The organism is Mesorhizobium sp. EU05-FHT14A09 (assembly GCF_058790995.1).
Genome location: NZ_JBYTDF010000002.1, coordinates 226,508 through 336,419, shown reverse-complemented (window position 1 = coordinate 336,419; position 109,912 = coordinate 226,508). Strand labels below are relative to the sequence as shown.

Sequence of the window (109,912 nt, the reverse complement as noted above, 5' to 3'; positions counted from 1 at the left end):
CATCATCGCGCTTTGGCATGGTCAGCATATCCTGATGCCTGCTTTCTATCCTTCGAAGCGCGGGTTGGTTGCGATGGTTTCGCGCAGCGCCGATGCCGAGATCAACGCGCAGGTCATCGAACGTTTCGGCATCGAGACCGTCCGCGGGTCGGGTGGCCGGGCAGATGCCCGCCACATCGACAAGGGCGGAGCCAAGGCGCTGATCGGCCTCAAGAAATCGCTGATCGCGGGCAAGAATGTCTGCATGATTGCCGATATTCCGCATGGCACGCCGCGCGATGCCGGCCTCGGTGTCATCCTGCTCGCCAAGCTGTCTGGCCGTCCGATCATTCCGGCAGCGCTTGCCACCAGCCGCCGCAAGGTTCTGGAGAAGAGCTGGGACAAAACCACCATCAACCTGCCGTTTGGTCGCTCGGCGATCGCTGCCGGCGCACCGATATTCGTGGCCAGCAATGCCGACGAGGCCGAGATGGAGCGTAAGCGTGTGGAACTCACCGATGCGCTCAATGCTACCACCGCAAAGGCCTACCAACTGGTGGATTCGCGGCGATGAGCGAGCGGTGGGCCCGCATGATGCTGTCGCTCTACCGCGCAGCCGGATCTGCCGCCTATCCCCTGGCCGGTCCCTATGTCGCCTGGCGCGCCTCCAAGGGCAAGGAAGACCGGGCGCGCAGCCGTGAACGCTACGGCGTCGCCAGCCAGGATCGGCCGGACGGTCCGCTGATCTGGGTGCATGCGGCAAGCGTCGGCGAAACCAATGCGGTGGTGCCGCTCGTCCGCTCCATCCTCGACTACGGCGTTACGGTGGTGCTGACGACGGGCACCGTCACTTCGGCGAAGCTGGTGGCCGAGCGGCTGGGTGACCGCGTCATCCATCAATATGTACCGCTGGACCTGAGGCCCGCGGTCAGCCGCTTCCTCAATCACTGGCATCCGGACCTCGTCATCATCGCTGAATCCGAAATCTGGCCGAACACGATCCTCGAACTCGGCGCACGCAGCGTGCCGCAGGTTCTGGTCAATGGACGCCTGTCTGATCGTTCCTTCGCATCGTGGAAGAAGCGTTCCAACATCGCCGAGGCCTTGTTCGAGAATCTCGCCCATGTCGTCGCGCAGTCGGAAGTCGACGGCGAGCGGTTCCGCGCCCTTGGCGCGCGACCGGTGACGGTTTCGGGTAACCTCAAGGTGGACACGCCACCACCGCCGGTGGATGCCGGTGAACTGGCCCTGCTCAGCCGCCAGATCGATGGGCGCCCGACCTGGGCAGCGATTTCTACCCACAACGGGGAAGAGGTGATTGCCGCCGAGGTGCACAAGACGCTGGCGTCACGGCATCCCGGCCTGTTGACCATTATCGTACCGCGCCATCCGGACCGCGCCGAAGAACTTGCCGAAACATTCGCCGGCATGGGGCTCGCCGTCGCGCGGCGGAGCCTGGACGACCAGATCTCGCCCGATGTGGACATCCTGCTCGGCGATACGATCGGCGAGATGGGACTTTATCTCAGGCTGACGGAGATCGCCTTCGTCGGTCGTTCGCTGACGTCGGAAGGCGGGCAGAATCCGCTCGAGCCGGCCATGCTTGAGACGGCTGTGCTGGCTGGCCGCAATGTGCAGAATTTCCGCGATTCCTATCAGAAACTGCTGGACGCCGGCGCGGCGAAGCTGGTGCGGGATCGCCCCATGCTGGCCGGTGCCGTCAACTTCCTGCTTTCCAATGAAAGCGCACGCCGGGAGATGATGGCGGCAGGTGCGGCAACCGTCGAGCAGATGCGCGGCGCGCTGGCCACGACCCAAAGAGCGCTCGAGCCCTACATCCAGCCGCTAGTCGTCAAGGCCCGCCTCAAGGTGGCGGGAGGACGCTGACCATGGCGAGCGAAGCGCCGCCATTCTGGTGGGAGAAACCGGACTGGCGCGCCCATGTGCTTTCGCCCATCTCATGGATCTACGGCGCGGTCGCCGGGCGTCGGATGCGTTCGGCGAAACGCGAAAAGATCGATGCGCCAGTGCTTTGCGTCGGGAATTTCACGGTCGGCGGCTCCGGCAAGACGCCGGTCGCCATTGCACTCGCAAGGCACGCGAAACAGCAAGGCCTGAAACCAGGTTTCCTGTCGCGTGGCCATGGCGGCTCGTTTGGCGAGCCGCATATCGTCGACCCGCATCACGATGCAGCCAAGCATGTCGGCGACGAGCCGCTGCTTCTGGCCGAGCATGCCCCGGTGGCGGTGTCGCCGAACCGCGCTGCCGGCGCGCGCATGCTGATCGATAAGGAGGGCTGCGACTTCCTCATCATGGACGACGGCTTCCAGAGCGCGCGCATCCATATCGATTTTGCGCTCGTCGTGGTCGACGCCCGCTACGGCATCGGCAATGGTCGTGTCATTCCGGGCGGACCGTTGCGGGCTCCGGTGCTCACCCAGCTTCTCTATGCGGATGCGCTGATCAGAATGGGGGATGGTGGCGCTGCCGACGCCGTGGTGCGACAGGCCGCGCGCGCCGGCAAGCCGATCTTTGCCGCCCGTGCCCGGCCGAGCGATGCCAAGGCGCTCGCCGGCAAACGATTGCTCGCCTTCGCCGGCATCGGCCATCCGGAAAAATTCTATGACACCGTGGCGGAAGCCGGCGGCACGGTGGCGCTCAGCCGTTCATTCCCGGACCATCATGTCTATGGCGAGGACGAACTGGCGGAACTGCTTGCCACTGCCAAGGCTGCGGATCTGGGACTCGTCACCACGGCCAAGGACGCGGCGCGCCTGCGCCACGGTGGGATGCCAGCCGGATTCCTCGAAAAGCTCAGCGTGCTTGAAATCGAAACTGTGTTCGAGCCCGATCACACGCCGCAGCGCATCGTCGATGAGACACTTGAAGCCTGGCGCAGGCGGCGGATCAACGGGTAGTCTCTTCCTGAAGAGGAAAGCGCGTTATCAGCCGCGCTTACGCAAATCCGGGTTGGATTCGATTTCTCGCTGCAGTGAGGCAGCTGCGCTGACATAAGGCTCCTGCCTTGCCACGCTCCAATACTTCAGTTCGTCGAGTGCGATGCTCTCACCGGTGACGGCGCAGCGCACGAAGGCGCCTGGGCTGGTGACCTGGAAATCGCCGTCCAGATAGCGGATGCGGGCTTCCCGGCCTCCGGGACCTTCGAAACGGTTCATCATCGCGATCGACCTGTGCTCACACGGCCAAGCTTGTTGACAGTTCCTGACCTCAGGCGTTTCCGCCACAAAATACAGAGAAGGTCAAGCACACACCAGCTTCACACAACTCAGACGGCTTATTGTGGGATAAATTGCCGCTTGGATTGTCATGGTCGCTGCCATCTCCCGCCTCGCTTCACTGCTCAAGCAGGCAACGGCCGGCGATGTGCCGTTGCCGACGGCGAAGCCAGATCCAGTCAAAACAGAGTTGATCAGGACGCTGGTGACGCCACGCGCACCATTAGGTGCGGAGCCGATGCCTTCGCTCGCGCCGCCCCTGGTCGTGCCGATCAAGGCTGCCGTCGCGCAAAAGGAAGCGTCGCCGCAGGTCATCCAGGCCTATCGCGCCGCGCTCGATCTGGAAGAAATCGCGCCAGCCGCGATCAATCAGCGGTCATCATCGGCGAGGGGAACCGGTGCCGAGGCGGAAGCCGCTGCTCGCGCCCCGTCGGGCCAGCCGGCAGGCCCGGACGACGTGCTTTCCGGTGTCCGCATCCCATCGCTGCCCGGCTATATGCCAGCCTTGCCGCTTTCAGCCACCGCCAGGCAGATCGAAGAGGATGAAGCCAGCACGCGTAAGCGGCGGCCGGTCCACGCGCCGGCGACACGCGAAGAGCCAGGAGAGATCTCGCTGGAAACGGTGATCCGCGCCCGCGCGATTGCCTTTGGCCTCGCAGCATTCGCATTGCTGTTGCTGATCGTCCTGCTGGTATTTTAGCGGACGGGCATCTGCCTCCAGTCTTGGAACGCCGGGTATCAGCGGTCCGCGTCCAGAAAACTGTGCAGCCGTTCACTGGGCACGCTGGCTGCATTGGCGATACGCTGGGCAAGTTCCACAGCTGCTGTGCGGGGTTTTCCAGCCGGCCGGTCGAGCCAATAGGATACTGGGTTCAAGGCTGTCCGCTTATCGACCGCCACGACGCGTCCAGCCGCGACCTGGCCTTCGGCGAGAGGCGGCCGGGCCAGGGCGATGCCTAGCCCGTAGGCGGCGGCGTCCAGAACAAGGTTGTAGTCTTCGAAGCGTCGATCCTGCGGGCGGGGGCGGTAGTCGACGCCCTGCTCACCGAACCACGCGCGCCAACCCGAGGCGTCGGAATCGTGGATCAAGGGATATTTCAGCAGCCGCGCGGCATCGCCGGTACCAATCTCAGTCGCCAGTTCCGGCGAGGCGATCGGAAACATGTGTTCCTCGAAAAGCTGCATCGCTATACGCTCTGGGACACGTCCGCGGCCACAGCGGATGGAAAGGTCTATGCCTTCGTCGGCGAGGTCGATCTGGCGGTTGTCGACGTCGAGCACGATCCTGATTTTCGGGTCGCCGCTTTCCAGCCTTGCCATGCGCGGCATCAGCCAAAGGCCGCTTATCGAAGGAATTGTCGCCAGCCGCACCACCGCAGTACCGCGCGGCTCGACCCAGCGATCGGAATTGGAGGCAATCAGCGCAAACGCCTCGCTGGTGCGCAGATGCAGTCGATTGCCCTCGATGGTCAGTGAAACGCCGCGCGCGCCGCGTTCGAACAGTTTCAGCCCGAACCAGTCCTCCAGTCGTGCGATCTGGCGGCTGACCGCGCCGTGAGTGAGGTTGAGCTTGTCGGCTGCCGCCGAAAAACTCCCTGTTTTCGCCGCCGCGTCAAAGGCCCGCAGGGTTTCAAGTGGCGGCAATATTTCCAAGCTGTGATCCATGCTCACAGCTCATCCTCGATTTCGTCGTTTGTCAATCACACCGGAAAAGCGTTTTCTGCCATCGCGACCAACAGTTGGCGCGGAGACAGGACGATGAGTGCACAGATGAGCATGGCGAATTCGGAACAGCGCACGGATGTCACGGCGATGCTGGCTGTGGCGCTCACTGTGGTCGGCTGGGCCTCGGCCTTTCCTGCGATCCGCGCCGGCCTCACCGCCTTCGGGCCGCTGGAACTCGGGGCACTGCGTTTTGCGATCGCCGCTGTGCCCGCCGCCATCTTCCTCGCCATAAAGCGCCCGGCATTGCCCAAACTCAACGAACTCTGGCGGTTCGGTTTCGGCGGCGCGATTTTTGTCGCGCTCTATACGGCAATGCTCAACATCGGCGAGACCACGGTTTCGGCGGGCGCCGCGGCCTTCATCATCAATGTCAGCCCGATCTTCACCGCCATCATGGCGATGTTCCTGCTCGGCGAACGATTCCCGGCATTGGCCTGGGTCGGTACCTTTGTTTCCTTCGCCGGCATCGGTGTGATCGCCATGGGAGAGGGTAATGGACTGACATTCAACACTGGCGCGTTGCTGATCCTCGGCTCAGCCCTGTGTTCCTCGGTCAACACGATCGTGCAGAAGCCACTGTTTTCGCGACATCATCCGTTGACGGTTTCGCAATGGAACATGGTGCTTGGTGCACTGTGCCTGGTGCCGTTCTTTCCGGAAAGCCTTGCCCAGGCCGCTGGTGCCGATACGGCCGGTCTTGGCGCCGTGATCTATCTCGGCTTGATCCCGAGCTTCATCTCCTACGCTGCCTGGGCCACAGCCCTGTCACGCCTGCCGGCCGCCCGTGCTTCGAACTATCTCTATCTGGTTTCACCGGTGGCGACGCTGATCGGCTTTGCTTGGCTCGGCGAGGTGCCTACGACACTCGGCATCATCGGTGGCGTGCTCGCACTTGGCGGCGTCATCATTGTCAACATGAAGCGGTGAAGCCGAAGTTGGAGCTTATCGCCGGCCGAACAGCCGCTCGATGTCTGCAAGCTTGAGCTCGATATAGGTCGGACGGCCATGGTTGCAGGTGCCCGACCCGGGTGTCGCTTCCATCTGGCGCAGCAACGCGTTCATTTCGTCGGGCTTGAGCAGACGGCCTGAGCGCACTGAGCCGTGGCAAGCCATCGTGGCGGCGATGTGATGGAGGCGTTCCGTCAACGTTTCCGTGGTGTCGTTGTCTGCGATCTCGTCGGCGAGGTCACGGACAAGCTGCTGCACATCGGTCTCGCCCAGCATCGACGGTGTCTCGCGCACGGCGATGGCTCCCGGGCCGAAACGCTCGACGCCGAGACCGAAACGCTGCAGCGTCTCAGCATGCGACGCCAGCCGCTCGGCATCGTCTTCAGGCAGGTCGACGATTTCCGGCAGCAACAGCATCTGCGCGGGCACAGGACGGGAATGCAGCGCATTCTTCAATGCTTCATAGACCAGCCGCTCATGCGCGGCATGCTGGTCGACGATGACCAGCGAATCCCGGGTCTGTGCAACGATGTAATTTTCGTGCACTTGCGCGCGTGCGGCGCCCAGTGTCGTACCGAGCAAGGTTTCGGTTGTCTCGACCTGGCTGGCGCGGGCATCAACGCTGACGGTCTCTCCTGTATCGAAAGCCGCCTGCTCATTTTCACGAAAGCCCATGTCGATCGGCCGCTGTGATGAGCGCGCGGCGTCGAACCCAATCGGCCCGGAAGGACGATAGGCTGCTTCGTAGCTGCGATGGCCATTGGTCGGGCCGCCATGGCCGAAACTTGCAGCACCTGGCCTGAAGGCGGCCATCATGCCGGCTGCGCCGGTGGTTGCTGCCCGTACACCGGCAGATGTCAGCGCCTCGCGGATTGCGCCGACGATCAACCCGCGCACCAGGCCAGGATCGCGGAAGCGCACGTCAGCCTTGGCCGGATGCACGTTGACGTCGACGATCGCTGGATCGAGCGTCAGGAACAGCGCCACCACCGCGTGCCGATCGCGCGGCAACACGTCCATGTAAGCGCCGCGGATGGCGCCGGCGATAAGCTTGTCACGCACGGGGCGGCCGTTGACATAGGCGTATTGCTGCAAGGCGTTGGCGCGTGTGAAGGACGGGATCGAAACGTGCCCAGTCAGGCGCACGCCTTCGCGCACGGCATCGACGGCAATGGAATTGTCCGGGAATTCGGAGCCCATGACTTGGGCGAGACGGCGCAGTTGTCCTTCCGGGCTGTCGTCTGTTGCCGGCAGTTCCAGGGTCGAGCGGTCCGAGCCGGCCAGCGTGAACCGTACGGAAGGAAAGGCGATGGCGATGCGCTTGATGACGTCGCTGGTCGCCGAGCTTTCGGCACGTTCGCCCTTCATGAATTTCAGCCGGGCAGGGGTAGCGAAGAACAGGTCGCGCACCTCCACCGTGGTGCCGCGATTGGCGGCCGCAGGCCGCACAGGCGCGACGCGCCCGCCCTCGATGCTGATCTCCGCTGCGCTGTCACCTTGTGGCGTGCGCGAGCGGATCGACAGACGTGCCACGGAACCGATCGACGGCAGGGCCTCGCCACGGAAGCCGAGCGAGCGGATGTCGTTTATGTCGTCGGAGAGTTTGGACGTGCAGTGGCGTGCGACCGCCAATGTCAGCTCGTCTTCAGGCATTCCTGCACCGTCATCGGTGACACGGATCAGGTTCAGCCCACCTCCGGCCGTGACGATCTCGACGCGACCGGCACCGGCATCGAGCGCATTCTCGACCAGCTCCTTGACGACGCTGGCGGGACGCTCGATGACTTCGCCGGCGGCGATCTGGTTGATCATCGTTTCGGAAAGCTGACGGATGGGCATGACAAGACTATAGCCGGATTCGCCGAGGTGGCGAACAAGCGTGCCCGGCGATTGATGCTTTATCCCGGAAATCCTGGATGCCGACACAGCCAGGATGCTTCAGCCGCCGGCGCAACCGATCCGGCCGCTGCGGCCTAGGCGCTTTGGATCTTCAAGGAGCGGTTTTCCTCGCGCCCGAAGCCCCGGATATCGATCCGGTCAGCGTAGACCTCGACGATCGAGTAGGCGCTGGTGGCAGGTGTGTCGACCATGCCTTTGAAGTTGATAAAGTATTTGCCCTTGAGTTCGCCGAAATTGCCGGCGTGGTTGTGGCCGTTGAAATAGGCGACGACATTGCCGGATCCGGTCAGCAACGCCACGATGCGTTCGGAATCCCACATATTGTGCTCATTCTCCGGATAGACCGGATAGTGACCCATGACGATCACCTTCTCATTCGCGGCCTCTGCCGTCTTGATGGTCTTGTCGAGCCAGGCGAACTGTTCATCGCTCAGCGAGCCGTTCCAGGTCTGCGCATTGACAGCGCCCTTTGACTTCAATTCGTCGAGGCGCCTGGCGGCGATGTCGCGACGCGGATCGTCCTTCGGTGGCGCGAACAGGCTGACGTCGTTGCCGTCGAGGACGATGAAGCGGTAGCCGCCGCCAGCGAAGTCGTAATAGGCCTTTTCCATGCCGGCGGTACGCACGACAGAGGTCAGGTACTCGGCTGCCACGTCGTAATCGTGATTGCCGAGCAGGAAGAAGCGCTCATGCTTCAGCTTGTCGTAAAGCGGCAGGATGTGCGCATAGCTTTCCCAGTGCCGATCGATGATGTCTCCCAGCGTTGCGACGAAGCGCAGGTCTTCCTGGTTGAAGGCTTCGATGGCTTCCGACAGCTTCCACAGACTGTTCGAATAGTAGCGGTTGAGTTTGAGGTTCGGCACGACGGGCGCGTATTGCGGATCGGCGACGATACCGAATTTGAACAGCGGCGCGCCTTCGGCGGCTGCGGCAGCGTCGACGGTGAAACCTCCGAACGGTGCAAACATCGCGGCGGTGCCGCCAATTTTGAGGAGGTTGCGTCGGGTGATCATGGAAAGCCTCTGCATTGCGATTACCGAGGCAGCGTAGGCAGGCTTGGTGACAGCGGCATGAAATCAAGGCCGGTTACCGATGCCCGTGCCCATGGGATTTCAGGTCGCAAAAAAGCCGAGATGGCGGATACGTGCTATGGAGTAAGCGCGTTTGTCATTCGCGATTTGGGGGAATCATGAAGCCGGGGCTGCTGTTCGCACTGTCCATTCTGACATATCCAGGCGCGGCTTTGGCCGGACCAGCCTCGGATGCGGTGATGTTCTTCTATTCACCGGTTAAATTTGCTGCCGATCCGCAATATCGGGATCGCTTCACAGACCCGGTCATCAAGCTGTTCCAGCTCAACGATGCAGCCATCAAGAAACACCCGGATGAGGTCGCATGCATCGATTTCGATCCGTCGCTCGACGCGCAGGACTATGACGACAAGACTGTGGCCGACACATTGAAGCTCAGCGAGGCCATCGACGGGGACAAGGCAACGGTGACAGCAAGCTTCAATCTTTTCACCGAAGGTGATGATTCCAAACGTGAAATGATCTGGGATCTGAGACAGGTCGATGGTTCCTGGAAAGTCGCTGACATCGCCTCCAGGAGCAACAGCTGGAAACTCAGTGAATTGGGCTGTTCCGGCGGAGAAGAAGCAGAATAAGCCGATGCTGCTGGGACAGCGTTCTTTGCGTTTGCTTTTGGCCGGTGTGCTCGCTGCCGGCTCGGTCGGCAGTGCCTGTGCGGAAGGATTGCTGGGCGCCAAACCGCCGGAAGCGCCGGCTACCACCGCCGGGGCGGGGCCGAGTGCATCGAACCTGGCGACGGCCGTCGCGCCAGATTCTCCTTCGGCACAGGTCAGGCCCTTCTACCTGGACGGCACGGATCTGGCCTCCGCCGATCTCAACCGCTTCGTCGACCCGGCAAGGACGGTGCTCGAGAAGAACGAGACCCTGAAGAAGTCCGGCGAAGGCGACTGCCTCGACCAGAACATGCCGCTCGATCAGGTGCCCTACGACAGGGCGACCCTCGAAAAGACGTTCAAGTCGCTGGAATCGATCAATGGCGACCAGGCGCGCGTCGTGGTCGCCTTCGTCGAGGGCAGCGAGCCGCACCGGCTGGAGTGGAAGCTGAAGAAGGTCGAGAGCGGCTGGAAGATCTCCGATCTGCTGTCCGTCACCGGTGAATGGGCGCTCAGCCAGTATCAGTGCGAGTGATTTCAGCCTCTGCCGCGATAGGGAACGACGCCGGTGTCGGGCACCCATGCGCCTTTCGGCGACTCACCGGTCTGCCAGAACACATCGATCGGAATGCCGCCGCGCGGGTACCAGTAGCCGCCGATGCGCAGCCACAACGGCCTGGTGGCCGCCACGATGCGTCTCGCGATCATCACGGTGCAGTCCTCATGGAAGGCACCGTGGTTGCGGAACGAGGTCAGGAACAGTTTCAACGACTTGGATTCGACCAGAAGCGTGTCCGGCGCGTAGTCGAGGACGATATGCGCGAAATCCGGCTGGCCAGTGACAGGGCAGAGCGAGGTGAATTCGGGGCAGGTGAAGCGCACGATGGCCGGCGGGCCGTCGCCGCGCGTGAAAGGTACGGTCTCCAGCACCGCATGGTCGGGACTGTCCGGCGTCTCGACCCTGGTGCCGAGCTGGGTGAGGTTTTCGGTTGTCATCATGGTCGGGCTCCTTTGGCATAGGCTCTATCGCCAAGGGCCCCCGCAAGCCAGTCTTGAGTGAGAGCTCTATCAGCAGCGGAAGACCGGTTCACCGAACACCGCCGGATCGACGTCGACCCCAAGGCCGGGACCGCTTGGTGGGGTTATGTTGCCGCCGACGATGGTGAAATCGGCGGTGCCGTTGGCAACCGTGACCCAATTGTGGAAATCGACCGTGTGCTGGCGCAGCCATTCCGGTGTCGACAGCAGGAGCCCGCAATAGGCAGCAGTGTCGATCTGCGCGCCGCCCGTGTCTTCGATGGTGATCTTCAGGTTGCGGGCGATGGCGATGTCGCGGACCAGCTTTGCCTTTGTCAGTCCTCCGACGCGGGCGAGCTTGATGGTGATGCCGTCAACCAATCCATCGGCGATGGCGCGCAGAAGGACATCGGCGCCGTCGATCGTCTCGTCCAGCACAAGTGGGCGGTCACAGGCCCGCCGGATGGCGAGATTTTCCTCATAGCTCGCGCAGGGTTGTTCCAGTGTGTAGTCGAGCGCACGGGTTGCCTGCAGGAAACGCCGGGTTTCGGCGGTGCCCCAGCTGCCATTGGCGTCGCAGAACAGCACGGTGCCGGAAGGCACGGCGGCGCGTACGGCTTCCAGGCGCGCGATGTCGTCATTGACGTCGAGGCCGACCTTGACCTGTAGCCGGTGGTACCCTTCGGCGCTATATTTGCTGGCCCGCGCGGCCATGGCGTCGGGGCTCTCCTGCGCCAGCGAACGGTAGAGCGGAATGGCAGTGCCTTCTGCACCTCCGGCCATCGCTGCCAGCGAAAGCCCGCTGCGCTTGCCGGCAAGATCCCAGAGCGCCATGTCGATGGCTGCCTTGGCGTAGGGATGACCCTTGAGCAGCAGATCCATGCGGCGGTTCAATGCCTCGATGCCGGCGGCGTCCTCGCCGATCAGGCGCGGCGCAAGTTCGCGCATGGCGGCACGCGCGCCTTCCGCGAAGGCAGGATCGTAGAAAGAACCCAGCGGTGCCATCTCGCCATATCCCTTGCTGCCGTCGGGCGCGGTCATCTCAACGATGGTCGAATCGAACCCTTCGGCGCTACGCCCGCCCGAACAGGTATAGGTACCGTCCCGGAACGGCTGCCACTGCCGGTAAAGGGTGATGGAAGCGATGGTCATACGGGGCTCCGCTGGCGCGTCTTGGTGCAATCTTTTCGCCATGCTAGCCATCTCAAACCGGGTGTGCCGCGAAGGAAACGGCAATTGCGCCAGTCGTTTTTATGCTAGCTTCCGGCCTGTGCGTCGCAGTATGCCTTGCCGGCCTCAGGGAGACCGTCGTTCATGACCAGCAGCTTTCTCGCCCATCTCGACACCGAACTGGCCGGCCTGAAGGCTGCGGGGCTCTACAAGTCCGAGCGCGTGATCTCGTCCATGCAGTCGGCCGAGATCGAGGTGGCCGGCGAGAAAGTGCTGAATTTCTGCGCCAACAACTATCTGGGCCTTGCCGACAACGCGGAATTGCGCGCGTCCGCGCAGGAAGCGCTGGACCGCTACGGATACGGCATGGCTTCGGTCCGTTTCATCTGCGGCACACAGGAAGAGCACAAGCAGCTCGAAGCCAGGATCTCGTCCTTCCTCGGCCTGGAGGACACCATCCTCTACGGCTCCTGCTTCGATGCGAATGGCGGACTGTTCGAGACGCTGCTCGGCGAAGAGGATGCCGTGATTTCGGATGCGCTCAACCACGCTTCGATCATCGATGGCGTGCGGCTCTCCAAGGCCAAGCGGTTCCGCTATGCCAACAACGACATGGCGGCACTCGAGGAAGAGCTGAAGAAAGCCGAAGGCAGCCGTTTCAAGCTGATTGCCACCGATGGCGTCTTCTCGATGGACGGTATCATCGCCAATCTGCAAGGTGTCTGCGACCTTGCGGAGAAGCATGGCGCGATGGTCATGGTCGACGACAGCCACGCCGTGGGCTTCGTCGGGAAGCACGGCCGTGGCTCAGCCGAGCATTGCGGTGTCGAGGGCAGGGTCGACATCATTACCGGTACGCTCGGCAAGGCGCTGGGCGGGGCTTCCGGCGGCTATACGTCCGGCAAACGGCAGGTGGTGGACTGGCTGCGGCAGCGCTCGCGGCCCTATCTGTTTTCCAACACGCTGATGCCGGCGATCGCGTCCGCGTCGCTCAAGGTTTTCGACATCATCGACAGGGGCGACACGCTGCGTGAGAAGCTCTACGCGAATGCGTCGCATTTCCGTTCGTCGATGAGCAAGCTGGGCTTCAACCTCGCCGGCGCCGACCATCCGATCATACCGGTGATGCTGGGCGATGCATCGCTCGCACAGCAGATGGCTGCCAAGATGCTGGAGCGTGGCATCTATGTCATCGGCTTTTCGTTCCCTGTCGTGCCGAAAGGGCAGGCGCGCATCCGCACGCAGATGTCGGCAGCGCATTCGACGGCCGATATCGATCGTGCGGTGGCCTCATTTGCCGAGGTTGGCCGGGAACTCGGCATCATTTCCTGAGGAACAGACGAATGTCCAACATGATGCGTGCGCTGGTGAAGGCAAAAGCCGAGCCCGGGATCTGGATGGAGCGCGTGCCGGTTCCCGAGATCGGCCCCAACGACGTGCTGATCAAGGTCAAGAAGTCGGCGATCTGCGGCACGGACGTCCATATCTACAACTGGGACCAGTGGGCCCAGAAGACGGTGCCGGTGCCGATGGTGACGGGGCACGAATTCGTCGGTACCATCGCCGATGTCGGTTCGGCCGTCACTGAATACAAGGTCGGCCAGCGGGTGTCGGGCGAAGGCCACATCGTCTGCGGCCATTGCCGCAATTGCCGGGCGGGCAGGGGCCATCTGTGCCGCAACACGCTCGGCGTCGGCGTCAATCGGCCTGGCTCGTTCGGCGAGTATGTCGCCATCCCGCAGCACAATGTCGTGCCGATCCCGGATGATATTCCCGATGAAATCGCAGCGATCTTCGATCCGCTCGGCAATGCGGTCCATACCGCGCTGTCCTTCGATCTGGTCGGCGAGGACGTGCTGGTGACCGGTGCCGGGCCGATCGGCATCATGGGCGCGCTAGTGGCGCAATGCGTCGGCGCGCGCAAGGTTGTCATCACCGACATCAATCCGACCCGGCTGGCGCTGGCCCGGAAGATGGGAGTGCATCACGTCGTCGATGCGTCCAAGGAGAAGTTGCGCGATGTCATGCACGACGAGGGCATGACCGAAGGTTTTGACGTCGGTCTGGAGATGTCGGGTTCGGCCGTCGCCTTCCGCGACATGATCGACACCATGAACAATGGCGGCAAGATCGCCATCCTCGGCATCGCGCCGACCGGTTTCGAGATCGACTGGAACAAGGTCATCTTCAAGATGCTGCATCTCAAGGGCATCTATGGCCGCGAGATGTTCGAAACCTGGTACAAGATGATCGCGCTGGTACAGGGACCGCTCGATGTCAGCGGACTGATCACCCATCGCATCGGCATCGACGACTATCAGTCGGGCTTCGATGCCATGCGCAGCGGCAATTCCGGCAAGGTCGTTATGGATTGGTAGGAAATTTTTTTTCTTACCAGTGGATATTTTTCGAATAAGTTTTGTTGCCGCGCTACGGGCTGATTTGCTAATGCAGGCAACTCTGTTGTGCAAGCTCTCGCCCCGAGGATCGGAACGATGCTCGGGGTGACGTGTAAGAGCCGGAATTCCGACGATGCGCCGCCACATCCGCTCCTTCACTGCGCGCCATGAGCCCTCCAGCCATGCGCTTTCGCACGCCAAGTCCGGCATCGGAGCCGTCATCGGCATCGGTGCGGTTGGTGGCCTCGCCGCGTTGACCGACCTGCCGCTGTTGCTGGCGCCGCTCGGCGCCACCGCGGTGCTGATCTTTGGCCAGCCGGCCAGCCCGCTGGCGCAGCCGGCCAATGTGTTCGGCGGCTATCTGCTGGCGACGATCGTCGGGGTCGCGGCTGCCTTGTCGCTTCCGGGAAGCTGGACCGTAGCGGCTTTGGCCGTCGGCGTGGCAATCGCGCTGATGTCGATGCTGCGTGTCACCCATCCGCCTGCTGGTGCCGTCCCGCTGATCGCGCTTGCCGCACCGCTGCAAAGTGCCTCGCTGTTCGGCACGATCCTGATTGGTTCGATCAGCCTGGTCGGGCTTGGCGTCGTGCACCATCGCCTGCCGCCGCGCCTTCACTATCCGCGCCGGGTGGAGTGAGGCGGCAAGGTTTGGCCACTGGTGCCAGGTCTTCTATCGCGTTTTGGCGACCGCTTTCATATGCAGGTCGTAACCCGCTGAATCGCCGGCTTTCTGCGCGATGCGTGCCATGCCGACATGTGCTTGGGCATAATCGGGATCAATCGCCAGGGCGCGGTTGAAGTAGGCGACGGCTTTTTTGTCCTCGTTTCGCTCTTCGAGGATACGACCGTGGTCGGAGAGAAGCGGCACGGTATCCGGGATCCGCTTTTCGGTTTCTGCGAACCAGCGCTCAACCTTTTGCAAAGGCTCGCCACGTTCATGCGTGACCAGGGCGAAACCCCAATAGATTGCCGGATTTTCCGGATCCAGGAGCCAAGCCTGGTTGAAGCGTTGGATTGCCGTTTCGAAGTCCTTGTTTTCGAACGCCTGCCAACCCAGTTCGATGGCTCGCCTGGCGCCGGCTTGCAGATTGCCGTTGGTGGATTGTCGAACGCTTTCGACAAGCCGCTTGTCGGCTGCCAGCATCTGATCGGTTTTCTGCACGCCCTCCCACAGCGGAATCTCCTGCGCGAACGAAGCCGTCGCCATCAGAATGAAAGTCAGCCCCAGGAATACCCTTCGAAAAACGTGCATTCGTTCCTCCGTAATGAAGCTTCTAGAATGTATTTATCTTCAATCGAGAATTGCGGATTCAAGTTTTTCAAGCAACTTAACAATGTGATCTTGGTCACTACTTTCTAACTTTCCAAGCAATTCCCGCTCGAACGCCTTCGCCAGCGGAACCATGTCACGATAGGCAACAAGGCCCGCCTTGGTCAGGGCCAGATGCTCGATGCGGCCGTCTTTGTCGTCCGGCATTCGGGTAAGCCAGCGCCGGCGCTCCAGCTCGGCGACGGCACGCGAGACCTTGGTCTTGTGCATGGACGATTGTTCGCCGAGCGCTGTCGCGGTCATGGATCCGTGCTGGCCCAGCCCTGCCAGGGTTCGCCATTCGGGGCGGGTCAGACCGAGCCGGTCCTTGTAGATGCGCGCGAACTCGCGGCTGACCAGGTCAGCCAGATGATAGAGCCGGTAGGGCAGGAAGGTTTCCAGTTCGAGGACGTCTTCCTGGCTTGCCATGCTGTGCGCTCCGGTTGAGCTTCAACGGCTGAGGTTTAGAGCACCGCGCGTCCTTTTGGACGCGCAAAGGTCGCTCTAACACTTTGATTTGGCACATGATCCTTTCCGAAAATCGGTTCCGATTTTCGGGGTCATGCGCTAGCCGTTGATAGTTACATTTTCGATGGTTACAGATGTAACCAGTTTGGTCAATGACGGGAGGACGCAGTGGCCTTTTCCTACATGCCGGGTTTCGGCAATGATTTCGAAACCGAGACGTTGCCGGGTTCGCTGCCGCAGGGGCGCAATTCCCCGCAGCGACCGGCTTATGGGCTCTATGCCGAACAACTGTCAGGCTCGCCCTTCACCGCGCCGCGCGGCACGAATGAGCGCTCCTGGCTTTACCGCATCCGGCCGAGCGTCAAGCACACCGGCCGCTTCAAGGCAGCTGACTATCCACTGTGGAAGACCGCTCCCAATGTCGGCGACCATGAACTGGCGCTTGGCCAGTATCGCTGGAATCCAACGCCGATGCCGAAGGAGCCGACCGATTTCATCGCCGGCATCCGCACCATGACCACGGCCGGCGATGCGCTTGGGCAAAGTGGCATGGCCGCCCATATCTACGTCGCCAACACGTCGATGGTCGACGACCATTTCTTCAACGCGGACGGCGAGATGCTGGTGGTGCCGCAGGTCGGCCGGCTGAATTTCGTCACCGAGATGGGCGTCATTGAGATGCGGCCTGGCGAGATCTGCGTCCTGCCGCGTGGTCTGGTGTTCAAGGTCGAACTGCTCGATCCGGAAGTGCGCGGCTATATCTGCGAGAACTACGGCGCCAAGTTCACCATGCCCGACCGCGGCCCTATCGGTGCCAACTGCCTGGCCAATCCGCGTGACTTCAAGACGCCGTGTGCATGGTTCGAGGAAAAGGAAGAATCCTGCCGGTTGATCGTGAAATGGTGCGGTTCGTTCCATGTCACGGAACTCGGTCACTCGCCACTCGACGTCGTCGCCTGGCACGGCAACTACGCACCGTATAAATATGATCTTGCTACATTTTCGCCCGTCGGGGCGATCCTGTTCGACCATCCGGATCCGTCTATCTTCACCGTGCTGACGGCGCCAAGCGGTGAGGAAGGTACCGCCAATGTCGACTTCGTCATCTTTCCACCACGATGGTTGGTGGCGGAAAACACCTTCCGCCCGCCCTGGTATCACCGCAACATCATGAGCGAGTTCATGGGCCTGATCCAAGGTCAGTACGATGCCAAGGAGGAAGGCTTCGTCCCGGGCGGCATGAGCCTGCACAACATGATGCTGGCACACGGCCCGGATGCGCCCGGCTTCGAGAAGGCCTCAAAGGTCGACCTCAAGCCGGTGAAGCTCGACCACACCATGGCGTTCATGTTCGAGACGCGCTTCCCGCAGATGCTGAGCCGCTACGGTGCGGAGCTGCCTACCTTGCAGGAGGACTATATCGACTGCTGGAAGGGCCTGAAGAAGCGCTTCAACGGCACGCCGGAAGGGGATTGGAGCTAGCGGGAGCCATTTATTTCGTCTCCATTGTCGGACATGAAGCCTCGTATCCGTCCTTTGGTCGTCAAACCCCTAGAGGAGATGAATCATGACCTATGTCGATGGCTTTGTTCTGCCGGTGCCGCAGTCGGAGTGGGAGGAATATCGGAAGAACGTCGATCTCGCCGCCACGGTCTGGATGGAGCATGGCGCGCTTTCCTACGTCGAAGCCGAAGCCGATGATGTGCCAGATGGCGATATCACCTCTTTCCCGCTTGCAGTGAAGAAGGAAGCAGGAGACACAATTGTACTTTCCTACGTCACCTACAAATCGCGAGAGCATCGCGACGAGGTGATGCAGAAAGTGATGGCTGACCCACGTCTGCAGCCGGGCATGCAAAATATGCCTGCCTATATGAAGCGGCTGATCTATGGTGGGTTCAAAGTCTTCATGGAACGATAAGGGGAACTGAATGAAGCTTGCCACCTTGAAGAACGGGACACGCGACGGAAGACTCGTCGTGGTGTCCCGCGATCTGACGCGCCTGACCGATGCTTCGTTCCTGGCGCCGACACTGCAGGCGGCTCTCGACAACTGGCGTCGCATCGCCCCGCATCTGGCGGCGCTGTCGGAGTCGCTCGAGCACGGTTCGGTGCCGTCGGAACGGTTTCATGAGCATGACGCTCATTCGCCGCTGCCGCGCGCATACCAATGGGCCGACGGCTCGGCTTACGTCAATCACGTCGAACTGGTGCGCAAGGCACGCAACGCCGAAATGCCGGCAAGCTTCTGGACCGATCCGTTGATGTATCAGGGCGGGTCGGACGCGTTCGTCCCGCCGCGCGACCCCATACGCATGGCCGACGAAGCATGGGGCATCGACCTTGAAGCCGAGGTCGCGGTCATCGTCGATGATGTGCCGATGGGGGCGAGCAAGGATCAGGCCCGCGAGGCGATCCGTCTCGTCATGCTGGTCAATGACGTTACATTGCGCGCGCTGACGGCGCCGGAACTCGCCAAGGGCTTCGGTTTCTTCCAGTCGAAGCCGTCCTCGGCGTTTTCGCCGGTGACCGTTACGCCAGATGAACTTGCCGACGTCTGGGACGGCGGCAAGCTGCACCTTCCGCTGTGTGTCGATCTCAATGGAAAGCCCTTCGGGCGCGCCAATGCCGGCATCGACATGACCTTCGATTTCCCGGCCCTGATCGTGCACGCGGCCAAGACCCGTCCATTGGCGGCGGGAACCATCATCGGTTCCGGCACCATCTCCAACAAAAAGGACGGCGGTCCAGGCAAGCCTGTTGCCGAGGGTGGCTCCGGCTATTCCTGCATTGCTGAACAGCGTATGATCGAGACCATCGAGAGCGGCGAGGCGAAAACCCCGTTCCTGCGTTTCGGCGACACGGTTCGCATCGAAATGAAGGACAAGGCCGGGCATTCGATCTTCGGCGCGATCGAGCAGAAGGTGGAAAAATACCAGCAGTGACCAGCAGGGGGAGTGGAATGCGCAATCGGATCTTGCCGGCAGTCGCGGTTCTGCTTCTCGGGCTGACGCCTGCGCTGGCGCAGCAGGAAACGGCTGCGCTGGCCGAGCGCTACATGAAATTGCCGGCCCTGCAGAACATGCTGGATTCCATCCTGGGGCCGGATTTCGTCAACCCGATGATGAGTGCGATGGGCGGCGATGCGCTGCCGCAGGACAAACGCGAGCAACTGGTCAAAATCGTCAGCGAAGAGGTTTCCGCGGTCAGGCCTCAGATGGAGCGTGCGATGATCGAGGCCGCCGGAGAGACTTATAGCGCAGCGGAACTCGATGCCCTGATCAAGTTCAACAGCACGCCCGAAGCCGTTTCGATCATGGGCAAGCTGAAGTCTTTCAACGCGGCGTATTTCGCGCGCTTCGGCACGACGATGCAGACCATGCAGTCGAAGATACAGCAGCGCGCCGGCACCGAGTTGTCAGCCAAATAGCGATGCAGCTCTCCGATCATCTCCGCCGCATGGCGGCCAACAATCTATGGTCCAACGACCGCCTCTACCGTGCTGTCATTGCGCTGAAGCCGGGTGAGTTCGAGGCCGAGCGCATCGGCTTCTTTCCGTCGATCAAGGCGACGCTCAACCATGTCCTGTCGGTCGATCTCTATTATCTCGACATGGTGGAGGAAGGCGGCGTCGGGCTCACTGTCTTCGACGAGTGGGCGGATTTCGAGGTGCCCATCAAGCTGGCTGCTGTGCAGACCGAAACCGACCGGCGGCTGTTGTCGTTCTGCGAGAACCTGAGCAAAACCGATCTCGATCGGCGCGTGCCAACGGACAGGGGCGACAGCGGTTTTGTTCCAGAGCGCATCGGCGACCTGCTGGCGCACCTGTTCCTGCACCAGATCCATCATCGCGGGCAGGTGCACGCCATGCTATCCGGCACATCGGTCGAGCCACCGCAACTCGACGAATTCCTGCTCGACTACGATATCAAACTCAGGAAAAAGGAGGTCGAGCGCCTGGGACTCTGACACGCTCGACCTTTGAACGGGCGCCGCCGGTTTACTCGGCAGCCTGTACCTTCAGCACTCCGCGCTTGATCTGATCCTGCTCGATCGATTCGAAAAGGGCGCGGAAGTTGCCTTCGCCAAATCCCTCATCGCCCTTGCGCTGGATGAACTCGAAGAAGATCGGACCGATCACGGTCTTGGAGAAGATCTGCAGCAGGATCTTGGTCATGCCGCCATTCAACACGCCTTCGCCATCGATGAGGATGCCGTGCTTCTTCATGCTTTCGATCGGCTCGTCGTGGCCGTTCACGCGGGCATGCGACATCTCGTAATAGGTATCGGGCGGCCCAGGCATGAACTTCAGCCCATTGTCGGCGAGCCTGTCGGTGCCGGCATAGATGTCGTCGGTGCCGACTGCGATGTGCTGGATACCTTCGCCCTTGTACTTTTTCAGGTACTCGGCGATCTGGCTGGTGTCGTCCTTGGATTCGTTCAGCGGGATGCGGATCTTGCCACAGGGCGACGTGATGGCACGGCTGACGAGGCCGGTGATCTTGCCATCGATATCGAAGAAATGGATCTGCTTGAAACCGAACAGATCGCGGTAGAAATCCCACCACTTGTCCATGTTGCCGCGATAGACATTGTGGGTGAGGTGGTCGAGGAAATAGAAGCCGACGCCAGCGGGTTTCGGATTGCGCTCGCTGACCCAGTCGAATTCGGCGTCATAAGTCGAGCCCTTGGCGCCATATTTCTCGACAAAATAGAGCAGCGAACCGCCGATGCCGACAATAGCGGGAACATCGAGCGCCTTGTCGTCGCCTTCATAGGGCGTGGCACCCTTGGAAACGGCGTGTTCGAAAGCATGCCGGGCATCGACGACGCGCCATGCCATCGACGGCGCGCAGGGGCCGTGCTCGTCGACGAATTTCATCGCGTGCGAGCCAGGTTCGGCGTTAAGGACGTAGTTGATATCGCCCTGGCGCCAGACCGAGATCTTCCTGGTCTTGTGCGTGGCAACCTCGGTGTAACCCATGCGCGTGAACAGCTCGGCCAGCTTCTCGGGCTCAGGATGGGCAAACTCGACAAATTCGAAACCGTCGGTACCGGCAGGATTGGCTTCGCTGATGGTGGCGGGCGGTGCGTCGTGCGGGAAGGGACCCATGGCAAATCCTCCGGTTTGTCTCCAGTTGCAGGCAGTATAGGCGTGGCCGCCCGCACGGTGCTTGCATTCGGAAGTCTGCATGGATGATAATGTGCGCAGTTCATGCATAATCGAGGCTGAAATGGCTGACATCGCGCGCATTGATCAATTCGACCGCAAGATATTGGCTCTTTTGCAGGGTGATGCGCGGCTTACGAACAATGATTTGTCGGAACGCGTGAACCTCTCGGCATCGCAATGTTCGCGGCGGCGGCAGCGGCTGGAGGAGGAGGGTTACATCCGCAACTACCAGGCTGTGCTCGATCGCGACAGGCTGGGCTTCTCGCTGGTCAATGTGATCACCGTGACGCTTGCCACGCACAATCGCGACAATGCCCGTCGCTTCGCCGAACTGGTCAAGCGGCTGCCGGAGGTGCAGGAAGCGCACGCGTTGACCGGCGAGATGGACTATATTCTCAAAGTGGTCACGCCGGACCTGAAATCACTGTCGGAATTCGTCAACAACGAACTGCTGCCGCATGAATCCGTGCAGCATGTCAAAACGGCGATCGTGCTGGAGACGCTGAAGGAGACCGGCGCGTTGCCGATCTGACCCAACAGAGCCGCGAGCCGGCCCTCCCGACATCGGCCGTCGTGTTTTTGCCGATCACTCGCGGGGGCGGATCCGCATTGCGGAGAAGCAAGCGGGAAGAGTTGCACAATCACATTCCCGAAAAAGTGCGAACACCCTGCGCTTTCATCACTTCGATAGCAGGTTCTCGGCAACGAAATCCACGAAGACGCGAACTTTCGGGGACAGATAGCGGCTCGACGGCCATAGCACGCGGAAAGTGGTTCTTTCCGTGAGATAGCGATCGAGCACCGCCACCAGCTTGCCACTGTCGATGTCGTCCTGCACGGTGAAATCCGGCAGGCAGGCCAGTCCGACACCTTGGCGCGCAAAGGCAAGTTGCGGCTCCAGTGCATTGGCGATCGTTGCAGGCGACAGAGGGAGGTCGACCGATTCTTCATTGTAAACGACACGCCAAGACAGGAGTTTCCCCGAGACCAGCGATCGATACATGATGCAGGTATGCTCGCTTAGGTCGTCAGGCGTCATGGGAGTTCCGCGCCGCTCCAGATAGTCGGGCGCTCCGACGATCATCTGCCTGTAGGTGCCAATGACGCGCGACATGAGGCGTGAATCTGAACCATCGCCCGTTCGCAGTACCGCGTCGAACCCCTCGTCGATCACATCCACCAGCCGATCTGAACAGTCCATGTCGAGCTCGATGTCGGGATAGCGCTGCTGGAATTCTGCCAGCTGCTCCATGAACGGCATGCCCGCCGACGGTAAACTGAACTTCAGCTTGCCACGTGGAGCGTCGTGAAGCTGTGCAAGGTCGAGTTCCGCAGCCTCCATCTCCGCCGCGATCCGCCGGCATCGTTCCAGAAACAGACGCCCCTCCGGGGTGAGCGTGATGCTGCGCGTGGAGCGGTGAAAAAGCCGCGTGCGCAGCCGTTCCTCAAGCCGCATCACGGCCTTGCTGACAGCAGAGGCAGATAGGCCGAGACGGCGACCGGCTTCGGTAAACCCTCCGGCATCCGCTGCTTCCATAAATGCGCTCAACGCCCCGAGTTGGTCCATCGCTTTCGCCATACACGACAAATATTCATAAGTGATGGGAATTGCATCTGATTTTTCCTGATTCATGAAGCGCCTATCTTGCCACGAGGAGAAGGCGAGCCGCTTCACCCGGGTCGTGCGGATGCGGAGGTGGGCGCTGTCTTGCACAACACCAGAAGGGTTTGCTCAATGACATCGACATCGGACGCGGGCGCTGCCGGTCGCGATACTCCCGCGGCGTCACCGCAAAGTCTGCCACTCGGCGGGCTGCTCGCACTTGCGACAGCCGCCTTCATCACACTTCTGACCGAAATCATGCCAGCCGGCCTGCTTTCCTCTATCGCGCAAGGCCTGAACGTGTCCGAAAGCCTGGCGGGTCAGTTCATCACCGCCTATGCAGTGGGCGCGCTTGTTGCTGCCATTCCCGTTACGTCTCTGACGCAAGGGATGCGGCGGCGTCCTCTTCTGCTCGTTGCAATTTTCGGCTTCGCCGTCGTCAACCTCGTCACGGCGATGTCCAATGACTATACCATTTCAATCGTGGCCCGTTTCTTCGCGGGCGTCTTCGGCGGCATTGTCTGGTCACTGCTGGCCGGCTATGCGGTCCGCATGTCGCCACCCCATTTGAGTGGGCGCGCGATTGCGATCTCGGGCGCTGGCGCCGCCATTGCACTGGTGCTCGGCGTTCCGATTGGAGCATTGCTCGGCCGGATCGTCGGCTGGCAAGGCGCCTTCGGCTTGATGACTATTCTATCGTTGGTGCTGATCGCATGGGTGGTCGCTGTCGTGCCGGATTTTCCTGGCCAGACGAGGGAACGGCGTCAGTCACTGATCGGCGTGTTTCTGACGACCGGCATTCGCGCCGTCCTGTTCGTGGTCTTCACCTTCGTCGTCGCCCACAATCTTCTTTACATTTACATCGAACCCTTACTTCAACCCGCCGGTCTGTCGGCCGACGTGGATGTCGTCCTGTTCATTTTCGGCCTCGGGTCCATCGCGGGCTTGTGGGTCGTGGGCGCTCTTGTCGATCGCCGCCTCCAATCGCTTGCTTTGGCAAGTGTGCTGACCTTCGCGGTCGCCGCTGTGCTGCTCGACTTATGGGGCGACGTTGCGCAGATGATCTATCCCATTGTCATTGTCTGGGGGCTGGCCGTAGGCGGTTTCGCGACAATCACGCAGACAGCTTTGTCTCGCTTCGCCGGTACTTCTGTTGACGTGGCGCAGGCCATGTACACCACCGGCTGGAACACGGCAGTTGCCGCTGGCGGTGTCGTTGGGGGTGTCATGCTTGACCGGACTGGGATAGGCGCGTTTCCCTTGGTCGCCCTTGCGATCCTAGTCTTCGCTTTTGTCGGAGTGCTCTTCGCAATGAACAGGGCATTGTCGGACACCCGCTGACAAACATGCAAAGACACTCGGGTGTAGACGTCTGGATGGAAGTCTACACCGTGGCAGTCACACGGGTTGGGGGCGCAAATACCATCTGGTTTGGATATCAGCCCCTGATCTGCTGGACCGCAGCATAAAGGTTGGTGCAGCGGGTACCCGAACGGCAATAGGCAAAAACCGGGCCGGGCAAGGCGTCCAGCGCTTCTGCCTGATCGTGAACATTCTGCTCGGTCATCTGGCCGCTGATGACCGGCACCCAGCGAAACTCCAGCCCTGCAGCCTCAACCGCCGCCTTGATCTCGCCGGCGTCGGGCTGGCCGGGATCCTCATTGTCCGGACGGTTGCAGATCACGCTCTTGAACCCGGCAGCCTTGATCGCCGCGACGTCCTCGACGCTGATCTGCGGCGAGACGGAATAGGTTTCGGAAATCTGACGGATGTTCATGGGGCTGCTCCGGGGCGGGATGGCTTGTTTGCGCTGTCATGCCATTCCGCTTGCGATGCTGCAACCTTCGCCTGTTGGGGCAGCGCCGATGTTTCCGGCCAGCGCTGCCAGGGCGAACTAGGCAGCCCGTTCGCTGTCCAGCGTCGCCATCTGATGTTCGGCGTAGCGCTGGCCTGCTGCGGCACCCTTGGGCGCTGCGCTTTCGATGGCCGCGATATCGCTGGCAGAAAGAACCAGGTCGAGGGCGCCAAGTGCTTCCGCCAGACGATCACGGCGGCGGGCACCAACGAGCGGCGCGATATCGTCACCCTGCGCCAGCACCCATGCAATCGCGATCTGCGCAACGCTGGCATTGCGCGTTTCCGCAACTCGGCGCAGCGCATCGACCAGACTGAGGTTGCGATCGAGATTATCGCCCTGGAAGCGCGGGCTATGGCTACGGAAGTCGGTTCCAGCCGTCACCTTGGTTCGGTCCCAGTGCCCGCTGATCAGGCCGCGCGACAAGACGCCATAGGCGGTTATGCCGATGCCGAGTTCGCGACACGTGTCGAGAATGCCATCCTCAATGCCACGCGAGAGCAGGGAGTACTCAATCTGGAGGTCGGCAATCGGATGCACGGCGGCCGCGCGGCGAATGGTTTCTGAACCCATCTCCGACAAGCCGATGTGCTTGACATAACCTGCCTTGACGAGGTCGGCGACGGCGCCGATCGTTTCCTCGATCGGTACATTCGGGTCCAGCCGCGCCGGTCGATAAACGTCGATTGCCTCGACCTTCAATCGCTTGAGGCTGTAGGCGGCCGCAGTCTTGACGGCGCTGGGCCGAGTGTCGAAGCCAAGCCAGCCTCCATCGGGCCCGCGCTGCGCACCGAATTTGACGCTGAGCACCACTTGGCCGGCACTGCGCGTGGCGAGCGCTTCAGCGATCAGCATTTCATTGTGACCCATGCCATAAAAATCGCCGGTGTCGAGCAGGGTGATGCCGGCATCCAGCGCTGCGTGCAATGTCGCCAGGCTCTCTGCCCGGTCCGTCGGGCCATAGAGATCCGACATGCCCATACAGCCAAGTCCCAGGCGGGAAACGATGGGGCCGTTCTTTCCAAGAGTATGTTCGCGCATGGCCATTCCTTTTGCGTTGAGCCGATGATCGAGGCTTGCCCGCAAAGATGGCGCATGCTGAACTGTGCGATAAGATAGCCTTTTCAAGATAGACTGTGCGGTTTTTCGTACAATGCCGATCGACCTCAATCTGCTTGCCGCTTTTGCCGCCGTCGCTCGCCGCCGCAATTTCCGCGCAGCCGCGGTAGAACGTGGGGTGTCAGCCTCGACGCTCAGCCAGCAGATACGCGATCTCGAGGCGGCACTCGATCTGCGGTTGCTGAATCGCACCACGCGCAGTGTTGCACCGACCGAAGCCGGCATACGGCTGCTGGAACGGCTGGCGCCGGCGCTCGCCGACATCACGTCGGCGGTCGATCATCTGCAGTCAGACAGCGATAGCCCAGGCGGAACGCTGCGGATCAATGCTCCGCAGCCGGCGATCGATCTTGTCCTTGCACCGCTTCTCGGTCCGTTTCTCGGTGCATTTCCCCGCATACGGGCGGAGATTGTTGCGGAAACGGCTTTCATCGACATCGTGTCGGCCGGGTTCGATGCAGGCGTGCGCTGGGGTGAAAGCCTGGCACAGGACATGGTCGCCGTACCGCTCGGCTCATCCCAGCGCTATGTCGTGGTTGCGACGCCTTCCGTGATCGCCGCAGGCCCGCCGATCCTGCAGCCGCGTGATCTGCTTGGGCGTCCCTGCATCCGTACGCAGTTTCCGAGCGGGCTGAAGTTGCCGTGGGAATTCGAGCGCGACGGCGTGCTTGAAAAGGTCGAGCCGGAGGCAAGGCTGTTGTCCAGCAACATCACCTCGCAGCTGCGCGCCTGCCTCGACGGCGTCGGCTTCTGGTCGACATTCGAGGACTATGTTCGGACGGATATTGAGGCTGGCCGCCTCGTCAGCGTGCTGGACGACTGGTTGCCCATCTTTCCCGGCCCGTTTCTCTACTATCCCGGCCGCAGGCATGTGCCCGCGCCACTGCGCGCCTTTGTCGATTTCGTCAGGCGGCAGCGGCGCGGTGTCTAGAGCAATTCCAGGAAAAGTGCGCAGCGATTTTCCGTCCGGAATTGCGTAAAAACAAAGAGTTGGAGCGTTTCCGCGGTTCCGTGAAAAACGGAAACGCTCTAGCCTTGGGAGGAGGCTATTCGGTTGCGTGTGTTTCGCCAGAGCCGCCGGCTGCGACGATGTTGAACGGCTTGCCCGAAAGCGGAATGTCGCCCGCCTTTGCGAAGCTCGTCGCGTCAACGAGATGGAGCTGGCCCTTCAGCGGGTCCGTCACGACAATGCGATCGCCCGCGACGGCAATGCGAGGCCGCGGATCGCTCCAATGGCCGTCCATCGAGTAAGGGTCGGTCAGCTTCACGGATTGCGCGATCCTGCCCGCGACAATGTCGAGCTGATGGAGCTGACCGTCCTCGGTGAATGCGTAAGCAAAGCGGGGGCGGATCGGGTCCACAGCGAAGTGCACGCGCCTCGTCGGCAAATCGACCAGCCGGAACATGTCCTTGGTCGACGGATCGATCAACACGAGGCGATCAGCACCGTAGTTGCCGAGGAAATACTGCAGGCCCTTGCCGCCGAGCAATGTCGTTGCCTTTCCGGACGGCAGACTGGCCGGGTAGGCGATGTGCTCGATTGACGGCCCTTGCTCGGCATCGCGAACCAGCAGGATGCCGCTGGCGCAGGCGAAGATCAGAAGCTTGCCGGACGTCGCCTCGCCATGCAGGTCGGGACAGGTGTGGATGTCCCCGACCTGGTTGCCGGCGCGGTCGACGACGCGGATGCCGACCGGGAGTTCATCCGGCTTTTCCTTGTTCGGTTCCGACAGCAGCACGTAGTCGCCATAGGCTGCGGCAACGCCGTGATGCGGTGCCTCGGTCTTCGCCTCGCGTGTGCTCGTCCCACCTTCGAGCGCTGTCTTCTCGTCGAGGATGCGGGTGACGCCCTCGCCATCGAAGAACAGAGCGAAATCGCCGCCATGTTCGACGAAATGCGATGGCTTCGTTCCGGTGATCTCCGTGCCGGTCAGTTTCGGCGCGGAGATTTCAATGTCGCCGTGATCGCCATGGTCTTCGAAAGCGATGCCGGTGGCGACGGCGGAGACCGTATCAGCCTTGCCTTGCACGGCGAACACAGTGCGACCGCTGTTGCTGCGGTACAGCGAGGCCGGTCCTTTCAGCGGCAAGGTATCGATCTTATTGCCGGTGAGGGCATCGACGACGTTGATGACCGGTTCGGCATGATCCGAGACAAACAGGCGCCATGCGGTCTTTTCCTCGGCGAAGGAGGAGGTCGTGGCCATGCTCACAGCAAGTGCAGTGAGCGAAGCCGCTGCCAAGAGGTGTTTCATGGAATTCTCCTGTAACGTTATTTAATAACATATGGCTGCCAAAAATAGGCGGAAGGGATCGCCTTCCGCCGGGAAGTCGAAGTCAGACCTGCGCTGTGGTTGTTCCTCAGCTGCCGAGGATCGCTCCCTTGATCTGCTTGATGTTGTTGCGCATCAGGTCGATGTAGGTCGCAGCCGGACCATCCGCCTTCGACAAGGCGTCCGAATAGAGCGTGCCACCGACCTTGACGCCGGTTTCGACAGAAATCTGTTCGATCAGCCGCGGATTGCTGATGTTTTCGACAAAGATCGCTGCCGCCTTGTCCTGCTTCACCTGTTCGACCAGCTTGGCGACGTCGGCCGCCGACGGCTCGGCTTCGGTGGACAGGCCTTGCGGTGCCAGGAAGGTCAGTCCGTATTCATGTTCGAAATAGCCGAAGGCATCATGCGAGGTGATCACGATGCGTTTTTCCTGGGGAATGGCGGCAATCGCCTCGCGCACGTCCTTGTCCAGCGCATCGAGCTTTTCGGTATAGGCGGCGGCGTTGGCCTTGTAGGTGTCGCAGCCGGTGCTGTCGGCGTTGCAGAAGGCGTCGGCGATGTTCTTGACGTACACCTTTGCGTTCACCACCGACTGGAATGCATGCGGATCGGTCGAGCCGTGGTTGTGGCCCTCATGACCGCCCTCGGCTGCTTCGGCCTCGGCAAATTCCGGTTTGAAGTCGATCGGTGTGATGCCCTTTGTCAGTTCAACGATCGCTGCCTTGCTGGCACTTGCCTCGACAAGTCGCTGCAGGAAGCCTTCGAAATGCAGGCCGTTGACGAGGACCACTTTGGCGGATGCCATCGAGACGGCGTCGGCCGGGCTGGGCTCGTAGACGTGAGCATCGCCGTCGGGGCCGACCAGCGATGTCACATCAACGCGATCGCCACCGACATTCTTAGCGAAATCACCGATGATCGAAAAGCTGGCGACGACCTTCAGCGGCTCGGCAAAGGCATGGCCTGCGGTGATCGTTGTTAATGTTATAACGCTCATTGCCAGGGCGCGACGGAACGATTTCAGCATAGCCAACTCCTTTTTGAGGCAATTCCGGACGAAAAACCGCTGTCAGGCGGTTCTGTGGCGATGGTGGACGAGGCGCGAGCGCAGCACGCCGCGCGGTCCAGCCAGAATGGAAACGATGTAGGCAGCGCCGGCCGAGAGGATGATGGCCGGGCCCGAGGGCAGCGCCGCATGGTAAGACAGCAGCAGTCCGGAAGCGCAGGAGGCAAAGCCGATCGCGACCGCGAGCGCGCACATCGGTCCGACGCGCTGGCTCCAGAAGCGGGAAGCGGCGGCTGGCAGGATCATCAGACCGACAGAGAGCAGCGTGCCAAGCGCCTGGAAGCCCCCGACGAGGTTGAGCACCACAAGCCCCAGGAAGATGAAATGCACGGGGCTGCCGAGCCTGCTCACGGAGCGCAGGAACAACGGATCCAGGCATTCGGCAACGAGTGCCCGCCAGAATACGAGCAGTGCTATCAGCGTGAACACGGCAATGCCGCCAATCAGGACAAGCGCCTCATTGTTCAGCGCCAGCACCGTGCCGAACAACACATGCATCAGATCGACGCTGGAACCACGGATCGAGACCATCAACACGCCGATGGCCAAGGAGATCAGATAGAACGCGGCCATGGATGCATCTTCGCGCTGGATGGAAAAGCGCGACACCGCACCGGCCCCGAGCGCGACGATGACGCCCGCGATCAGTCCGCCGATGGTCATCGGCAGGATTTCCAGGCCGTAGAACAGGAACCCTGCAGCCGCGCCAGGAAGGATGGCGTGCGCCATGGCATCGCCTGACAGGCTCATACGCCGCAGCATCAGGAAGACGCCGACCGGGCAGGCGCCGAGCGACAGCATCAGCGAACCCGCCAGGGCCCGCTGCATGAAGGCAAAGTCGGCAAAGGGGGCGATGAAGAAGGCATAGAGCGAACTCACGACGCCACCTTCTGTTTGGGCGCAGAGGCGTGATGGTCGTGGTCATGGTGGGCGTGATCATGCCCATGATCACCTTGAGCATGCTCGTGGCCGTCCGGCTCGCACCAGGGCGCGTCATCTTCCCAGGCCTCATGGAAGCGACGGGCGCGCAGCATGTTTTCTGAACTCAGCGTCGCGGATGTCGCGCCCCAGGCCACCGTGCGGCGCGCAAGCAGCAGCGTTTCGGGGAAATTGTGCCTGACCAGTTCAAGGTCATGCGCGACCACCATCACCGTGCGATCCTCGCCGTGCCAGCGCTTGATCAAGGCAATCAGGTCGCCAACCGTCTTGGCGTCGATGGCGTTGAATGGCTCATCGAGCAGGATGAGATCGGCGTCCTGGACCAGCACGCGGGCAAACAGCGCGCGCTGCAACTGGCCTCCGGAAAGAGTGTCCAGGGCGCGCGGTTCAAATCCTTCGAGGCCTACCGCCATCAGGGCCTTGCTCACCGAGGCGCGATCCTCGGCGGTGTGCCTGGCCAGCAGGCCACGGCGTGGCCAAAGGCCAAGCGAAACCAGGTCGACGACGCGTGCCGGAAAACTGCGGTCCAGTTCCGATTGCTGCGGCAGATAGGCAATGCGGATGCCCGGCTGCTTGACGACAGCGCCAGCCATTGGCCGCAGCGCCCCGACTATGCCTTTCATGAGCGTGGACTTGCCGGAGCCATTCGCGCCGACGACCGCGGTCAGCGAACCCCTCTGGACCGTCCCGTTCAGGTGATGAACGGCCGGATGGCTGCCATAGCCCAAAGTGAGGTCGCGAAAGGTGAGGGCAGCTTGGCTCATGACGGTCCGTGGTTCATATGAACAAGGTCGTATGTTATGTTATTACATGTGTCAACAGAAGCCGCGAAAAAAGCTGTTGGGTCGCGAGCGGGTCAGCCAAGGGGCGCACGGCTATGGCAGCAGGCGACGACCGATTGCGCCTGCGGCCGTATTCGGCGGGCGCGATCTTGTCGACGGGCGAGGGGCTCTCTAAAGAGGCTTTTCCAATCAGGAAAGGACTTATCCATGAGCGTTCGTCGCATCGATGTCGGCCCCCGCATGAGCCAAGTGGTCATCCACGGCAACACAGCCTATCTCGCCGGCCAGGTTGGCGAAGGCAAGACCGTCGGCGAGCAGACCAAGGATATCCTGGCGACCGTCGACGCCTTGCTCGCCAAGGCCGGCACCGACAAGACCAAGATCCTGCAGGCGATCATCTGGCTCTCCGACATGAGCACCTTCGCTGAAATGAACAAGGAATGGGACGCCTGGGTGCCGCAGGGCAACACGCCTGCCCGCGCCACCGGCGAGGCCAAGCTGGCCGGCCCGCAGTTCCTGGTCGAGATCATCATCACCGCCGCCATCTGAGGCGTCGCGATCTCACTGCTTCGGAGCGTCGGCCTTGGTCGGCGCTCCACCCGGATGCATGGCGGGCGGATTGTCGTCCATCAGGGCCTTTACCCAGACGACGATGCGCTGTGCGATGAAATCGGTCGTGGCAGGCGACACCACATTGCCGGCTATGATGTGATTGTCGGGATCGCCGCTGTTGTCGATGGGCACTTCCTCGTGCAGCGCACCCCAGCGCGAAGCGATTTCTCGGGTTCGCTCCGGTCGCACCACCTTGTCATCGTTTGAAAAGATGAAAAGCGCGGGCACCCTGGCACCTCCCACCGGCGCGCGATAGGCGAGGTCGGTCAGGGCGGCCATCGGCAGCAATGCCGTCGTCGGGTAGCGCCAGGTCCAGTACTTTTCCTGCAGGGCATTGCGCGGCACGAACGAACGTTCCTTGCCGATGATCAGCGCCGCCAGCTGCTTGCCCCACGGCCACAGCAGCATTTCGGCACCGGAAGCCCGTACGCCGTAGTTCGGCGAAATCAGCGCCATGCCGATGACATCCTTCGAAGCATCCGGCTGGCTCGCCTCCCAGGTGGCAAGCGATGCGCCTGTCGACATGGCGATGACGATCACCTTGTCGCCGATCGCCCGGCCGATGGCGAGCGCTTCTTCATAGTCGTTGATCCAGGCGTTGACATTGCCTTCGGCCATTGCCGCACCGTCCTGGCCGTGACCTGTCAGGCGTGTGTAGAACAGGTTGGCGTCGAGTTCCTCCGCCACCTTGTCGGCCAGCGGACGGGTTTCCTCCTTGGAGGCGGAGAAGCCATGGATATAGACCACGGCGAGCGGCGTTCTGGCGTGAATCATCGGGTTGGCCCAGACGATCTCCTTCTCCAGGCCATCGCGGATGTTGGGCACCCTGGCCTCCTCGCGAGCGAGGTAGGACTGGGGATCGTCACCGATCTTCGAAGGGTCGAAGCGGACTTTGGTATCGACCGTTACGCGCGGCCCCAACAGAGCCGCCAGGACGATCAGAAGGATCAAACCCAGGAACATCACCGCGATACGGCGCCTCATGACAAACTCCAGACTGATCGCGCAAATTATGGTGGCGGCCGGCGACAGGCAACGGGGTGTGCCGCAGCTTGCACTGTGCATCGGCACGTTTCCGTCTTTCACCGGAACACGAAACGCCTCAACTCTTTGCTTGACGCAATCTCCGACGGAAAACCGTTAGGGAAGGCTCTAGATGGGCTGGCGCGGCTTACGGCCAAAACTTAATGGCTTGTCGCCCCATCCTGTCATCCGGTTGAGGAACCAATGGCGGAGCGGATGCGGCAGCATGCCGAGCACCTTCAGCCACAGCGTGAAACGGCGTGGGAAGGTGATTTCGAAACCGCCTGTCTCGATGCCACGCATCATCCTGTCGGCGGCGCAGGCTGAAGAGATCACCGCAGGCAGGCGAACGCCATTCTTCTGCGTCATCGGCGTGTCGATGAAGCCGGGGTTCATCACCTGGACGCGGATGTTCAGCTTGTCGAGGTCGAACTTCAGGGATTGTGCCATGACATTGATGGCAGCCTTTGTCGCGCCATAGGCGGCTGTCGTCGGCCAGCCGAAATAGGCACTGATCGAGCCGACCATGACGATATGACCGCGGCCGTGCTTGCGCATGAATTTCACCGCCGGCACAAGCCCGTGCACAATGCCCATGACGTTGACGTCGAAGGTGCGGCGGAACTTGCGCACCGACAGATTGTCGCCGGCGACTTGCGTGTAGCTGCCCGCGTTGAAGATGGCGAGCGCGATAGGGCCGAGGTCAGCCTCGATGGCGACGACCGTGCCGGCCATGCCAATTTCGTCGGTGACATCACACGGAAAAGCAACGACCCTGCCGGGCAGGGAAGCGGTCTCGGCGATCAGCATGCCGATGTGGTCTTCTTCGCGGGCGGTTACCGCCACGATGAAGCCTTTCGCCGCCAGTTCTTTCGCGAGTTCCCTGCCGATGCCGGAACTGCCCCCGGTGATCCAGGCAACGCCGTCTTTCGGGCTGGCCCGATAGAGTGTCATTCAGTGTCCCGAAAGCTCTTTCAATGGGTCATCTAGCCGTGCAGAAGTCGAAAGGAAAGCATGTTCTTGGATGCCCGTTATTTTAGTTTGAACTGATATTTTCTGTTGCCGAGCGAAGTTGCAACAGCAGATGCAACTGGTCCAGGCCAATTCGAGCCTTGAAACGGCAGCCTAGCGTTTCTAGGGTTCTCCGCAGACACGAGAAGGATTCCTCATGCACCGTTCGGTGATCGACGCTATCGGCAATACGCCGTTGATCCGCCTCAACCGCGCCTCGGAAGAGACCGGCTGCGAGATATTGGGCAAAGCCGAGTTCATGAACCCGGGCCAATCGGTCAAGGATCGCGCCGGCCTCTTCATCATCCGTGATGCCGAACGGCGTGGTCTTTTGAAACCGGGCGGCGTCATCGTCGAGGGAACGGCAGGCAACACCGGCATCGGGCTCACGCTGGTCGCGAAGGCGCTGGGTTATCGCACGGTCATCGTGATCCCTGACACGCAGAGCCAGGAGAAGAAGGATACCATCCGGCTCCTCGGCGCGGAGCTGATCGAGGTTCCGGCGGTTCCGTACAAGAATCCCAACAATTATGTGAAACTGTCCGGCCGCCTTGCCGAACAAATGGCGAAAAGCGAGCCGAATGGGGCGATCTGGGCCAATCAGTTCGACAATGTCGCCAATCGTGACGGTCATATCCACACCACTGCGCAAGAGATCTGGGCGCAGACCGGAGGCAAGGTTCACGGCTTCGTTTCCGCCGTCGGCTCCGGCGGCACGCTGGCCGGAGTGGCTGCGGGTCTCAAAGGCAAGAGCAGTGACGTCAAGATTGCGCTGGCCGATCCGTTGGGCGCGTCGCTGTTTTCTTTCTACACGAACGGCGAGCTGAAGGCCGAAGGCAGTTCGATCACAGAAGGAATCGGACAGGGGCGCATCACCGCCAATCTCGAAGGATTCACGCCGGATTTCTCGTTCCAGATTCCGGATGAGGAGGCATTGCCGATCGTCTTCGATCTTATCCAGGAAGAAGGACTGTGCGTCGGCGGTTCGACCGGCATCAACATTGCGGGCGCCATTCGTCTTGCTCGCGAGTTGGGACCGGGTCATACGATCGTGACCATCCTGTGCGACTACGGCACGCGCTACCAGTCGAAGCTGTTCAATCCGGAATTCCTGCGCAGCAAGAATCTGCCGACACCGGACTGGATGGAGGCGGCAAGCACCATTCCTGTGCCGTTCGAGCAGGTGGCGTGATGGCCTTCAAGACCGAGGCGGTGTTCCGCGACGATTCCTATCTGAAGGAATTGGAAGCGACCGTGGTGTCCGTCAACGATCGCGGCGGCATCATCCTCGACCGCACCGTTTTTTATGCGACGTCCGGCGGCCAGCCGGGCGACACAGGCTATTTCGAACGGACGGGTGGCGGCCGGATTGCAATCGCTGCCACGGTGACGGGCGAAACCAAGGACGAGATCATTCATGTCCCGGCGCCGGACCAGCCGGTTCCGGTTGTCGGTGAGACGCTGAAAGCCGTGATCGACTGGGAGCGCCGTCATCTGCTCATGCGCATGCACGCCGCCTGCCATCTGCTCAGTGTCGTGTGCCCATTTCCCATCACCGGTGCGGCGGTTGCCGAAAACGATTCCCGTGTCGACCTGGATATTCCCGAGACCGGTTATTCCAAGGAAGAAGTCACGGCGAAGCTTATGGAACTGGTGCGTGCGGACCATCCAATCTCCATCGAATGGATCACCGACGAACAGCTGGCCGCCAATCCGGGCCTGGTGAAGTCCAAGAATGTGCGTCCGCCGAGCGGCACCGGCCGTATCCGCCTCGTGCTGATCGGCGAGAATGCCTCCGTGGACAGTCAGCCTTGCGGTGGCACCCACGTTGCCCGTACAGCCGAAGTCGGCGAGATTCATATCGGCAAGATCGAAAAGAAGGGCCGCGAGAACCGGCGTTTTCGTATTCGGTTCGGGCCTTTGCCGACCGCCTGATCGGTCGGGTCACAGACAGCTGGGAGAAAGAGCATGGCCGAAGACAGCCCCTTTACAGTCGACGCGGACTGGTTGGAACAGCGGCTCGGCCAGCCGGGCCTGTCGATCGTCGACGCTTCTTGGTATCTGCCGGCACAGAAGCGCGATGCGCGTGGCGAATATGATGCCGCGCATATTCCGGGTGCCGTCTTCCTCGATCACGACGCTGTTTCCGACCGGGACTCGCCGCTGCCGCACACCTTGGCCACGCCACGCGACTTCGCACAATATGTCGGGACGATGGGCATTTCGGCCGACGACACCATTGTCGTCTATGATGGGCCTGGTTTTTTCTCGGCGCCGCGCGCGTGGTGGATGTTCCGTGTGATGGGGGTATTCCAGACCTACATCCTGGACGGTGGCTTCGATCGCTGGAAGGCTGACGGGCGTCCGGTAACCGCCGAGCCGACCAAGATTGCACCCGGCATTTTCCATGCCGATTTCGACGCGTCCCGAGTGGCCTCGCTTGAGGACATGCGCCGCGTGGTTGCGAGCGGGGAAAGCCAGATCGCGGACGCTCGCTCGCCGGGTCGCTTTGCCGGCGCCGAGCCGGAGCCGCGTGCCGGGGTACGCCCCGGCCACATGCCCGGCGCTCACAATTTGCCGTATGGCGCGCTGTCGGAAAACGGCGTTCTGCTGCCCAAGTCGAAATTGCGCGAGGTTGTCGAGCAGACCGGCATCGACCTGTCGAAGCCGGTCGTCACATCATGCGGCTCCGGCGTCACTGCGGCCGTCATCACGCTGGCACTGGAAACCCTCGGTCATACCGACAACCGGCTCTATGACGGTTCCTGGACGGAATGGGGCGGGCTGCCTGACACGCCGGTGGAAACGGGCAAGGGCCGCTAAGCGAATGAGTGCCGACGACCAGCAGCAGATCGACGTCACGGTGACCTTCCTCGAGATGGACGTGCCGCCGGCCTACTACCCGCCATTGCCTTACAACCGGCAGATCGCGCTTTTGAAGACGCGAATGATCCCGCTGCATTTCTACCGCTATCTGCAGGACCGCGTCGGGCGCAAATGGCAGTGGGTCAATGTGCTCAAGCTCGACGACGATGAGCTGGCTGCCGGTCTGCATCGGGAGGACCGCGATATCCGCGTGCTCTATCTTGACGGCGCGCCGGCGGGTTTCTTCGACGTCAAGCCGCATCTGCCCGGGGAGGCTGAGCTGGCCTATTTCGGCATGATGGAGCATGCGACCGGGCAGGGCATCGGCCGCTGGTTCCTGGGTGCTGCCATCGAGGCCTGCTGGTCGCATGGGCCGAAGCGGATCACCGTGCAAACCTGCACGCTCGACCATCCTGCCGCTCTGCCGCTTTACCAGAAGCTTGGTTTCAAGCCTGTGGCGCAGAAGAAGGAAATCGTGCGGCCGATGTCCTTTGTCGAACGGTCGGCCAGTGTCATGCGCTGAGCGCTGCTGAACAGCGCGTTCATTCCGGCTTCAGCTTGGCTCTGCCATGGTGCGGGCAACATCGATCCGGCCACATAGCCTTCCCAGGAGCCTAACATGATTTCCCGCCGTACCGTCGCCGCCGCGCTGATCGCTTCGATTGCGTTGCCCGGTTTTGCCTTCGCACAGGCGCAGACGCCATCTGCCGCGCAGATCGAACGCAAGCTGGAGGCAGCACCGCGCATGAAGCTGCGTCCCGACGAGCGTGTCACCATTCGCGAGTTCAAGCGCCGCCCCGACCTGCGGCGTATGGCGCCTTCCATCGACATCCAGTCGATCAACTTCGCCTTCGGATCGGCTTCGATCGATCCATCGCAATATCGCAAAGTCGAGATCATCGCCGATGGTTTGCGCCGCACCCTGCGTCGTGATCCCGATGCGCGTGTGCTGATCGAAGGTCACACCGACGCCGTTGGCTCGTTTGCTTCCAATCAGGCATTGTCTGAACAGCGCGCTTCTTCGCTGAAGCGGACGCTGGTGCGCGAATTCGGCGTGCCGGGCTATGCTCTTGAGACGGTTGGCTATGGCGAGGAATTCCTGCTGGTGCCGACCGAGAACGAGAACTGGCGCAATCGCCGCGTAACGCTGCGCCGCTTCGACGATTTCATTCGCTAAAACTGCGGCTCGCCCCCGCACAAGGGGAGGCAGGATTCGGGTGGGAGACCACCGACCACGGTCATAAAGTTGCGGTTCGAGAAACCGGAGAACCGAACCCATGACCGTGCTGTTCAAGGCTTTGCCGACCGAATCCGTGCGAGCGCTGCAGGAGGGCGGACCCGACGCCTATGGCCATACACCGGAACGTAGAATCTCGGATGGTGACGGTGTGCCGTGCCGGCATTGTCTTCGAAATGTTGCGGCGGGCGAGGGATACCTGATCCTCGCTTACCGGCCGTTCCCGGAATTGCAACCTTATGCCGAGACCGGACCGATCTTCCTGCACGCCGAGGCATGCGAACGTGCGGAGGAAGTTAGCGCAGTTCCTGAGCTGTTCATGGATAGCAAGGATTACATCGTGCGCGGGTATAGCGCTGACGACCGTATTGTCTACGGCACCGGCGCGGTGGTGCCAACGCAGGAGATTGCCGAGCGGGCAGGAACGCTGCTGGAACGTGACGACGTCGCCTATTTGCACATGCGCTCGGCTCGCAACAATTGCTACCAGTGCCGGATCGAGCGCGCGAGCGTTTGACCCGAAAATCCGGCATCTGGCGCTTTTGAAATAACGATTGCTTAACCAAAATCGGTCGAAGATCGCGCCAGCCTGTCACGTAGTTGTTGTATTGAGTGCCTATAAGACGGGTGTCGAACGATTTCATCGACCGCGGATGGACCGGCGGTGATTTTCGACGGACGAGGAAGCGGGGTTCTACCCCGCTTTTTTGTTGCCTGCGCGATAAGAGCGGTTGCTAGATGCCGCCGTACCAGTCGTAGCCAACGTCTTCCCAGTAGCCGCCGCGGCCACCGCCAAAATTCGCGAAGGTATCAACGAGTTCGATGCGCTGGATGTATTTGGGCATCTTGTAGCCGAGCTGGCGTTCGACGCGTACACGCAGCGGGGCGCCGTTCTCTACCGGCAGCGGCTTGCCGTTGAGGCCATAGGCCAGAATGGTCTGTGGATGGCGCGCATCGATCAGGTCGATCGAACCATAATATTTGATGTCGCCTGAGAGATTGCGGTCGATCGTATCGAGGCAATGGAACATCACATAGCGCGCCTGCGGCTTCACCACGGCCTGGTCGAGCACCAGCGAGAGCGGGGTTCCCGTCCATTTGGCGATGCAGCTCCAACCCTCGACACAATCGTGACGCGTGATCTGCGTGCGGCTCGGCATGGCGATCAGCTGTTCGCGTGTCAGCGACAGCGGTTTCTCGACCAGGCCAGTGATTTCAAGGCGCCAGTCCGCGAAGTTGCTGCCGAGCAGGTTCTTGTAGCCGTCGTCGTCGGGAGCGGTAATGCCATTCGGGCGCATCGGCTGGCGGATATCCGCTTCGGTGAATTCCGGGGCGAAGCGATCCCGTCCGGCCAACAGGCGTTGTGCCCGGTAGGTCAGGTCGTTCGCGCCTTCCAGAATGTTGCGCAGGCCACCACCCACGCCGAGTTGACTGTCAAAGGCATCGCAGCCGGAGAGCGCGATACCGGAAACGCCGAGGCCGGCGGCGGTCAGGAATTTGCGGCGGCTGATCTGGAATTTGGCCATCTTACTCACTCCGTCCGGTCGCATCTGTTCCGCTGCCGGGTGGATCGGTTCGGTACCAGCCGGTGACGATCGATCTCAACTCGTTGATGGGCCCTGCCGCGAGGATCATCAGCATGTGAACCAGAAAGAACAGCACGAGCAGCACCATGACCGTGAAATGGATGGTTCGTGCCGTTTGGCGTCCGCCAAACAGTTCGTTGAGGAAGGGCAGAACCGCATTCATGCTGGGCGACATGGCAAGCCCGGTCAGGATCATCAGCGGCAGCAGCACGAACAGCACACCGCCGTAGGCAAGTTTCTGCAGCGTGTTGTAGCGGCCAGTGTGATGGAAACGCAGACGCACATGGTCGGCAATGTCTCGGGGAAGATCGCGGATGTCAGTCAGACGGGGAGCAAGATCACGTCGAATGTGTCCGTTGAGCAGGCCTGCGAGCAGCCAGATGAGCAATGTCGCACTCAACATCCATGCAAAGAAGAAGTGGACCACGCGAGCGGTGCCGAGATCGTAGTAGGATGGGATGGTTGCCCAGGATGGAAAGGCACGGGCGCTTTCGTTGCCGGCCGGTCCCGACCAGCCGAGAACGCCTGTGGTATCGAGACGGTAGCCAAAAATCTCGGTGAAGCCGCGTGGGCCGCGATCGGTGTCTTCTGCACCGATCCTCAGGATCGTGTTGTTGTAGCTGAAACCCGACTCCTTGCCGATGTAGAGCTGCGGCCGCGCGTTGAAGATCTGCAGACCACTGAGCAGCAGGAAGAACAAGGCAAGGGCCCAGACCCAGTGGGTCAGCCGCGTCCAGCGGTTCTGCCGATAGACCAGCGGCCCCTTTTTCGGCTTGCTTGCCCGGGTTTCCGCGGTTTCTTCGATGCTGGCGATCGCGTCCATGCCGCGCCCCTTCTGCCGCATAAGACGGCTCGCGAGTGGTGTTCGCATGGTAGTACGAGTCCTCGCCTCGTCTTGTTTCACGCCATCACGATTTTGTGCGCCGATCGCGTCAGTTACCGAGCGTAACGGCAACATTGACCGCTGCCGCGACGATGACCGTGTTGAACAGGAAGGTGATCAGTGAATGCAGGATGACCAGCTTCCGCATACGGGTCGACGTGATGTTGGTGTCGGCGGTTTGCGCCGTCATGCCGATGACGATGGCGAAGTAGAGGAAATCCCAACCCTGGGGCGGCTTGCCTCCTGGAAAATCGAGACCGCCGACTGGCTGGCGCACCGGCTTGCCCTTTGCGTCGCGCACCTCGTCGTCGTCACGCCAATAGACGTGGGCATAGTGGAACGCCGCCATGGTGTGGATGGTCAACCAGCCGAGCGGCAGCGAGATCAGTGACGTCAGCAATTCCGTCGACGAATGCTTGTGGTTATCGTTGACGATCTGAAAGAGCGCCCCGACAACAACAGCGATGACTGCGACAGTGACGGCGAAGATGATAAAGACCGGCATGTCGTCGGCACTTGCCTTGCGACGCAGGTGCTCCGCTGTGAGATAGGGCATGCGCGCGAGCATCAGTCCGATATAAACGATGAAGAATGCGTCCGCGCCGACCGAATACGCGATCGCCAGCTGGAATTTCAGTGCTATCGCCAGTGCGATCAACCCTACACAGGCCGCGGCCGCAAATGGCATCAGGCGGTTTGTCGACTTGCCAATCAGTAGTTTCATGACCGCAACCTGCCGGCTTCAGCTTGTTGTGGCTGATTTGAGCGCGCGTCGCAGGATTCGGTCAAGTTCCCCCAGGAAACGTGAACGATCCTGTGAGGTGAAGCCGGCATTGTAGCCCTTGCTTTCGCCGGTCTCGCGCAGGTGCTGCTTCAAGTCACGCATGGCGACAGCCATGCCGATCGTTTCCGGCGTGAAGGGGCGCCCTGTCGGTCCGAGCACATGAGCATCGAGCGCGACGGCCCGCGCGGCAAGCGGGATATCGGCGGTGATGATGACGTCATTCGCCGTGGCGTTTTCGATGATCCAGTCGTCCGCGGCATCGGCGCCCTTGCTGACCACCACGTTGCGGATCATCGGGTCGCGCGACGGGCGCAGTCCGCCATTCGAGACGAATGTGACGGCGACGCCGTGCCGTTCGGCGACCTTGATCACCTCATCCTTTACCGGACAGGCATCGGCGTCGACATAGATTGAGACGGTCATGACGTTGTTGACGCCATCGGGACCTGCGATGTCAATCCGCGTTCCATGTCGATATGCGGGATATCGTCCTCCAGATACTCGTCCGAGACCGCAACGAAGCCGAATGTTTCATAGAAACGACGCAGATGACTCTGGGCGGAAAGCGCTATCGGGTGGTTAGGAAAGAGCCGCTCGCATACCGCGATCGCTTCGTTCATCAACGCATCGCCCAGGCGCTTTCCGCGATGGTCCGGCGAGACCAAAACCCGGCCGATGACAGCAGGGTCGGCCGCATGGGACGGTTTGCCGATGCGGGCATAGGCCAGCAATTCGCTGCCGGACAACAGGCGCAAATGCAAGGTATCGGGATCGGTGCCGTCGAGTTCCCGGTAGGGACATTTCTGTTCGACAACAAAGACATCCGTCCGCATCTTGAGCATGGTGTAGAGTTCTCTCGGCCCGAATTCGTCGAGAGTGCGCACGTCAGTGCTGTAACCGGCTTCAGCCATCAAACCATTCCGATGTTGTGAAGTCCCAGGGCAATGTTCCGGCACACGGCGTCTTGGTCTAAGGTCGGCCCGGCACAATGAGACGGAGCGACCATGGCACATCTGATCGAGCGCGAGCAATGGGCCGAAAAGCCGGACGTCCTGCATGGTGAGTTCGAAGCCGGCGCCTATGGCGCCGAGGTCTCCGTGATCTGCTACAGTTCCGACCAGATCGGCGGCGGGCCGAAATTGCACAAACACCCCTATGCTGAAGTCTTTGTCATCAGGGAGGGGCGGGCATTGTTTACCGTCGGTGACAAGACCATCGAAGCAACGGCCGGGCAAATCCTGGTCGTTCCAGCTGATGTCCCACATAAATTCTCCAATCTTGGTCCCGGACGGTTCGAAAGCACGGATGTCCATGTCGCTGGCGCTTTCATTACCGAATGGCTGGAATAGACGCCGCCAACGGGAGCATGTCGACGATCTGGATCGCCGGCTGCGATGACAGACCGGTCTTCAACTTTCGAACAGCGGCTTAGCAAACGAGCGTGGCTTGAGCAGGCGGACGGGACTCCATAAAAGGTAAGGACTTAGCGGAGGATGCGGCGTCCATGTTCAAGAAGATTCTGATCGCCAACCGCGGCGAGATCGCCTGTCGTGTCATCAAGACGGCACGCAAGATGGGCATCACCACCGTGGCGGTCTATTCGGATGCCGACCGTGATGCGGTCCATGTCGAGATGGCAGACGAGGCGGTGCATATCGGGCCGGCGCCAGCCGCACAGAGCTACCTGATCGCGGACAGGATCATCGAGGCATGCAAGGCGACAGACGCCCAAGCAGTCCATCCGGGCTACGGCTTTCTGTCCGAGCGCGCATCCTTCTGCGAGGCGCTGGAAGCGCAGGGTATCGTCTTCATCGGCCCCAAGCCCAAGGCGATCAATGCCATGGGCGACAAGATCGAATCGAAGAAATTTGCCAATGCCGCCAAGGTTTCGACCGTGCCGGGCTTCCTGGGCGTCATCGAAGACGCGGATCACGCCGAACGCATCGCAGGCGAAATCGGCTATCCAGTGATGATCAAGGCCTCCGCCGGCGGTGGCGGCAAGGGCATGCGCATCGCCTGGTCGAAGGATGAGGTGCGTGACGGTTTCGATCGCGCACGTTCGGAAGCCAGGAGCTCCTTCGGTGACGATCGCGTCTTCATCGAGAAGTTCGTGGTCGATCCGCGCCATATCGAGATCCAGGTGCTCGCCGATGGGCACGGCAATGCCGTCTATCTTGGTGAGCGAGAATGTTCGATCCAGCGCCGCAACCAGAAGGTGGTCGAGGAGGCGCCATCACCTTTCCTCGATGAGAAAACCAGAAAGGCCATGGGCGAGCAGGCCGTGGCGTTGGCCAAGGCCGTCGACTATCAGAGCGCCGGCACCGTCGAGTTCATCGTCGACAAGGACAAAAACTTCTATTTCCTTGAAATGAATACGCGATTGCAGGTCGAGCACCCGGTGACCGAGTTGATCACCGGGGTCGATCTGGTAGAGCAGATGATCCGCGTCGCGGCCGGAGAAAAACTGGCTTTTGGACAGGGCGACGTGAAGCTGAACGGCTGGGCAGTGGAGAGCCGGCTCTACGCGGAGGATCCCTATCGCAACTTCCTGCCCTCGATCGGGCGGCTGACGCGCTACCAGCCGCCGGAGGAGGGCAATTTCGGCGACGTTGTCGTGCGCAACGACACCGGTGTCACGGAAGGTTCCGAAATCTCGATGTTCTACGATCCAATGATCGCCAAGCTCTGCACCTGGGCGCCGACTCGTATCGAGGCGATCGATGCCATGTCGGAAGCGCTGGACGAGTTCGTGGTCGACGGCATCGAGCACAACCTGCCTTTCCTTTCGGCATTGATGCAGCATCCGCGCTGGCGCGAAGGGCGGCTTTCCACCGGCTTCATCGCCGAGGAATACCCCGACGGCTTTGCGCCGATTTCGCCAGACGGCGAAGACAAGGCCGTGCTGGCAGCGATAGCGACGGCGGTTGAACTGTTGCGTCGAGACCGGCTCGACCGCCTCGGTGGGCGGCTGGCGCCGCATTCCGGCGCGCTCAAGCGTGACTGGGTGGTGAAGCTTGGGCAGGAATACCTGTCAGCCGCCATTCTCGAAGGCATGATTTCCATTCCGATGGAACTCGACCTGTCGATCGAAGGCAGCAAGGCGCTCACGGTGACCTCCGATTGGCGGCCGGGTGAGCCGGTTTGGCGTGGCACCGTCGGCAAACAGCGGATCGCAGCGCAGCTGCGGCCTCTGCCGAATGGCACCCGCATCGCCTGGAAAGGCATGTCAGTGGCAGCGCAGGCCATGCTGCCGCAAACCGCGGCGCTGGAGCGGCTGATGCCTGTGAAGCTGCCGCCGGATACGTCGAAACTGCTGCTGTGCCCGATGCCGGGGCTTGTCGTCTCCATCGCGGTTGCCGAAGGGCAGGAGGTCAAGGCGGGCGATACGCTTGCAGTGGTCGAAGCCATGAAGATGGAGAATGTGTTGCGCGCGGAGCGCGACCTGACCATTTCCAAGCTGAACGCAAAGCCGGGCGACAGCCTTGCTGTCGACGCGGTGATCATGGAATTCGCCTAGAGCAGCTTCAGCAAAAGTGCAGGCTTGACCCAGCGGGCGCTTGGGAAGCCCGCTGGGTCACGTCAGACGACCAGTTGGTCCGCTCTCTGGTCAGTCACGACGTAAACACAGGCCCGGCAGGCATCACTCCCGCGCTGCGCATACCAGCGGCAGCTGCCGCGAATGGCACAGCGCGGCAGGCCTGCTGCCGGATCGATGGCCTGGTCCCTCATACCCACCAGGACTTTCTCGATGACGCCGCAGGAATTCCCTGTCCATTGGCGGCATTTTCCCTCCACACACCGTCCGGCAAAACGGAACCGTGCTTCTGGTGCGCCTGTCTTGCTGGTCTGGGCGACAAAATCCGCGTCGATTTCCAGGCGGGTCGGGATCGGCTGAACGACGCCATCCGCTCCAACGACGCCGATGAGCAACGCACCAGGTTCCGCCGGTGCGCTGGGGCAGGACTTCTGCGTCCTGTCCGAATCCCCGGCGCCGTCCATGTGACGTCTGGAGGTGTGAGCCAGCGTCGGCATGGCTTCAGCGCATCAATCCGCCGATTTCCCTTTCCAGGGCAGGGATCTGGCGCTGGTCAAGGTGCAGGATCAGTCCCAGCCATTCCTTTGGAAAGCGCAGGACCAGTTCGGGCGGAGTCTGCGAATCGGCAAGGCCGGCCAGGACCGCATGCTGGATGTTGCGGGCGATCTTCTCTTCCATGCCTTTGGCAAGCTTCACGCCCGACAGATCGACGACAAAACGGTTGCTCATGGTGATCTCTCCTCCGTGAGGTCTTCTCACCTCAGGATCGTGGCGGGATCGCTGCCGGAAGGCTGTGAAGCATTTCACACAGGGCTAATATGGGACCTGCAGACCATCAGTTGTGGCGAGTTTTCTGTGGCCGAGATGGCGGACCGGAGGATGGATGTGGCAGGGTGGGCAACGGCTGACTAGATTGGTGGCAATCAGCCCCAAGATTCGCAGGCGAGACCGAGTCGAACAGTGACAAACGAAGTCAGAATACGCGATCCTCTGAAACGCGAGGCAATGGCGCCGAAGCGGGAAGAGATCCCTGCGCGCCCATTCATCCACCTGCGTGTTCATTCGGCTTACTCATTGCTCGAAGGCGCGCTGCAACTCGGCCCGATTGTCGGTCACGCCATCAAGGATCAATCCCCAGCGATAGCGGTCACCGACACCAACAATCTGTTCGGCGCACTGGAGTTCGCGCAGAAGGCAGTCAAGGACGGCGTTCAGCCGATCATGGGCAGCCAGATCGACCTGGCTTTTTCCGGTGAAAGCAACGACGGACAACGCGACCGCCGCAAGCAGTGGCCTGATCTGCGCCCTGTCGTGCTCATCGCGGCGACGGAGGCCGGCTATGCCAATCTGGTGCGGCTGGTCAGCCGGGCCTATCTGGAAACGCCGTCGGGCGAGCCAGTGCATGTCACCACCGATATGGTCGCGGAGATTGCCGAAGGCATCATCTGTTTGAGCGGTGGGCCGCGCGGCCCGATCGGCGCAGCCCTGCGCGATGATCGCAAGGATCTGGCCGAGGCTCGGCTGCTGATCCTTAAAACCCTGTTCGGCGACCGGCTCTATGTCGAACTGGAACGGATGGCTGGCTACGATCGCGGCATCGAACACGGTACTGTCGAGCTGGCTTATCGCCACGACCTGCCGCTGGTGGCGACGAACGAGGCGTTTTTCTCCTCACGCGAGGATTTCGAAGCGCATGATGCGTTGATCGCCATCGCCGAAGGTTCGGTGATAGCGGCCGACGAGCGCCGGCGGCTTACGCCGGACAATTATCTGAAGAGCCAGGCAGACATGGCGCGGCTGTTTGCCGACTTGCCGGAAGCGATCGACAACACGATCGAGATCGCGCAGCGCTGCTCGTATTACCCGAAAAACCGCAAGCCCATCCTGCCGCGTTTCGCCGGCGCCGATGTGGCCGACGCAGAAGCCGCTGAAATGGCCGAGGCCGAGGAACTGGCAAGACAGGCCCGCGATGGCCTTGCCAGGCGTTTCGCCGAGCGCGGCCTGCACGGAGGTTTTACGGAGGAACAGTATCGCGAACGGCTGGAGTTCGAGATCGGCATCATCCAGCGCATGAAGTTCCCCGGCTACTTCCTGATCGTGTCGGACTTCATCAAATGGGCGAAACAGCATGATATTCCCGTCGGCCCGGGGCGCGGTTCCGGCGCCGGCTCGCTGGTCGCCTACGCACTCCTCATCACCGACGTCGATCCGCTGCAATTCTCGCTGCTGTTCGAGCGCTTCCTCAATCCCGACCGTGTCTCGATGCCGGACTTCGACATCGACTTCTGCCAGGATCGCCGTGAAGAGGTGATCCGCTACGTGCAAGGCAAATACGGGCGCGACCAGGTCGGACAGATCATCACTTTCGGTACGCTGCAGGCCCGCGCTGTCTTGCGCGACGTCGGCCGCGTGCTGCAGATGCCCTATGGCCAGGTCGACCGGCTCTGCAAGATGGTGCCGCAGAACCCGGCCAATCCGGTGAAATTGGCGGACGCCATCGCCAATGAGCCGCGCTTCGCCGAGGAGGCGGAAAAGGAGCCGATCGTCAACACGCTGCTCGAGATGGCGCAGAAGCTGGAAGGGCTCTACCGCCACGCCTCGACGCACGCCGCCGGCATCGTCATCGGCGATCGTCCGTTGTCGGAACTGGTGCCGATGTACCGCGATCCGCGCTCGGATATGCCGGTCACGCAGTTCAACATGAAGAAGGTTGAGGATGCCGGACTGGTGAAGTTCGACTTCCTCGGCCTGAAGACGCTGACGGTGCTGGATAAGGCGGTGAAGCTGATCGGCCGCCGTGGCATCGATATCGACCTTGCCACGATCCCGATCGACGATCAGCTGACCTACGCCATGCTGTCACGCGGTGAGGTGGTGGGCGTGTTCCAGGTTGAAAGTGCCGGCATGCGCAAGGCGCTGATCGGCATGCGGCCCGACCGCATCGAGGACATCATTGCGCTGGTCGCGCTCTATCGGCCGGGTCCGATGGAGAACATCCCGACATACAATGCACGCAAGCATGGCGAGGAGGAGATCGCGTCGATCCATCCCAAGATCGACCATCTGGTGCGGGAAACGCAGGGCGTCATCGTCTACCAGGAACAGGTGATGCAGATCGCGCAGGAGCTTGCCGGCTATACGCTCGGCCAGGCCGACTTGCTGCGCCGCGCCATGGGCAAGAAGATCCGCGCCGAAATGGACAAGCAACGCGACATCTTCGTCGCGGGTGCCGTCGAGCGCGGCGTTGCCAAGCCACAGGCGGATTTCATTTTCGATTTGCTGGCAAAGTTCGCCGACTACGGCTTCAACAAATCGCACGCCGCCGCCTATGCCATCGTCTCCTACCAGACCGCCTATCTCAAGGCGCATTATCCGGTGGAATTCCTGGCAGCGTCTATGACGCTCGATATGTCGAATACCGACAAGCTGGCCGATTTCCGCCAGGATGCGATGCGGTTGGGCATCGAGGTGGTGGCGCCGTCGGTCCTGACTAGTTTCCGCGATTTCGAAGTGGGCGAGAACAAGATCTTCTACTCGCTGGCGGCGCTGAAGGGCGTCGGTGATGCCGCCGTCGAGCACATTGTCGAAAAGCGCAAGGACGGACCTTTCAAGAACCTCGCCGATTTCTGCGAGCGCATCGATCCCAAGGTCGTCGGCAAGCGTGTCTTCGAAAGCCTGATCATGGCGGGCGCGCTCGACTGTTTCGGGCATGATCGTGCCCAGATGATCGCCGGCGTCGAGCGCATGATGGGGCTGGCAGCGCTGGCGCAGCAGAATGCCACCTCGGGGCAGGCGGATATCTTCGGCGCCTCGCTGGGCGCGCAGTCCCAGGCGCTCAACCTGCCGTCGACCGAACCGTGGCTGGCGGCGGACCGGCTGCACCGCGAATTCCAGGTGGTTGGTTTCTACCTGTCGGCGCACCCGCTGGACGAATACAAGGCCGCACTCCAGAAGATGCGCGTGCAGAACTGGGCGGAGTTCTCCGCCGCCGTGAAACGTGGCGCTTCCGCGGGCCGGCTTGCCGGAACGGTCACGGCCAAGCAGGAGCGCAAGACGCGCACCGGGAACAAGATGGGCGTCGTCAATTTCTCCGACATGACCGGCCAGTATGAGGCCGTCATGTTTTCCGAGACGCTCGCGCAATATCGCGACATGCTGGAGGCCGGCAAATCGGTCGTTATCACCGTGGCGGCGGAAGACAGGCCGGAGGGTGTCAACCTGCGCATCCAGACCGTGCAATCGTTGGAAGACGAAGCAAGTCGCATCCAGAAAGCGCTGCGCATCTTCCTGCGCGATGCCAGCCCGCTCAATACGTTGGCCGGTCAGCTTAGCGTGAAGGGCGAGGGGCAGGTGTCCTTCGTGTTGATCAAGGATGGCGGCCAGGGCGAGGTTGAAATCGAATTGCCCACCCGTTACCGCATCTCGCCTCAGGTCGCTTCGGCGATGCGGGCTGTTCCCGGGGTCATCGAAGTCGAACTGGTCTGAGTGCCTCGGCTGGAAAACGCTGGACGGGCGGCGTTGCTAACGCTACCCGATAGCAATGGCAGCTGAAGCGAAGCCTGAAGCCACGAACGGCTCCTCCCTGGCGAGGCTGCGTGACCGCCTGCGCCGGCTCTATCACGGCCGCTCGCCGGAAGCCGTCCGCTTCCAGGCGATGGTGGTGCTGATCGATCTCGTCATCATCGCCTTCTTTCTCGCTACCCCGCTGCTGCAGAATTCGGCGTCCTTCCTGTGGCTGGACTATGCCGTGGCCATCCTCGTCTCCGCTGATCTTGCGGCACGCCTGCTTGCTTCGACGGACATGATCCGGTTGATGCGACAGCCGACGACCTGGGTCGACGTCTTCATCCTGCTCACCTTGCTGTTCCCCACGGCGCTGGCCAATCTCAGTTTCCTGCGGATCCTCAGACTTTGGTCACTGTCGCGCAGCGGCGTGTTGTGGCGACATTTTGGCTCTGGCCGCTTCCTGGCATGGCGTGAAACCACACAAGCCGTCATCAACCTTCTGACGTTCCTGTTCGTGGTGACCGGCTTCGTCTACACCTTCTTCTTCCGGCAGACTTCAGGCCTCGTAGGCTATGTCGACGCGCTCTACTTTACGGTAGCGACGGTGACGACCACCGGCTTTGGCGACATCGTGCTTCCGGGCGTTGCCGGAAAACTCACGGCTATCGTCACCATGATTACCGGTATCTCGCTATTTGTGCGGCTGGCCCAGGCAGTCTTCCGTCCGACCAAGGTGTTGTTTCCCTGCCCGCAATGCGGTTTGCAGCGTCACGAGCCCGATGCCGTACATTGCAAGGCTTGCGGTCATATCCTCAACATACCCGACGAGGGCAACTGAGTGCCGACACAAAACTGAAATGAATGGCATCGAAAAGCGATGCTTGGATTTGCCGCGATTCTGGGGAAGAACGAATGCCGATCCGCCTTTGCATGACAGCCGCGTTGGCAACTCTGTTCCTTGCGCAGCCGACACACGCCGCCGAACCGGGTTTCTTTGCTTCCTTGGCAGGCAAATGGAGCGGCAACGGCAGTTTCCGCGTCAACAGCAAGGCGCCGGCGGTCAATGTTTCCTGTTCCTTCGACGCCAGGGCAGGAACCGCTACGCTGACGCTCGACGGCAATTGCCGCGGCATGGTGCTGATCTCGCGCAGCATTGGCGTGCGCCTGAAAGCCGAGGGACAGCGCTATGGCGGGACCTATATCGGATCGAGGACCGGCCCAGCAGCTCTTTCCGGCCGGCGGCGCGGCGACGTGCTCAATCTCGGCATACATTGGGCCAAGCCGGTGAACGGCGATCGCGACGCCGAGATGCGTGTGGAAAAACTCGGCCGGAATGCGATGCGCATCGTCACCATCGACAAGGATGCAACGACAGGCAAGTCGGTGATCACCGCTCAGGTCGATCTGAAGCGCAATTGATCCTGGATCGGTTCCGTTTCTGCGGAAGCAAGAAAACGCGCCAGCTCTTTGCTTTTACGCGATCAATCTGCTGTCGCGGTCTCTATTCTCGCTGAGCGACGCGGCAGATTGAGCAGATTGCCCATCAGGATGAGCGCAGCGCCGCCGGCGGTAAAGACGTCGATCTGTTCCTTGTAGAGCAGCCATCCGATCAGCGCGGACAAGGGAACGCGCAGGAAATCCATCGGCGAGATCAAGGTGGCATCAGCGTAGGTGAGCGCCCGCGCCATGCAGAAATGCGAGGACATGCCGGTGAAGCCGATAACGAGCAGCCACGGCCAGAGCTCGAGCGGCGGGTTTTGCCATTCGATGAGGGCGGGGATCAGTCCCAATGCCGATTGCACCACCAGCATCCAGAAGATGATACGCACCACGCTGTCGGTGCGGGTGAGTGCCTTGACCATCACCACCGAGGCACCGAAGCACATGGCAGCGCCCAGAACGATGAGATGGCCCGGCTCGATCGAGCCGGTACTCGGCCGCACGATGATGATCACGCCAATCAGGCCGAGGACGATAGATACGATGCGAGAGCGGTTCAGTCTCTCCCCAAGGAAAAGCACCGCCAGCAACGCGGTCCAGATCGGTGTCGTGAATTCAATGGAGACCAGCACGCCGAGCGGTATCAGCGTCAGCGCGTAAAGCCAGGCACCCTGGCCGACATAGTGGATGATGTTGCGCGCGATGTGCAGGGGCAGCCGTCGCGATGCCATGGCTGCAAAACCACCCTGGGTCAGAACCAGCGGCAGCAGGATGAACCAGCCGATCACGGAGCGCAGTTCCAGCACCTGGAAGACGCTGAGCTGGCTGGTGGTCATGCGCCCGGCAACCGACATCAACAGGAAGGACGCGATCGACAGCGCCATCCAGAAAGCGGCTCTGGGGATCGACGGAGTGGGTGACATATTGCTTTGTCTGGCAGAACGGCTGCGGCGCTACAATTGCTAGCGCTGTCTTTCGGATGAGCCAGACAGGGCCGGGGCAGGTGTCAGATGCGCTCCCACGGGTGCTGCACGTCGGGACCTTCATCCTCGTCGGGGCGGGCGGGGCGGCCGCGATGCCCCTTGCCAAAGGTGTAGCCGGTTTCCACGGCCTTGCGTCCGAACTTGTCGCGCAGGGCGTCGATTGCGTTTTCGGCCAGCGCACGCTTGCGGGATTGCACGTCGACGAGATCCGGCGGATCGGCTTTTTCGTCGTCGGAAAGATCGCTGACGCCGATGCCCAGGAGCCGGTATCTGGTGCCGTCGGTCTCGCGGCGCAGAAGATCGAGACCGGTCGAGAAGATACGGTCAGCGAGTCGCGTTGGGTCGCCCAGCTGGCGATTGCGGGTGCGGATCTTGAAATCGTGGCTCTTGAGCTTGAGCACGACGGTGCGACCGGCAATGCCGGCTTTCTTCAGGCGTGCCGATACTTTTTCGGAGAGGGCACGCAGCACCGGCACCAGCTCATCCAGTGAGGCAATGTCGGTGTCGAATGTCGTCTCGGCAGAGACGCTCTTGGCGTCGTGATCGGGCTCGACCCTGCGGTCGTCCTGGCCGCGCGACAGGCGATAGAGCCGGTCGCCCATGACGCCATAGCGGCCCAAAAGGTCGCCACGTTCCAGTTTCTGCAACTGTGCGATCGTGCGGATTCCATCACGTGCCAGAACCTCGGCGAACGCCTTGCCTACACCCCAGATCATGGTCACCGGCTGTTCGGCAAGGAAGGACACCGCCTCCTCCTTGCCGATGATCGCAAAGCCGCGCGGTTTGCGGAAGTCGGACGCGATCTTGGCGAGGAACTTGCAGTAGGAAAGGCCGGCCGAAACGGTGATGCCGATTTCTTTTTCGACTATCTGCGAGAAGCGCGCCAGCACCATGGCTGGCGGCAGGCCGTGCAGTTTTTCAGTGCCGGCGAGGTCGAGGAAGGCTTCGTCGATGGAGATCGGCTCGACCTGTGGGGTCAGAGCCAGCATCATGGCGCGCACTTCGCGCCCGACGCGCACATATTTCTCCATGTCCGGCTTGATGACGATCGCCTCAGGGCAAGCCTCAAGTGCCTTGAACATCGGCATCGCCGAGCGGACGCCGTGGATGCGGGCGATGTAGCAGGCCGTCGATACGACGCCGCGCTTGCCGCCGCCGACGATCACCGGCTTGTCGCGCAACGCCGGATTGTCGCGTTTCTCGACGGCTGCGTAGAAGGCATCACAGTCGATGTGGGCGATGTGCAACCGGTGAAGTTCGGGATGACGAACGATTCGAGGGCTGCCGCAGCGCTCGCAACGCATCGCCCTGCTGCGCTGGAGTGCCAGGCAGTCGCGGCAAAAACCGTGCTCGGGATCGTTGACAGGGGTCGCCATCACTGCGAACATAAAGAGAACAATTGCAAATTAGTCTACACGGCCGGGCCGCACAAGGCGACCGGAGGGACATGTCATGAACATAGAAATCCACGCTTTGACGCCAGATTTCTGGCCGCAGTTCGAAGATCTGTTTGGCAAGCAGGGCGCATGTTACGGCTGCTGGTGCACGCATTTCAGGTTGCCGCCGGCTGTGCGTCGGGCGAGCAACAAGCAAAGCAACAAGGATCATATCCGATCGCGTATCGAAGCCGGCCCGCCGCCGGGATTGCTTGCGGTGGAGGATGGAACGGCGCAGGGCTGGATGCAGATAGGGCCGCGCGTCGACGTGCCCGAATGGAATAACGCGGGGCGCGGATCAGCGCCGATCCATCCGTTGGACGCAGATGATCCCGGGGTGTGGGCGATCTCATGCTTTTTCATCCGCGTGAAGGCAAGGGGCCAGGGGCTGACGCATCGGCTTGTTTCCGGCGGGGTTGAGTTCGCGCGAAAGAGCGGCGCGCGGCAGATCGAAGCCTGTCCGATCGATGTTTCGCGAGACACGCGCTCGCTGGGCCTTTTCGTCGGCTCATCCCGGGTCTTCGAGCAGGCTGGTTTCAAGCGTGTTGTCGAACGCAAGGCAGGGCGTCCGTTGATGCGACTGGTCCTTTAGAGTGCGCGATGATGTGAGGATCGTGGTCCGCGCTTCGTGCTGCCGCAGTGCGATCCCATTCGATGCGGCCTGTCATGTCTCCTTGTGGTTGTGACGGTAATTTCCTACGAAGGGGCCGAGTAGAGCGGATTTTCCCCGTTGCCTGAATAAAAAGTGGAGACCATAAGTGCGCCGCATATTGACGACTGTTTCAGCTCTGGCGATCTGCGCTCCGGCCTTTGGCCAGGGCATCGATAGCCAGGGTGCAGCCCAGGTTCAGAAGGATATTGCCCGCTATCTCGGCAGCCAGGCTTTCGAGAAGGGCGTGATCAAGGTTGAGCCGAAGGGGGATGCTTATCAACTTACGATCGATTTCAAGGCGCTGATCAACACGTTTCCTACGCAGGATTTCGTCAAATTCGACGTGCCTGCTTACGTGCTGGCGGTGAAGCCGCGCTCCGACGGTAGCTGGGATGTGTCGAGCGCGCTGCCGTCCAAGGCAACCTTCGAGGTAAAGACCCCGGACGGACAACAGAATACCGAGATCGAGATCAAGGACGGCAAGTTCTCCGGCCTCTACGATCCGGCACTGGCCGCGTTCACCAGCATGACTTCGTCCATGGCCGGCATGACCATGGCCTCGAAGGATCCGAAATCGAATGTGCAGGCGAGTGCCGGTACCGCCACGATGACCGGAACCGGGGCGAAGGCCGCGAATGGTGGCGTCGATTTCGTCATGAACCAGACCGTGGCCGACTTCAGCGAGACGGTCACCATTGACGATCCTGAAAGTGGCATGAAGGTTCCGCTCACCTTCCATTCTCCGAGCTTCGCGGTCGACGCGACTGCCAAGGGACTGCGCAGCAGGGCAATACTGGATCTGGTCGCCTTTGGCGTCGCCAATCAGGAAGAAGCCAAGGTCAAGGCCAATCAGGCGGAACTCAAGACGCTGCTTCTGGCGGCGCTGCCTGTCTGGCAGCGTTTCGACGGCGCCTATAATTTCAAGGATTTCAAGGTCGGTACGCCACTGGGTGAATTCGGCATGACCGGGTTGGTCGCCAAGTTCGGCGCCGACGGCGTCAGCCAGAACGGCACGTTGAGCTATGGTCTCAAAGCCAACGGCGTGACCGTGCCGGCAATCGCCGCGCAGATGCTGCCAGCCTGGAGCGTCTCGCTGCTGCCGACCGATCTCGAACTCAACTTCGGCGGCGCCAATCTCGACCTCGACACCATGGCAAGGAAAGCCATCGAGGCGTTCGACCTGAGCAAGGAGCCGCCGCTTCCTGCCGATTTCGGCGACAAGATCGCAGCAGAGTTCCTGGCAAAGTCGCCGAAGGTGCTGATCGAACCCAGCATCATCAAGAACAAGGACACTGAGGTCGCCTTCAAAGGCGAGGTCCGTTTTCCGTTCGACAAGCCGGATCCAACCAAGAAGCCGGATATCGATCTGACCGTTACGGTGTCGGGTTACGACAAGATCGTCGAAACGCTGCAGGAGGCGGCCAAGACGACACCGGACGCCAGCAATGCGGTTGCTGCGGCGTTGGCGATGAAGGGATTCGCCAAGACGTTGCCGGATGGCCGCATTGAATGGGCAGTCAACGGCAAGTCGGACGGCAGCGTCGCCGTCAATGGCGTCACCGTCAAAGGCCCAGATCCAGTTGTCGACCCGGCTGAAGACGGTGCAACCGATGGGGATGCGATCCTGGAGGAGGGAGCCGACCCGGCTCAGGACGCTGAGCCTGCTGAGGAAGGAACGGGCCAGGAAGAGCAGCAGCCCGCGCAGCAGTAACCCGAGAAAGTCATCGGCCAAAAAGAAAGCCCCGCCGGATCATCGGCGGGGCTTTCTTTTTGGCCGGCGTTGCACGGCTTTGCTAGAGCAATTTCAGGAAAAGTGCGCAGCGATTTTCCGTCCGAAATTGCGTGAAAACAAGGAACTAGAGCGTTTCCGTTAACGACGCTTTAGACACCCAGCGCCTGCGCAATCTTCGGTGCGGCCTCATGCCAGTCCTGCACCACGATCAGATCTTCCGGCAGCGGTGGCAAGAAGGCGCGCAGCGAGTTGTCGGCCATCAGATGAAACAGATGCGCGTCGATGACCGAGCCTCGCGCCGAAATCAGGTTGTTGGGCTGATCGTCGACAAACGCCACCGGGCGGCCCTTGTCGCCGCGCAGCTTTGCCACGGCTGGCCCTTTGGCCATTTCGGTGGTGAGCAGCGGATAGCGGAGCCCAAGCTGATCGAGATGGGCGCGCCGCGCTGAACGGTGCTTGTGCGGCATAGCCGTCAAAAGCACGATTTCGGCCTTGTCTTCCAGCGAGCGCAACGTATCTGCGGCACCCTCGGCCAGATATTGCCATTCGGCCTGACCGGCAAAGAAATCGTCGAGCAGCGTATGCACCTCATGCTGCTCTGCCACGCGCCCGGTGGCCTTCTCGGCGACATTTCCAGTCAAGCGGAACGAAGCAAAGGTCAGGTCGTAACCACGAACCTCCAGGAAGCGCGGAAATGGCCGGATGAACTCCAGGATCACATCATCGACATCGAGCACCAGAAGGGGGCGGTCGTCGCTGGCAAGTTCCGCTATCTGGCGGGCGGTTTCGGGGTCATCACTCATGTCGAAGGCTCATAATCGTCTTGATTGCCTAGGGGTAGGGCACGCAGCGCCCTGCCGACCGATGCAGGTGGCGTGCCGGTTTCTTCACAGAAGCGCATCAAGGTAGGTTCATGCGCAAGAACGAACTGCAGCACGCCCGCCAGAAAGCCAGGCTCGGTGGCAGCGCGCCGGATGGAACTCGCTTCGATGCCTGTGATCGCCAGGAAACGCGGCAGCAGTTCGGCGTCGCTGGCAACAAAAGCCAGCACGTTGATGGCAAGCGCTTCAGCTTGCTCACGCATTGACGCTGCGTCTGCCATCGCTACCCTTGATTCCAACAATGGTGATGAGTCTGTGTCTGGAAGTAGTCACAAGCAATGCCGAGGGCAAGGCTTGTGTCGTGTTGCCGTTGTTTTGTTGCGAGCAAGCTGATCGGATTTCGGACCGGTGGTTTGCGTTTCGTCAATCATCTCGCGCTAAAGTCAAACCGGGTTTGGGCGCTCTCCATTTGGAGCGCTATGCGACGGTTTCCTTGCGAGAGCGCCGTCGGAGCGGGAAGTTATGCCGAAGAAGGTAATGATCGTCGAGGACAACGAGCTCAACATGAAGCTCTTTCGTGACCTCATCGAGGCCAGCGGCTACGAAACCGTGCGCACCCGCAACGGTCTCGAGGCGTTGGATCTGGCGCGCAAACACCGACCTGATCTGATCCTCATGGATATCCAGTTGCCGGAGGTTTCAGGGCTCGAGGTGACAAAATGGCTGAAGGAAGACGACGAGTTGCACGTTATCCCGGTCATCGCCGTCACCGCCTTCGCCATGAAGGGGGATGAGGAGCGTATTCGCCAGGGTGGCTGCGAGGCCTACATTTCCAAGCCGATCTCGGTGCCGCGCTTCATCGAGACAGTTAAATCCTATTTGGGTGACGCTTGATGGTTGCCCGCTGTTTGCCTGGAGCCGCATGAGATGACAGCCCGTATCCTTGTCGTCGATGACGTGCCGGCCAATGTGAAGCTGCTCGAAGTGCGGTTGCTGGCCGAATATTTCGAGGTGCTGACGGCGTCGAGTGGGCCGGATGCGATCGAGACCTGCGAGAACGGCAAGGTCGACGTCGTTCTGCTCGACGTGATGATGCCGGACATGGACGGCTTCGAGGTATGCCGCCGGCTGAAGAGCGATCCGGCCACTTCGCACATTCCCGTCGTGATGGTTACAGCGCTTGACCAGATCACCGATCGCGTGCGCGGGCTCGAGGCCGGTGCCGATGATTTCCTGACCAAACCAGTCAATGATCTGCAACTCATGACGCGGGTGAAAAGCCTGGTTCGCCTGAAGATGCTGACGGATGAATTGCGGCTGCGCGCTTCCACCACCCGCAACATCGGCATCGAGGAATTGCTGAGCCGCAATATGGCGGATCAGGAGTCGCTGCCCCATGTTCTTTTGATCGACGAGCGCCAGAGTTCCACCGAGCGCATTCAGAAGGTGCTGCGGGGCAAGGCGACACTGGATGCGGTCAAGGATCCGCATGCGGGCTTCTTCCAGGCTGCGGAAATCCCCTATGAGTGCATCCTGATCTCAACCGACTTCACCGATTTCGATCCGTTGCGGCTGTGCTCGCAGCTTCGTTCACTCGATCGCACGCGTTTCGTGCCGATCATGCTGCTGGCTGACCAGGGCGAGGAAGACCGAGTCATCCGTGGCCTGGAACTCGGCATCAACGATTATCTTACCCGGCCGATCGATCCGCATGAGTTGACGGCGCGGTTGCGCACGCAGGTGCGTCGCAAGCGCTATAACGACCAGTTGCGAGCTTCTGTGACCCAGACGATCGAAATGGCGGTGACGGACGGCCTGACCGGTCTGCACAATCGGCGCTACCTCGACAGCCATCTGCAGACACTGTTCGACCGTGCCGTTGCGCGTCGGCGGCCGTTGTCGATGATGATCACCGACCTCGACCGCTTTAAGACGATCAACGATACCTATGGGCATGACGGCGGCGACGACGTGTTGCGCGAATTTGCCCACCGGTTGCGCAAGAACGTGCGTGGCATCGACTTGGCCTGCCGTTTTGGTGGCGAGGAATTCGTGGTCGTGATGCCGGATACGGAAGGTGTCGTGGCCGAAAAAGTCGCGGAGCGTATCCGCGCTGAAATCGCCCGCTTGCCCTTTGCGATCGGTCGCGAAGGCAAGACCGCCGAAGTCACAATCAGCGTCGGCGTTTCGTCCCTGCTCAAGGGACCGGACACGGTCGAAGATCTTATCAAGAGGGCGGATATCGCTCTCTATGAGGCCAAGAACAGCGGCCGCAATCGGGTGGTGGCAAAGGCTGCCTAGCCTGTCTTGGCAACCGGTATCATCAGTCGTTTACCTTAACCGGCGCGAATCTCTGGTGCGTGGTTAAGAAAGTATTGCTTTTCATCAGCGCTTGAGCAAATGTGCAGCCGCTAACGAGGAACTGTTCGGTGCGGGGGCGAAACCGGCATGTTCCATTGATACCCCATGATGCTCAGGTCCGCCGCATCTCCTGGGTCCGTGGGGTCGGCCGGCCGGCGCTGGCATATAGTGGCCTCCTCGTACCGCTGCCATCCGCCGACCGGCCCCCTTATTCTTCTTTGATTGAGCCACCGCGTCCTGGGAGTGATCCTCCCCGGATCGGGCTGGCGTTGTCTCGCGGGTAGGGGCAAACAAAAACGCCGCCCAAGGGGCGGCGTTTCGGCATTCCAAAAGAAATCAGATTACTTGATCTTGGTTTCCTTGAACTCGACGTGCTTCTTCGCAATCGGGTCGTACTTGCGGAACGACAGCTTATCGGTCTTCGTGCGGCTGTTCTTGCTCGTCACGTAGAAGAAGCCGGTATCGGCGGTCGACAGAAGCTTGATCTTGATGTTCGCGGCTTTGGCCATGGTGTTCGTCCGTTATTGTCTTGGAGTTCGAGCCGCTGGAACACGGGGAAAACACCCGGACGCGGAAAACTTGGCCGGACACATAAAGAATGCTTCCGGAAAGTCAAGTCCGCGCGGGATTGCCGCCCGCTCCCGTAGGCTCGCCGGTGCTTGTCAGCTCGTATGGGCGACGAGCCGTTCGATGGTCTCCGGGAAGAAGTCGGGGGCCGACCAGCGCTTACCGAACATCATGTCGTACTGCAGATAGCGATAGTCGCGGATCAGCGGCTCGATCTGTTTTTGCCGAGCCCAGTCGATGGTTGCTTCGTTGTCAGTGGCCAGCAGCACGTTGCGGTCGATTGCGCTGTACCGCTTGCTCACCTCGCCGAGGAAACCCGTGTAATAGGGGTGGGTTATGCCTGCCGCCTTCAGCAGATGGTAGGGCAGGAATGCCGGGCTGACCGAGCCGATGTCCTCGGAGAGCCCAGTGCGGTTTGACCAGACCACCAACGGTGTTTCGCGGTGCAACTTCATCTGGTCGGGTGCTTCCCTGCGCGGCGCGACATTGTCCTTGAGGAAGCCCGTCTCCACATAGACCGGCCCCAGCGGTGGCAGATGATCGCCAAAGAAGACGATTACGGTTGGCCTATCCCGCTTCTCGGCCCAGTCGACCAGGCGCTTCAGATTGCGGTCGGCATCGGCTGCACCCTCCGCATAAGACAGCAGCGAATCCTTCGCCCACTGGCTGATCGGAGCTTCGACGGTGTGGGAGGCATCGCTATAGCGATTGGGCTCGTAGGGGCCGTGATTCTGAAGGCTCACGGCAAAATAGAAGAATGGCTCCTCCGACGCGTCGGCCGCGGAAATGAGCTGGTCAGTCATCGCCTGGTCGGAGGCGAGTGGTCCGCGTTTTTCCAACGGCGCCGTCTCTTCCGACTGGAAATCGTCGAAGCCAAAATCGGCGTAGACGGCAGTGCGGTTCCAAAACCAGTTGGTTCCGGGATGGAATGCCCTGGCTGAGTAGCCCTCGCTCTTCAGGAAAGTGGCAAGTGAAGGCACGGGCGCACGCACATACTGCTGGTAAGGAATCGATCCTGCCGGCAGGAAGGCGTTGGAAAACCCGGTCAGGGCCTCGAATTCAACATTTGCGGTCATGCCGCCGAACTCTGGCGACAGCATCGATCCCGACCGGAGCTGCCGCACAGCCGCCAATGGATCCGGCTTGATCGACACGCCAGGCAGGATGGTGGGATCCCAGAAGGATTCGCTCATCACCATGATGATGTCCGGCTTGTCTTCCGGCACGAAACTGGTCGCCTCGGGGTGGGCGATGGCTGCCAAGGCCTTGTCCGAATAGCCCGAAGGGGCTGCGACATGGGCCATGGGAACGTTGAGTGCGAAGGCAAGCGCGAAACCGTTGGAATTGTAGTTTTCCTTCTGATCCCACATCATCGGGATGATCTGCAGGCGGTCTCGGGTCCACGAAAAGGTCGCGTAGTCCATGATCGAGACGAAAAAAGCCAACAGCGGAATCGCGACCACAAGGCGTGCGAGCCGCGCTTTGTAGCGCAAAGCAGGCGCGCGACGGCGCCACAGGCGCCACAACATCACGATCACAGCCAGCACCCCGGCAATGCCGGCTGCCAGTGCCACTCCCGTCCATGGACGCTCTCGTACCAGCAGGGGCATCAATTCGATGATCTGTCGCACATAAAGAAAGTCGGTCGGGTAGAGCGGATCGCCAAGGTAGCGTGATTTTTGATGTCCGACGAACGCCAGTGCCAGGGTCAGCGGCGCGAAAATCATCAGGCTTTGATGATTGCGCCCCAGCAATGCGTCGAGGCCGATCAGGATAAGCGTGAACAGGATGACCGTGGTCCAGCCCGGTTTGGACGGCTGAAGGAAGAAGCCGAACGTGCCGGCGAGGTCGCCCCGAAAAATCAATTCGATGGCGAACACCAGTACCGCCGAGGCGGCCAGCGTCATCAGGCAATAGCGCACAGCACGCCGTTCTTCGCCCGGTTCGAGGCCGGCCACGGCGGTGTCATGTCTGTGCTTCGGCGCGTTCATGCCGCTCCCTGACCATCCCTTCGCCAACTTACTAGTCCCCCGACTGCAAATGCGTCACTCAACTGTCACTCAAATGTCACAAAAGACTAGCGCCTGTGGCAAAATTTAGAAGAGCCAGCAAACGAATCGTGTTCGATTTTCATCATGATTGATCGCCCGCGCCGCCTCAGAAGCGCTGTTTGGAGCAGCCCGCGCAGGGCGCGTCGGACTTGACTTGTCGCCCGCGCTTGCGCACAGGGCAGGCGAGATCAAGCAATTGGAGCTCTCTTTATGGCGGTCGCGTTTACCTTTCCGGGGCAGGGCAGCCAGTCGGTCGGCATGGGCAAAGAGCTGGCGGATGCCTTTCCCGAAGCCCGTCGCGTGTTTGAAGAAGTGGACGAGGCGCTCGGGGAGAAGCTGTCCGCTCTGATCTGGGACGGACCTGAAGAGACATTGACGCTGACGGCGAATGCGCAGCCCGCGCTGATGGCCGTGTCGCTGGCGGCGGTTCGCGCGCTCGAAGCGCGCGGCTTTTCCTTGAAGGACAAGGTGACCTATGTCGCCGGTCACTCGCTGGGCGAATATTCGGCCTTGGCCGCGGCTGGGTTCGTCTCGGTGGCCGACGCGGCACGGCTCTTGCGCATTCGCGGCAATGCCATGCAATCAGCGGTGCCGGTCGGCGAAGGTGCCATGGCTGCGATCATCGGCCTCGAGCAGGCTGATGTCGAAGCCGCCTGCGCCGAAGCTGCCAAGGGATCCGTCTGCCAGGTCGCCAATGACAATGGCGGCGGCCAGCTGGTGATATCGGGCGCCAAGGCAGCCGTGGAACTGGCTGCGCAGCTGTGCACGGAAAGAGGCGCCAAGCGAGCGCTGATGCTGCAAGTGTCGGCGCCGTTCCATTCGGCGCTGATGGCGCCGGCAGCCGAGGCCATGCGCGAGGCTCTGGCCAATGTCACCAAGAATGCGCCGGTGGTTCCGGTTGTGTCGAACGTTTCGGTTTCACCAACCCGCGATCCCGAGGCGATCGCGGCCCGCCTAGTCGAGCAGGTGACGGGTCGCGTCCGCTGGCGCGAGACGGTGGAATGGTTCGGCGCCAATGGCGTGACCACGCTTTACGAGATTGGGGCCGGCAAGGTACTTTCCGGCCTGGCCCGCCGGATCAACCGCGATATCTCATTGGCTTCCATAGGAAATCCCGCCGACGTCGATGCGGCCATTGCCGTACTCGCCTGAGCAACCTGATGACCCCACCCGTGTGAAGGGTGTGCTTGAGAGGGACAAGACATGTTTGATCTGACAGGCCGCAAGGCACTGGTCACCGGAGCCACGGGTGGCATCGGCGAAGCCATTGCCAGGATACTCCATGCGCAAGGCGCGATCGTTGGCCTGCACGGCACGCGCGTCGAAAAGCTTGAAACGCTTGCGGGCGAGCTTGGCGATCGCGTCAAACTCTTCCCGGCGAATCTTTCGGATCGCGACGAGGTCAAGGCGCTGGGCCAGAAGGCCGAAGCGGATCTCGAGGGCGTCGACATTCTGGTCAACAACGCCGGCATCACAAAGGACGGCCTGTTCGTGCGGATGTCGGATGCCGACTGGGACAGCGTGATCGAGGTCAACCTGACTGCGGTCTTTCGCTTGACCCGGGAACTCACGCATCCGATGATGCGCCGGCGTTACGGCCGCATCATCAACATCACCTCCGTCGTTGGCGTCACCGGTAATCCGGGCCAAGCCAACTATTGCGCCTCCAAAGCCGGCATGATCGGCTTTTCAAAATCATTGGCGCAGGAAATCGCGACGCGCAACGTCACCGTGAATTGCGTTGCTCCGGGTTTCATCGAATCGGCCATGACCGACAAGCTGAACGACAAGCAGAAAGAAGCGATCATGGCCGCGATTCCCGCCAAGCGCATGGGAACAGGCAACGAGGTTGCTTCTGCGGTCGCCTATCTCGCATCGGAAGAGGCTTCCTACGTGACGGGGCAGACGATGCACGTCAACGGCGGCATGGCGATGATCTAACATCTGGCCGCGACCAGTCGCGGCTTTGGAAAAACGATGCTCGCGCCTTGGATGACGAGCCGTTTTCGTGTAATGCGGCCCGCAACCCGGCGGTTCGGGCAAAAGCCGGCATTGTTTATTGTGTATAAGCCCGACCTATCTTTCAGCTTGATTAGCGGCAGTGTGCCCGCTAACGAAGACAGATCATAGAACGAAGGATGCCAACATGAGTGACACCGCAGAGCGCGTCAAAAAGATCGTTATCGAGCATCTGGGCGTCGATGCCGACAAGGTGACGGAGCAGGCCTCGTTCATCGACGATCTCGGCGCGGACAGCCTCGACACGGTTGAGCTTGTCATGGCGTTCGAGGAAGAGTTCGGCGTAGAAATCCCGGACGACGCGGCAGAGACCATTCTCACGGTCGGCGACGCCGTGAAGTACATCGACAAGGCCTCGGCCTGATCTTTCCGGCATAGGTCTTCGGGAAGGACTTGGAATGAGGCGCGTTGTCGTTACGGGCCTCGGCCTGCTGTCGCCATTTGGCGTTGGGGTCGAGCACGGTTGGCGGGAACTTCTGAGCGGCCGTAGCGCCGCCAGCCGCGTCACCGAGTTTGAAGTCGAAGACCTTGCCTGCAAGATTGCGCATGTTATTCCGCGCGGCAATGGCGAGAACGGAACCTTCAATCCGGAGGCCGTTCTCGAACCCAAGGAACTGCGCAAGATCGGCGACTTCATCCTGTACGGGATCGCGGCCGCCGACGAAGCCTTGAGGGATTCGGGCTGGCAGCCGAAAACCCACGAAGAACAATGCGCGACCGGCGTCATGATCGGTTCGGGTATTGGTGGCATCGAGGGCATTGCTGAAAACGCCCTGATCCTGCAGGAGAAGGGGCCTCGTCGTATCAGCCCCTTCTTCATCCCCGGACAGATCATCAATCTCGTCTCCGGCCAGGTGTCGATTCGACACGGTCTGAAAGGTCCCAACCACGCTGTGGTCACGGCCTGCTCAACCGGCGCGCATGCGATCGGCGATGCCGCGCGGCTCATTCAGTTCGGCGATGCAGACGTGATGGTGGCCGGCGGTGCCGAAGCTCCTGTCACACGCCTGTCGCTGGCCGGTTTTGCCGCCTGCCGCGCGCTCTCCACCGAACGCAACGATACGCCTGAGAAGGCGTCACGCCCGTATGACCGGGATCGCGACGGTTTCGTCATGGGTGAGGGCGCTGGCGTCGTGGTTCTGGAAGAACTGGAGCACGCCAAGGCGCGTGGTGCCAAGATTTATGCCGAGGTTACCGGCTACGGCCTGACCGGCGATGCTTATCACATCACAGCGCCGGCCGAAGATGGCGACGGTGCTTTCCGCTGCATGTCCGCCGCGCTGAAGCGTGCCAAGCTGACGGCTGCCGATATCGACTACATCAATGCGCATGGCACGTCGACGATGGCCGACACGATCGAGCTGGGTGCCGTTGAACGCCTGGTTGGAAACGCCGCATCAAAGGTGTCGATGTCGTCCACGAAGTCGTCGATCGGTCACTTGCTCGGCGCTGCCGGCGCCGCTGAAGCGATCTTTTCGATTCTTGCCATTCGCGACAATATCGCGCCGGCCACAATCAACCTGGACAATCCCGAGCGCGAGACGGCGATCGATCTCGTTCCGAACACGCCGCGCAAGCGGCAGATCGATGTCGCGCTGTCCAATTCCTTCGGTTTCGGCGGCACCAACGCATCGCTGGTCTTCCAGCGCTATAACGGCTGATTGACCGGCTTCCGCCGATCTGCTGACAGCCCTGGGACGGATGTATCCGTCATTTTTGCCATATTCCCCGCTATTGTCGGGGGATTCGTCGATAGGACATAGGGCGCCATGAACACTGCTCCGACGAACAACGAGGATGTCAGCCAGGCCGCCGCGCAGACCACGCCGATTATCCCCAAGACGGCCAACGAGGCGCTGCGTCCGGAAGCCGGTACGCCACCTCCGGCCAAGCGGTCGCGGGCGTCGCGCAGCCAGATCATCGTGTTCATGAATTTCCTTGTATCCTGCGTCATGCTGGCGGTGATTGCCGCTGGCGGCGCAGTCTACTTCGGCAGGCAGGAGTTTTTCGGCCAGGGACCGTCAGCCAACGGGGACACCTTCCTCGTCAAACCGAACAGCGGTGTGCAGGATATCGCCGATCAGCTCGAGCGACGCGGCCTGATCCGCGACGCGCGTATCTTCCGGCTCGGCGTGCGCGCCTATGGCAACGACCAGGCGTTGAAGGCAGGCGAGTATCAGATCAAGCCGCGGTCCTCGATGCGCGAGATCATGGATCTCATGAAAAGTGGCAAGTCGGTTATGTATTCGCTGACCATCCCGGAAGGACTGACGGTGCTGCAGGCATTCCAGCGCGTTGCAGCGGAAGACGCTCTTACCGGGGACATGCCGGCCAACCTGCCGGCGGAAGGCAGTCTTGCCACCGACACGCTGCGGTTCACGCGCGGGGCGACGCGCCAGCAGATGGTGGACAAGCTGCTGGCGGATCAGAAGGAACTCGTCGAGGAGATCTGGACGCGTCGATCGTCTGACCTGCCGCTGGCCAATGTGGACGAATTCGTCACGCTCGCCTCCATCGTCGAGAAAGAGACCGGGCGCAATGACGAACGTTCGCGGGTGGCGGCGGTGTTCCTGAACCGCCTGAACAAGGGCATGCGCCTGCAGTCCGATCCGACCATCATCTACGGTCTGTTCGGCGGCAAGGGCAAACCCGGCGATCGGCCGATCTATCAGTCCGACATCGACAAGCAGACACCTTACAACACCTACCAGATCAATGGTCTGCCACCGACGCCGATCGCCAATCCGGGCCGTGCGTCGCTTGAGGCCGTGGCCAATCCATCAAAAACGAAAGACCTGTACTTCGTCGCCGACGGCAATGGTGGGCATGTGTTTGCGGAGAACCTTGATGACCACAATCAAAACGTCGCGCGCTATCGTGCTTTGATGAAGAAGCAGGCCGAGGAAGCGGCGAAGGCCGGAGGTACCGCGCAGCCCGGCGCCAATGGTGATGCGGCCGCGACAGGGACGAACACGGTCCAATAGAAAAATATTTCGGGGGCGTGGGGATATGAAACTGCAAAGCATGACCGGCTTCGCACGTGCGGTTGCCGATTATCAGGGCACTGCCATTGCGTGGGAAGTGAAGTCCGTCAACGGCAAGAGTGTCGAGGCGAGACTGCGCCTGCCGCCCGGCTTTGACCGACTTGAACAGGTTGTCCGTCAGGCGGTGCAGAAGCGCTTTTCGCGCGGAAACTTCCAAGCAACGCTGACGGTCGGTCGCACGAGCACCCAGACTGCTCAACCGGTGGTGAACGAAGCTTTCCTGAAGGACATCGCCGGCCTCGCCAAACGGCTACAGGAGCAGTTCGGGGTTGCGCCCGCTACCGCCGACGGGCTGCTGGCGCTCCGCGGCGTACTGGACGTTCCTGAGACGACTGAAACCGAAGAGACACGTGCCGCGCTCGACACGGTGATTGCAGGTGTTCTTGACGAAGCGCTGGCGGGCCTTCTCGAAGCTCGCGAAAGCGAAGGGGAGGCATTGCGCGTCCTACTGTCTGGTCAGCTCGAGGCAATCGAAACACTGACGCTGCGCGCCGAAGCGGATCCATCCCGGCAGGCGACCGTGATCCGCGAACGGATTGCCGAACAGGTCCGGCTGTTGATGGACACCGGCGCGGGACTGGATGAGACCAGGCTTCACATGGAAGCAGCCTTCCTCGCCACCAAGGCCGACATCCGCGAGGAAATCGATCGGCTGAAGACCCATGTCGCATCGGGCAGGGCGCTGCTCGCCTCCGGCGGCGCCATCGGTCGCAAGCTCGACTTTCTGGCGCAGGAATTCAATCGCGAATCGAATACCTTATGTTCGAAGTCGAACGCAGCCGCAGTTACCGCCATCGGGTTGGAACTGAAGGCGGTCGTCGACCAATTTCGCGAACAGGTCCAGAATCTGGAGTAACAGATGGCCGTCAAGGACACCGGTTCCCGCATCCGCCGTCGGGGCCTGATGCTTGTTTTGTCGTCACCTTCGGGTGCCGGCAAGTCGACAATCGCGCGAAATCTCATCGAGAGCGACCAGGGATTCGAGCTTTCGGTCTCGGTTACCACGCGGCCACGTCGCGGCAGCGAAATCGATGGTATCCACTACCATTTCAGGTCAGGTCGCGAGTTCGAACTTCTGCGAGACAATGACGAACTGCTTGAATCGGCGGAAGTACATGGAAATTTCTATGCGACCCCGCGGGAGCCTGCCGAGCGTGCCATGGCCGAAGGGCGCGATATGCTCTTCGATATCGACTGGCAGGGTGCCAAGCAGCTTAAGGAGAAGATGCGTGGCGATATTGTCTCGATCTTCATCCTGCCGCCGTCGATGAAGGAGCTGAAGGCGCGATTGAAGCGTCGGGCCGAGGACCAGGAGCAGGTCATCGAGACACGGCTGAAAAATGCACGCACCGAGATCGAGCACTGGACGGAGTATGATTTCGTCATCGTCAATGACGATCTCGATCGCGCCTTCACCGAAGTGCGCGCCATTGTTGCTGCCGAGCGCCTTCGTCGCGATCGCCGGCCGGGCCTGTTCGATTTTGTCTCGGGTCTTCTGGACGAGGCCGTCTGAGCATTGCAAGCCACGACATTGATCGCAGTGGGCGGGTCGAGGCCATTCTCGACTCAGTGAAGGCTTGTTATGCTTTTGATTGGCACTGGCCCGCGCCTCCGCCCTCCACTCGGGAAGCATTGTTCATGCGGGGCTGACTTCCTGTCGAACCAACTGTTCGAGCTGCGCGCATAAGGAGGGGTTGCGAAATCTGCTCGCAATAGGAGGTTTTCGATGAAGCTTTCTCACCCTGCCTATCAGTTGAAGCGACAGGCGAAGCGCCTGTCGCGCGAGGAAAACATCCCGCTTCACGCCGCCCTCGACCGCGTGGCGGCGAAGGAAGGGTATGCAAGCTGGAGTTTGCTGGCATTCAAATATCAGGAAATGCCTGCCGCCAGCCGATTGCTCGCTGCGCTGCGGTCTGGCGATCTGCTCCTTGTCGGAGCACGTCCAGGGCAAGGCAAGACACTGTTCAGCCTCGAATTGGCGATCGAGGCGATGAAGATGGGACGTCGCGGCGCTTTTTTCTCTCTCGAATATACTCAAAAGGATATTCTCGGTCGTTTTCACGCTCTTGGTGTCGAGCCTGGGCTTTTCGACGGCCGGTTCGAGTTTGACGGCTCCGATGCGATCGATGCTGGCTACATGATAACCACACTCCAACCGGCGCCCAGGGACACGCTCGTTGTGGTGGATTATCTGCAACTGCTCGATCAGAAGCGGCAGAGCCCGGATCTCGTCGATCAGATTCGTACGCTACGATCGTTCGCACGAGACAGAGGGCTGATCTTTGTCTTCATTTCGCAGATCGACCGCTCTTACGATCCGTCGAAGAAACCATTTCCGGACCTGAACGACATTCGTCTGCCAAATCCCCTGGACCTCGGGCTGTTTGACAAGGCGTGTTTCCTGAACAACGGAAACGTCCAGTTCATTGCATAGCTGGAACTGAACAAGCAGAGCCGAATGGGGTACGCGACGCCATTTGGATTGGGCTCAGCTCTCCAACAGGTTCGTCAGCCGTACGAACTCGTCGACGCTGAGTGTCTCGGCACGGCGGGTCGGATCGATTTCGGCCCGCTCCAGCAATTTCTCGCCGCCGAGGCTCTTGAGGCTCTGCCGCAGCATCTTGCGGCGCTGCCCGAAGGCCGCTTCGGTAACGCGGCCGAGTCTCTTCACATCGGCAGGCAAGAGGAATTCGCGTGGTGTGAGATGCAGGACGGACGAGGTCACCTTGGGTGGTGGCGTGAATGCCTGTGGTGGTACATCGAATGCAATTTTCGCTTCCGTTCGCCAACCGGCCAGAACACCCAGGCGACCGTAGTCGCTGGTATTGGGTTTCGCGACGATGCGTTCAGCCACCTCGCGCTGGAACATCAAGGTGAGCGACTGGTAGAAAGGCGGCCAAGTGTCGACGGTTAGCCAGCGAATGAGCAGCTCGGTGCCGATGTTGTAGGGCAGGTTGGAGACAATCTTGACCGGGCCGTCCGCTACCAGCGTCGTGAAATCGGTCTTGAGCGCATCGCCCGAGATGACTTCCAATTTTCCGGGGTAGTGGTTCGAGACCTCGGAAAGTGCTGCCAGGCAGCGCTCGTCGCGCTCGATGGCGACAACGCGGCGGGCACCATGCAGGAGGAGGGCGCGGGTCAAGCCTCCCGGCCCTGGGCCAACCTCTATGACCGTCGCCTGTGTCAGATCGCCGGCGGTTCGCGCTACTTTGCCGGTCAGGTTCAGGTCGAGCAGGAAGTTCTGGCCGAGCGCCTTCTTGGCCTGCAGCCCGTGGCGTTCGATGACGTCCCGAAGCGGCGGCAGTCCATCGGCGCTCATGCTCTTGCACTCCAGGCGTTGCCAGCCAGCTCCGCCGCGAGTCTCAGCGCAGCAATCAAACTGTCCGGTCTGGCGATGCCACGGCCAGCGATATCGAAGGCGGTACCATGGTCCGGTGAGGTTCGAATGAACGGTAAGCCAAGGGTTACGTTGACAGCCTCATCGAAAGCCAGCGTCTTTGCCGGGATCAGCGCCTGGTCGTGATACATGCAGAGCGCTACATCATAGCCTGCGCGGGCACGCCGATGAAAAAGCGTGTCCGCCGGCAGCGGGCCTCGTGCATCGATGCCTTTGGAGCGGAGTATCTCGACGGCCGGGGCGACAATCTCCAGATCCTCCTTGCCCATCGAGCCACCTTCGCCGGCATGAGGATTGAGGCCGGCAATGGCAAGGCGAGGCGATTCGATACCGAAACGGCTTTTTAGGTCGTGCGCCGTAACGCGCGCGGTTGCCACGATCAGGTCGGTGGTGAGGACTTTTGGAGCTGCCGCGAGCGGGATGTGGATGGTGACAGGGACCGTGCGCAGGTCAGGCCCTGCCAGCAACATGACCGGCATTACCGGCTGACCGGAGTGACGGCTCGCCAGATGCGCCAGATATTCGGTATGGCCAGGGAAACCGAAGCCGGCATCATAGAGCGGCTTCTTGGCGATGGGGCAGGTGACAACCGCTGCTGCGCGGCCGGCAAGGCTGTCCGCGACCGCGCGATCAATCGCCTCGATAACCCCTTTCGCATTGGCGGGATCCGGACGGCCGACGGAGTCGATGAACTTTGCTTCCAGCGGCACGATAGGCAAGGCGTCGGCGAACACGGCAGATGCCTTTTCCGGGGTCGTTTCGGCAATCGAAATATTGGCTTTGACGAGAAGACCGCGTGCCGCCACCAAAGCCGGGTCCGCCAGCAGGTAGAAGGCGGGAACGCTCCCTTCCTGGCGACGTTTCCATGCTGCCAGCGCGACCTCCGGGCCGATGCCGGATGGATCGCCTACACTCAATGCAAGAGGCAGTCCGGTTTTGCGCACAGCCGTCAGCGCTGAACGATAACGGCCTTGGCCTTCAACTCGGAGACATACTTCTTGCTGAGCTCATCAGCGGCATCGTCCTTCTTGCCGCCGAGGCCTTCGTTCTGGAGCATCAGCTGGGCAGTCTTGTCGTCCGAGACTTCGCGCGCCGAGCAGATGCCGATGAACTCGATACCGCGGTCGGTCTCACGCACGTTGGTAGCGCCGCCGGCTTTGGTCGCCTTGATCTGGTCTGCCCAGTCCGCCGGCAACTGCGGTGCAAGCACGCGGCCGAGGTCGCGAACTGTGACGTCTATGAGGCCTTTGGCGAATTCGCGTGTCGTGTTGCATCCGTTGAAGCGGGCACGCATGGCTTCGGCCTCGCGCTTGCGCTTGCCCATCAGCGCACCTCGCTCAGCGGCCGGCACGACGAAAATGATCTGCTGCAGCAGATATTCGGTGGCGGATGGCTTGTTACCGCCTTTCTGGAGCATCTTGCGAACGGCGTCCTGCTCGCTCATGCCGCCGCCGCCCTGCTCGGAACGGTAACGCATGCTGAGCGCCTGATTCCAGGCCATCTGCGCGCGGATGAAATCCTTGAAATGCTGCTTGGTGACGCCCGACTTGTCCATGACGCCGTCCAGCTGCGCCAGCTGCATCTTGTTGTTGGAAGCAAAGCGCGCGTAGGCTTCATTCACCTGCTGGTCGGAAATGCGGATACCCAGGCGTCTTGCCTCAGTAAGGCGAAGCGTCTGCTCGACCATTTCGTTGGCGGCATCACCCTTGCGCTTCTGCAGGCGCAGGAAGGCCGCGCGGTGCTGGATATCTCCAGTCGTGATGGCGACATTGTTGACGACATATTTGATTTCGCTGGCAAAGGCCGGTTGGGACATCGCCGTCAGCGAAACACCCGCGGTTGCAACCAGAAGCGCAAGGCCCGCTGAAAAGAGCTGTTTCCTCATCGTCTCTGTTCCAAATCCATTTTGGTTCCGGCTCATCACTGAGCCGAATACAATTTTCCCATGCCCGTCCTATGCGGCGAAACCATGTCGTGCAAGGGGGATGGCTTACTGGAAGCTGCTGGAGGTCGAGCCAAAATCGCCGATGGTGCGGAACGAGATGTTGAAGCCGATGTTGCGGGTCACTTCCTTGGTTACCCGGTCGCGGCTTTCAGACACCGTCATCATGTAGGTGAAGCACTCGTCGTCATACGCGAAGCCGACACCATCGCCCGTCAACACCCGGGTCTGGATGTCATACGTGCCAGAGCCAAAAACGCGCCAGTTCTGATTGAGGCGCGTTGAGCCTCCCAGCGTCACCTCGTGGCGATCTTCTTCGAATCCGTAACCTGGCTGAGCCTGGATGAAGGCATACTGCGCGGAAACAGAAATGGGGGACGAGCCGCTATAGGCAGCCTTGGCTTCGGCGCGACGGACCTCGAAGGTCTGTTCATCGAAGCGGCCGCTGACCGAGGCCGACAAGCCGTAAGGGCTGGTAAAGCCGGCAAGGCCGACATAATCGGACTTGTCTGTCTGGAGGCCGGAATAGGCGCCGACATTGACCAGGTCAGGCTGCGCGAAGGAGTTGGTACCGCCGAGCTGGTACGACTGGCCGAACAGGGCGTTTGTCGTCCAGCCGTTTGCATAGCTGCCGGAATAGCGCACGCCGACATTGGCGCGCGTGCCGCCTTCAATGCGGTCGTAGCCGGAGAACTTGTCGCGTTCGAACAGGGTGGTCGCATCGAACACCATGCTCTGCGCATCTTCGTTGGGGACCCGAAGGCCACCGACATAGGATTCGTTCGGGCGCACGAACAGCTGTGCTGTCGGCTCGATGATGTGCGATCCGCCAGTCAGGCTGGTGAACAGCAGTGGCCAGCGGAATTCAAGACCCGCCGTCGCCATGGCCCTGGCAAAAGATGAACGCATGTCTGCAGAAACACCCTGTGCGGCCGCCATCTGGTTGACGGCGTCGAGCGAGCCTGAAGACGCGTTGAGGTAGTTGGCGTCGCCCTGGAAAGCGAGCAACGGAGTGATGACCATGCCGCCATCGGTGACGAAGCTGCGCTTCCACTCGGCTTCTGCGGTCAACCGACCAGAATTGCCTTCGATACCGCGAACACGCTGCGCGAGGCTCAGCGTATCATAGTTCACCGTGAACGCCTCATCGAGGCGGTCACGCTTGATGACACGAGAGTTGAGGTTGATCGAGAGTTGACCTCCCGCCAACGATGTATCCGGGATGTAGGCGTAGTCGAGCGACGGCAGCACCCAAGGCTGGAATTCATCGCGCGCGCCGGTCTGATATCGAGCCCCAGCCTCGCGCTGCAGTGTCTTTTCCTGCACCTCGAAGTGCATGGCGCGCAGGTCGAAGTAATTCCGATCATTCAGGCCGGTCAGATAGACCTCAGACCGGTGAACCGACGAGTCGTAACCGTTGATGTGATAGGTTGTCGAAAAATTCTTGTCTGTCTGCAGCAGGACATCCCAGCCGAAATTCCAGCGCGAATTGATCGCGAACTGGCCCTTGCTGCCCATCATGCCGCGGAATTTGTTCGGGTCGCCGGTTGGGCCGGAATCGACTGTATTGGGGTCGAATTTCCAGGGTTTCCTCTGGTCGATGCCCGCGATGCGAAGACTGTACTGGCCGTTGTCGAAACGCTGGCGCCACTCGGCTTCGCCGAGGAAACCCTGATTGGTGTAGTAGGTTCCGCGCGCGGTGATGTCATAGGTCGGCGACAGCGCGAAATAATAAGGTACGGTTATGCCGGTGCCGAGCTTGCTGTTGAAAGTGATGCCCGGCATCAGGAAGCCGCTCTTGCGCTTCACTGTCGGATCCGCGATCTCGAAAGCCGGCAGGAAGGCGATCGGGAAACCGAAGAACTCGAAATTGGAGTTCTCGAATCGCACCGTCTTCTTCTGGCCGTTCCAGATAATCTTCTTGGCTTTGACGCGCCAGATCGGCGCCTTGTCCGGCTTGTCCTCGCAGGGTTCGCAAGCGGTGTAGACGCCGTTGTGGAACGTCGTCAGCACGCCGCCGATGCGTTCGGCGCTTTCGGCGCCGAAATAGGTTTTGTCGACCGTCTCGACACGCAGCGCATTGACGAAGCCGTCAGCAAAATCGTCGGTGATGTCGATGTGCTCGGAGTTGACCTTGGTGCCGTCACTCTGCACGAGCTGTGCGTTACCCGTTGCGACCAAGCGCTTGGTCTTGCGGTCGTATTCCACACGCTGCGCAACGAGCTTGTTGCCACCGTAGTCAATCTGCACGCCACCGACGGCGGTCACCGTCTGGTTGTCGTTGTCATAGACCAGCGTATCGGATTCCAGAAGCATCTGCGAACCGGCTGGCACGCTGGGGGCTTCCACCGCCTGCGCTGCAGCCGGGACAGCCGTCGCCAGGCTGCCGGCAAAAAGGCAAGCGAGTGCGCTCACTCCGCACAGAAGTGCCGCCCGGATCGGCCTGCGACCTTGCAAAACCGGTCTCATCACTAACCGTCTTCCCTGTACAGCAGGAACGTCACCCCGAAGAACATCGCCACGACCACCGGAAACCATGCAGCTACCACGGTCGGGACGAATCCCGCCACTCCAAACGCTTTGACCAAAACAGACACAACATAAAGCAGAAACCCAGCGACTACGCCACCCAGAATCATCGTTGCAGATTGTCCCATGCGTGCAAATCGCATCGAGACGGTTGCTGCGATCAGAGTCATCGCAACCAGAAGGAAGGGCATGGCCACCAGCGAATCGAACTGCATGGCGAATGCATTTGCCTTAAGCCCGAAGGATCGAGCAACTTCAATCTTTTGCGGCAACTCGTAGAAGGGAATTGTTTCCGGCCGCGCCAGGCGTTCCTGCACGAATTCCGGCTTCAGATCGGTCGGCAACCGGTCGGTCGCCTTCTTCTCGACATTGCCATCCTTGAGGATGCTGACGTCCTGCAGTTCCCAGTAGCCGTCGCGCAGGAATACCTGCTTGGCATCCTTGCGTTCGACGATGTTGCCTTGCTGGTCGAGCAGGAAGAAGACGGCATCCGCCATCTCCAGCCCTTGATTGAGGATCGCGCGCGCGCCGATGATCGTATCGCCTGCGGCGGTTTTCTGCCTGATCCAGGGAGCTGCATCGGCCGATACGTTGTTGGACGTGCCGGAACGCAATTCGCTTTCGATTCTCTCTGACTGGGAAAAGCCGTAGGCGGCGAGCGGGTTGAGTATCGCGACGGCAACGGCGCCAAACATCAATGCACCGATGCAGCAAGGCAACAGGAACTGCCATGCTGAGATGCCAGCGGAACGTGCGATCACCAGCTCATACTTGCGGTTGAGTGAAACAAGCGTCGCCATGGCAGAGAACAGCCCGACGAAAGGCACTGTCTGCAGCATGATCATCGGTACGCGCAGCGCCGAGATGGCAAAGCCCGTCTGGTAGGTAAAGCCGGGGACGCCGGCGATGCGGCCTGTCAATTCCGTGAAATCGATCAGGAATACCAATGCGAACAGCCCGAGGAAGATCCAGATGGTGATCCCCAGGTAGCGGAAGAAGAAATAGCGGCCGAGCGTCCAACCCATCAGGAGTTCCCCTGACGTGCAGCACGATTGGCCCACCAAAGTCGCAGACGGATACCGATTTCGCCGAAGCGACTGAACATGTTGGTAAGCCAGTCAGCCCAGCTTGACGGCAATTCCATGCGGCGATTGGAAAAGATGACCCAGCCGGCCACAATCGAGGCGGCAAAAGGCACGGCGATCACCAGATAGTTGTAGATCGGGTTGGTGTTGGCCTTGCCGGCAGCGAAGAAACCCAGCCAGCGCACAAACAGCGCGATGCAGATCGCGGTGATGAGCGGGTGGATGCGCGCTTCGCGGTGCGAGCGCGCGTCGCCGGCAACTGCCAGTGCGATCATTGCGAAGGCGAGCGAATAAGCCCATTCCGAAAACCGCAATGCAAGCTCGGCGCGATATTGGTCGGGGGCCTGCTGGTAGTAGCGGTCGTTAGGGTCGGGATTGAGCAGGTATTGGGTCGTCTGGTCCTTTGGATAGAGCGTGGCCTGTGCGGCGGTTGCAAACGCCGAAAGGTCGAATGCATAGGACGTGAAACGAATGACTGAGACGTCGCCCGCGGGTGATTTGCGGTGCACCACGCCGTCGTTCATCAGCAGGACCTTTTCGTTGCCCTTGTCGATGACCGCGCCTGTCTTGGCGTAATAGACGAGGTCGGTACCTTCCTGCCGCGAGTCCGCGACGAAGATGCTGCCGAGGCCGCCGTCCGCAAAGCGCTCGCCGATCTGGACAAAAAGGCCGTCTTCTATCTTACGGAATGTTCCTTCCTGGATGATCAGCGACAGGAAGTCGGCGCGCGCGCTGGCAATCAGTTCACGATTTTTCTGCCGGGCATAGGGCTCAACCCCGTTGTCGACGACAAAGGCAAATACGCTCGCAATCAGTGCGAGGATCAGGATCGGTTTGACGACGGTCATGCGGGAGGCGCCGGCGGCGTTGATCACCACGAGCTCTGAATCGGAGTTCATGACGCTGAGTGTCTGCGCCACCGCCACGATGAGCGCGAAAGGGACGACGATCGGGATGATGGTCGGCAGGATAAGCGCCGCGACCTGGAAGAAACTCAACGCTGATTGCCCGTTGTCGGTTACCAGGTTGATGCGGGTGAGAACCTGCGTCGTCCAGACGATCGCCAGCGTCCACGCCAACGCCGCAAGAAAGAGCGAGAGCGCGCGCCGGAAAATATAGAGCTCGGCGACCTTCATTCAGGGCAGTTCTTCTCGATCGATCTCGACGGGTGTCGCAGTTTTAGAAGTTATCTTTCCGGTGACACCCACACAACCGGCCTGGTCTGGTTCCGCTTCAAGTCGTCATGTCCGGCGCCGTCGACTCTGGTAGGCAATGGATAAGAAAAGGCGAATAGGTATGGTTAACAGCGGTTTGCGCCAGACATTTGTGTGACGCATCGTCGATCGTCAAGGGTTGGTGGTCGCCAATAATGCATTCGCGCGTCGGACGAAAGAAGGTGGCGGCTCATTCGCTCGCGCTCTTTTCCCCGTGTCGACTTGAGGTTTGCCGGTCTTGCCAAACGTTCTAAAAGCGCGAAATGTCGCCCGTCATTCCAAGCATTCAAATCAAGCAGGATCTCATGGCTGCCCGACCCACAATTGCCTTTGCCAAATTCGCCGTCGTCAAGAAGGGCACGGTCTTCGTGCTTGCCGCGGAAGAAGCGGGGCTTTCCGAGGGGGCCAGAGCGCAGGATCCTTCCGGTTCACTGGCGCGCGCGCTGCCGGCGGCGGATTTCTCCGGGAAGTTTGGTTCGTCCGCCGAGATCTTCGCGCCTGAAGGCACCAATCTCGACCGGCTGGTCGTGCTTGGCGCAGGCAAGCCATCCGCACTCGATGAATATGCATGGCTGAAGCTTGGCGGACATGTGGCGGCCTCACTGCGCAAGGCCAAGGAGGTTGCTGTCGTGGTCGATCTGCCGGGCGCCGAGACAACTGGCGCAGACGCAGCGGGCGTTGCCGCTGGCATTCTGTTGCGCGGCTATTCCTTCGACAAATACAAGACGAAGAAAAGCGACGACGCCAAGGACGATGCCAAGACAGCGGTCAAGATCACCATCCAGACGGCAAATCCCGCGGCTGCCAAGAAAGCATTTGCCGAGCTCGAAGCTGTTGTCGACGGTGTGATTGTGGCGCGCGACCTGGTCAATGAACCGGCGAATGCGCTGGGGCCAGTCGAATTCGCCGAGCGGGCCAAGCAACTTGAAGCGCTGGGCGTCAAGGTCGAGATCCTGGCCGAAAAGGAAATGAAAAAGCTCGGCATGGGCTCGTTGCTCGGGGTTGCGCAAGGCTCGCCGCGCGGCGCTCGCCTTGCTGTACTCCAGTGGAACGGTGGCAAGCCGAAGGAAAAGCCGCTCGCGTTTGTCGGAAAGGGTGTGACCTTCGATACCGGGGGCAATTCGATGAAGCCGGCATCAGGCATGGAGGACATGAAGGGCGATATGGGCGGCGCCGCTGCTGTGACGGGCCTTTTGCACGCGCTCGCCAGCCGCAAGGCGAAAGCCAACGTCGTCGGCATTCTTGGGTTGGTGGAGAACAGCGTCGACGGTCATGCCCAGCGTCCAGGCGACATCGTTACATCAATGTCAGGCCAGACCATCGAGGTGCTCAACACCGATGCCGAGGGTCGCCTGGTGCTTGCCGACGCACTCTGGTACTGCAACGACCGCTTCGAGCCGCGACTGATGATCAATCTTGCTACGTTGACAGGAGCTATCATGGTTGCGTTAGGGCAACACCATGCCGGCCTGTTCTCCAATGACGATGAACTCGCGGGGCAACTGGTGCAGGCCGGCACGGCCACGCAGGAGAAGCTGTGGCGCATGCCGCTCGGCAGCGAGTATGACAAGCTGATCGATTCGAAGAATGCCGACATGAAGAACATAGGCGGACGTTATGGCGGTGCCATTATCGCCGCTCAGTTCCTGCAGCGTTTCGTCAAGGAAACACCGTGGGCTCATCTCGACATAGCCGGGACAGCCATGGCCGCCCCCGCAAGCGAGATCAACCAGTCCTGGGGCTCCGGTTTTGGTGTCAGGCTGCTCGACCGACTGGTGCGCGATCACTACGAAGGCTGATCGATGGCCGAGGTGCTCTTCTATCACATGACCGAGTCGACGCTCGAGGAGGCCTTGCCGGGCTTGCTCGAGCGTAGCGTCGACCGGGGTTGGCGCGTGGTCGTGCAACTCGGTACGGAAGAGCGTCGAGATGCGCTGGACCAGCATCTCTGGGTCTATCGCGACGATGGCTTCCTGGCCCACGCAACCGACCGCGAACCGTATCCTGCCGAGCAACCCATTCTGCTCACCACAGGGCAGATGAATGCGAATACGGCGCAGATCCGCTTCCTGGTGGACGGTGCCAGCCCCCCGGATTTGGCTGGCTACGATCGCGCGGTCTTTCTGTTCGACGGACATGACTCGGGCCAGATCGAGGCGGCACGCAGCCACTGGAAAGACATGAAGGATGCCGGTCACACGGTGACTTATTGGCAGCAGACCGCGGATCGACGCTGGGAGCGCAAGGCTTGACGTTGCGCGAGCGCGCTCGGCGCTCTAAGGGCTGAGCCATGCGTAAATTTTTCCTGCTGCTCATCCTGGCCGGTGTCGTCCTTCGTGTTGTCTACCCGTGGGCCGTTCGAAATTTTTCGGGGGAAGAACTCGGCACCTGGCATGTCTATCAAGATGGCCGCTTCAAACCGGTGACGGTGTCGCTGAAGGCTGGGACCGGACCGGTGCGAGTGTTCGTTGACCTCACGACCAGTGCCGATCGTATCAATTCCTTTGATCGCACCGTGCTGACGCTGACGGCCGCAGCGGGCAGCCGCACGGTGCTTGCGGAGCGGCTGAATTTCAGCGGCAATCCAACGCCGCGCGAACAGAGCCCGCAACTGACCGACAAGATATTCCGCGACGAGGCGGGGCTGATCGCGGCTGATGAAGCAGAGACATATGTCTTCACACTCGGCCTGGGAGATGCCGACAACTTACAAATCAAGGCCGTCGATCTTGTCCTGCGCAGCGGTGCTGCCGCTCCCGACGCACGGGTAAGCCAGGTGGGGCTCGGCTCGATCGCATTCGGCTTGATCGGTCTGGTGATGGCGATCCGTTTCGGCAGGCCGCGACGTTCCGACAAACCTGAGGCTCCGTCCAAGCCGCGCTGGGGCAGGGGCGCTTCCTGAGATCATGAACTATCGTCACGCCTATCATGCCGGGAATTTCGCCGATGTGGTCAAACACGTCGTGCTGGCGCGCCTGATCGAATATCTGAAAAAGAAGGACAAGCCGTTTCGCGTCATCGATACCCATGCCGGTATCGGCCTTTACGATCTTTCTTCGCACGAAGCTCAGAAGACGGGCGAGTGGCGCGATGGCATTGGCCGGCTAGCCCGGATCGACCCGGGTATAGAGGCGAGCATCTTGCTCGGGCCCTATCTCGAAGTCGTCAATGCCTGCAACACCGATGGCGGCATCCGCCATTATCCCGGATCGCCATGGCTTGCACGACGATTGCTGCGCAATCAGGATCGGTTGACGGCAATCGAGCTGCACCCTCAGGATGTATTGCGGCTGAAAGCCCAGTTCGAGGGTGATTTTCAGGCGCGGGTGATTGAGCTGGACGGCTGGCTGGCGCTTGGCGCGCAGCTGCCACCCAAGGAAAAACGCGGATTGGTGCTGGTAGACCCTCCTTTCGAACAGGAAGGCGAGTTTGACCGCCTCGCTGCGGGGGTTGAAAGGGCCTACAGGCGTTGGCCGGGCGGCATCTATGCGCTCTGGTACCCGATCAAGGATCGCCGCGGCGTCGCTGATTTCCGCAATCGGCTGATCGCTGCCGGAATGAACAAGGTGCTCGACATTGTCTTCGAAGTGCGACCGGATTCTCGCAGTGAACGACTGGATGGCACCGGCATGGTGGTGGTGAACCCGCCATTCACACTGGAACAGGAGCTGCGCGTGATCCTGCCTGCATTGCAGGCAGCGATGGCCGATCCGGTGGCCGCCGGCTGGCGCCTCGATTGGCTGGTACGCGAGGACGATCAGGCATCGGATTTGATCGGCGTCTGATACTTCCCAGCTTGACCGTGTGACAGCAAATCCGCACAGTGCCGCCGATCAGAAATGAGGCGCTGCCATGACACACTCGTTCAAATCCCTTCTCGCCGGGTTGATTGGCCTGGGCTCCGTCCTGACCGTTGCCCCGGTGGCTCAGGCGGCCGACCTGTCCAGCTATTCCGGTGATCCGGGCGTGTGTGGCGAAGCCTGGGTGCTCAACAAGATCAGCAGCCGCTTTGCCTACCAAGTCCGCCACGTGCCCAATCTGCCCGATGTGCAGATCACGGATTTTCGTCGCATCAATGAGCGCCGCTACCAGCCGGCCGAAGAAAACTGGCCGATCGGCCGCCGCTATTGTGACGCAAAGGTCATCCTCTCCGACGGACATGAGCGCACCGTCTGGTATCTCATCGAGGAAGGGCAGGGTTTCGCCGGCGTCGGTGACAATGTCGAATTCTGCGTTTCAGGCTTCGACCGCTGGTATGTCTATAACGGCGGCTGCCGCGTTCTGCGCTGACCATCCCTGGGCGCTTCTTTTACGGCGCCCGTCAGAGCACGCCATGCTTCGGCCGCTCGTCAGCGTGTCCGGCTGGTCGTGCTCCGGCTTGCCAGATGGCGGGCCGAAGCACGCTTTCCAATGAGGAGCTCATGCCCAGCCTGCTCTACGCAACCACCTCGCCCTACAGTTCCAAAGTCCGCATGGCGGCTGCCTATGCCGGCATCGCCTTGGATTTGAAACCCGTCAAGACGGAAGAGGACCCGGCGGACCTGATTGCCGCCAATCCTCTCGGCAAGATTCCCGTGCTGGTTCTGGAAACCGGTCAATCAATCTACGACAGCCGCGCGATCACCCAGTATCTCAATCGGCAGACCAAGAACGTGCTGTTTCCACGCAATCCCGAAAAGCGCACGGAAGCCGAGGCGCTGGAGGCTTTGGCAGACGGCATCTGCGATTCGGCATTGTCTATGGTCTATGAACGCAGGGTTAGGCCCGACGACAAGGTGTTTCAGCCCTGGCTGGACAGGCAATGGGCAAAGATCACCCGAGCGCTCGATAGCCTGAACGCCAATCCGCCCAAGCTGCCGAGCAAGATAACCGCCGGCCAGATCGCGCTGCGGGCCACACTTGGCTATCTGTCGCTCCGCTTTGCCGGCAAATGGGAGAAGGGGCGGGCTCGGCTGGTACGCTGGGCTGCCCGCTTCGACGAGAAGTTTCCGGAGCTGGCTGCTGGCATTCCGGCCTGATCTGAGAAGCTTGTCGGGTCACATCTCCCTTCAGATGCAGAAAAGCCGGGCTTGCGCCCGGCTTTCTGGTGCTGATCGAAGACCGATCAGAACTTCATACCGACACCGAACTGGATGCGGTTGTCGCTGTCCTTGACCTTGCCGATGCCGTTGTCGAAGGTCTTGGAACCGTAGTCGGTGTAGCGATATTCGACGCGGCCGAAGACGTTCTCGGTGAGCTTGATGTCGGTGCCGACACCCGCGGTCCAGCCGAACATGGTCTTGCGATCGCCGAGGCCGGTGGCTTCGTTCGTTACCTTCAGGCCTTCGCCCGCACCACCGGCCGTGCCGTAGAGCAGGATGTCGGGGCTGACAGAGTAGCCGAGGCGGGCGCGGATCGAACCCTCGAAGCCGGACTTCGACTTGTAGCCGTTCGACGAGCCCTTCGAGCCGTTGTAGCCGAGATCGCCCTCGACGCCGTAAACGAAGTTGTCCTGCTGCCAGTTGTAGCCGGCAAAGCCGCCGCCGATGAAGCCGTCGGTCTTGGCATTGGCGTTATGATCGTCAATCTTGGTTCGGCCCGAGAAGCCGTAGCCGAGATTGACACCGGCATAGGCGCCGGCCCAGGAAGCAACCGGCAGCTCCGCAATCGGAGCCGGAGCCGGCGGCTCTTCCGAAACGACGTCTGCAGCGAAAGCGGGAACAGTGCCGATCACGGCGAGAAGCCCGATCGCAGCAACCGAAGTCCGCGCAAATTTGTGGTTGATAGACATAGTTCTTACTCCATAAAGCCAAAGACGCTGGCTTGTTTGTTGCGAACCGGATCCGCTGGGGGAGGAAACGGATCACGTGTTCAACGGTTCCGGAATTTGGGCGGCAAATACGGCGGAAGCGAACCTGAACTTGGGTCTTTAGCTGGCGCGAATGAGGCTGAACGATGACGTTGCACTAGTGCAACAAAGGTGTCAGGAGCCTTTCGGCAGACCGGCTTTACCCGGCTTGGTACAAGGGTTTGCGGCCCCTATATTGGCCATCCGGTCTAATGGCCAAATGCGAGTCGAAGCCGTCCTTTCGAAGGATCGACACAATGTGGCCATAGGAACGAACGGTATTTTACCATTGAGCGGTCTCATTTGCTGGCTGCCCTGATCGCGGATGAAAGCCAGATGACGAACGAAACCATAGCGACGGCCCTGGTGACTGGAGGGGCGAAAAGGCTGGGCAGGGCCATCGTTCAAGACCTCGCCGCCAACGGGTTTGCCGTGGCTGTACATTGCAATCGTTCCCGCGAAGAGGCCGAATCCGTTGTCGGGGAGATTGTTGCTGCCGGCGGGCGCGCCGCGGTTGTCGCCGCAGACCTGACCGACATCGACAAGACGGCAGGATTGCTCGATGCCGCTGCAGATGCGCTCGGCCCGATCAGCCTCCTGATCAACAACGCTTCGCTGTTCGAGGAAGATTCGCTTGAGGATTTCGAGTGGTCCGGATGGGATCGCCATTTCGCGGTGCATGTGAAAGCGCCGGCGCTTCTGACACAACGTTTCGCCCGTGCCTTGCCCGAAGGCCAGGACGGCCTGGTCGTCAACATGATCGATCAACGGGTGTGGCGGCCGACGCCGCGTTATTTTTCCTATGCGTTGTCGAAATCGGCGTTATGGGCAGCCACGCAGACGATGGCGCAGGCGCTGGCGCCGCGTATTCGCGTCAATGCGATCGGGCCGGGACCTACCTTGAAGGGAGCGCGCCAGGAGGATGACGATTTCCAGAAACAACTCGATGGCGTGTTGCTGAAGCGCGGCGCCGGGCTTGGCGAATTCGGCGCGACAATACGATATCTGTGGAATGCGCGGTCGGTCACCGGCCAGATGATCGCGCTGGATGGCGGCCAGCATCTTGCATGGCAGACGCCGGATGTGACGGGCGTGGTGGAATGAGTTCCGGCAAGACGAAAAACGGACGCGCGGCGGGCGACGACCTGCCTGATGTCGATCTGGACGACGACGACAGCATAGAAGTGGAGGTGGGGGCTTCAGGCCCCGATGTCGCCTTCACGACGATCGACTGGACGCCGCATGCCGGCGATACCGAGGGCATGGTCGGAGCGGAGGTCATCCAGACGCTGGTCAAGCGCCTGCCGAATGCGCCCGGTGTCTATCGAATGATGAACGTTACCGGCGACGTGCTCTATGTCGGCAAGGCACGCAGCCTCAAGAAACGCGTCACGCAATACGCGCAGGGCCGTTTCCATACCAACCGCATCGGCCGCATGGTCCGTGAGACGGCGACGATGGAATTTGTCGTCACCCGCACAGAGATCGAAGCGCTGCTGCTGGAAGCGAATCTCATCAAGCGCTTGCGCCCGCGCTTTAACGTCCTGTTGCGTGACGACAAGTCGTTTCCCTATATCCTGCTGACCGGAGATCACCTGTCGCCCGGCATCTACAAGCATCGTGGCGCACGGTCGCGAAAGGGCGATTATTTTGGCCCCTTCGCTTCTGCACAAGCCGTGGGCCGCACTATCAATTCGCTGCAACGGGCCTTCCTGCTGCGGAGCTGCACCAATTCTTTTTATGAGAACAGGACCCGACCGTGCCTGCTCTACCAAATCAAACGTTGCGCCGGGCCGTGCACGGGCGAAATCTCGCATGACGACTACAAAGTGCTGGTCGACGAGGCGAAGGATTTTCTCTCGGGACGCAGCCAGAAGGTAAAGACCGAGATTTCCGCAGCCATGCAGGTCGCCGCTGAAAATCTCGATTTCGAACATGCGGCGATCTACCGGGATCGTTTGGCGGCGCTTGCTCATGTGCAGAGCCATCAAGGGATCAATCCGCAGTCTGTGGAAGAGGCCGACGTCTTCGCGATCCATCAGGAAGGCGGGCAGGTCTGCATCCAGGTGTTCTTCTTCCGCACGGGGCAGAACTGGGGCAATCGCGCCTATTTCCCCAAGGCCGATCCCGCCATGGAAGCCGCCGAGGTGCTGGGTTCATTTCTGGCTCAGTTCTATGACGACAAACCGACACCACGCACGGTGCTGCTTTCGCATCCCGTCGAGGAGCAGGAGTTGTTGGCCGAGGCACTGTCGACCCGCGCGGGCCGCAAGGTGTCGATTTCGGTTCCGCAGCGTGGCGAGAAGAAGGACCTGACCGACCACGCGCTGCAGAATGCGCGCGAAGCGCTCGGCCGCCGGCTGGCGGAGACCTCGACACAGGCGAGGTTGCTGGCAGGCTTTGCCGAAACGTTCGGTTTACCGAAGCCGCCGGTGCGCGTCGAAGTCTACGACAACTCGCACATCATGGGCACCAATGCCGTCGGCGCCATGGTGGTCGCCGGGCCGGAGGGGTTCGTCAAGAATCAGTACCGCAAGTTCAACATCCGCTCGACCGACATCACGCCCGGCGATGATTTCGGCATGATGCGAGAGGTCATGGAGCGTCGCTTCTCCCGGCTTATGAAGGAACATGGCGATGAGACGACCGCGGAGGAGACCAGCGAACCGGACGACCTGATCTCCAATGGCTTCCCCGCCTGGCCGGACGTCATCCTGATCGATGGCGGCCAGGGACAGATGTCAGCTGTGCGCAAGATCCTCGCGGACCTGGGTGTCCAGGACCGGGTGGTGGCCATCGGTATCGCCAAGGGCCAGGACCGCGAGGCAGGCCGTGAGCGGTTCTTCGTCGAGGGCAAGCCGTCCTTCACGCTGCCGGTGCGCGATCCGGTGCTGTATTTCATCCAGCGCCTGCGCGACGAGGCGCATCGTTTTGCGATCGGCTCGCACCGTGCCCGCCGCAAGAAGGAGATGGTGAAGAGCCCGCTGGACGAAATCGCCGGCATCGGACCGGGCCGCAAGCGTGCTCTGCTGCTGCACTTCGGTACCGCCAAGGCGGTCAGCCGCGCCGCCGTTGATGACCTCATGTCGGTCAATGGCATTTCGGAGCAGGTCGCGCGGCTTGTTTACAACCATTTTCATGAGAATTGACCATTTGTATGCCGTTTTGCGCTGGCTAGTCGATTTTCAATGGTTGACCCCTGATATCGGCTTCTGATTTGAGTACGAAGGCGAAAAGAAACGACCCGGAAGTTCTCAGGCACGCATGGCGAAACACGCATTCAACCTGCCGAACATGCTTACCTACGCACGCATCGTCGCTGTGCCGATGGTGGTCGTGTGCTTCTTTCTCGAAGGCCATCTGAAATCGAGCGATTTTGCGCGCTGGCTCGCTCTGGCGATCTTCCTGGCGGCGTCGATTACCGATTATTTTGACGGCTATCTGGCGCGTGCCTGGCAGCAGACGTCCAATATCGGCAGGATGCTCGATCCGATCGCCGACAAGCTTCTGGTTTCAACCTGCCTGCTGCTGCTCGCGGCTGACGAGGATGGTATTGCCGGTTGGTCGCTGTGGGCGGCCATCATCATCCTGTGCCGCGAGATCCTGGTCTCGGGGCTGCGGGAGTATCTAGCCGCACTCAAGGTTTCGGTCCCGGTTACGCAGCTCGCGAAGTGGAAGACGACGATCCAGATGGTGGCGATCGCTTTCCTGCTTGCAGGTCCGGCCGGCGACAAGATTTTCCCCTTCACCACCCAAACCGGACTGGTGCTGCTCTGGATAGCGGCGGTGGTCACGCTCTATACCGGTTATGACTACTTCCGTGCCGGCTTGAAGCATATCGTCGATGAATAGCGAGATGCCGATGAAGCTTATCTATTTCGCCTGGGTGCGTGAGCGGATCGGGAAAGCCGAAGAAGATGTCGACCTTCCACTGGAAGTGACCACAGTGGCTGAACTGCTCGCCTGGTTGAAATCGCGCGGCGAAGAATACGAAACCGCTCTCCAGCATCCGCGTGCGATCCGTGTCGCCATCAACCAGGAACACGTCGACCACGGCGAGAAAATAGCTGGCGCGCGCGAAATTGCCTTGTTTCCGCCGATGACGGGAGGCTGATGGCGTGTCCGGCGTCGTCAAGCCGAAAGTCCGCATCCAGGCGCAGGATTTCGACATCGCAGCCGAGGTCGCTGCGCTCAGCACCGGGCGAGCCGATATCGGTGCCGTGGTCACGTTTTCCGGGCTTTGCCGTGATGAAGGCGGTGTACTGGCAGCACTTGAGCTGGAACATTATCCAGGTATGGCCGAGGCTGAGATCAGCCGTATTGCCGCGGAAGCTGTCGGGCGCTGGCCGTTGCAGGCCGTCACTGTGATCCATCGCCACGGTCGCATTCGACCTGGCGAGAACATCGTACTGGTCGTGACCGCATCCGCGCATCGGCGCGCTGCCTTCGAGGCGGCCGATTTCCTGATGGACTACCTCAAATCCCGCGCGCCGTTCTGGAAGAAGGAGCATCGTGCCGACGGCACCGATGGCGGTTGGGTCGATGCCAAGGACAGCGACGAGCAGGCCGCCAAGCGCTGGCGCTGAGCTGCCGGCAGAGGACGCCTGCACTCGAAAATACCCCAGATCAGCCACGGATTGTTCGCAATCGAAGCGGATTTTTCATTGGCGCCGCGTCGTCCATCGTCGCGCGCCAATGGAGCAGCGTTATGTTGGACAGGATCGCGGAATTTCTGATCTTCGGCTTCGCGCCCCTGATGGTGGGGATTCTCGTCACGACCGACATGTCCGTGGCGGCAGAGCGGCGGCTTACAGGTGAAGTCACCTACCGCGAGCACACGGTCTTGCCCAAGAATGCTGTGCTTACGGTGCAGTTGCTCGACACTTCGCAGACCGACGCGCCGGCCAAGGTGATCTCCGAGCAGCGGATCGCGCCTGCCGGTCAGGTGCCGATGCGATTTATCCTGAAGTTCGACAGCCGGGATATCCGCCCCAAGACGACATACGCGGTGGATGCGAGCATCACGATCGATGGCCAAGCGCAGTTCCTGAGCAATGCCCGGCACTATATCGATCCGCTAGCCAGTGAACCGATAACGATGGTGCTGAAGCAGGTTCAGGACAAACAGGACGAAGCCGGCACGGCAGGTTGAGGCCGACGGAAGCTGCGTGAAGTGCATACGCAAAAAAGCCGGGCATTTACCCGGCTTTTCTACAAGTTTAAGTCCCCCGTGCTCGGGGAAGGATATGGGGTCAGCCGACGATCTCGGTGCCCGAGAACCAATAGGCGATTTCTTCGGCGGCGGTTTCCGGAGCATCCGAACCGTGCACCGAATTCTCGCCGATCGACAGGGCATGCACCTTGCGGATGGTGCCCTCGGCGGCGTTGGCCGGATTGGTGGCGCCCATCACTTCGCGGTTCTTGGCGATCGCATTCTCGCCTTCCAGAACCTGCACGATCGTCGGGCCCGACGACATGAATTCGGTCAGTTCGCCAAAGAAGGGGCGGTCTTTGTGGACGGCATAGAAGCCCTGGGCTTCGCGCAGGCTCATCCAGACGCGTCTGGAGGCAACGACGCGCAGGCCGGCATCCTCGAGCATCTTGGTGATGGCGCCCGTGAGGTTGCGCTTGGTGGCATCCGGCTTGATCATCGAGAAGGTGCGTTCGATCGCCATGGGTCGTCCTTTGGTGGTGGGGATTGAGGTGTGGCGGGCTCTATACAAGCCGGCCGACGCATTGCCAAGAGGAGGCGACGGGTGGAGTGCAGGCCAGTTTCCCGGAAATGAAGGCGGCAGATGCTTGGGGTCCATCTTGCGCTTGAAAAAGCGCCCGGCACGCGCTTGACCATGGGGCCGCTGGTCTCGCCATAGACGGCGGCGTCTTTCCGCATCGACGGTCGCAAAGTCGAACAGCATCGGCGAACGGGCACGGTTCTCGTATTCGGTGTGGGCATCGTCCTTTGCCGCCCAGAAAAGTCTTTCTTCTTCGGCATAGAACGCTTCCACGGCCGCGAAATCGCCGCGCCGCGCCGCTTTCCGCAATTCTGTGGCGCGGTTGAGGTGTTGCCAGCCAGGTTCGTCGAAAGAAAGCGGTGGTACGGGAATTTCGAACGTCTTTGGGTGGTTCGTGCAGCGATTCCGGTCCAGAAGACGAGGAATGGCGGCTGCCGGCATTGCTACAGGCCCATCGCGAAGTCACGGGTGCTCGAAAAGCTCGGCGACGGATACAGATCGCAGCCAATGAGCGGTCAGCAAAGACACCTTCATCGCGCAAGCCTCTTTCTCGCGGCTCATCCCTTCTGGTACGGAAGGCCAGTCTGCGCGAGCCATCGCGGGACGCTCTGCTCGTCGGGAACGAGGGTTGAATGAGACGACACTTCATGATGTTCGCGGCCTACAACCGATGGGCCAACAGTCGTCTCTATGATGCCGCGGATGCTTTGACCGACGAGGAGTTCACGCGCGATGCGGGGGCGTTCTTCGGATCAATGATGGGCACGCTCAACCACCTGCTCGTCACTGACCGCATCTGGATGAAGCGCTTTACAGGCCAGGGCGATGCACCAGCCCGGCTCGATGCAATCATCCAGCAAGCACTGCCGGCGCTCAGGATGGCACGCGAAGCCGAGGACAGGCGGATCGTCGAATGGGTCGAAGGTTTGAGCGACAAGGATGTCGCAGGACGATTTTCCTACCTGACCACCGATATGCGCACAATCTCGCAGCGGCTGGCTCCGGCGCTGGGGCATCTGTTCAACCATCAGACGCATCACCGAGGTCAGGCGCACATGATCCTCACAGTTCTCGGACAGCCGTCGGTGCCGATGGATCTCATACACTTCCAGCGGGCAGAAGAGGGCCGTACTTTCGCATAAGTTTCACATTGCCTATTTTGTTATATAATAAAATTAGACAGCAATTGACCAAAGGCAAAAAACACACCGAAAGCCATAAATATTAAAATACGGGAATGTCCTGACCGGTTTGGTATTCTCCAGATGTTTTGACTTCGCTGCGAGCTTTTTGGCTGTGCTGTCGAGGAAACGCAAAACCATTAGGAGGATGTAATGGCTTGTTTCGTAAAGAGTCTCGCCGGAACATTGGCGAGTGGTGCCGTCGTTGTTTGTTTGGCTTTGCCAGCAGGTGCCGATGGTCTTGGCGTGTCCGTAGGGGGCTCCGGAGGAATCAACGCCGGCGTCGGCGCCTCGATCGGTGGCTCCGGGGGCGTGAATGCCGGCCTGGGCGCCTCGATTGGCGGCTCCAACGGCGTTAACGCTGGCGCAGGCGCAAACGTCGGCGGTGCGAGCGGAGTCAGTGCCGGCCTGGGTGCCTCCGTTGGCGGCAGCAATGGTGTAACCGCAGGGGCCGGCGCCAATGTCGGCGGATCCAGCGGCGTTACAGCCGGGGGTGGTGCCACCATCGGCGGTGCCAGAGGCGTCACGGCTGGCGCCACCGCGTCCATCGGCGGTAGCGGCGGCGTGAACGCAGGGGTCGGCGCTTCCGTTGGCGGCTCGAATGGCGTTACCGCCGGTGTCGGTGCCTCTGTCGGCGGACGAAACGGTACCGGCGTCGGTGTTGGAGTGGGGATCGGCGGAAACACCGCGAGCAACCCATTAGGGCCTTCCAGCCCGCGAAACCCGATGAGCCCTGTGGCACCGAGTGGCTCGATTTTCGGGAGCACGACCAGTACCGGAAAACTGAACCCCAATAACCCGGCCGTGCCGAGGGCCATAGCGCAGCTCTCCGACACCAAGCTGATGAAACTGAAGCGCCGCTGCGCCGAAGTGGTGAGCAGTGGGGCCTATGACAGCGATCTGCAGGCATTGTGCGCGCTGCTTGCCAAGGTCAATCGTTGATCGTTGCATTCCTGGGACAGCGGCCCGCTTCGGCGGGCCGTTTTCCATGTATCGGTGATGTTCAGGAATGGCGCTGTTCAGCCGCGAGGATTGTGCATTGATTTTTCCCGGCTGGCCCACAGGTCTGCGCCGTGTTTTCTATTGCGCTGGGCCACCTCGGGTGCGAAGCCATGGGATGTCGGCCTGATCCGGCGCAAGCTCTCCGATCGTCCATGAACAGCTATTCCGAACAAACCGGGCGCATGATCGCCTTCCTGCTGATTGCAGGCTCCGGCGTTGTCGCTGTGGCCAAAGGCATGAGCCTGTCGTTTCTGGCGATCCGGCTGCAGCAGGACTTCGGGCTTGGGCCTGCGGGGATCGGTGCGTTGATCGGCATCGGGCCGCTTCTGGGCGCAATGGTCAGCCCGCTAGCCGGAGCGATTTCGGATCGGCTCGGTCGTCGCACCGTGCTGGCCGTTGCGATATCCTTTGCCGGTCTTGGCATGATTGGGCTGGGCCTTGCTCAGTCGGTGATGGCTTTCACACTCGCCCATATCGTAGCCTCCATCGCCGGAGCGGTTTATGAGCCTGCCGCAAGAGCGATGATGAGCGACGCGGCACCTGAAAGACTGCGGTTGAAGGTGTTTTCGTGGCGCTATCTCGCCATCAATGCCGGCTGGGCGGTTGGCCCCATGATCGGTCTGGCGTTCGGCGCAACCTCCGACATCCTGTTTGTCGTGGCCGGCCTGGTCCACTTCGCATTCGGAGCGATCATCTTTCTCTTCGTGCCGGAGATCGCGGTCAGTGCAGCGAATGCTGCCCAACAGCATGTTGGCGGCTGGCGGCGGCTTGTCGGCGCTTTCCGAGATCCCAGGCTGATGTTCTTCGCCGGCGGTGGCACATTGCTGGTTGCGGTCTACGGCCAATGGTCGGTGCCGCTTTCACAATACATCATCAAGGATTTCGCCAGGGGCGTGGAGATATTCGCCTTGCTGGTCAGCACCAATGCCGCGGCGGTGCTGGTCGCCAGCACGCCGGCACGCTGGGTGATCGAACGGACCGGCGCGCTGCCGGCACTCGTGCTCGGCTGCGTGCTCTTTCTCGCAGGCAATCTGGGGTTTGCGGTATCCTCCGGCGTGGAGATGCTGGTCGCGTCGATGATCGTCTTTACGATCGGGGAGGTTCTGGTCGTGCCGGCTGAGTACATGCTGGTCGACGGCATTTCGACCGCTGCCAACAGGGGCGCTTATTTCGGGGCGCATTCGCTGTCCACGATCGGCAATTTCTTCGGCCCGCTGCTGGCCGGGATAGCACTTGGGGCCTATGGCGGAACCGGCATGTTCCTGTTGTTTGCGGTGTTTTCAGCAGGCAGTGCGCTGCTCTTCACCGTCGGCCATTCGCTGCCGCCGCCACGTCGGCTCGGTGCGGATGTCGCCATGGAGGCTGTCGACACTGCATTGAGCGACCTGCTGCGGGCCGGCCGACTGACGCCCGCCAGGGCTGCATAGCGGCATCGTGCCGTTCCAGGCTGCTTTTCATGCCGAAACAGTCGGCTACGTCCTCTTGCCATTGTTGCCCATACGGGTCAAAACCGCGCCGCCATGCTTATCATCAACGACCTTTCCCTCCGCATTGCCGGACGCCTGCTTCTCGACCATGCCTCGCTAACGTTGCCCACCGGTACGAAGGCAGGCCTTGTCGGGCGTAACGGCACCGGCAAAACCACGTTGTTCAAAGCGATCACCGGCGATCTCGCTTCCGAGACCGGCTCGATCAGCATTCCAAAGAACACGCGCATCGGCCAGGTGGCGCAGGAAGCGCCCGGCACGGAGGATTCGCTACTGGAGATCGTGCTTGCAGCCGACAAGGAGCGTGCCGCACTGCTGGAGGAGGAAAAGACCGCGACCGATCCCAACCGGATCGCCGAGATCCACATCCGGCTGGCCGATATCGATGCGCACACTGCGGAGTCCCGCGCCGCCACCATTCTCGCCGGCCTCGGCTTCGACGAGGCCGCCCAGGCGCGCCCGGCGTCATCCTTTTCCGGCGGCTGGCGCATGCGTGTCGCACTCGCGGCGGTGCTGTTCTCAGAGCCGGATCTCCTGCTGCTCGACGAACCGACAAACTATCTCGATCTCGAAGGCACGCTTTGGCTCGAAAACTACGTGTCGAAGTATCCGCATACCGTGCTTCTGATTTCGCACGATCGCGATCTGCTCAACCGCGCCGTCAACTCGATCGTGCATCTCGACCAGCAGAAGCTGAGTTTCTGGCGCGGCGGCTACGATCAGTTCGAGCGGCTGCTTTCCGAACAGCAGGAACTGCAGGAAAAGGGGCGTATCAAGCAGGAAGCCCAGCGCAAGCACCTGCAATCCTTCGTCGATCGCTTCCGCGCCAAGGCTTCAAAGGCAAGGCAGGCGCAGTCGCGCATCAAGGCGCTGGAGCGCATGAAGCCGATTGCGGCGCTGGTCAACGATTCCGTAAAACCGTTTTCCTTTCCGGAACCGGTGAAGACTGTGGCTTCGCCGATCGTGGCGCTGTCGGGCGTCGAAGTCGGCTACACACCGGGCAAGCCCATACTGAAGAAGATGACCTTGCGCATCGATGCGGACGATCGCATCGCGCTTCTCGGGGCTAACGGCAACGGCAAATCGACCTTTGCGAAGCTGCTGGCCGGGCGGCTCAAGGCGGAAACCGGCACGATGACGATTGCGCCGGGCCTGAAAGTCGCGATCTTTGCCCAGCATCAGCTCGATGATCTGCGTCCCGATGAAAATGCTTACGAACATGTGCGCCGTCTCATGCTGGATGCACCCGAGGCGAAGGTGAGGGCACGTGTGGCGCAGTTCGGCCTGGCGACGGAGAAGATGAATACCGCCGCCAAGGACCTCTCAGGCGGCGAAAAAGCACGCCTGCTGATGGGATTGGCTGCCTTCGACGGTCCGAACCTGTTCATCCTCGACGAACCGACCAACCATCTCGATATCGATTCCAGAGAATCGCTGATTCATGCGCTCAATGATTTTCCCGGCGCGGTTATCCTGGTTTCGCATGACCGCCATTTGCTCGAGGCGACGGCCGATCGGCTGTGGCTGGTCAAGGATGGCGCGGTAAACCCGTATGACGGTGATCTCGACGACTACAAGACGCTGGTGACCGGGGTATCTGCCGATCGTCGCGAGAAGCGGGAGGCAGACAAGGCTTCCAAGGCGGATCGCCGCCGTGAGGCCGCCGCAAGACGTGCGGCGCTGGAGCCGCTTGCCAAGGAAATCCGCGCGACGGAAGGGCTGATGGATCGCCTGCGCAAGCGTATCGATGCGATCGAGGACGAACTTGCCAATCCGGCGCTTTACGAAAAGGATCCGATCAAGGCGACACGCTTCGCCAAGGAACGCTCTGAGCTGGCAGCTCAGCTCAATGCCCACGAAGAGCGTTGGCTGACGATGTCGACCGAGTATGAGGAAGGCATCGCGGAGTAGGGCGAGGCTGCCCCTATATTTCTGCGGGGCAGCCGGCATTGCGCCATCTTTTGGATCATTGAGTTGTGCCGGTGGCCTCGCGAAGTCGCGGCAGCACGATCTTCCAGCCTTCGCTCATGTTCTTCATGGTCAGTTCGTTGCGCGGCAGTTCGAAGCCAGAATGGACAAGCCGCACGCGCGTCCCGTTTTCAGTCTTTTCCAGGTCGAAAGACAGCACTGTGTCGAGACGGGAGCCATAACCGACATTGCCATCGTCGCCGCCTTTCCAGGCGTAGGAGAGGCGTTCGTTGGGCCTGACCTCCAGAACCTGGCAGTGGATGGTGCCGTCCCAGGCGCCAGCCGGGGTGGTCCGGAAGGTAAAGTGCGTGCCTTCCACTGCCGCGAAGCCTTTTGGCTCCATCAGCCAGCGCGCCATCAGAGACCCATTCGTCAGGGTTTTCCAGATGGTTGCGGGATCGTGCGGAAAAACTTCGTCGACGACGATTTGCTGTGTGGCGGGCTTCAATGCCAGGTCGTTCATGGGTCGATTTCCTTGAGAAGAGTACGAAGGTCGGTGAACCGCTCGCGCCAGAAGGTGCCGTAGTGGTTCATCCAGTCGGCCAGTGGCGCCAGGCCCTGCGGTTCGGCGCGGTAGAATACGTTGCGGCCCTCGGGACGCTCGGCGACCAGGCCTGCCTGCCTGAGCGCCTTGAGATGCTGGGAGATCGCTCCCTGGGTCACATTGCTGCTGCGTGTCAGCTCCGCCACCGTGACCTCGTCGGAGCGAGAGACGTGTTCGAAAACGGCGCGGCGCGTGGGGTCGGCGAGGGCCCGCATGACGGTGGTGATCTGTGTGGCTTCAATCATGAGAACAAATTAGTGTATACTAATCAATTAGTCAATACTAATTGGTTTGTGTCTACTCGACGACATATGGAGAAATGCGTTTCTGTCCGCATCCGTTGCGCGGTCACGCTTGCCTCTCTTCCGCGACCAACTGGCCCTACACTCAGAGCCGGCGAACAGGTAAAAGAACGTCATGAACACCCATGCCAAGATCCGTATCGGCCACTCGGCCTGTCCGCATGATTGCCCATCGACCTGCGCCCTCGATGTCGAGCTGCTGGCGCCGGATCGCATCGGGCGCATCCACGGCGCCAAGGCAAACAGCTACACGGCTGGTGTCATCTGCGCCAAGGTTGCGCGCTACGCCGACCGCGTGCATCACCCCGACCGATTGCTGAAGCCATTGGTGCGGGCTGGGGCAAAGAGCGAAGGCGTGTGGAAGGAAGCGAGCTGGGAGGCGGCACTTGACCTCGTCGCCGAGAAATTCAGCGCGTTGGAAGAAAGATACGGCTCGGAGACGGTCTGGCCCTACTTCTATGCCGGCACGATGGGGCTGGTGCAGCGTGACGGCATCGAGCGGCTGCGGCACGCCAAGAAATATTCAGGCTTTTTCGGATCGATCTGCACCAATCTGGCCTGGACCGGCTACGTGATGGGCACCGGTGCCCTGCGCGGATCGGATCCGCGCGAGATGGGACGGTCCGATTGCGTCGTGATCTGGGGCACCAATGCAGTGGTCACCCAGGTCAATGTGATGACCCACGCCATCAAGGCGCGCAAGGAGCGCGGTGCCAAGATCGTCGTCATCGACATCTATGAGAACGCCACGATGAAACAGGCCGATATCGGCCTGGTGGTGAAGCCCGGCACGGATGGCGCGCTGGCCTGTGCGGTCATGCATGTTCTTTTCCGCGAGAACATGGCCGACCGCGCCTATCTCGAAAAATACACCGACGACCCGAAGGGACTGGAAGCGCACCTCACCGACAAGACACCGGCATGGGCGGCTGCGATCACGGGGCTGACTGTTGCCGAGATCGAGGCCTTCGCGCGGCTGGTCGGAACCACGAAGCGCACCTTCTTTCGGCTGGGATACGGTTTCGCACGCCAGCGCAACGGCGCGGCCAATATGCATGCAGCCCTTTCCATCGCTGCGGTGACAGGCTGCTGGCAATATGAAGGTGGCGGTGCTTTCCATTCCAATTCGGGCATTTCCGGCTTCAAGTTCAACAAGGATCTGCTTGAGGGGGATCGCTACCGCGATCCCAAGGTGCGCTATCTCGACCATTCGCGGATCGGTCCGGTGCTGACCCATGCGCAGGACGCCCTTTACGGCGGCCCGCCGGTGACGGCGCTGCTGATCCAGAACACCAATCCGATGAACGTTGCGCCCGAGCAGCGCCTGGTGAAAGAAGGTTTCCTGCGTGAGGATCTGTTCACCTGCGTGCACGAGCAGTTCATGACCGATACGGCTAAGGTGGCCGACGTCGTTTTGCCGGCTACGATGTTCCTCGAGCATGACGACATCTACAAGGGCGGCGGCAACCAGCACATCACGCTCGGTCCGAAACTGATAGACCCGCCTGCCGGTCCGCGTACCAACCACTATGTCATCGAAGAACTGGCCAGGCGCCTGGGTGTTTCGCACATGCCGGGGTTCGGCATGACAGAAAAAGAGCACATCAACGCGCTGCTGAAGAATCGCGATCTCGATTTCGACACGCTGCGCGAGCAGCGCTGGGCTGACATGCAGCCGGATTTCGAGACTGCGCATTTTATCAAAGGCTTCGGTCATCCGGACGGCAAGTTCCGCTTCAAGCCGCAATGGAATGGCGGCTACGCACCGAATAAGCCGCCGAGGAGCATGGGCATCTTCGGCCCTGTCGATCAGCTTCCGGAGTTTCCGGATCACGTCGACCTCATCGAAGTGGCGGATGCCGAACATCCATTCCGGCTGGCGACGTCACCCGCGCGCAACTTCCTGAATTCGTCCTTTGCCGAGACGCCGGTGTCTCAGGCCAAGGAAGTGCGACCGGAACTGCTTATCCATCCCGAGGATGCGGAAGCACTCGGTCTGGCGGATGGGGCCCGCGTCGAGGTCGGCAATCCGCGTGGTGAGGTCGTGCTGCACGCCAAGCTGTTTGCGGGCCTCAAGCGCGGCGTGGTGATCGCCGAAGGCATCTGGCCTAATTCCGCACACGAACGCGGCGAGGGCATCAATGTGCTGACCGGTTCGGATGCGCCTGCGCCCTATGGCGGGGCTGCGGTGCACGACAACAAAGTCTGGGTGAGGGCGGCCTGAAGGCGCGCTGGGGCGGCTGTATGACGGCGCGCCCTGCACCTCGTCCCGAAATCGAAACGTCACGGCCCATTGCGCCTCTCTAATCCAGGCTGCTGGTCCGCCGTAATCTTCTGCGACGACAACAGCACCGCCCGCCTTGGTGGACGGCTGCACGGCAGAAGGTGTACGGCATGGTACTCGATCGTTTCAGGCTGGATGGGCGCACGGCGGTGGTAACCGGTGGTGCGGCAGGGCTTGGCCAGGCTTTTGCGCTGGCGTTGGCTGAAGCCGGCGCAAAGATCGCGGTCGTCGACCGCGATCCCGCAACCGAAACCATGCAGGCGCTCGGCGAAAGAGGATTTTCTGTTTCGGCCGATCTGGCCCGAGAAGAACAGGTCGCAGTAGCGGCCGGCAGGATTCTCGACTGGAGCGGTGGAAAACTCGATATCCTCGTCAACAATGCCGGCATAGCGACACCGCCCGCGCGCTTGCTCGATGTCAGCGTCGACGCGTGGGACCGCGCCATCACCATCAATCTGCGCGGCATGTTCCTGATGACCAAAGCGCTGTTGCCGGAACTGATCGGCAGCGGCCGCGGTTCGATCATCAATCTCAGCTCTTATCTCGCCCTTGTCGGGGTCTATCCGGATTTTCCGGTGACGGCCATTCCATATGCCACCAGCAAGGCCGGCGTTATCGGCTTCACCCGCCAGCTCGCCATCGAGTACGCCAGGGAAAACATACGCGCCAACGCGATTGCACCTGGCTGGCACCTCGGTACGAAACTTGGCCGCGAAGCCGAAGGCAAGATCAGCACCGAGGCATATCGGCGTTTCGCCGATTTCATGGAGAGCTCAGTGCCGATGGGACACACTGGCCGGCCGGACAACCTTGTCGGACTGCTCCTCTATCTGGCGAGCGACGCCTCTTCCTACCTCACGGGTCAGATCATCGCTCATGACGGCGGCATCACCGCAGCCTGAACCGGCTGGGGGCTATCGCGTGAATGGTCGTTCGGCGAGATAGCCGGGAAATGTCGTGTCTGCCCTGAGCGCCGGATCATAGGCGGCGATCAACATCGCCACGAAGGCCTTCACCTTCGGACTGGTCAGATGCCGCGACGTATGGAGGGCCCAGGCATCTATCCGCCGTTCAGGTACCGTTCCCCAATTGGCAAGCGTGCCGGTCCTGAAGTCGGGTTCCGCCAGCCAGCGTGGCATGACAGCCACGCCGGCGCCGGCCAGCACGGCATTGTAGACAAGAAGCATCGACGAACAGCGCAATACGGTTCGCGGTCGCAAGATCCTCGTCTCGCCATTGTGGTTGATTGTCCATTCGGTCGTGTCGCGTGCAGCGGTGATCGTCACCGCCGGTACGCTTGAGCCATCCCCTTCGGGAACACGCAGTTGTGGTGGTGCGGCGAAAACCAGATCGTCTCGCAGGAAGCACTGGCCGACCAGATCCGTGGTCGGTTCAGGATTCGCTCGGACGACAATATCGAATTCATCCGCGATCGGATCGACGAAGTGGTCGTCCACTGAAACTTCGACAAGAACGTCGGGATAGGTAGTGATGAACTTCGCGACGATCCTGCCGAATGCCGTATGCGCGAACAGGCCTGGAACGCTGACACGCAGCCTGCCTCGCGGGCGACCGGCATGCCCAGCGACTTCTTCGCCAGCTTCAGCGAGTTCGTCAATCAGATGTGCGGTGCGGTCGCGCAGCAATTGACCTTCTTCGGTGAGGCGCAAGGCGCGCGTGCCACGCTCGATAAGACGCACGCCGAGCTCCTCTTCCAGTTCGCTCAATCGTCGTGAAAGCGTGGTCTTCGGAATGCCGCTGGCGCGGCTGGCGGCGCTGAACCCTCCGTACAGCGCGACCGTGTTGAAGTCCGACAATTTGGAGATATCCATGATTTTCGTTCCGGAAATGGCACGATTGGTGCCGTTTCGACCCGCTAATGCTCCGATCATGCCGAAGCTATCTTCGCTGCATGCTGACTGGCAATGGCAGAAGATGAACATTCGACTGAAGAGTTTTCGCCAGACAGGGTCAAGGATCGTACCAAAATCGGTCCGTCAAAAGGTTTCATCTCTCTTCTGGCTGCGCGTTTGTGCGTTCGGTCAAAGCGGGATGCCCGGAGTTTGAGCGCAGAGGACGATACAAGATGAGCGATCTTTGGAAACCAATCTCGATTGGCGGCATGATGCTGCCGCATCGGCTGGCGATGGCGCCCATGACGCGCAGCCGCGCCAAGGCTGATGGTACGCCCGGTGATCTTGCCGCTGAATACTATGCCCAGCGTGCTTCGTTTGGCCTGATCGTGAGCGAAGGCACGCAGCCATCCGACGACGGGCAGGGTTATGTCACGACGCCAGGAATCTACACCGACGCGCATGTCGAGGGCTGGAAGAGGGTAACGGCTGCCGTCCATGATGCCGGAGCCAAGATGTTCATACAGCTGATGCATGTCGGCCGCATGTCGCATCCCGACAACACGCCGCATCATCGTCAGCCGATTGCGCCGTCTGCGGTCGCACCGGGTCTACAAATGTTCACTGTCGCCGGCATGCAGGATGCGCCGATCCCGCGCGCCATGACCGAGGACGACATCAAGAGAACGACGGATGAGTTTGTTTTCGCTGCCAGACGCGCGGTCGATGCCGGAGCGGATGGCGTCGAAATCCATGGGGCAAACGGTTACCTCATCCATCAGTTCTTTGCGCCGAACGCCAACCATCGCATCGATGCCTATGGCGGATCGATCGAAAACAGGGCCCGGTTCGGCGTAGAAGTGGCTGCTGCGGTTGCCGATGCAATCGGTCCGCAGCGTGTCGGGTTGCGGATCTCTCCCTCGGCGCCGATCGGTGGCCTGGTGGAGGGGGAGCAGGCAGCGGATCTTTATCGTCATGTCGCATCAGAACTCGACAGGCTGGGCCTTGCCTATCTGCATGTCCTGCATACTGGTGATGAAACACTTGCCGAGGATATCCGTGCGCGTTGGTCGCGCCCATTGTTGTTCCTGCGCTCAGGACGGACGCTGGAAAATCTCGAAGATGATCTGCGCACGGGACAGGCAGATGTCTTGCCGATCGGTCGTTGGGCGCTGGCAAACCCGGATTTCATCGAGCGCTACAAGAATGGTGCGGCGTTTAACGAGGCGGATCGGACCACCTTCTACGGTGGCGATGCGCACGGCTACACCGACTATCCGGTTCTAGGGCGGTGACAGTTCGAAATGCCGCATCAGTGCTCGGGCGCGCTATCAAAAGAGGTCGTGCGCACCGCCGCTGCACTTCCCACGGGCAGCATCTTGTTCGCCGTCCTTATTCCGAGGATGGCACTGAATGCCGGTGACGCAGCACCGCTGGTCGAGGCCGAGCAATTCCGTATTGCATATACATAGGAATCCTATATTTCTTGTTGGATGACAACGCAGCCGGATCCCCCCTCGCTTGAGGCCCGTATTGGAGAGGGCCTTTCGCGAGTCGCGATGGTTCAACGCATCGATGACTGGAACAGGGCCAAGGCAACCGGCCTCAATCCAACACAGCTCGCTATTCTCGGGTTGCTGGCAGGTAGGGGAGCGGATGGGCTGGCGGTAAAGGAAATCGCTGCCCATCTGGGGGTTTCCCAGCCAACGACTACCGATTCGCTCAATGCGCTGGAACGAAAGGGCTGTGTCGCGAAGCGCCCGGAGGCGGCCGACAAGCGTGCCGTGCGTGTGGTGCTGACGGCTGGCGGCCATGCCGCCATCGCGCAGGCGAGCCAGAAAGACAGCCTCACCGGACAGGCGCTGGTGGCTCTCGATGTCGGGGAGCGTGAAGATCTCTTGCTAATACTGATAAAGATGATCCGTCACCTTCAGGAGACGGATGCAATCCCCGTTCAGCGCATGTGTGTGTCCTGTCGCTATTTCGCGCCTTTCGTCCACGCCGATGCAGCACGCCCTCATCACTGCAAGTTCGTCGACGCAGCCTTCGGTCAGCACGAACTCCGGATCGATTGCCGCGATCACAGTGAAGCCGATCCCTCGTCCCGGGCTGCCACCTGGGACGCTTTTCAAACGGGATAGTTGACCCCTCCAGGCGAGAAGGAACCAGTATCATGTTTGTGAAATTCGCGACCGGTGCGTTCGTCACCGGAACGGCGTTGCTTTGGCTATCGGCGGCTTCCGCACATTCCATCGAGGCGAGGCCGGTTGACGCGGTAGTTGCCTCTTTCGACATCATCGAGACGTCGATCGTAACCAAGGGCGACAACGCTGTCTTCACCACACGCGTCCGTGGTGAAGCCGGCAAGGACAAGCCAGATGCAACCGGAAAGTTCGAAGGGTCCAGCGTCTATGCTTATGTCTGGCCCACCAGCCTGGACAGCGGTGCAATCGGTTTCGACAAGGGGCAGGGCATCGTTGCGCTCGCCGTAACCTTCCATCCCGATTTCGACGATGCCGCCAATGGCGGCAAGAACCGCCACGTCTGGCATCCACATTGGGTTGTGCTCGCAAAGGACAAGGCCTGCGGAGCTGGGCTCAAGGTTGTCGATATTCCCGAGGGCGCCAAGCCCAAGGTCCCGGCGACCTGGCCCGGCGTGCCGCTTCTGATCGACAGTCCGCACTATCCGACGACCTTCTCGGGCGAGACTGTTGCCGTTGAAATACCGCTGTCGCTGATCGGCGGCATTGCCGGTACGTCCTATGACGGCGTGACCGCCGGCCTCAAAGTCAACGGCAATCTGCACGCGCCGCTGCTCTGTGTCAGCGACGTCTTCAAGGTCGCCTCCGGCGATCTGAGCCTGCCCGGCAAGGTGCTGCCGGCTGAATGAGCTGCGCCGGTCCGGCGACTGCCATCGCCGAACCGGCAGTTCCTCCCCTCCAGGCAAATGAAAGGAAAGAACATGGCGAGGATTATGCCGCTCGACCCAATCAATGCAACGAAAACAGACATGCTGAGTTCGACCGTCCGTCATGGAGGCGACGATGGCCGCGCATGATGTGTCGCTCGCCCCGGAGCTTGCCGTCAGTCAGTGGTTCAACACACCGGTCCGGCTGTCGCTGGCTGGCCTACGCGGTCGTCCGATCTTCCTGCACAGCTTCCAGCTTCTGTGTCCGGGTTGCGTCGCTCAGGCGATCCCGCAGGTCCGCCGCATCGAAAAGATATTCGGCGATAGCGATCTGCAAATCATCGGGCTGCACACCGTCTTCGAACATCATGCGGCCATGACGCCGGTGACGTTGCAGGCATTCCTGCACGAATACCGTCTCAAGTCCCCCGTCGGCGTCGACCTTGCGGAGGAGGGGGTGGACATTCCCGTGACGATGCAGCGCTATGGTCTGCAAGGCACTCCGTCTTCCGTGCTGATCGGTCGCGACGGGGCGATGCTGCATCGGGTCTTTGGTGTCGAGGACGACATCGTCGTAGGCGCCCGCATCGCCATGGCGATTGCAGCCAAGCTTCCCGGATCGTCTTCCCAAGGCTCTGGTTGAGATAGCCGTTGGCGCTTTGCGCCACGCCCACTTCATGCACCCAATGAGATTCTGATGACAAAAAACGCCCTTATCCTGCGCCATGTCCATTTCGAAGACCTCGGCGCCTTTCGTGAGCCCTTGCAAGCGGCGGGCTATGACATCCGCTACAGCGACATTGGCGACACGGACTTCTGCGCTGGCGATCCAGCCGCAGCGGATCTACTGGTCGTTCTCGGTGGTCCGATAGGAGTCTATGAAGACGAGGCCTATCCGTTTCTCGCCAAGGAGCGTGCCTTCATCGCGGCGCGTCTTGCTGAAGAGCGACCAACTTTGGGTATTTGTCTTGGGGCGCAGCTGATCGCGACAGCACTCGGAGCCCGGGTTTTCCCAACGGGCCTCAAGGAGATCGGGTTTTCCGAACTGATCCTCACGGAGGCCGGCAAGGCAAGCCCGCTCCGGCATCTGTCTGGCGTCGCGGTGCTGCACTGGCACGGCGATACCTATACGCTGCCGGAAACTGCGGCCAATCTGGCGACCTCGGCGCTTGTCGAGCAGCAGGCCTTTTCAATCGGGCATTCGGTGCTGGGGTTACAGTTCCACCCCGAAGCTGAAACGGATGCACGCTTCGAGCGCTGGCTCGTCGGCCACGCCGCGGAACTTTCCTCCGCCGGTATCGATCCTGCCAGGCTGCGCCAGGATGCAATGCAATTCGGTTCCCGCCTCGGCCAGGCAGCGCGATTGCTGCTGGCAGACTGGCTGTCGGGGCTAGAGGCCAAGCGATGACAAGCGTTCCGCTGCTCAGCCTGCGCATCGGCGGGGTTGCGCTGCTCGGGGCGCGCAACACGCCAAGCGGCATTGCCAAATCGGCGGTGGCAGGCCCGATCACTCTGACGGAAACGGGGTTCGCCGGCGATAGTCAGGGCGACATGGTGCGGCACGGCGGAACGGAAAAGGCCGTACATCACTATCCGTTCGATCACTACGCCGCGTGGCGGAGCGATTTCGGCGATCACGCCCTGCTCGTCGCCCCCGGTGCCTTCGGCGAGAACATCTCGACCACCAACCTTACCGAGGATAGCGTGGCGGTCGGCGATGTTTTTGCGTTGGGCGCAGCCGTCGTTGAGGTCAGTCAGGGGCGTCAACCGTGCTGGAAGCTGAACGAACGCTTCGGCAGGCCAGATGTGGCCCGGCAGGTGCAATCCACCGGCCGGACGGGCTGGTACTATCGTGTGCTGGCACCTGGTCTCGTTGCGCCGGAGGATCGCCTCGTACTCCTTGATCGTCGGTCGAAAGACTGGACATTGCGGCGCATCTGGCGAGCCTTCTATGTCGATCCGCTCAACCGAACGGAACTCGCCGGCATCGCGGCGCTGGAACCTCTGGCAGAGGGCTGGCGAGGGCATGCCATGCGTCGGCTTGAGAGCAATCGCGTGGAAGACTGGACACGGCGCCTCGACGGCCCTCACGCACAGTGAGTATCTCTTGCAAATGCGCGCCACCTGACGATGGCGCGCATTTCTTTTTAACCCGTTCAAGCGGCCAGCGCTGAACTGGTCTCGCGCAATACGTCGGCGAGGGGGAAAAGCCCCTTCATCGCGCCGCTGCCGATAGCCGCCCTGCCATCCTCAACCGCCAGGGCAAAGCGGAAGGCCGGGTCGGCTTCGATGCGCTGACGCAGTGCCAGGACGCGCGGATAATCTTGAGGGTCGATCGCCTCGTGGAAATCGACCCAGCGTGCGACCCCTGCGAACACGGCATCGGCCAGCGTCGGCTTTTCACCGAGCAGGTAGGTGCTGTCGCCAACCATCGCCTCCAACTGCTCATGGCGCTTGGCGACGAAACCACGGCCGAATTTGCGCAAGGTTTCGCGTTCTTCCACGGTTGCGTCATCGGCTTCCAATGCCACCCAGAGCGGTGTGAAGGCTCCGGTGAAACCAGTGTTCAGGAATGCGATGTACTGATGCAGTCGATCAGCTTCAGGGGTGCCTGGCTCGAATGTGATACGGCGCTCGGGGTCCCGCGCTTCCAGCCAGAGTGCGATTGCCATCGTCTCGGTCAGCACGCGGCCTTCATCCGTTATCAGCACCGGGGTTTCCAGCCTGCCGTTGAGGCGCTTGTAGGCCTCGGTGCGCATTTCCCCCAGCATGTCCACGCGGGTGAGCCGATAAGGCTTGCCAAGCCATTCGAAGGCGGTGACGAGCCCCGCCGACGAGCCGAGCGGGAAGCCGGAAGTGAGGATTGGTTCGGATGTCATTTCGTTTCTCCATCGTTGATGTGATGGATATAGCTGCATGGACTTTTAAGCTGTAGGCTGTCATTTTCGGACTTGATGTCCATGCATGTAGACTTTGATGCTGAATCTCAACGATCTCCATTTTTTCGCCCAAGCGGTCGAAAGCGGCGGTTTTGCTGCTGCCTCCCGGCGTCTGAATTGTCCGAAATCGACGGTGAGCAAGCGGGTCGCAGCCCTGGAGGTAGCGCTTGGTGCGCAGCTGCTTCACCGGAGTTCACGTAATTTCACACTCACGGATGTGGGACGCGACGTTTACGATCACGCCCGTGCGGCGATGATCGAGGCGGAGGCGGCTGAAGCGGTGGTTCAACGGCGCCTCGCGGAGCCGAGTGGTATCGTGCGGATCACCGCTTCGGTGCCGAATGCACAATTCCGGCTCGCGCATCGCCTGCCGGAGCTGGCGCGACAATATCCCAAGCTGACGGTGCAACTGCATGTCACGGACCGTTTCATCGATCTGGTGCAGGATGGTTTCGATATCGCCATCCGCAGCCATTTCGCACCACTGCCGGATTCCGACCTGGTGCAGCGGCGCATGAGCGAAAACCCCATCACGATCGTGGCGGCGCCATCCTACCTGGCTGAGCGCGGTGAGCCGGCAAGGCCGGAAGCGCTGGGCGATCATGACGGGCTGATGAGTACAATGACAGCCAAGGTCTGGCGCCTGAGCGATGCGCGTGGCCATACGGTGGAGGTCGCGCCACGGCAGCGGTTTCACGCAGATGAAGCGGTGCCGCTGTTGAAGGCGGCCGAAGTCGGGCTCGGCATCGTCTGCCTGCCGGACCTGGTTTCCGCCGAGGCGATCAGGGAAGGGCGGCTGGTAAGGGTATTGCCGGACTGGACGGCCGGCCGTGTCATGACAACGATCCTGACCCCGCACAAGCGTGGGCAGCTTCCTGCTGTGCGCGCGGTTATCGATTTCCTGCTGCAAAAAACAGGGACAGACGCACAGGCGGAGGCATAGACAGCGTCGCGGGGAATTGCGGCAAGAGTCACGATGGCGTGTCTTCCAACCGGTGCCTGTATCGGATTAGCTTGTGCCATATCCATCCGGAGATTTCGATGAGCGGCGATCATCAGCATGGCGACCTGGAGACCACACCGGCCTCGCGGCTGTGGATAGCACTTGGGTTGACCGGAACATTCCTGATCGCCGAGGTCGTCGGTGGCATCGTTACCGGCAGTTTGGCGCTGATATCCGATGCCATGCACATGGCAACGGATGCGATGGCGCTGGTGATCGCCTTGATCGCGATCCGGCTCGGCCGCCGCGAAGCTGATATTCTGCGGACATACGGGTATGCCCGCTTCGAGATCCTGGCTGCGGCCTTCAACGCCATGCTGTTGCTCGCCGTGGCGTTCTACATTCTCTACGAGGCCTACAAACGGCTCTTCGAGACCCAGGAAATCGCCTCTGTCGGCATGCTGGTGATTGCCATCATGGGTCTTGCCGTCAACCTCATCTCGATGCGGCTTCTGACCAGCCATGCCGACAAGAGCCTCAACGTCAAAGGCGCCTACCTCGAAGTCTGGGCCGACATGCTGGGCTCCATTGGTGTCATCGCAGGTGCGGTGATCATCTATCTCACGGGCTGGCAGTGGGTGGATTCGCTGATTGCGGTCGGCATCGGCTTCATGGTTTTCCCGCGCACCTGGGTATTGCTCAAGGAATGCATCAACATCCTGCTCGAAGGCGTACCACCTGGTATGAAATTGGCAGAGGTCGAGACCGCGATCAAAGCTGTGCCCGGTATTGCTTCGGTGCATGACCTGCATTTGTGGGCCATCACACAGAGCAAGCTTTCGTTGACTGCGCATGCCGTGCTGGGCGAGGGCGCCGATGCAGAGACCGTGCGCCGTGGTGTCGAAGCGGTGCTGCGTGAAAAGTACGACCTGCACCACACCACTCTGCAAATGGAACGCGAAGCTTGCACGCAGGTAGAAAGCATTCACTAGGTCTTATCTCTGGCCCCTGTGCGGCATTTTAACCGCCACCCTTGCTCCTCTAGCCACTAGAGGAGCTATCTTTGGTCCTTGTGATTGAGGAGATGACTATGGGCTGGCATGGTTCCAAGAATGGCAAGAAAGGTCATGGCTCGACTGGTCATGGCGGGTATTCAGGAGGCCGCGGCAGCGGGCTTGCGTCCCTTCTGGGGAGCTTCGGCCATGAAAGAAGAAATAGCCGCTACGACGACGCTGAGGACCACGAAGACGATCGCCGGGACAGAACATATCGCGACAAGCGGCGCGATGATGAGGGACCGTCCGGACAGTTTACCTGGGGACGTCCAGGGTATGACGAAGAACGCGCCGGCCGAAATGCCGTCCCTGGTTTGGCCGGCAGGTTCTCGAACAATTCGACGCCCAGCCAGGTCGTCCAGTCGAAATTTGTTTTCCTCGGTGCGATCGGAGCCGTTCTTCTCTGGTCGCTGTTTGCCTGGGTGGCCTACGGGCTCATCGACGGGCTGGGTGGCTGGCTTTCCGCAAACACGGGTGCACTTCTACAGGGCGGCAAGGACGCGATCGGCACTATCGGCATCGGTAAAAACATCGTCGATCAGGTCAATGTGCAAGGCGCCAGCGGATTGCTGGAACAACTTGTTGCGTCCGCAGTCGCGGTGGCCCGACCTCTCATCGTGTTCGTGTGGTTCCTGGGCTGTTTGGCAATCCTTGCCCTGCCGTTCGTTTTGCAACGGCTGAGCAGTTTTGCGCGCTCAAGAAGGCATTGATGCTGTTCAGCCGAGATCCTTCGGCCGCAGGAAGTGGGTGAGGATGGCTGCGCCGCTGCCGAGGTCGACCCACTCGCCGTCGAACTCAAAGACTGCCAGAGCGCCGGTCGGGAATTTTTTCTTCAGTGATTTCGTCAACTTGGCCGGCGAGGCTTGTCCGGCCAGGAGGGTGGCGAGGTCGCCCAGACCGGGGTTGTGTCCGAGCACGAGCAGTGTCTGAGAGTCTTCAGCCTGGCGCTGTATTTCCTCGAGGATTGCTTCGGCAGGCGCTTCGTAGATGCCGAACAAGAAATTTGGCTCCGGCCGCGATTGCCATTCGCCTGCGGCCAGCCTCCAGGTTTCGCGGGTCCGTTCCGCCTCGGAAACCAGTGCTCGGTCGGGCAGCCAGTTGCGTTGTACGATGGTGTGGCCGATCAGAAGCGCGGCCTCGATACCGCGCGGTGCCAGCGGGCGCTCGATGTCGGTCAGATCGGGATTGTCCCAGCTCGACTTGGCGTGGCGCAGCAGAAGAAGCCGTTTCATGACGTGGTCCTTGTGAGACGCTTTTCCGGAAAGGTCGGACCGCAACCTAGAGCAGTTTCAGGAAAAGTGTGCAGCGGTTTTCCGTCCGAAATTGCGTAGAAACAAAAAAGGAGCGTTCCTGCGTTTTCGTGAAAAACGGAAACGCTCCAGCCTAAGGCGTGATGCGTGCCAATTGCTCAAGATCGATGCTGGCGCGCAGCGGGTTCGGCGCGGCGACCACGGCAACGGCGGCGGTTTCGTTGTCAACGAAACCGGATAAGACGGTGCGGCCGTCCTGCATATGCGCTTTGCCTTCCGCCACCAGCCTGAGGGCCATCGGATAGATATGATGCTCCGCCTTGAGCACGCGTGCCGCAAGGCTGTTCTCGCTGTCACCTACCAGTACGGGAACCGCCGCCTGGGCGATGATCGGGCCTTCGTCCATGGCGGGGGTGACGAAATGCACCGTGCAGCCATGGATCCGCATGCCTGCGTCCAGCGCGCGGCGGTGGGTATCCAATCCTCTGAAGGACGGCAGCAGCGCAGGGTGGATGTTGATCATCTTCCCCTGCCATCTCTCGACGAATGGCGTGGTGAGCAGACGCATATAGCCGGCCAGCGCCACCAGTTCGGCACCGAAGCCACCCAGTGCTGCATCGATCGCCGCGTCATGCGCTTCCTTGCTCGGATGCTCGGCGCGGGCGACGACCTTGGTCGGGATGCCGCGTGCGATGGCAATACCAAGGCCCGCTGCATCGGCCTTGTCGGAAATGACGCCGACGATCTCGGCAGGGAAATCCGGATCGCTGGCTGCGGCGATCAAAGCGGTCATGTTGGAGCCGCGGCCGGAAATCAAAATCGCCGTGCGCTTGCGTTGCATGGTCATAGGCCGATCGAACCCCGGTAGATGACCCCGGTGTCGCGGCGCGGCACGATGCGGCCGATCGGCGTGACGGTTTCTCCGGCTTCTTGCAGCACGGCAGCCACCTGTGCTGCCTGACCCGAGGCCACCACGATGATCATGCCGATGCCGCAGTTGAAGGTGCGCATCATTTCGGCCGGGGCAACCCCGCCGGTCTTGGCGAGCCATGAGAACACCGGGGGCACGTCAATGGCATCGAGATCGAGCTCGGCGGAGAAATCCTTGGGCAGAACGCGTGGGATATTGTCGGGGAAACCACCGCCGGTGATGTGAGCAAGCGCCTTGATGCCATGGGTGTTGCGGATCGCCTTGAGGATCGACTTCACATAAATCCGGGTTGGCTCGAGCAGCGCTTCGGCCAAGGTCAGGCCGGGCGCGAACGGCGCCTTGGCGTCCCAGGAGAGGCCGCTTGCTGCGACGATGCGGCGGATCAGCGAATAGCCGTTGGAATGCGGACCGGAGGAGGCCAGGCCAAGCAGGACGTCGCCTTCGACGATATCGTCGGTAGGCAAAAGCTGGCCGCGCTCGGCGGCACCCACCGCAAAGCCGGCAAGATCGTAGTCCTTTTCCTGGTACATGCCCGGCATTTCAGCAGTCTCACCGCCAATCAGCGCGCAGCCGGCTTGACGGCAGCCTTCGGCGATGCCGCCGACGATCGCTACGCCCTGATCGGGATCGAGTTTGCCGGTGGCGAAATAATCGAGGAAGAACAGAGGTTCGGCGCCTTGGACAACGAGGTCGTTGACACACATGGCCACGAGATCGATGCCGATCGTATCATGTTTGCCGGCGTCGATCGCAATCTTGAGCTTGGTGCCGACGCCGTCATTGGCCGCGACCAGAACCGGGTCGGTAAAGCCGGCCGCCTTGAGGTCGAAAAGGCCGCCGAAACCACCTATTTCGCCATCGGCACCCGGTCGGCGGGTGGCTCGCACCAGCGGCTTGATCTTCTCAACCATCCGGTTTCCGGCGTCGATATCAACGCCGGCGTCGGCATAGGTGAGCCCGTTGGTTTGTTCGTTCATGGCTGTTTCCTGCTTGGGCCGGCGCAACGGCCGGCACCACCTTAGCGCGTCACGCGGCTCTTCGCACGAACAGTCCGGCCCCGCAACCGCCAGAGAAAGGTCGGCAGCTTTCGATGGCGATTTTCGCGTGCTTGCGCTCGACAATTCCGTGGATAGCGAGGCGCTTCTCCCGGATGTCTTGCGGTTCCCGCTGCCTTCCCCCATGTATCGCCAGGAAACAAACACGGGTCGCCTGTTGGTCATTACCATTCCCAACCTGATCTCGATCCTGCGCTTGCTGCTGGTTCCCGGTGTCGTGCTGGCGATGTTGCAGGCACGCTGGGACTGGGCTTTTGCCGGCTTTGTCATCGCCGGCATCTCGGATGGCGTCGACGGCTTCATCGCACGTCAGTTCAATCAACATTCCAGGCTGGGAGCCTATCTCGACCCGATCGCCGACAAGCTGCTGCTCGTGTCGGTCTTCATCGTGCTGGGCATCAGTGGAGAATTGCCGCTCTGGCTGGTCGTGGCCATGGTTTCGCGCGATGGGTTGATCATCTGCGCCGTCGTTCTGTCGTCGGTCATGGGACATCCGGTGGAGGTGAAGCCGCTGTTCGTCTCCAAGGCGAATACTGCCGTGCAGATCATCCTGGCGGCGGTGGTGCTGGCCGAACTGAGTTTCGCCACGCATCTCGATCCGCTGCGTACCACCTTGATAATGCTTGCGGGGCTCTTGACCGTGGCTTCGGCCGCGGCCTATCTCGTGGCCTGGCTGAGGCATATGAGCG

117 protein-coding genes (2 of these 117 cut by a window edge) are annotated in these 109,912 nt (G+C 61.0%); 71 read left to right on the top strand and 46 right to left on the bottom strand.

Annotation, left to right across the window (positions count from 1 at the left end):
* The 3 genes in view from AC3WTO_RS09030 to lpxK are tightly spaced (at most 2 nt apart) and all read left to right on the top strand, a layout consistent with a single transcriptional unit that may run on beyond the window.
* On the top strand, window positions 1-553 hold the 3' portion of the coding sequence (locus tag AC3WTO_RS09030; protein ID WP_492460842.1) for a lysophospholipid acyltransferase family protein. 239 nt of this gene lie to the left of the window's left edge; only the last 553 of its 792 coding nucleotides appear in the window; its start codon lies beyond the left edge, outside the window; it ends in the stop codon at window positions 551-553.
* A complete protein-coding gene (gene waaA, locus AC3WTO_RS09025) occupies window positions 550-1,866 on the top strand; it encodes a lipid IV(A) 3-deoxy-D-manno-octulosonic acid transferase (protein ID WP_492460369.1) in 1,317 nt (438 codons plus the stop codon). The genes AC3WTO_RS09030 and waaA overlap by 4 nt, the downstream gene beginning before the upstream one ends.
* Window positions 1,867-1,868: 2 nt before the next feature.
* On the top strand, window positions 1,869-2,897 hold the full coding sequence (gene lpxK / locus AC3WTO_RS09020) for a tetraacyldisaccharide 4'-kinase (RefSeq protein ID WP_492460368.1): 1,029 nt from the start codon (window positions 1,869-1,871) through the stop codon (window positions 2,895-2,897).
* Window positions 2,898-2,924: 27 nt separating this feature from the next.
* Here the strand turns inward: lpxK and AC3WTO_RS09015 are convergent, their stop codons facing one another.
* The gene (locus tag AC3WTO_RS09015; protein ID WP_492460367.1) at window positions 2,925-3,158 is read right to left on the bottom strand and encodes a DUF2093 domain-containing protein; all 234 of its coding nucleotides are present in this window, start codon (window positions 3,156-3,158) and stop codon (window positions 2,925-2,927) included.
* 148 nt (window positions 3,159-3,306) lie between these two features.
* Between AC3WTO_RS09015 and AC3WTO_RS09010 the strand changes: the two genes are divergently transcribed.
* Complete coding sequence (locus AC3WTO_RS09010; protein WP_492460366.1) at window positions 3,307-3,915, top strand: hypothetical protein; 609 nt, start codon at window positions 3,307-3,309, stop codon at window positions 3,913-3,915.
* 38 nt (window positions 3,916-3,953) lie between these two features.
* On the opposite strand, the gene AC3WTO_RS09005 is transcribed toward AC3WTO_RS09010, so the two are convergent.
* A complete protein-coding gene (locus tag AC3WTO_RS09005) occupies window positions 3,954-4,880 on the bottom strand; it encodes a LysR substrate-binding domain-containing protein (protein ID WP_492460365.1) in 927 nt (308 codons plus the stop codon).
* Window positions 4,881-4,973: 93 nt separating this feature from the next.
* Here AC3WTO_RS09005 and AC3WTO_RS09000 point away from each other — a divergent pair, with 93 nt between their 5' ends.
* On the top strand, window positions 4,974-5,867 hold the full coding sequence (locus AC3WTO_RS09000) for a DMT family transporter (RefSeq protein ID WP_492460364.1): 894 nt from the start codon (window positions 4,974-4,976) through the stop codon (window positions 5,865-5,867).
* Window positions 5,868-5,882: 15 nt separating this feature from the next.
* Here the strand turns inward: AC3WTO_RS09000 and mutL are convergent, their stop codons facing one another.
* Both mutL and AC3WTO_RS08990 read right to left on the bottom strand, forming a co-directional pair.
* Window positions 5,883-7,727, bottom strand: coding sequence for a DNA mismatch repair endonuclease MutL (mutL, locus tag AC3WTO_RS08995; RefSeq protein WP_492460363.1), 1,845 nt, complete (start codon window positions 7,725-7,727; stop codon window positions 5,883-5,885).
* Between the two features lie 134 nt (window positions 7,728-7,861).
* Window positions 7,862-8,800, bottom strand: coding sequence for a metallophosphoesterase (locus tag AC3WTO_RS08990; RefSeq protein WP_492460362.1), 939 nt, complete (start codon window positions 8,798-8,800; stop codon window positions 7,862-7,864).
* A gap of 176 nt (window positions 8,801-8,976) precedes the next feature.
* Here AC3WTO_RS08990 and AC3WTO_RS08985 point away from each other — a divergent pair, with 176 nt between their 5' ends.
* Window positions 8,977-9,453, top strand: a complete 477-nt coding sequence (locus AC3WTO_RS08985) for a DUF3828 domain-containing protein (protein ID WP_492460361.1) — start codon at window positions 8,977-8,979, stop codon at window positions 9,451-9,453.
* Window positions 9,454-9,478: 25 nt separating this feature from the next.
* Window positions 9,479-10,006, top strand: coding sequence for a hypothetical protein (locus tag AC3WTO_RS08980; RefSeq protein WP_492460360.1), 528 nt, complete (start codon window positions 9,479-9,481; stop codon window positions 10,004-10,006).
* A 2-nt stretch (window positions 10,007-10,008) separates the two neighbouring features.
* On the opposite strand, the gene queF is transcribed toward AC3WTO_RS08980, so the two are convergent.
* Both queF and AC3WTO_RS08970 read right to left on the bottom strand, forming a co-directional pair.
* Window positions 10,009-10,470: a preQ(1) synthase gene (gene queF / locus AC3WTO_RS08975; RefSeq protein WP_492460359.1), complete on the bottom strand. Its 462-nt coding sequence runs from the start codon at window positions 10,468-10,470 to the stop codon at window positions 10,009-10,011.
* Window positions 10,471-10,539: 69 nt separating this feature from the next.
* Window positions 10,540-11,640: a mandelate racemase/muconate lactonizing enzyme family protein gene (locus tag AC3WTO_RS08970; RefSeq protein WP_492460358.1), complete on the bottom strand. Its 1,101-nt coding sequence runs from the start codon at window positions 11,638-11,640 to the stop codon at window positions 10,540-10,542.
* A gap of 162 nt (window positions 11,641-11,802) precedes the next feature.
* Between AC3WTO_RS08970 and AC3WTO_RS08965 the strand changes: the two genes are divergently transcribed.
* The 3 genes from AC3WTO_RS08965 to AC3WTO_RS08955 all read left to right on the top strand — a co-directional run bounded on the left by AC3WTO_RS08965 (window position 11,803) and on the right by AC3WTO_RS08955 (window position 14,694).
* Window positions 11,803-12,990, top strand: coding sequence for a glycine C-acetyltransferase (locus AC3WTO_RS08965; protein WP_492460357.1), 1,188 nt, complete (start codon window positions 11,803-11,805; stop codon window positions 12,988-12,990).
* Window positions 12,991-13,001: 11 nt separating this feature from the next.
* Window positions 13,002-14,036 carry an L-threonine 3-dehydrogenase gene (gene tdh, locus AC3WTO_RS08960; RefSeq protein WP_054311017.1) on the top strand — a complete coding sequence of 345 codons (1,035 nt, stop codon included), beginning with the start codon at window positions 13,002-13,004 and terminating at the stop codon, window positions 14,034-14,036.
* Between the two features lie 154 nt (window positions 14,037-14,190).
* Window positions 14,191-14,694, top strand: coding sequence for an HPP family protein (locus tag AC3WTO_RS08955; RefSeq protein ID WP_492460356.1), 504 nt, complete (start codon window positions 14,191-14,193; stop codon window positions 14,692-14,694).
* Between the two features lie 33 nt (window positions 14,695-14,727).
* On the opposite strand, the gene AC3WTO_RS08950 is transcribed toward AC3WTO_RS08955, so the two are convergent.
* Together AC3WTO_RS08950 and AC3WTO_RS08945 are read right to left on the bottom strand one after the other, a co-directional pair.
* Window positions 14,728-15,309 (bottom strand): tetratricopeptide repeat protein, encoded by a 582-nt coding sequence (locus AC3WTO_RS08950; RefSeq protein ID WP_492460355.1) that lies wholly within the window; start codon window positions 15,307-15,309, stop codon window positions 14,728-14,730.
* A 39-nt stretch (window positions 15,310-15,348) separates the two neighbouring features.
* The gene (locus AC3WTO_RS08945) at window positions 15,349-15,795 is read right to left on the bottom strand and encodes a MarR family winged helix-turn-helix transcriptional regulator (RefSeq protein ID WP_492460354.1); all 447 of its coding nucleotides are present in this window, start codon (window positions 15,793-15,795) and stop codon (window positions 15,349-15,351) included.
* Between the two features lie 207 nt (window positions 15,796-16,002).
* Between AC3WTO_RS08945 and hmgA the strand changes: the two genes are divergently transcribed.
* From hmgA to AC3WTO_RS08920, 5 genes are all read left to right on the top strand, one after another.
* Complete coding sequence (gene hmgA, locus AC3WTO_RS08940) at window positions 16,003-17,316, top strand: homogentisate 1,2-dioxygenase (RefSeq protein WP_492460353.1); 1,314 nt, start codon at window positions 16,003-16,005, stop codon at window positions 17,314-17,316.
* Window positions 17,317-17,401: 85 nt separating this feature from the next.
* Window positions 17,402-17,755: a DUF1428 domain-containing protein gene (locus AC3WTO_RS08935; protein WP_492460352.1), complete on the top strand. Its 354-nt coding sequence runs from the start codon at window positions 17,402-17,404 to the stop codon at window positions 17,753-17,755.
* 10 nt (window positions 17,756-17,765) lie between these two features.
* A complete protein-coding gene (locus AC3WTO_RS08930) occupies window positions 17,766-18,779 on the top strand; it encodes a fumarylacetoacetate hydrolase family protein (RefSeq protein ID WP_492460351.1) in 1,014 nt (337 codons plus the stop codon).
* A gap of 17 nt (window positions 18,780-18,796) precedes the next feature.
* Window positions 18,797-19,264: a DUF2059 domain-containing protein gene (locus AC3WTO_RS08925; protein ID WP_492460350.1), complete on the top strand. Its 468-nt coding sequence runs from the start codon at window positions 18,797-18,799 to the stop codon at window positions 19,262-19,264.
* 2 nt (window positions 19,265-19,266) lie between these two features.
* Entirely contained in the window at window positions 19,267-19,803 is a 537-nt protein-coding gene (locus AC3WTO_RS08920; RefSeq protein WP_492460349.1) for a DinB family protein, read from the top strand.
* Between the two features lie 31 nt (window positions 19,804-19,834).
* On the opposite strand, the gene hppD is transcribed toward AC3WTO_RS08920, so the two are convergent.
* Window positions 19,835-20,947, bottom strand: a complete 1,113-nt coding sequence (hppD, locus tag AC3WTO_RS08915; RefSeq protein WP_492460348.1) for a 4-hydroxyphenylpyruvate dioxygenase — start codon at window positions 20,945-20,947, stop codon at window positions 19,835-19,837.
* A gap of 121 nt (window positions 20,948-21,068) precedes the next feature.
* Between hppD and AC3WTO_RS08910 the strand changes: the two genes are divergently transcribed.
* Window positions 21,069-21,539 carry an Lrp/AsnC family transcriptional regulator gene (locus tag AC3WTO_RS08910; protein ID WP_492460347.1) on the top strand — a complete coding sequence of 157 codons (471 nt, stop codon included), beginning with the start codon at window positions 21,069-21,071 and terminating at the stop codon, window positions 21,537-21,539.
* A 147-nt stretch (window positions 21,540-21,686) separates the two neighbouring features.
* Here AC3WTO_RS08910 and AC3WTO_RS08905 read toward each other — a convergent pair whose 3' ends face one another.
* Window positions 21,687-22,640 carry a LysR family transcriptional regulator gene (locus tag AC3WTO_RS08905; protein ID WP_492460346.1) on the bottom strand — a complete coding sequence of 318 codons (954 nt, stop codon included), beginning with the start codon at window positions 22,638-22,640 and terminating at the stop codon, window positions 21,687-21,689.
* Window positions 22,641-22,742: 102 nt separating this feature from the next.
* Between AC3WTO_RS08905 and AC3WTO_RS08900 the strand changes: the two genes are divergently transcribed.
* On the top strand, window positions 22,743-23,951 hold the full coding sequence (locus AC3WTO_RS08900; protein ID WP_492460345.1) for an MFS transporter: 1,209 nt from the start codon (window positions 22,743-22,745) through the stop codon (window positions 23,949-23,951).
* A gap of 97 nt (window positions 23,952-24,048) precedes the next feature.
* Here AC3WTO_RS08900 and AC3WTO_RS08895 read toward each other — a convergent pair whose 3' ends face one another.
* Entirely contained in the window at window positions 24,049-24,387 is a 339-nt protein-coding gene (locus AC3WTO_RS08895) for a protein tyrosine phosphatase family protein (RefSeq protein WP_492460344.1), read from the bottom strand.
* Window positions 24,388-24,504: 117 nt separating this feature from the next.
* Window positions 24,505-25,506, bottom strand: a complete 1,002-nt coding sequence (locus AC3WTO_RS08890; RefSeq protein ID WP_492460343.1) for an aldo/keto reductase — start codon at window positions 25,504-25,506, stop codon at window positions 24,505-24,507.
* Window positions 25,507-25,618: 112 nt separating this feature from the next.
* Here AC3WTO_RS08890 and AC3WTO_RS08885 point away from each other — a divergent pair, with 112 nt between their 5' ends.
* Window positions 25,619-26,515 (top strand): LysR family transcriptional regulator, encoded by an 897-nt coding sequence (locus tag AC3WTO_RS08885; RefSeq protein ID WP_492460342.1) that lies wholly within the window; start codon window positions 25,619-25,621, stop codon window positions 26,513-26,515.
* A 115-nt stretch (window positions 26,516-26,630) separates the two neighbouring features.
* On the opposite strand, the gene aztD is transcribed toward AC3WTO_RS08885, so the two are convergent.
* The 4 genes from aztD to aztA form a co-directional block, all read right to left on the bottom strand.
* A complete protein-coding gene (gene aztD / locus AC3WTO_RS08880; RefSeq protein ID WP_492460341.1) occupies window positions 26,631-27,839 on the bottom strand; it encodes a zinc metallochaperone AztD in 1,209 nt (402 codons plus the stop codon).
* Window positions 27,840-27,945: 106 nt separating this feature from the next.
* A complete protein-coding gene (aztC, locus tag AC3WTO_RS08875; protein WP_492460340.1) occupies window positions 27,946-28,887 on the bottom strand; it encodes a zinc ABC transporter substrate-binding protein AztC in 942 nt (313 codons plus the stop codon).
* Window positions 28,888-28,929: 42 nt separating this feature from the next.
* Window positions 28,930-29,805 (bottom strand): zinc ABC transporter permease AztB, encoded by an 876-nt coding sequence (gene aztB, locus AC3WTO_RS08870; RefSeq protein ID WP_492460339.1) that lies wholly within the window; start codon window positions 29,803-29,805, stop codon window positions 28,930-28,932.
* Window positions 29,802-30,629: a zinc ABC transporter ATP-binding protein AztA gene (gene aztA, locus AC3WTO_RS08865; protein WP_492460337.1), complete on the bottom strand. Its 828-nt coding sequence runs from the start codon at window positions 30,627-30,629 to the stop codon at window positions 29,802-29,804. The genes aztB and aztA overlap by 4 nt, the downstream gene beginning before the upstream one ends.
* Before the next feature lie 225 nt (window positions 30,630-30,854).
* On the opposite strand from aztA, the gene AC3WTO_RS08860 reads away from it, so the two are divergent.
* Entirely contained in the window at window positions 30,855-31,196 is a 342-nt protein-coding gene (locus AC3WTO_RS08860) for a RidA family protein (RefSeq protein ID WP_492460336.1), read from the top strand.
* Between the two features lie 12 nt (window positions 31,197-31,208).
* Here the strand turns inward: AC3WTO_RS08860 and AC3WTO_RS08855 are convergent, their stop codons facing one another.
* Both AC3WTO_RS08855 and AC3WTO_RS08850 read right to left on the bottom strand, forming a co-directional pair.
* Window positions 31,209-32,243, bottom strand: coding sequence for an alpha/beta hydrolase (locus AC3WTO_RS08855; RefSeq protein ID WP_492460335.1), 1,035 nt, complete (start codon window positions 32,241-32,243; stop codon window positions 31,209-31,211).
* A gap of 168 nt (window positions 32,244-32,411) precedes the next feature.
* Window positions 32,412-33,236 carry an SDR family NAD(P)-dependent oxidoreductase gene (locus tag AC3WTO_RS08850; protein WP_492460334.1) on the bottom strand — a complete coding sequence of 275 codons (825 nt, stop codon included), beginning with the start codon at window positions 33,234-33,236 and terminating at the stop codon, window positions 32,412-32,414.
* 214 nt (window positions 33,237-33,450) lie between these two features.
* Between AC3WTO_RS08850 and AC3WTO_RS08845 the strand changes: the two genes are divergently transcribed.
* The 6 genes from AC3WTO_RS08845 to AC3WTO_RS08820 all read left to right on the top strand — a co-directional run bounded on the left by AC3WTO_RS08845 (window position 33,451) and on the right by AC3WTO_RS08820 (window position 37,912).
* A complete protein-coding gene (locus AC3WTO_RS08845; RefSeq protein WP_492460333.1) occupies window positions 33,451-34,485 on the top strand; it encodes a cysteine synthase A in 1,035 nt (344 codons plus the stop codon).
* Window positions 34,485-35,228: an alanyl-tRNA editing protein gene (locus AC3WTO_RS08840; protein WP_492460332.1), complete on the top strand. Its 744-nt coding sequence runs from the start codon at window positions 34,485-34,487 to the stop codon at window positions 35,226-35,228. The genes AC3WTO_RS08845 and AC3WTO_RS08840 overlap by 1 nt, the downstream gene beginning before the upstream one ends.
* A gap of 33 nt (window positions 35,229-35,261) precedes the next feature.
* Window positions 35,262-36,116 carry a 3-mercaptopyruvate sulfurtransferase gene (sseA, locus tag AC3WTO_RS08835; RefSeq protein ID WP_492460331.1) on the top strand — a complete coding sequence of 285 codons (855 nt, stop codon included), beginning with the start codon at window positions 35,262-35,264 and terminating at the stop codon, window positions 36,114-36,116.
* A 4-nt stretch (window positions 36,117-36,120) separates the two neighbouring features.
* A complete protein-coding gene (locus tag AC3WTO_RS08830) occupies window positions 36,121-36,681 on the top strand; it encodes a GNAT family N-acetyltransferase (protein WP_492460330.1) in 561 nt (186 codons plus the stop codon).
* 96 nt (window positions 36,682-36,777) lie between these two features.
* A complete protein-coding gene (locus tag AC3WTO_RS08825) occupies window positions 36,778-37,335 on the top strand; it encodes an OmpA family protein (RefSeq protein WP_129414823.1) in 558 nt (185 codons plus the stop codon).
* A 100-nt stretch (window positions 37,336-37,435) separates the two neighbouring features.
* A complete protein-coding gene (locus AC3WTO_RS08820; RefSeq protein ID WP_492460329.1) occupies window positions 37,436-37,912 on the top strand; it encodes a DUF1203 domain-containing protein in 477 nt (158 codons plus the stop codon).
* Between the two features lie 217 nt (window positions 37,913-38,129).
* On the opposite strand, the gene AC3WTO_RS08815 is transcribed toward AC3WTO_RS08820, so the two are convergent.
* The 5 genes from AC3WTO_RS08815 to AC3WTO_RS08795 form a co-directional block, all read right to left on the bottom strand.
* Window positions 38,130-38,921 (bottom strand): molybdopterin-binding protein, encoded by a 792-nt coding sequence (locus AC3WTO_RS08815; RefSeq protein WP_492460328.1) that lies wholly within the window; start codon window positions 38,919-38,921, stop codon window positions 38,130-38,132.
* A gap of 1 nt (window position 38,922) precedes the next feature.
* Window positions 38,923-39,804, bottom strand: coding sequence for a cytochrome b/b6 domain-containing protein (locus AC3WTO_RS08810; protein WP_492460327.1), 882 nt, complete (start codon window positions 39,802-39,804; stop codon window positions 38,923-38,925).
* Window positions 39,805-39,913: 109 nt separating this feature from the next.
* Window positions 39,914-40,588 carry a DUF1345 domain-containing protein gene (locus tag AC3WTO_RS08805; RefSeq protein ID WP_492460325.1) on the bottom strand — a complete coding sequence of 225 codons (675 nt, stop codon included), beginning with the start codon at window positions 40,586-40,588 and terminating at the stop codon, window positions 39,914-39,916.
* 18 nt (window positions 40,589-40,606) lie between these two features.
* Window positions 40,607-41,071 carry a YaiI/YqxD family protein gene (locus AC3WTO_RS08800; RefSeq protein ID WP_492460324.1) on the bottom strand — a complete coding sequence of 155 codons (465 nt, stop codon included), beginning with the start codon at window positions 41,069-41,071 and terminating at the stop codon, window positions 40,607-40,609.
* A complete protein-coding gene (locus AC3WTO_RS08795) occupies window positions 41,068-41,559 on the bottom strand; it encodes a GNAT family N-acetyltransferase (protein WP_492460323.1) in 492 nt (163 codons plus the stop codon). Before AC3WTO_RS08795 ends, AC3WTO_RS08800 begins: the two co-directional genes overlap by 4 nt.
* A gap of 93 nt (window positions 41,560-41,652) precedes the next feature.
* Between AC3WTO_RS08795 and AC3WTO_RS08790 the strand changes: the two genes are divergently transcribed.
* Together AC3WTO_RS08790 and AC3WTO_RS08785 are read left to right on the top strand one after the other, a co-directional pair.
* The gene (locus AC3WTO_RS08790) at window positions 41,653-41,997 is read left to right on the top strand and encodes a cupin domain-containing protein (RefSeq protein WP_492460322.1); all 345 of its coding nucleotides are present in this window, start codon (window positions 41,653-41,655) and stop codon (window positions 41,995-41,997) included.
* A 155-nt stretch (window positions 41,998-42,152) separates the two neighbouring features.
* Window positions 42,153-44,165: an acetyl-CoA carboxylase biotin carboxylase subunit gene (locus AC3WTO_RS08785; RefSeq protein ID WP_492460321.1), complete on the top strand. Its 2,013-nt coding sequence runs from the start codon at window positions 42,153-42,155 to the stop codon at window positions 44,163-44,165.
* A 62-nt stretch (window positions 44,166-44,227) separates the two neighbouring features.
* Here AC3WTO_RS08785 and AC3WTO_RS08780 read toward each other — a convergent pair whose 3' ends face one another.
* Entirely contained in the window at window positions 44,228-44,578 is a 351-nt protein-coding gene (locus tag AC3WTO_RS08780) for a hypothetical protein (protein WP_492460320.1), read from the bottom strand.
* 106 nt (window positions 44,579-44,684) lie between these two features.
* Window positions 44,685-44,912, bottom strand: coding sequence for a hypothetical protein (locus tag AC3WTO_RS08775; protein WP_492460319.1), 228 nt, complete (start codon window positions 44,910-44,912; stop codon window positions 44,685-44,687).
* A 276-nt stretch (window positions 44,913-45,188) separates the two neighbouring features.
* Between AC3WTO_RS08775 and dnaE the strand changes: the two genes are divergently transcribed.
* The 3 genes from dnaE to AC3WTO_RS08760 all read left to right on the top strand — a co-directional run bounded on the left by dnaE (window position 45,189) and on the right by AC3WTO_RS08760 (window position 50,108).
* On the top strand, window positions 45,189-48,668 hold the full coding sequence (dnaE, locus tag AC3WTO_RS08770; protein WP_492460840.1) for a DNA polymerase III subunit alpha: 3,480 nt from the start codon (window positions 45,189-45,191) through the stop codon (window positions 48,666-48,668).
* A gap of 55 nt (window positions 48,669-48,723) precedes the next feature.
* Window positions 48,724-49,527, top strand: coding sequence for a potassium channel family protein (locus tag AC3WTO_RS08765; RefSeq protein WP_492460318.1), 804 nt, complete (start codon window positions 48,724-48,726; stop codon window positions 49,525-49,527).
* A gap of 74 nt (window positions 49,528-49,601) precedes the next feature.
* Window positions 49,602-50,108, top strand: a complete 507-nt coding sequence (locus tag AC3WTO_RS08760; RefSeq protein WP_492460317.1) for a hypothetical protein — start codon at window positions 49,602-49,604, stop codon at window positions 50,106-50,108.
* Window positions 50,109-50,170: 62 nt separating this feature from the next.
* On the opposite strand, the gene AC3WTO_RS08755 is transcribed toward AC3WTO_RS08760, so the two are convergent.
* Complete coding sequence (locus AC3WTO_RS08755) at window positions 50,171-51,052, bottom strand: DMT family transporter (protein ID WP_492460316.1); 882 nt, start codon at window positions 51,050-51,052, stop codon at window positions 50,171-50,173.
* Between the two features lie 83 nt (window positions 51,053-51,135).
* Window positions 51,136-52,500, bottom strand: a complete 1,365-nt coding sequence (locus tag AC3WTO_RS08750; RefSeq protein WP_492460315.1) for a DNA polymerase IV — start codon at window positions 52,498-52,500, stop codon at window positions 51,136-51,138.
* A gap of 64 nt (window positions 52,501-52,564) precedes the next feature.
* Here AC3WTO_RS08750 and AC3WTO_RS08745 point away from each other — a divergent pair, with 64 nt between their 5' ends.
* Both AC3WTO_RS08745 and AC3WTO_RS08740 read left to right on the top strand, forming a co-directional pair.
* The gene (locus AC3WTO_RS08745; RefSeq protein ID WP_492460314.1) at window positions 52,565-53,140 is read left to right on the top strand and encodes a GNAT family N-acetyltransferase; all 576 of its coding nucleotides are present in this window, start codon (window positions 52,565-52,567) and stop codon (window positions 53,138-53,140) included.
* 166 nt (window positions 53,141-53,306) lie between these two features.
* Complete coding sequence (locus AC3WTO_RS08740) at window positions 53,307-54,911, top strand: hypothetical protein (RefSeq protein ID WP_492460313.1); 1,605 nt, start codon at window positions 53,307-53,309, stop codon at window positions 54,909-54,911.
* 170 nt (window positions 54,912-55,081) lie between these two features.
* On the opposite strand, the gene AC3WTO_RS08735 is transcribed toward AC3WTO_RS08740, so the two are convergent.
* Window positions 55,082-55,735 carry a hypothetical protein gene (locus AC3WTO_RS08735; RefSeq protein WP_492460312.1) on the bottom strand — a complete coding sequence of 218 codons (654 nt, stop codon included), beginning with the start codon at window positions 55,733-55,735 and terminating at the stop codon, window positions 55,082-55,084.
* Window positions 55,732-56,034 carry a DUF3572 domain-containing protein gene (locus AC3WTO_RS08730; protein WP_492460311.1) on the bottom strand — a complete coding sequence of 101 codons (303 nt, stop codon included), beginning with the start codon at window positions 56,032-56,034 and terminating at the stop codon, window positions 55,732-55,734. Before AC3WTO_RS08730 ends, AC3WTO_RS08735 begins: the two co-directional genes overlap by 4 nt.
* A gap of 241 nt (window positions 56,035-56,275) precedes the next feature.
* On the opposite strand from AC3WTO_RS08730, the gene AC3WTO_RS08725 reads away from it, so the two are divergent.
* Both AC3WTO_RS08725 and AC3WTO_RS08720 read left to right on the top strand, forming a co-directional pair.
* Window positions 56,276-56,647 (top strand): response regulator, encoded by a 372-nt coding sequence (locus AC3WTO_RS08725; protein ID WP_024926172.1) that lies wholly within the window; start codon window positions 56,276-56,278, stop codon window positions 56,645-56,647.
* 33 nt (window positions 56,648-56,680) lie between these two features.
* Window positions 56,681-58,054 carry a PleD family two-component system response regulator gene (locus tag AC3WTO_RS08720; RefSeq protein WP_492460310.1) on the top strand — a complete coding sequence of 458 codons (1,374 nt, stop codon included), beginning with the start codon at window positions 56,681-56,683 and terminating at the stop codon, window positions 58,052-58,054.
* A gap of 401 nt (window positions 58,055-58,455) precedes the next feature.
* On the opposite strand, the gene rpmG is transcribed toward AC3WTO_RS08720, so the two are convergent.
* Complete coding sequence (rpmG, locus tag AC3WTO_RS08715) at window positions 58,456-58,623, bottom strand: 50S ribosomal protein L33 (RefSeq protein ID WP_040995604.1); 168 nt, start codon at window positions 58,621-58,623, stop codon at window positions 58,456-58,458.
* A gap of 153 nt (window positions 58,624-58,776) precedes the next feature.
* Entirely contained in the window at window positions 58,777-60,672 is a 1,896-nt protein-coding gene (locus tag AC3WTO_RS08710; protein WP_492460308.1) for an LTA synthase family protein, read from the bottom strand.
* A 270-nt stretch (window positions 60,673-60,942) separates the two neighbouring features.
* On the opposite strand from AC3WTO_RS08710, the gene fabD reads away from it, so the two are divergent.
* The 8 genes from fabD (at window position 60,943) to AC3WTO_RS08670 (ending at window position 68,229) form a co-directional block, all read left to right on the top strand.
* Window positions 60,943-61,884, top strand: a complete 942-nt coding sequence (fabD, locus tag AC3WTO_RS08705; RefSeq protein WP_492460307.1) for an ACP S-malonyltransferase — start codon at window positions 60,943-60,945, stop codon at window positions 61,882-61,884.
* Window positions 61,885-61,935: 51 nt separating this feature from the next.
* A complete protein-coding gene (gene fabG / locus AC3WTO_RS08700; RefSeq protein WP_492460306.1) occupies window positions 61,936-62,673 on the top strand; it encodes a 3-oxoacyl-[acyl-carrier-protein] reductase in 738 nt (245 codons plus the stop codon).
* 205 nt (window positions 62,674-62,878) lie between these two features.
* A complete protein-coding gene (locus AC3WTO_RS08695; protein WP_006203723.1) occupies window positions 62,879-63,115 on the top strand; it encodes an acyl carrier protein in 237 nt (78 codons plus the stop codon).
* A 34-nt stretch (window positions 63,116-63,149) separates the two neighbouring features.
* A complete protein-coding gene (gene fabF / locus AC3WTO_RS08690) occupies window positions 63,150-64,412 on the top strand; it encodes a beta-ketoacyl-ACP synthase II (protein WP_492460304.1) in 1,263 nt (420 codons plus the stop codon).
* A 108-nt stretch (window positions 64,413-64,520) separates the two neighbouring features.
* Window positions 64,521-65,735 (top strand): endolytic transglycosylase MltG, encoded by a 1,215-nt coding sequence (mltG, locus tag AC3WTO_RS08685; protein ID WP_492460303.1) that lies wholly within the window; start codon window positions 64,521-64,523, stop codon window positions 65,733-65,735.
* 25 nt (window positions 65,736-65,760) lie between these two features.
* Entirely contained in the window at window positions 65,761-66,651 is an 891-nt protein-coding gene (locus AC3WTO_RS08680; protein WP_492460839.1) for a YicC/YloC family endoribonuclease, read from the top strand.
* A gap of 3 nt (window positions 66,652-66,654) precedes the next feature.
* Window positions 66,655-67,308, top strand: coding sequence for a guanylate kinase (gene gmk / locus AC3WTO_RS08675; protein WP_492460302.1), 654 nt, complete (start codon window positions 66,655-66,657; stop codon window positions 67,306-67,308).
* A 213-nt stretch (window positions 67,309-67,521) separates the two neighbouring features.
* Window positions 67,522-68,229, top strand: coding sequence for a DNA helicase (locus tag AC3WTO_RS08670; RefSeq protein WP_492460301.1), 708 nt, complete (start codon window positions 67,522-67,524; stop codon window positions 68,227-68,229).
* A 54-nt stretch (window positions 68,230-68,283) separates the two neighbouring features.
* Here the strand turns inward: AC3WTO_RS08670 and rsmA are convergent, their stop codons facing one another.
* From rsmA to lptF, 6 genes are all read right to left on the bottom strand, one after another.
* A complete protein-coding gene (gene rsmA / locus AC3WTO_RS08665) occupies window positions 68,284-69,114 on the bottom strand; it encodes a 16S rRNA (adenine(1518)-N(6)/adenine(1519)-N(6))-dimethyltransferase RsmA (RefSeq protein WP_492460300.1) in 831 nt (276 codons plus the stop codon).
* Window positions 69,111-70,109: a 4-hydroxythreonine-4-phosphate dehydrogenase PdxA gene (gene pdxA / locus AC3WTO_RS08660; RefSeq protein ID WP_492460299.1), complete on the bottom strand. Its 999-nt coding sequence runs from the start codon at window positions 70,107-70,109 to the stop codon at window positions 69,111-69,113. Before pdxA ends, rsmA begins: the two co-directional genes overlap by 4 nt.
* Window positions 70,110-70,141: 32 nt before the next feature.
* Window positions 70,142-71,077, bottom strand: a complete 936-nt coding sequence (locus AC3WTO_RS08655) for a SurA N-terminal domain-containing protein (protein ID WP_492460298.1) — start codon at window positions 71,075-71,077, stop codon at window positions 70,142-70,144.
* A 105-nt stretch (window positions 71,078-71,182) separates the two neighbouring features.
* Window positions 71,183-73,603 (bottom strand): LPS-assembly protein LptD, encoded by a 2,421-nt coding sequence (locus AC3WTO_RS08650; protein ID WP_492460297.1) that lies wholly within the window; start codon window positions 73,601-73,603, stop codon window positions 71,183-71,185.
* A gap of 2 nt (window positions 73,604-73,605) precedes the next feature.
* Window positions 73,606-74,691 carry an LPS export ABC transporter permease LptG gene (gene lptG, locus AC3WTO_RS08645; protein WP_492460838.1) on the bottom strand — a complete coding sequence of 362 codons (1,086 nt, stop codon included), beginning with the start codon at window positions 74,689-74,691 and terminating at the stop codon, window positions 73,606-73,608.
* A complete protein-coding gene (lptF, locus tag AC3WTO_RS08640) occupies window positions 74,688-75,884 on the bottom strand; it encodes an LPS export ABC transporter permease LptF (protein ID WP_492460296.1) in 1,197 nt (398 codons plus the stop codon). Before lptF ends, lptG begins: the two co-directional genes overlap by 4 nt.
* Before the next feature lie 383 nt (window positions 75,885-76,267).
* On the opposite strand from lptF, the gene AC3WTO_RS08635 reads away from it, so the two are divergent.
* The 6 genes from AC3WTO_RS08635 (at window position 76,268) to AC3WTO_RS08610 (ending at window position 80,980) form a co-directional block, all read left to right on the top strand.
* The gene (locus AC3WTO_RS08635; protein WP_492460295.1) at window positions 76,268-77,761 is read left to right on the top strand and encodes a leucyl aminopeptidase; all 1,494 of its coding nucleotides are present in this window, start codon (window positions 76,268-76,270) and stop codon (window positions 77,759-77,761) included.
* Window positions 77,762-77,764: 3 nt separating this feature from the next.
* Complete coding sequence (locus tag AC3WTO_RS08630; RefSeq protein WP_492460294.1) at window positions 77,765-78,214, top strand: DNA polymerase III subunit chi; 450 nt, start codon at window positions 77,765-77,767, stop codon at window positions 78,212-78,214.
* A gap of 38 nt (window positions 78,215-78,252) precedes the next feature.
* A complete protein-coding gene (locus tag AC3WTO_RS08625) occupies window positions 78,253-78,864 on the top strand; it encodes a hypothetical protein (protein WP_492460293.1) in 612 nt (203 codons plus the stop codon).
* 4 nt (window positions 78,865-78,868) lie between these two features.
* Window positions 78,869-79,747: a 23S rRNA (adenine(2030)-N(6))-methyltransferase RlmJ gene (locus AC3WTO_RS08620; protein WP_492460292.1), complete on the top strand. Its 879-nt coding sequence runs from the start codon at window positions 78,869-78,871 to the stop codon at window positions 79,745-79,747.
* Between the two features lie 67 nt (window positions 79,748-79,814).
* Window positions 79,815-80,252, top strand: a complete 438-nt coding sequence (locus tag AC3WTO_RS08615; protein ID WP_492460291.1) for a hypothetical protein — start codon at window positions 79,815-79,817, stop codon at window positions 80,250-80,252.
* A 131-nt stretch (window positions 80,253-80,383) separates the two neighbouring features.
* A complete protein-coding gene (locus AC3WTO_RS08610) occupies window positions 80,384-80,980 on the top strand; it encodes a glutathione S-transferase family protein (protein WP_492460290.1) in 597 nt (198 codons plus the stop codon).
* A gap of 86 nt (window positions 80,981-81,066) precedes the next feature.
* Here AC3WTO_RS08610 and AC3WTO_RS08605 read toward each other — a convergent pair whose 3' ends face one another.
* On the bottom strand, window positions 81,067-81,732 hold the full coding sequence (locus AC3WTO_RS08605; RefSeq protein WP_492460289.1) for an outer membrane protein: 666 nt from the start codon (window positions 81,730-81,732) through the stop codon (window positions 81,067-81,069).
* Between the two features lie 393 nt (window positions 81,733-82,125).
* On the opposite strand from AC3WTO_RS08605, the gene AC3WTO_RS08600 reads away from it, so the two are divergent.
* From AC3WTO_RS08600 to AC3WTO_RS08575, 6 genes are all read left to right on the top strand, one after another.
* On the top strand, window positions 82,126-82,893 hold the full coding sequence (locus AC3WTO_RS08600; RefSeq protein WP_492460288.1) for an SDR family oxidoreductase: 768 nt from the start codon (window positions 82,126-82,128) through the stop codon (window positions 82,891-82,893).
* Window positions 82,890-84,938, top strand: coding sequence for an excinuclease ABC subunit UvrC (gene uvrC, locus AC3WTO_RS08595; RefSeq protein ID WP_492460837.1), 2,049 nt, complete (start codon window positions 82,890-82,892; stop codon window positions 84,936-84,938). Before AC3WTO_RS08600 ends, uvrC begins: the two co-directional genes overlap by 4 nt.
* A 115-nt stretch (window positions 84,939-85,053) precedes the next feature.
* Window positions 85,054-85,641, top strand: a complete 588-nt coding sequence (pgsA, locus tag AC3WTO_RS08590) for a CDP-diacylglycerol--glycerol-3-phosphate 3-phosphatidyltransferase (protein WP_492460287.1) — start codon at window positions 85,054-85,056, stop codon at window positions 85,639-85,641.
* 4 nt (window positions 85,642-85,645) lie between these two features.
* Window positions 85,646-85,903 (top strand): molybdopterin converting factor subunit 1, encoded by a 258-nt coding sequence (gene moaD, locus AC3WTO_RS08585; protein WP_492460286.1) that lies wholly within the window; start codon window positions 85,646-85,648, stop codon window positions 85,901-85,903.
* A gap of 4 nt (window positions 85,904-85,907) precedes the next feature.
* Window positions 85,908-86,375: a molybdenum cofactor biosynthesis protein MoaE gene (locus AC3WTO_RS08580; protein WP_492460285.1), complete on the top strand. Its 468-nt coding sequence runs from the start codon at window positions 85,908-85,910 to the stop codon at window positions 86,373-86,375.
* 125 nt (window positions 86,376-86,500) lie between these two features.
* Window positions 86,501-86,941: a YbaY family lipoprotein gene (locus tag AC3WTO_RS08575; RefSeq protein WP_492460284.1), complete on the top strand. Its 441-nt coding sequence runs from the start codon at window positions 86,501-86,503 to the stop codon at window positions 86,939-86,941.
* Between the two features lie 100 nt (window positions 86,942-87,041).
* Here AC3WTO_RS08575 and ndk read toward each other — a convergent pair whose 3' ends face one another.
* The gene (ndk, locus tag AC3WTO_RS08570; protein WP_326892265.1) at window positions 87,042-87,464 is read right to left on the bottom strand and encodes a nucleoside-diphosphate kinase; all 423 of its coding nucleotides are present in this window, start codon (window positions 87,462-87,464) and stop codon (window positions 87,042-87,044) included.
* A gap of 689 nt (window positions 87,465-88,153) precedes the next feature.
* Here ndk and AC3WTO_RS08565 point away from each other — a divergent pair.
* The 4 genes from AC3WTO_RS08565 (at window position 88,154) to AC3WTO_RS08550 (ending at window position 93,102) form a co-directional block, all read left to right on the top strand.
* A complete protein-coding gene (locus AC3WTO_RS08565) occupies window positions 88,154-88,663 on the top strand; it encodes a DinB family protein (RefSeq protein ID WP_492460283.1) in 510 nt (169 codons plus the stop codon).
* 192 nt (window positions 88,664-88,855) lie between these two features.
* Window positions 88,856-89,644: a hypothetical protein gene (locus tag AC3WTO_RS08560; protein ID WP_492460282.1), complete on the top strand. Its 789-nt coding sequence runs from the start codon at window positions 88,856-88,858 to the stop codon at window positions 89,642-89,644.
* Window positions 89,645-89,856: 212 nt separating this feature from the next.
* Window positions 89,857-91,131: an MFS transporter gene (locus AC3WTO_RS08555; RefSeq protein ID WP_492460280.1), complete on the top strand. Its 1,275-nt coding sequence runs from the start codon at window positions 89,857-89,859 to the stop codon at window positions 91,129-91,131.
* A 93-nt stretch (window positions 91,132-91,224) separates the two neighbouring features.
* The gene (locus tag AC3WTO_RS08550; RefSeq protein ID WP_492460279.1) at window positions 91,225-93,102 is read left to right on the top strand and encodes an ABC-F family ATP-binding cassette domain-containing protein; all 1,878 of its coding nucleotides are present in this window, start codon (window positions 91,225-91,227) and stop codon (window positions 93,100-93,102) included.
* A gap of 55 nt (window positions 93,103-93,157) precedes the next feature.
* Here AC3WTO_RS08550 and AC3WTO_RS08545 read toward each other — a convergent pair whose 3' ends face one another.
* Window positions 93,158-93,622: an SRPBCC family protein gene (locus AC3WTO_RS08545; RefSeq protein ID WP_492460278.1), complete on the bottom strand. Its 465-nt coding sequence runs from the start codon at window positions 93,620-93,622 to the stop codon at window positions 93,158-93,160.
* Window positions 93,619-93,948: an ArsR/SmtB family transcription factor gene (locus tag AC3WTO_RS08540; protein ID WP_492460277.1), complete on the bottom strand. Its 330-nt coding sequence runs from the start codon at window positions 93,946-93,948 to the stop codon at window positions 93,619-93,621. Before AC3WTO_RS08540 ends, AC3WTO_RS08545 begins: the two co-directional genes overlap by 4 nt.
* Before the next feature lie 172 nt (window positions 93,949-94,120).
* Here AC3WTO_RS08540 and AC3WTO_RS08535 point away from each other — a divergent pair, with 172 nt between their 5' ends.
* Together AC3WTO_RS08535 and AC3WTO_RS08530 are read left to right on the top strand one after the other, a co-directional pair.
* Window positions 94,121-96,229: a molybdopterin-containing oxidoreductase family protein gene (locus AC3WTO_RS08535; protein WP_492460276.1), complete on the top strand. Its 2,109-nt coding sequence runs from the start codon at window positions 94,121-94,123 to the stop codon at window positions 96,227-96,229.
* Between the two features lie 170 nt (window positions 96,230-96,399).
* Window positions 96,400-97,191, top strand: a complete 792-nt coding sequence (locus tag AC3WTO_RS08530; RefSeq protein ID WP_492460275.1) for an SDR family NAD(P)-dependent oxidoreductase — start codon at window positions 96,400-96,402, stop codon at window positions 97,189-97,191.
* A gap of 12 nt (window positions 97,192-97,203) precedes the next feature.
* Here AC3WTO_RS08530 and AC3WTO_RS08525 read toward each other — a convergent pair whose 3' ends face one another.
* On the bottom strand, window positions 97,204-98,121 hold the full coding sequence (locus AC3WTO_RS08525) for a LysR family transcriptional regulator (protein ID WP_492460274.1): 918 nt from the start codon (window positions 98,119-98,121) through the stop codon (window positions 97,204-97,206).
* Between AC3WTO_RS08525 and AC3WTO_RS08520 the strand changes: the two genes are divergently transcribed.
* The 7 genes from AC3WTO_RS08520 (at window position 98,120) to AC3WTO_RS08490 (ending at window position 103,150) form a co-directional block, all read left to right on the top strand.
* Complete coding sequence (locus AC3WTO_RS08520) at window positions 98,120-98,356, top strand: hypothetical protein (protein WP_492460273.1); 237 nt, start codon at window positions 98,120-98,122, stop codon at window positions 98,354-98,356. The genes AC3WTO_RS08525 and AC3WTO_RS08520 overlap by 2 nt on opposite strands.
* A 19-nt stretch (window positions 98,357-98,375) precedes the next feature.
* Window positions 98,376-99,437 (top strand): alkene reductase, encoded by a 1,062-nt coding sequence (locus AC3WTO_RS08515; protein ID WP_492460272.1) that lies wholly within the window; start codon window positions 98,376-98,378, stop codon window positions 99,435-99,437.
* Between the two features lie 264 nt (window positions 99,438-99,701).
* A complete protein-coding gene (locus AC3WTO_RS08510; protein WP_492460271.1) occupies window positions 99,702-100,283 on the top strand; it encodes a MarR family winged helix-turn-helix transcriptional regulator in 582 nt (193 codons plus the stop codon).
* 32 nt (window positions 100,284-100,315) lie between these two features.
* Window positions 100,316-101,032, top strand: coding sequence for a hypothetical protein (locus tag AC3WTO_RS08505; RefSeq protein WP_492460270.1), 717 nt, complete (start codon window positions 100,316-100,318; stop codon window positions 101,030-101,032).
* A 154-nt stretch (window positions 101,033-101,186) separates the two neighbouring features.
* On the top strand, window positions 101,187-101,693 hold the full coding sequence (locus AC3WTO_RS08500) for a thioredoxin domain-containing protein (RefSeq protein WP_492460269.1): 507 nt from the start codon (window positions 101,187-101,189) through the stop codon (window positions 101,691-101,693).
* A gap of 54 nt (window positions 101,694-101,747) precedes the next feature.
* Window positions 101,748-102,458, top strand: coding sequence for a glutamine amidotransferase (locus tag AC3WTO_RS08495; RefSeq protein WP_492460268.1), 711 nt, complete (start codon window positions 101,748-101,750; stop codon window positions 102,456-102,458).
* On the top strand, window positions 102,455-103,150 hold the full coding sequence (locus AC3WTO_RS08490; protein WP_492460267.1) for an MOSC domain-containing protein: 696 nt from the start codon (window positions 102,455-102,457) through the stop codon (window positions 103,148-103,150). The genes AC3WTO_RS08495 and AC3WTO_RS08490 overlap by 4 nt, the downstream gene beginning before the upstream one ends.
* A gap of 56 nt (window positions 103,151-103,206) precedes the next feature.
* Here AC3WTO_RS08490 and AC3WTO_RS08485 read toward each other — a convergent pair whose 3' ends face one another.
* The gene (locus AC3WTO_RS08485; RefSeq protein WP_492460265.1) at window positions 103,207-103,929 is read right to left on the bottom strand and encodes a glutathione S-transferase family protein; all 723 of its coding nucleotides are present in this window, start codon (window positions 103,927-103,929) and stop codon (window positions 103,207-103,209) included.
* A 97-nt stretch (window positions 103,930-104,026) separates the two neighbouring features.
* On the opposite strand from AC3WTO_RS08485, the gene AC3WTO_RS08480 reads away from it, so the two are divergent.
* The 3 genes from AC3WTO_RS08480 to AC3WTO_RS08470 all read left to right on the top strand — a co-directional run bounded on the left by AC3WTO_RS08480 (window position 104,027) and on the right by AC3WTO_RS08470 (window position 106,697).
* Window positions 104,027-104,932, top strand: a complete 906-nt coding sequence (locus tag AC3WTO_RS08480; RefSeq protein WP_492460264.1) for a LysR family transcriptional regulator — start codon at window positions 104,027-104,029, stop codon at window positions 104,930-104,932.
* A 98-nt stretch (window positions 104,933-105,030) separates the two neighbouring features.
* Window positions 105,031-105,924, top strand: coding sequence for a cation diffusion facilitator family transporter (locus AC3WTO_RS08475; RefSeq protein WP_492460263.1), 894 nt, complete (start codon window positions 105,031-105,033; stop codon window positions 105,922-105,924).
* A gap of 98 nt (window positions 105,925-106,022) precedes the next feature.
* Entirely contained in the window at window positions 106,023-106,697 is a 675-nt protein-coding gene (locus AC3WTO_RS08470; protein WP_492460262.1) for a hypothetical protein, read from the top strand.
* A 6-nt stretch (window positions 106,698-106,703) separates the two neighbouring features.
* On the opposite strand, the gene AC3WTO_RS08465 is transcribed toward AC3WTO_RS08470, so the two are convergent.
* The 3 genes from AC3WTO_RS08465 to purM all read right to left on the bottom strand — a co-directional run bounded on the left by AC3WTO_RS08465 (window position 106,704) and on the right by purM (window position 109,145).
* Window positions 106,704-107,219, bottom strand: a complete 516-nt coding sequence (locus tag AC3WTO_RS08465) for a SixA phosphatase family protein (RefSeq protein WP_492460261.1) — start codon at window positions 107,217-107,219, stop codon at window positions 106,704-106,706.
* Window positions 107,220-107,370: 151 nt separating this feature from the next.
* Window positions 107,371-108,084 (bottom strand): phosphoribosylglycinamide formyltransferase, encoded by a 714-nt coding sequence (purN, locus tag AC3WTO_RS08460; RefSeq protein WP_492460260.1) that lies wholly within the window; start codon window positions 108,082-108,084, stop codon window positions 107,371-107,373.
* Window positions 108,081-109,145, bottom strand: a complete 1,065-nt coding sequence (gene purM, locus AC3WTO_RS08455) for a phosphoribosylformylglycinamidine cyclo-ligase (protein WP_492460259.1) — start codon at window positions 109,143-109,145, stop codon at window positions 108,081-108,083. Before purM ends, purN begins: the two co-directional genes overlap by 4 nt.
* A 241-nt stretch (window positions 109,146-109,386) precedes the next feature.
* Here purM and AC3WTO_RS08450 point away from each other — a divergent pair, with 241 nt between their 5' ends.
* On the top strand, window positions 109,387-109,912 hold the 5' portion of the coding sequence (locus AC3WTO_RS08450) for a CDP-alcohol phosphatidyltransferase family protein (protein ID WP_492460835.1). The gene runs 26 nt beyond the window's last position; the window shows 526 of its 552 coding nt (coding positions 1-526); the start codon lies at window positions 109,387-109,389; its stop codon lies off the right edge, out of view.

Coding starts and splice junctions, on each gene's coding strand:
- waaA (WP_492460369.1), top strand. CDS start 550: ATGAGCGAGCGGTGGGCCCGCATGATGCTGTCGCTCTACCGCGCAGCC.
- lpxK (WP_492460368.1), top strand. CDS start 1,869: ATGGCGAGCGAAGCGCCGCCATTCTGGTGGGAGAAACCGGACTGGCGC.
- AC3WTO_RS09015 (WP_492460367.1), bottom strand. CDS start 3,158: ATGATGAACCGTTTCGAAGGTCCCGGAGGCCGGGAAGCCCGCATCCGC.
- AC3WTO_RS09010 (WP_492460366.1), top strand. CDS start 3,307: ATGGTCGCTGCCATCTCCCGCCTCGCTTCACTGCTCAAGCAGGCAACG.
- AC3WTO_RS09005 (WP_492460365.1), bottom strand. CDS start 4,880: ATGGATCACAGCTTGGAAATATTGCCGCCACTTGAAACCCTGCGGGCC.
- AC3WTO_RS09000 (WP_492460364.1), top strand. CDS start 4,974: ATGAGTGCACAGATGAGCATGGCGAATTCGGAACAGCGCACGGATGTC.
- mutL (WP_492460363.1), bottom strand. CDS start 7,727: ATGCCCATCCGTCAGCTTTCCGAAACGATGATCAACCAGATCGCCGCC.
- AC3WTO_RS08990 (WP_492460362.1), bottom strand. CDS start 8,800: ATGATCACCCGACGCAACCTCCTCAAAATTGGCGGCACCGCCGCGATG.
- AC3WTO_RS08985 (WP_492460361.1), top strand. CDS start 8,977: ATGAAGCCGGGGCTGCTGTTCGCACTGTCCATTCTGACATATCCAGGC.
- queF (WP_492460359.1), bottom strand. CDS start 10,470: ATGATGACAACCGAAAACCTCACCCAGCTCGGCACCAGGGTCGAGACG.
- AC3WTO_RS08970 (WP_492460358.1), bottom strand. CDS start 11,640: ATGACCATCGCTTCCATCACCCTTTACCGGCAGTGGCAGCCGTTCCGG.
- AC3WTO_RS08965 (WP_492460357.1), top strand. CDS start 11,803: ATGACCAGCAGCTTTCTCGCCCATCTCGACACCGAACTGGCCGGCCTG.
- tdh (WP_054311017.1), top strand. CDS start 13,002: ATGTCCAACATGATGCGTGCGCTGGTGAAGGCAAAAGCCGAGCCCGGG.
- AC3WTO_RS08955 (WP_492460356.1), top strand. CDS start 14,191: ATGCGCCGCCACATCCGCTCCTTCACTGCGCGCCATGAGCCCTCCAGC.
- AC3WTO_RS08950 (WP_492460355.1), bottom strand. CDS start 15,309: ATGCACGTTTTTCGAAGGGTATTCCTGGGGCTGACTTTCATTCTGATG.
- AC3WTO_RS08945 (WP_492460354.1), bottom strand. CDS start 15,795: ATGGCAAGCCAGGAAGACGTCCTCGAACTGGAAACCTTCCTGCCCTAC.
- AC3WTO_RS08935 (WP_492460352.1), top strand. CDS start 17,402: ATGACCTATGTCGATGGCTTTGTTCTGCCGGTGCCGCAGTCGGAGTGG.
- AC3WTO_RS08930 (WP_492460351.1), top strand. CDS start 17,766: ATGAAGCTTGCCACCTTGAAGAACGGGACACGCGACGGAAGACTCGTC.
- AC3WTO_RS08925 (WP_492460350.1), top strand. CDS start 18,797: ATGCGCAATCGGATCTTGCCGGCAGTCGCGGTTCTGCTTCTCGGGCTG.
- AC3WTO_RS08920 (WP_492460349.1), top strand. CDS start 19,267: ATGCAGCTCTCCGATCATCTCCGCCGCATGGCGGCCAACAATCTATGG.
- hppD (WP_492460348.1), bottom strand. CDS start 20,947: ATGGGTCCCTTCCCGCACGACGCACCGCCCGCCACCATCAGCGAAGCC.
- AC3WTO_RS08910 (WP_492460347.1), top strand. CDS start 21,069: ATGGCTGACATCGCGCGCATTGATCAATTCGACCGCAAGATATTGGCT.
- AC3WTO_RS08905 (WP_492460346.1), bottom strand. CDS start 22,640: ATGAATCAGGAAAAATCAGATGCAATTCCCATCACTTATGAATATTTG.
- AC3WTO_RS08900 (WP_492460345.1), top strand. CDS start 22,743: ATGACATCGACATCGGACGCGGGCGCTGCCGGTCGCGATACTCCCGCG.
- AC3WTO_RS08895 (WP_492460344.1), bottom strand. CDS start 24,387: ATGAACATCCGTCAGATTTCCGAAACCTATTCCGTCTCGCCGCAGATC.
- AC3WTO_RS08890 (WP_492460343.1), bottom strand. CDS start 25,506: ATGCGCGAACATACTCTTGGAAAGAACGGCCCCATCGTTTCCCGCCTG.
- AC3WTO_RS08885 (WP_492460342.1), top strand. CDS start 25,619: ATGCCGATCGACCTCAATCTGCTTGCCGCTTTTGCCGCCGTCGCTCGC.
- aztD (WP_492460341.1), bottom strand. CDS start 27,839: ATGAAACACCTCTTGGCAGCGGCTTCGCTCACTGCACTTGCTGTGAGC.
- aztC (WP_492460340.1), bottom strand. CDS start 28,887: ATGCTGAAATCGTTCCGTCGCGCCCTGGCAATGAGCGTTATAACATTA.
- aztA (WP_492460337.1), bottom strand. CDS start 30,629: ATGAGCCAAGCTGCCCTCACCTTTCGCGACCTCACTTTGGGCTATGGC.
- AC3WTO_RS08860 (WP_492460336.1), top strand. CDS start 30,855: ATGAGCGTTCGTCGCATCGATGTCGGCCCCCGCATGAGCCAAGTGGTC.
- AC3WTO_RS08855 (WP_492460335.1), bottom strand. CDS start 32,243: ATGAGGCGCCGTATCGCGGTGATGTTCCTGGGTTTGATCCTTCTGATC.
- AC3WTO_RS08850 (WP_492460334.1), bottom strand. CDS start 33,236: ATGACACTCTATCGGGCCAGCCCGAAAGACGGCGTTGCCTGGATCACC.
- AC3WTO_RS08845 (WP_492460333.1), top strand. CDS start 33,451: ATGCACCGTTCGGTGATCGACGCTATCGGCAATACGCCGTTGATCCGC.
- AC3WTO_RS08840 (WP_492460332.1), top strand. CDS start 34,485: ATGGCCTTCAAGACCGAGGCGGTGTTCCGCGACGATTCCTATCTGAAG.
- sseA (WP_492460331.1), top strand. CDS start 35,262: ATGGCCGAAGACAGCCCCTTTACAGTCGACGCGGACTGGTTGGAACAG.
- AC3WTO_RS08830 (WP_492460330.1), top strand. CDS start 36,121: ATGAGTGCCGACGACCAGCAGCAGATCGACGTCACGGTGACCTTCCTC.
- AC3WTO_RS08825 (WP_129414823.1), top strand. CDS start 36,778: ATGATTTCCCGCCGTACCGTCGCCGCCGCGCTGATCGCTTCGATTGCG.
- AC3WTO_RS08820 (WP_492460329.1), top strand. CDS start 37,436: ATGACCGTGCTGTTCAAGGCTTTGCCGACCGAATCCGTGCGAGCGCTG.
- AC3WTO_RS08815 (WP_492460328.1), bottom strand. CDS start 38,921: ATGGCCAAATTCCAGATCAGCCGCCGCAAATTCCTGACCGCCGCCGGC.
- AC3WTO_RS08810 (WP_492460327.1), bottom strand. CDS start 39,804: ATGGACGCGATCGCCAGCATCGAAGAAACCGCGGAAACCCGGGCAAGC.
- AC3WTO_RS08805 (WP_492460325.1), bottom strand. CDS start 40,588: ATGAAACTACTGATTGGCAAGTCGACAAACCGCCTGATGCCATTTGCG.
- AC3WTO_RS08800 (WP_492460324.1), bottom strand. CDS start 41,071: ATGACCGTCTCAATCTATGTCGACGCCGATGCCTGTCCGGTAAAGGAT.
- AC3WTO_RS08795 (WP_492460323.1), bottom strand. CDS start 41,559: ATGGCTGAAGCCGGTTACAGCACTGACGTGCGCACTCTCGACGAATTC.
- AC3WTO_RS08790 (WP_492460322.1), top strand. CDS start 41,653: ATGGCACATCTGATCGAGCGCGAGCAATGGGCCGAAAAGCCGGACGTC.
- AC3WTO_RS08785 (WP_492460321.1), top strand. CDS start 42,153: ATGTTCAAGAAGATTCTGATCGCCAACCGCGGCGAGATCGCCTGTCGT.
- AC3WTO_RS08775 (WP_492460319.1), bottom strand. CDS start 44,912: ATGAGCAACCGTTTTGTCGTCGATCTGTCGGGCGTGAAGCTTGCCAAA.
- dnaE (WP_492460840.1), top strand. CDS start 45,189: ATGGCGCCGAAGCGGGAAGAGATCCCTGCGCGCCCATTCATCCACCTG.
- AC3WTO_RS08765 (WP_492460318.1), top strand. CDS start 48,724: ATGGCAGCTGAAGCGAAGCCTGAAGCCACGAACGGCTCCTCCCTGGCG.
- AC3WTO_RS08760 (WP_492460317.1), top strand. CDS start 49,602: ATGCCGATCCGCCTTTGCATGACAGCCGCGTTGGCAACTCTGTTCCTT.
- AC3WTO_RS08755 (WP_492460316.1), bottom strand. CDS start 51,052: ATGTCACCCACTCCGTCGATCCCCAGAGCCGCTTTCTGGATGGCGCTG.
- AC3WTO_RS08750 (WP_492460315.1), bottom strand. CDS start 52,500: ATGTTCGCAGTGATGGCGACCCCTGTCAACGATCCCGAGCACGGTTTT.
- AC3WTO_RS08745 (WP_492460314.1), top strand. CDS start 52,565: ATGAACATAGAAATCCACGCTTTGACGCCAGATTTCTGGCCGCAGTTC.
- AC3WTO_RS08735 (WP_492460312.1), bottom strand. CDS start 55,735: ATGAGTGATGACCCCGAAACCGCCCGCCAGATAGCGGAACTTGCCAGC.
- AC3WTO_RS08730 (WP_492460311.1), bottom strand. CDS start 56,034: ATGGCAGACGCAGCGTCAATGCGTGAGCAAGCTGAAGCGCTTGCCATC.
- AC3WTO_RS08725 (WP_024926172.1), top strand. CDS start 56,276: ATGCCGAAGAAGGTAATGATCGTCGAGGACAACGAGCTCAACATGAAG.
- AC3WTO_RS08720 (WP_492460310.1), top strand. CDS start 56,681: ATGACAGCCCGTATCCTTGTCGTCGATGACGTGCCGGCCAATGTGAAG.
- rpmG (WP_040995604.1), bottom strand. CDS start 58,623: ATGGCCAAAGCCGCGAACATCAAGATCAAGCTTCTGTCGACCGCCGAT.
- AC3WTO_RS08710 (WP_492460308.1), bottom strand. CDS start 60,672: ATGAACGCGCCGAAGCACAGACATGACACCGCCGTGGCCGGCCTCGAA.
- fabD (WP_492460307.1), top strand. CDS start 60,943: ATGGCGGTCGCGTTTACCTTTCCGGGGCAGGGCAGCCAGTCGGTCGGC.
- fabG (WP_492460306.1), top strand. CDS start 61,936: ATGTTTGATCTGACAGGCCGCAAGGCACTGGTCACCGGAGCCACGGGT.
- AC3WTO_RS08695 (WP_006203723.1), top strand. CDS start 62,879: ATGAGTGACACCGCAGAGCGCGTCAAAAAGATCGTTATCGAGCATCTG.
- fabF (WP_492460304.1), top strand. CDS start 63,150: ATGAGGCGCGTTGTCGTTACGGGCCTCGGCCTGCTGTCGCCATTTGGC.
- mltG (WP_492460303.1), top strand. CDS start 64,521: ATGAACACTGCTCCGACGAACAACGAGGATGTCAGCCAGGCCGCCGCG.
- AC3WTO_RS08680 (WP_492460839.1), top strand. CDS start 65,761: ATGAAACTGCAAAGCATGACCGGCTTCGCACGTGCGGTTGCCGATTAT.
- gmk (WP_492460302.1), top strand. CDS start 66,655: ATGGCCGTCAAGGACACCGGTTCCCGCATCCGCCGTCGGGGCCTGATG.
- AC3WTO_RS08670 (WP_492460301.1), top strand. CDS start 67,522: ATGAAGCTTTCTCACCCTGCCTATCAGTTGAAGCGACAGGCGAAGCGC.
- rsmA (WP_492460300.1), bottom strand. CDS start 69,114: ATGAGCGCCGATGGACTGCCGCCGCTTCGGGACGTCATCGAACGCCAC.
- AC3WTO_RS08655 (WP_492460298.1), bottom strand. CDS start 71,077: ATGAGGAAACAGCTCTTTTCAGCGGGCCTTGCGCTTCTGGTTGCAACC.
- AC3WTO_RS08650 (WP_492460297.1), bottom strand. CDS start 73,603: ATGAGACCGGTTTTGCAAGGTCGCAGGCCGATCCGGGCGGCACTTCTG.
- lptF (WP_492460296.1), bottom strand. CDS start 75,884: ATGAAGGTCGCCGAGCTCTATATTTTCCGGCGCGCGCTCTCGCTCTTT.
- AC3WTO_RS08635 (WP_492460295.1), top strand. CDS start 76,268: ATGGCTGCCCGACCCACAATTGCCTTTGCCAAATTCGCCGTCGTCAAG.
- AC3WTO_RS08630 (WP_492460294.1), top strand. CDS start 77,765: ATGGCCGAGGTGCTCTTCTATCACATGACCGAGTCGACGCTCGAGGAG.
- AC3WTO_RS08625 (WP_492460293.1), top strand. CDS start 78,253: ATGCGTAAATTTTTCCTGCTGCTCATCCTGGCCGGTGTCGTCCTTCGT.
- AC3WTO_RS08620 (WP_492460292.1), top strand. CDS start 78,869: ATGAACTATCGTCACGCCTATCATGCCGGGAATTTCGCCGATGTGGTC.
- AC3WTO_RS08615 (WP_492460291.1), top strand. CDS start 79,815: ATGACACACTCGTTCAAATCCCTTCTCGCCGGGTTGATTGGCCTGGGC.
- AC3WTO_RS08610 (WP_492460290.1), top strand. CDS start 80,384: ATGCCCAGCCTGCTCTACGCAACCACCTCGCCCTACAGTTCCAAAGTC.
- AC3WTO_RS08605 (WP_492460289.1), bottom strand. CDS start 81,732: ATGTCTATCAACCACAAATTTGCGCGGACTTCGGTTGCTGCGATCGGG.
- AC3WTO_RS08600 (WP_492460288.1), top strand. CDS start 82,126: ATGACGAACGAAACCATAGCGACGGCCCTGGTGACTGGAGGGGCGAAA.
- uvrC (WP_492460837.1), top strand. CDS start 82,890: ATGAGTTCCGGCAAGACGAAAAACGGACGCGCGGCGGGCGACGACCTG.
- pgsA (WP_492460287.1), top strand. CDS start 85,054: ATGGCGAAACACGCATTCAACCTGCCGAACATGCTTACCTACGCACGC.
- moaD (WP_492460286.1), top strand. CDS start 85,646: ATGCCGATGAAGCTTATCTATTTCGCCTGGGTGCGTGAGCGGATCGGG.
- ndk (WP_326892265.1), bottom strand. CDS start 87,464: ATGGCGATCGAACGCACCTTCTCGATGATCAAGCCGGATGCCACCAAG.
- AC3WTO_RS08565 (WP_492460283.1), top strand. CDS start 88,154: ATGAGACGACACTTCATGATGTTCGCGGCCTACAACCGATGGGCCAAC.
- AC3WTO_RS08560 (WP_492460282.1), top strand. CDS start 88,856: ATGGCTTGTTTCGTAAAGAGTCTCGCCGGAACATTGGCGAGTGGTGCC.
- AC3WTO_RS08555 (WP_492460280.1), top strand. CDS start 89,857: ATGAACAGCTATTCCGAACAAACCGGGCGCATGATCGCCTTCCTGCTG.
- AC3WTO_RS08550 (WP_492460279.1), top strand. CDS start 91,225: ATGCTTATCATCAACGACCTTTCCCTCCGCATTGCCGGACGCCTGCTT.
- AC3WTO_RS08545 (WP_492460278.1), bottom strand. CDS start 93,622: ATGAACGACCTGGCATTGAAGCCCGCCACACAGCAAATCGTCGTCGAC.
- AC3WTO_RS08540 (WP_492460277.1), bottom strand. CDS start 93,948: ATGATTGAAGCCACACAGATCACCACCGTCATGCGGGCCCTCGCCGAC.
- AC3WTO_RS08535 (WP_492460276.1), top strand. CDS start 94,121: ATGAACACCCATGCCAAGATCCGTATCGGCCACTCGGCCTGTCCGCAT.
- AC3WTO_RS08530 (WP_492460275.1), top strand. CDS start 96,400: ATGGTACTCGATCGTTTCAGGCTGGATGGGCGCACGGCGGTGGTAACC.
- AC3WTO_RS08520 (WP_492460273.1), top strand. CDS start 98,120: ATGATTTTCGTTCCGGAAATGGCACGATTGGTGCCGTTTCGACCCGCT.
- AC3WTO_RS08525 (WP_492460274.1), bottom strand. CDS start 98,121: ATGGATATCTCCAAATTGTCGGACTTCAACACGGTCGCGCTGTACGGA.
- AC3WTO_RS08515 (WP_492460272.1), top strand. CDS start 98,376: ATGAGCGATCTTTGGAAACCAATCTCGATTGGCGGCATGATGCTGCCG.
- AC3WTO_RS08510 (WP_492460271.1), top strand. CDS start 99,702: ATGGTTCAACGCATCGATGACTGGAACAGGGCCAAGGCAACCGGCCTC.
- AC3WTO_RS08505 (WP_492460270.1), top strand. CDS start 100,316: ATGTTTGTGAAATTCGCGACCGGTGCGTTCGTCACCGGAACGGCGTTG.
- AC3WTO_RS08500 (WP_492460269.1), top strand. CDS start 101,187: ATGGCCGCGCATGATGTGTCGCTCGCCCCGGAGCTTGCCGTCAGTCAG.
- AC3WTO_RS08495 (WP_492460268.1), top strand. CDS start 101,748: ATGACAAAAAACGCCCTTATCCTGCGCCATGTCCATTTCGAAGACCTC.
- AC3WTO_RS08490 (WP_492460267.1), top strand. CDS start 102,455: ATGACAAGCGTTCCGCTGCTCAGCCTGCGCATCGGCGGGGTTGCGCTG.
- AC3WTO_RS08485 (WP_492460265.1), bottom strand. CDS start 103,929: ATGACATCCGAACCAATCCTCACTTCCGGCTTCCCGCTCGGCTCGTCG.
- AC3WTO_RS08480 (WP_492460264.1), top strand. CDS start 104,027: ATGCTGAATCTCAACGATCTCCATTTTTTCGCCCAAGCGGTCGAAAGC.
- AC3WTO_RS08475 (WP_492460263.1), top strand. CDS start 105,031: ATGAGCGGCGATCATCAGCATGGCGACCTGGAGACCACACCGGCCTCG.
- AC3WTO_RS08470 (WP_492460262.1), top strand. CDS start 106,023: ATGGGCTGGCATGGTTCCAAGAATGGCAAGAAAGGTCATGGCTCGACT.
- AC3WTO_RS08465 (WP_492460261.1), bottom strand. CDS start 107,219: ATGAAACGGCTTCTTCTGCTGCGCCACGCCAAGTCGAGCTGGGACAAT.
- purN (WP_492460260.1), bottom strand. CDS start 108,084: ATGACCATGCAACGCAAGCGCACGGCGATTTTGATTTCCGGCCGCGGC.
- purM (WP_492460259.1), bottom strand. CDS start 109,145: ATGAACGAACAAACCAACGGGCTCACCTATGCCGACGCCGGCGTTGAT.